This window comes from Mycolicibacterium psychrotolerans, assembly GCF_010729305.1.
Taxonomy (GTDB): domain Bacteria; phylum Actinomycetota; class Actinomycetes; order Mycobacteriales; family Mycobacteriaceae; genus Mycobacterium; species Mycobacterium psychrotolerans.
In genome coordinates, this window is the sequence record NZ_AP022574.1 from 57,672 (window position 1) to 170,169 (window position 112,498).

Below are 112,498 nucleotides of genomic sequence, written 5' to 3' on the forward strand. Positions count from 1 at the left end.
CTGTTCATCATCGGCACGATGAACACGGCGGACAGAAGCATCCGCAGTGTCGATACCGCCCTGCGCCGCCGCTTCGACATCTTCGACTGCGCACCGCGTGAGGAGATCCTCGAACGTTTCTACGACCGCGAAGGCAACCTGTCGGAGGTCGATGACCTGATCGACGGCTTCCAACTGCTCAACGACAAGCTGCGTGGTCACCTCGACCATCACCACACCGTCGGCCACAGCTTCTTCATGCGGGGCACCTACACGGCGAGCGACCTTCGCCGCACCTGGAACCGGCAGATCCTGCCGTTGATCGGCGAGTACTTCTTTGACCAACCCGGACTGGTCGAAGAGTTCGCGTTGGAAGAATTCTGGCCCAGTCAGCGGGTGCCATGAGAACGCTGCGGCTCGTTGAATCTCTCGAGCAGAGGTTGTCTTTGACCGAGGGTGAGGCCGCCGATCTCCGGCAACTCGGCATCGCCCTCGCCTCGCAGAAGCGATGGTGGGGGGAAGACGCAGATTCCGATGACACATCGCAGCGATCGGTGGTGCGGTGCCACAGACTCAACGGATCGGACTACGATGTGCGCGTCTCCGATGCGGTCGGCGTGATCGGCCTCGAGCAGACGCAGCTCATCATCGATCCCAAAATCCCGCTGCAACATCTGCTGTACCTCTTTGGAGAGTCCGACCAGTTCCCGCGCAGCCTGCTCGAGCGAACCCAGCTGGGAACCGATGCGAGCTTCTTCACCGTCGTCGCCACGTGGTTCACGGAAGCATGCGAACAGCTGCTGCGCCGCGGACTGGTGAGCGACTATAGCCGCATCACCGACGATATCGCTTGCGCCCGCGGTCGAATCCATACCGTCGCGACGGCCCGCTCGGTTCTGTCAGGGCGCCCGCGAATCCGCTGTGACTACGACGTCAGGAGCGAGGACACGAGCCTGAACCGAATCGTCAAGGCTGCAATCCTGAAGCTTCTGAACGCAGCGGCCTTGTCGGAGCAATTACGCGCACGATGCCGACGGATCCAGTACCGACTCAGTGACGTCGGTGCACTTCGCCCCGGGGACATGAGGGCGAGGCCCGATCTGCTCACCCGGGCCTACCGGGATGTGCACCCGCTGGCGCTGATGATCCTGGAAAGCAGCAACATCGCAATGAACGGCGGAAACCGCGCGCTGTGGACCTTTCTGTGTCGGACACCAGAGCCGGTGGAAGCCGGGGTGCGGAATTGCCTGTCGCAGCGGCTCGGATCGCGGTGGCCGATCACCAAGCGCGGCCTGACGTTGGCCGGCGACTTCAAGCGAGTCCTCAACCCGGACTTGGTCTTCGGAAGTATTGCAGCGGTGGGTGACGTCAAGTACAAGGTGACGTCTGACGGTTCGATCGCGCGCGCGGACCTGAATCAGATCACAACCTTTGCGACTGGTTACCGGGTTGCGAAAGCCGTTGTCGTCGGGTTCGGCACCCAGGAGGTCGGCGAGATTGTCCGCGTCGGGCCCGTGGAGGTCAGTGGCTTCAACTGGAACGACAAAGATGACAATCCCCTGCGCGCAGCAGATCGCCTGGCTCGGAATATCGAAAGTTCGCTGGAAAGCGGCGCCTTCATGGGGCTGCCATACTCGGCGTAGGTACAGGACCCGGTGAGTGCTGGGCGTGAACGGGCCGCACCGGCGCTATCGACCGGCAATGATGTTACGAGGAGTCGAACGTCGGGAGGATGACTCCCGGCGGAACAGCGATCTGAGCCACGGATCCCACACCGGGCGGCTGGTTTCTGAACACCACGACAGTGCGCGGCGCGTTGGTCTGCGACAACGCCACATCGAGGGCGAACCCCGGGGTGTCGTCATCGAGGTCGATGTTCAGATAGACCGAGTGGCGGCGCTCGAAGGTGGCAACGCTCGACCAGTTTGTCGGCGACGAAGTGGCCCTCGTTGCGATATTCCGCCAACGCGGCGGCATCCCGCGACTGGTTGTTGTCCCGCTTCATGAGTTCGATCGCCATCAACACAGGCCCGGTCACCATGAGGCCCGCCGCTTGGAAGACCGCAGACACCACGGCGAGGACGTCGAGCACTCTGGCTGCGGGTTGTGTGTTGTCGACGACGTAGTGCAGGACGTATCCGCGTCGGGTCAATTCCCGTATCAAGTTCCCGGCGCTGGCCGAAATGTATTGTCCAACAGCGGAAGACCAGTGGAAGTCGTAGAAACAGGACTTGTACAGGTCATCGGCCATAAAGAATGCCGTGGCCACAAGCCAGCCGTCGTCGAGGCCGTGAGCCAGGGCACTGACCCGTTGGCTCAGCTCTGACAGTGATTTGATCGATCCGGCCCGGTGAGCGATTCAAGCCGATCGGCGCCCGCCATGATCGCCCTTGACCTCGCATCCCACACCAGCGCCAGTGAGAAAAGATCCCATTCGACGCACCGGCGGCGGGCTGCCGTCGGTACTCATGTCACGCCTCCTGATGGGGATAAGCTTCTGCAGCCTCGGTCTGTCGCGCCGCGGTGTCGACAAACGCGTTGAGTGTCGAGATGAGCCGCATGTCTTCAACCGTGCGCGCCCGGGTATCCAACAGCGCGTTGGTGCAGACCAGGTAAGCCAGGCAGCGGGCCCGGCTCACCGCGACGTTGAGGCGGTTGCGCGAAAACAGGAACTCCACTCCGCGTGTCATATCGTCGCCGCTGGAGGTCGCCATGCTGAAGAAAACCACCGCCGCTTCGCGGCCCTGGAATTTGTCCACTGTCCCCACTGGGACGTCCGAAAGTCCTGCGACCGCTTGAAGTCGCGTCCTGATGGTGTTGACCTGAAGGTTGTACGGCGCGACAACCATGAAATCGCTTGACTGCAGGTCCTTTTTCCCGCCCACATGATTCGTCCACGGTGTGCCGATCAGCCGGGATATCTCCTCGGCGATCGCGTCAGCCTCCTCTCCCGACCACTTGCGGTTGTCCTCGTGATCCACGCGCAGCCATCGCAGCCCGGTTCCCGCCGCTGTCGACTGTTGTGCACAGTCAGGGTGGCTGTGCAGACGGCCGTCGTAGATCTGCCTGGAGATGAACTCGCAGACGTCTGGATGCATCCGTCGGGTCTGCTCTAGGAAGACGCCGCGGTCTGGCGGCAGGAGGACTTCCTCGCCCACAATGTGGTCCAGAACGCTGCGCCCCGAGATGCCGGGATGGCTGGCCCGGGCCACCTGAGGCAGCTGCAGCGGATCGCCCAGCAGCACCAGACTGTGGGCCGAACCCGACGCTGCCAGCGCATCGGCGAGAGCCAACTGACCGGCCTCATCGACCAACAACACATCCACTGGAGCGTCCCGCATGAGCTGGCTGGAGAAAAGCCAGGTGGTTCCGGCCACCACGTTGAATCCGTCGCGGGCGCATTTCTTGTTGTCTCCGTATGTGACGTCCTGCAGTCGTACCACCGAGCTCGTACCCGCGTTGCAGACCGCGCGTAACAAGTCAAGTTCGCCTGCCTCTGTGAAAGCTTCTACGACACCCTTGAGGAGATTGGCAATCGCGTGATGGCTGAGGGCGGTGATGCCCACCCGTTGGCCGGCCCGCACCAATGCCCGAATCAACCGCGCTGCGCGGTAGGTCTTTCCGGTGCCGGGTGGGCCCTGCACGGCGACGAAGCTGCGATCGAGTTGAGTAACCCATGACGTCATGTCGTCGAGATCGTCGGCGAACACTCGGCCAGATCGGCCGTCGGTAAGACACGGAAGGTCACGTCGCAGCAGCCCTAGCGTGACCGGGTGATGAGCGCGGCCGTCGAGCAGGTCGGCGGCGAAATCCCGCAGCGCCTCAAACTTCAGCGTCGCGTCCACCCAGTCGTGCAGGACGACCGCCCGGGGAAGACAGCCAGCCTCCCGAAGCTGCTGGTTCCACAGGAGGTCGAGGGTCCCCGTGCTGCGATTCAACTCGACGATGTTGGCGTACAGGCGTTCACCCGCGGGAGTAGCGAACATGACTGTCCCGCTGCTCTGGGTGAACCGGTCGAGGTCCTGCCGGGGGTAGACGAATCGCATCGCCGGTGTCAGCACCTTGTCGTTCTTGCCGGTGCGTTCGATCGGGCCGACGACGCTCAGGGCGGCAATCGTCTCGGGATCATCGAGAAGGTCCAGCGGGTCCGCGGCCTGTTTGACCTTCTTGGGCGCGAGGTAGGCGAACCATTCGTCACGCCAGTAGCAAAGCAGATCGCCCAAGTTGTGTTCGTCTGTGCTAGAAGGAGACTCGTGCAGCCTGGCAATGGTTTCGTCGAGTTCCGGCAATTCAGCGTCGGGTTCGGTGATGGCCGGTCGCCAAGGCATCTCGGGTGGGCGGTGGTCGACCAGCCAGTCCCGCAGCGCGAGAGTGGCCCGCACGTCATCTTCGTTGTAGGCGGCGATAGCGTCGAGATCAATCTGGTTGGGCTCGGCCATGTAACGCTCGTACCGGACGACGGCTCCAGCACCCTGATCGATCTCATGACGACGTTCGAAGTCGGTGAGCCGCTCTAGGTGCTTCAGACCGTAGGACTCGGTTCCGACTTGAATGCTGTTACGCGCCACAAGCAGCAGGTCGACAAATGCGCCGGTGTCAATGAGCTCGGCCAGCGCAAGCTCTGCGACACCGTGGGTTTCGGCCATCCGCTGCAGTGCTGACCGTTCGGTGTGGTTGTAGTGGTAGACGTGCATGCCGGGGAACTGCTCGCGCCGACGGGCGAGATAGTCGACCAACTCGTCGATCGAAGCGGCCTCCTGGGACGGGTCGTGTGCCCACCAGCAGCGGTACTGCCACTGGCCGCCCAATTGTTCCACGAGACCGAACAGGAAGAACAACCCAGTGTCGGCGCGCCAGAAGGGATGGCCCTCGAAGTCGAGGAAGACATCACCGTCGTCGGGTTGCGGGAGCGACTCAAATCCACGCCCCCAGGGAGCTTCGCCCGGTTCGATCAGTTCGAACGGCGGTGGACCTTCGGAGGTCTGCCGCGCGGCGAGCTGCAGTGCCGCCTGCCTGCGGAGTCGGGTCAGACGGTCGGGTGCCAGACCGTCCACGGGCCCGTCGCCAGTGGCTAGAGCGGTTAGGGTGGCAATGTCCGCCTCGACCAACGCGGTCCTGTCGGGTTTACGGATGCCGGCCAGGTAAATCAGCGAGTCGTCTTCGCGCCATTGCATCTCACACGTGGGCTTGAATTCGCAGAACTCACAGTGCACGCAGGGCTCGGCGACCGTGCCGTCCTCCGGTCCCCCAGCCAGTGCCAACGCGAGTTGCCCTTGCATTCGACGCCAGTACGGCTGGAAATCGTCAACGCGCAGCTGCTCCATGCGCCCCGATCCCAACGAGATGTGCACGTGCTCCGGACGCCGACCGGTCAACGCTTCGATGGCATCGGCATAGAAACACAACTGCAGCACGTGGCCGGGCTTGGCTTCGGTGCGGGTGAGCTTGGCGTCAACCGGTTCATAGCTCACTTCCCCGGTTTCCGGATCCTGCACCCGCACCACGAAGTCGGCGACACCACGAATCCCGCTGTGGACGAACGGCATCTGGTAGACGACGTCATTCTCACCGTCCAGTGGGTTCCCGACGCTCGCCACCCACGACGAGAAGCTCTGTCCCTCGACTTTCTGCGGCACCTCCAGGACCGACCTACCTTGATGCCGGTAGTCGGCAAGACAGTCCTGCTCGTGGGTCAGACCCTTCTTGACCAGCAGCTCGGCGAATGATCCGAACCGCGATTCCGGCCGCGGCATCGTGCCGTCATCGTTCCGCGCGGACAGGCTCAGATAGTGCGGGCAGTCCAGCCACGCCGTCACCTTGGACGGAGTCAGCAGGCGTTCCGGCGCGGATGCTTCGGTCATCAGTACAACTCCGCGCCGTTCGCCGGGCCGACTCTGTCTCGCTTCTCGGGCGCGGCGTCATCGGCAACACCCGTCCGCACCCGGCGTTCGATTCCCCTGGCCTGATGCAGCACCCCGGCAACAGTGACGGTCACGATGACATACCTCCCCAGTCTGTCAGTTCGATGGTAGCCAGCCCGGCCGACATCAGTCGCAAAAGGGAGATTTGCCGCGTTCGAAGCTGTAGCTGACGCGGCAGAGGTGCCAATCTGCCCCGACGCTGCCGGCTAAGTCCGGCGGAACAGTGCGGCCGGGCGGCCCCGACCGCGGCGCGTGAGGATGCCGGCCGCGACGAGCTGGGGTTCCATCGTGCGGCGGAACCAGTCTCGTTGCAGCTCGCGCCCAGCGACCTGCTGGTGCACCAGCCACAGGTCGCGGATCGTAAACTCCTCGCCGAGTAGGTTGTCCGGGTCGGGGCACTCGGCATAACGGGTACGCACATGGTCGACAGCGCGGGCGATGATGTCGGTGTGGTCGTAGGGCAGCCGGCCCGGGCTGTGCACCGGCATCAACCGGGTGGTCTCGGGAAGCCGGTTCTCCAGCCGATCGAGTCGCACGACGTCGACATGGGCGACCGACAGCACCCAGCCGCGGTCGTCGCGGCCGGGGTCGTCGAACACGTGCAGCTGCCGGGGGTGCAGGCCCCGCACGTGGGCCTTGGTCCACAGTGAGCGGTCGACCGCGTCGGCGAACCTCTCGCCCTCGTGCAGGAAGGTTCCCGGAAGACCCCAGCGACGGCGGGTTTCGCGTCGCACCTGCAGGACCACCAGGCCGAGGTCGTCGTCGAGGGTGAGCACGGCGGTGTCGACTGCCACCGACGGTCGGGGGTAGTCGGTCAGCGCGCGTCCGCTGCTGTCTCGGTACTCACGGGCACTCATGTCAGGGCCATCGCGTACAGTGACCTTATTAGCGCAGATTCGCTCTAATTTGATACGGGGGTGGTTGGCATGGCATCACGGGATGACCGGATCGAAGGGGTGCTGGCGACAGCGGCAGGCGATGAACTGGGCGCGCCGTACGAGTTCCAGCCGCCGCGCGGGCCCGAGCTCGACGTGGTGATGGCCGGCGGCAGCCCATGGGAAGCCGGCGGGTGGACCGACGACACCGCGATGGCCATCGCCATCGCCGAGGTGGCCGCCACGGGTGCGGACCTGCGGGACGACGCGGCGCAGGACGCGATTGTCTCGCGCTGGCGTGAGTGGTCCCGCGTGGCCAAAGACGTTGGATCTAGACCAGCTCGGTGCTGCACTCGGCAACGACAGACGGTGCGATAACCGCGCAGCTTGCGCGCACGGCGTCAGCGAAGCTGACCAGTGGACCGGGCGCAGCGCGGGCAACGGTCCGCTGATGCGGACCGCTCCGGTCGCGCTGGCGTACCTCGATGACGAGGCAGCCTTCGCGGCGGCGGCGCGGGCCATCAGCGGGCTCACTCATTACGACCCCGATGCCGGCGATGCGTGCGTGTTGTGGTGCAGCGCGATTCGCCATGCCGTGCTGACCGGGGAGCTCGACGTTCGCGTCGGATTGCGCCCTCTGGACTTCGAGCGTCGTGCGGTGTGGGCGCAGTCTGGACGTCGCCGAGGTCGCGCGGCCGGCGGACTTCCCAAACAACGGCTGGGTGGTGACGGCGCTGCAGGCCGCGTGGTCGGCGATCGCGACGACGCCCGTGCCCGAGGACGATCCCGCGGCCGGTGTGTGCCGTGCCGATCATCTGCGGTTGTCGCTGGACGCGGCGGTGCGCGCCGGGTTCGACACCGACACGGTCGCCGCGATCGCCGGCGGGCTGCTCGGCGCCGCCCATGGCGCGTCGGCGGTGCCGCTACAGTGGCGCGCTCTGCTGCACGGCTGGCCCGGCATGTCGGCACGCGAGCTGACGAGCATGGCCCGCTCGATCGCCCGCCGCGGAAAGCCGGACACCTTCGACCCGCGGTATCCGGGGTACCGGGTTGGCGCGCTGGTGGCGCACCCGTATGACGAGAAGGTGCTGCTGGGTGGGATCGGCGCGTCGCACAGTCTGCCGACGGGGTAGATGCAGTGGTGTCGCTGTGCAGGATCGGCGAATGACGCCGTTCGTCGCGACATCCCGCACTTCGAGGTGCGGTTGATCGACGTCGCTATGCCGACGAGGATCCGCACCTGGGCTTCGTCCTGATGGAGCCGGTGAAGGCGGTCAAGCGGTTCCGCGAGGACGCAAGTCCGTACTGGTGCACTGCGGAGAGGCGCACAGTCCGACGCTCAGCGTCGCTGCGCTGTACGGCGCACGGCTGCGAGGCGTCACGACCGACGGGGTGATGCGAGCGGTGACTGACGTCCTGCCGGACGCTTCGCCCAATTCCGCGTCTCGAGAAGTGTTGCGCAGATTGGGTGTTCAGGCCGCATCCGGCGTGACAGCTGATATGTAGGGACTGTTTGTCAAGGGTCAGGTGAAAGCCGCCCCGGTTCTGTGGCCGGGGCGGCTCTCGTTTGATCGGCGCCCAGTCGGTGCTTCGGCGGTCGTTGGTCAACGACGGTGGTGTCAGACTGATATGCGCGGGTTGGGTACCGCAAGACGATGGTTCGGCGCGAACGGTGGCTGCTCTCTAGAAACGGGCGTCACATCAGTATCCGGTCAATGCTGTTGTTGCTCATAGCTGTAACGCAGATCCAGTTCGCTTACCTCGCCGTCGACCGGCAGGTTTCGATCAAGTTCGGGTGATCGCCCCGCTACGTCAGCGTGGCTAGTGACCAGCACCAGCCGGCCAGCTCGCGGGCGATCGCGACGTTGGCCACTACGTGCGGTTTCTTGCGTTCGTTGAACCGACACCACTGCTGGTGCAGGCGTCGGTTGCCGGCATGCCCGCGATCCTTGAGCGCTGGGTCGACCTTGGCCCAGCGGGCTCGCATCGTCGGCCCGGGATTGCGGTAGACCGCCCGGTGGTGCCAGGCCGATTCGATCAACAGCCTCCGGACGTGGGCATTACCGGCCTTGGTGATCGAACCCTGCACCCGCGAGGACCCCGAGGAGTACTCGGTGGGCACCAATCCGACGTAGGCGCCGATCGAGGATCCGGTGAAGCGTGTCCAGTCGCTGATCTCCACGGTCAACGCCAGACCGGTCAACGCTGAGACGCCTCGCAAGCAGCCCAGTCGGTCGACCGGATCGGCCCATCGCGGCGAGGCCGCGACCGTGAGGATCTGTTCGTCAAGACGATCCCTGGCCGCGGTCGTGGAGAGCACCGCGTCGAAGTGGTGATCGAAGGCGGCCGTGGTGTGGGGATCGTCGAACCGTTGGCGTCGAAGCCAGGTCTCGTGCACGGTGGTCCAGGCTCGACCACCGGAGTACACCCGGCCCTGACGCAACAGCAGTTTCGAGAGCCGGTGCCGCACGCGCATCAGATCGGCGCGGGCGTCTTCACGAGCGCGGACCAGATCCCGCACCGCTTCCACTTCTGCGTCGGGCACCGTGACCGCGGTGATCTCGCCCAATCGCAGCAGCCGGGTCAGATGCGCGGCGTCGCGGGCATCGGTCTTGACCCGATCCCCGGCCAGGGCGGACCAGCTTCGACGGTGCGGCCACCACGCAGTCGATCTGAGCATCAATCAGCGCCCTTGCCAGGCCGAACCCCGTCGGCCCCGCCTCGTAAGCCACCCGCACCGGCCCACGCAGCCGATGCAACCAGTCGAGGATCTCGCTGTGATCGGGACACAACCGTGCCCGTTCGACGTGACCCGTCTCCTCGTCGACGGCATGCGCAACCACCGAAAGCGCGAGCACATCCAATCCCACACTCGTACCGTTGAAACTCACCGGAGGCCTCCTGATCTGCAACTGTGGCTCTACTGGTACGAGTGTTCACTCGTCACCAGCAACCCACGTCCGATTGCAGCCCGAGGCCTTCGGCCCCGAGTCAGCCCCCATACCGTCTAGCTCGATACGAGAAGGCAACGGTGGCTGATTCGATCGCGGAGGATTACGACGCCATCGGCGATGTCTACGGATACGCCGACAAGCTGGAAGATTTGATCACTGCGCTGAGCTACCAGCGTACAGACGAATCCGGTGAGTATCGCCCCCTCGTCGCCAGGCCGTCTTCGTGGGTGACTTGACGCGAGTAGTCACGATCTCCTAGTGCCGTGCGGCAACCGCCGATTGTCAGCCCGATCCCGTAGGTTCTCACCATGGCGCCAACCACTCCACCCTCACCAGTCCGCCGCAGGGTCGGCATCGATCGGCCGAACGGTCTCGGCGTATTTGGCGCCAACATGGCGCGGCCTTTTCATCGCTGGTATCCATTCGTGGAAGGGTATAGCGCTGACCTCGTCGAGCGAGCTCTCATCGAACAGACGGCAGATGGGACAGTCCTCGATCCATTCGGCGGCTCAGGGACCACGGCGCTGGCGGCGGCGATGCTTGGACGCGATTCGGTTTTCGCTGAAGTCAATCCCTACATGGCATGGGTCGCCGATGTGAAAGTTAATCAGTCACGTCGTGTAGCCGCGGAGGGGACTACCGACGAACTTCGGGCACTGGCGGATGAGCTATCGGGAAATCTACCTCCCGCCGACGAAAACCATCCGCTGCTAGTTGCCGACCGTCGCCGAGGTTACTTTCCACCCGGGGTCGGTGAGCAAGCAGTCTCCATACACGCAGTCATTGAGAAGGTTCTGTCAGGCGGTGCTCGCGAAGTTGCAAGACTAGCGCTTGGAAGCTCTCTCGTGCCAGCAAGTAACATGGTGCGCCGCACGGATTTGCGCAAGCGCGTTGCCAGTGACCCCGCTCCTAATAGTCTGATCGCCACGGTCGCCGAACGTCTTCGCAACTTTGGGCAGGACATCGACGGAAGCGCGCGAGCAATCAAAGGATCAGTAAAGCAAATCGCCGGCGATGTTAGGGACACGTGGACCGAAGATCCACGTGTTTCAGTGGTCGTCACTTCTCCGCCTTATCTAAACGGCACGAACTACTGCCGAAATACTAAACTCGAGCTGTTGGCATTGGGTTTCATCGCGAGCGAGCGTGAACTTATGAACTTGCGTGTCTCGATGATTTCTGCGGGTATAAACAACGTTTCGAAGCGGCGAAGTCAGCCTAAGATCATCGATTGCGTGGAATCAGTGGCTCAGCAACTCGATCAAGTCGCTTATGATATGCGGATTCCGACCTTAGTGCGGACTTACTTTTCGGATATGAGCGATGCACTCGCGCAAGTTCGCCGCTATGCGGTAGACGGGGCTCGTATGTACTTCGACATTGGCGACAGCCGCTATTGCAGCATTCATGTTCCGACTCACACGATCCTTCGACAGATAGCGGAGGCCGAAGGTTGGCGATTCTTAGATGAAGAAGTACTGCGCACTCGTCGCTCCTACGACGGCTCTCAGCTTACACAGGTTCTTATGCATTTTGAGGCTGTCTGAATGAGCACGACACTATTCGATCTTTTTCAGCAGCCGAATAAAGGTGACTCTATAGCGGCCCGAGCACAGCAGTTCTGCGAGATCGCTCCATATCGCGAAGCTGAATTCAGCAAGCGCAACTGGGGCGGTCCGTTGCATTCGCTGTGCTCGTACCAGGGCAAGCTTAAGCCGTCAATCGCGCATTTCCTAGTTCAGTGGTTTACCGAACCAGGACATCGGGTGCTAGATCCGATGTCCGGCGTCGGCACTATCCCACTTGAAGCGCGCCGGCTTGGGCGGGTTGGCATAGCCTCTGATCTGAGCCCCTTGGCTGACGCCGTCTCACGCGCCAAGCTCGAAATATTCAGCAATGCCGACGTATGGCGAGGACTCCACGATCTCGAGGTGTACCTCAAGGATCCCGAACAAGAGCCAGACATCAGAACCGCGGCCTTCGGGCTTAACGGCCCGATTTCGGCCTACTTTCATGAGGACACCTTGCGAGAGATTTTGCTTGCACGGCAATATTTCCTGAACGCACAGATTCATGTTCCAGACTCGGCGCGAGATGTAATAAAGAGCAGCCTTCTGCACATACTCCATGGCAACCGCCCATATGCACTGTCCCGCAGATCGCACCCAGTGACGCCATTCGCACCGACGGGACCCGCTGTCTACCGACCGGTGGTGGACGCCTTGCGCAAGCGTTTAGAAAGGATATTGCCGCACTTGAATGCGCTTGAGCTTCATGGCTCGGCTGGGCGAGCTTACTTGTCCGACTTTCGAAATCTTGGACTGGATGAGCCGGTTGATGCCGTCATGACGTCACCGCCGTTCTCTAAAAGTATTCGATTTTGGACCAGCAACTGGATGCGGTTGTGGTTTGCCGGTTGGGACCCGGCCGATTTCAAGACCGAGCCTAAAAAGTTCCTCGAAGTCGAGCAGAAGGACCACTTTGGAGCCTACGGCGAATTTGCGGAGTCAATGTCCCGCGTCCTGAAGCCAGGTGGACTCCTGATAATGCACCTCGGCGAAACGGCGACTGTCAATATGGCCACCTCGATCCAGCCCTTACTTTCGGAGCATTTCGATATCTGCTTCGCCGGGCGTGAATCAGTGACGGATACGGAGAGCCACGGTCTCCGCGACAAAGGGTCGACAGTCGCGCATTGGTACATCTTCGCAACTTCGAGGGGCTGAGTTCACTTCAGCTCGAAGGGCGCGCCACCTGGACAGGCAGCAAGCACCTTCTGCAGAGCCTTAACCACCAGGTCAGCGGTCAGCTTGCCATCGTGCTTCTTTTGCAGCTGTGGCAGATTGAGAAAGACTGTTTGAAACCACGCAAGGTCTGCTCCAAGCCGCTCGACAGCCGCGATGTTTGGGCTCGGATCTTGGAGCTGCTCTAACGGCACACCAGTGATGGCAGCGAGTAGCTCAAGTTCAACCTCGCTGTAGAAGTTAGCTGGTGATCGATCACGTTTTTCGGTGTTGTGCTCTTTGCAGAGTGCAGTTGCCGTCGCGTCCAGGGGCCAGAGCATCGCGAGCGGACGCGTGTGGTCTAGGTGCATCTTCTTCACTGTTTCAAGCTGAACGCCACACTTGAAACAACGTCCGTCGAACTTATCGTAAATGTCGCGCGCTAGGTCACGTCCGGTCTCGTTCTTATAGCGAAGTTGAGGACTGCCCCCGTAGAGGTACTCAAGAAGGAGTTCGAGGTGGCGCCGCCGGGCACCATCCTCCTTCATTTGGCCAGCCGTACGCTGTGGGTTATGAGCGGCATTCACCTCGAATTTCTTGCAGAATCGACACTCCAATTGAAAGCCGTACTCGAGGAGTTTAACCTCCGCCGCGCCCTGCACAGCGATGCGACCAAAGGATGCGTGGCGGCAGGGACGACGGTGTTCCGCCACGCAATGATTGCTAAAGCTTAAAGTTGCCCGCTCATCGCGGAGGTTGACCGGCAGATACCGACTGCACCGGTTGCACGACTTAAGGTCGATTAATTTGCCTGGAATTCGCTCGATGCCTGCATCATCCACGAGCACAGAACCAGGACGTCCGGCATCGTAGAAGTTCGCTTCAGGTGCGAATTGCCACATATTGCCGCGAAGGCTGTCCTTGGCGCTATCGAGGTAGTCATGCTGAACGCCCCCCGCCTCAAGCGCATATACGTACACGCTGGCTTCCTGGGCCGCGGCGAAAATCAGGACGGCATCGCAGCCCCCATCCGCACCCACTTTGAGTGATCCGATCTTATTCCAATGAGGAGCAGCAAAACGCGTCAGCATGTACTTTCCCGGATATTCCAGCGTTACGTCTACGTGCTTGTCGGCTTGAAACCATCCTCCGAAGCCCGCCCATTCGCGCTCGTCGGATTCTGGCACTGAGAAAGTAATTGCCAACCGCTGCCCTGCTTGAAGCAGGTAGCCATCTGCTTCGGCCGTATCGAGCCTGACGCGCGCATTCGCATTAAAACCTGCTCGCCGGGTAACGGGACGCCGGCGTCCTGCCCATTCTGTTTTGCCCGCGAGCTTTCGGCTATCGGCCACGCTTCACCCTCCAACCGCTAAAGGCACCCCCACGACGCGTGCAAGTGCAGCTCCCACCACTGCCCTACGCCGTCGCAAACGATGATTGATCGGGCTTAGATATCATGTGGGATCACCGCAAATTTGCCGTGAGTGGTCCAGCGTGCACGACTTTACCGTCGCCTCGGAGGCCCCTGTGGCATCCCGGCCAAGTTGTCCGACCGCGCCACCGAGGTATGGCCCCTCTATGGCCTGTCCACCGGCGAGCTACAGCTGCGAGGTGCGACATTGGCCGGACCCTCCTGGCCAGCAGCAAGGTCGCTGCCGATGTCTGCCTGGGCTGCTGTTTCCGCGCTGCGAAGACGCTGATCGTGGTCGACCATCGAAGTGGTGGTGGAGGCTCCCGGCGAGCGCGACGCACCGAGTTAAACGCTCCAGACCCGCCAACGCGATCGAAGCCAGGAACAATCAGCAACCGCTTACAGCCGCCGCGATCGGCAACCTCGGCGAAACGCAATCCACGCCCGTCCGGAGCTCCACGTGGGTACCGTAAAACCCACTACTCGCACTTCACCGGAGGACGTGAGGCGATGGCGGGGGAAATTGCCTACGAGCTGGCATCCGCCGGGTTCGTCGATGCCGTCGAAGTGGGCCGCGGTGGAGGCGGCGTCGTCTACCGCTGCCACCAGCAGTCACTCGGGCGCACCGTCGCCATTAAAGTGCTCGCGTCCAACCTGGACCAGGACGACCAGGAACGATTCCTCCGCGAGGGTTACGCGATGGGCGGCCTGTCGGGCCACCCGAACATCGTGAACATCCTGCAGGTCGGCATGACCGAACGGGACCGGCCCTTCATCGTCATGCCCTATCACGCACGAGGCTCGCTCGCCGACCAGGTGCGGCGCGAAGGCCGCATCCCCTGGCCCGACGCCCTGCGCATCGGTGTCAAACTGTGCGGTGCGCTCGAAACCGCCCACCGCACAGGCACGTTGCATCGCGACATCAAACCCGCCAACGTGCTCGTCAACGACTACGGCGACCCGCAGCTCAGCGATTTCGGCACCGCCCGCATCGTCGGCGGCTACAAAACGGTGACGGGGTTCTTCACCGGCACGCTGTCCTACACCGCGCCCGAGGTGCTCACCGGTAAGCCTCCGACGGTCGAGGCCGACGTCTACTCCCTCGGCGCCACGCTCTACGCATTGATTGCCGGCCAGGCCGCCCACGAGCGCAACACCGACGAGGAGTTGATCGCCCACTACCTGCGCATCACCTCCCAGCCCGTGCCGGACCTGCGCGACCACGGCATCCCACCCGATGTCTGCGCAGCGATCGAGAAGGCGATGTCGCTCGACCCGGCCAACCGGTTCCAATCGGCAGCCGAGATGGGCCGCGCCCTGCAGGAAGCTCAGCGACACAACGGGTTGACCGCCGACGCGATGGCGATCGGCGAGCCAGCCCCTCCCCCCGAGCCCGAAGGGACACAAGCACTTCCGTTTCCCGAACCCTCCCACCCGCCTGTCATGCCACCCGTACCTCCGGCGCCACCGCCACCCCCGTCGCCCGACATGTTCGCCCACAGCCCGTCGAACCCGCCGTCGGTTCCCCCTCCCCCGGCGCCCGTCGCACCCAAGAACCGCAAGAAAACCCTGATCGCCCTCGCCGCCGCGGCGGCCGTAGTGCTGCTGGTGATCGGCGCTGTCGTCATCGTCGCGGCCACCAAAGACACCACCAGCGCCACCAGCACGACAACCTCGGCACCCCCAACCGCCGAAGCGCAGCCCGGATGGCGGCCGATCTCCGACGCACGCTCGGCCCTCGACGGGGCGGCTGCCACGCAGTCCGACGGCACCATCTGGCTCTTCGGCGGCATGGGCGCCGACAACCGCGTCAGCGGCGCCCATGAGGGGTACGACCCCGCGATCGACAGCTGGAAGGGCGGCGAGCCCCTTCCCGTTCCGGTGCAACGCGCGATGTCGGTGACGTGGCAGGACACCCCCGTCGTACTCGGCGGCTGGCGCAACGAGGGCGCCGACACCAAGGTCGCGACCGATCAGGTGTGGCGGGTGGTCAACAGTCGCTGGGTGGCGTTGCCGCCGCTGCTGCAGCCGCGCGCCGCGGCGGCGGCCGCCGTGGTGGGCGACCGCATCGTCGTCACCGGCGGTGTGGACGCCGGCGGCCGGGTGCTCGACACCACCGAGGTGTTCGACGGCAGCGGCTGGACGCTGGGCGCCCCGATGCCGACACCGCGGCAGCTGCTGGCCGCCGCGTCGGACGGAAAGCTGATCTACGCGCTCGGCGGCACGAACGGGACGGACCTGGCGACCGTCGAGGCGTATGACCCGGCCGCCGACACCTGGACGGCCATGGCGCCACTCCCTGAGCCGCGCAGCGACTTCGGGGTCGCGGTCACCGACGGCAGATTGGTGGCGGTCGGCGGCACCGCAGGCGGCCGGCCACTCACGACGGTGACCGCGCTCGACCTCACGACAGGAACCTGGGCCGGCCTGCCGGACCTGGGCACCGCCCGTCACGGCGTGGCCGTGGCGGCCGTCGGCAAGTCGGTGTACGCGATCGGCGGGTCGACCGGCGCCGGCGACGGGCAGGCCACCTCTTCCGCCGAGGCGCTGAAGCTTGCGGCGCGCACGCCGCAGCCCGCGGCGCAGTGGCGGTCGCTGCCGGACGCGCCGACCCCGCGCTTGATGACGGCATTCACGGTGCTCGACAATAAGATCTGGCTCATCGGCGGCATCCGCGACGGCGAGACATTACAGACCGTCGAGACCTACGACCCCGGCACGAAGCAGTGGCAGCCGCAGCCGTCGCTGCCCATCCCGCTGAACCACGCGGCGGCGGCCACCTTCCGCGGCGAGGTCGTGGTGATCGGCGGCGCCACCGACACGATCACGCAGGCGTCGGACAAGGTGTTCGCGTTCCGCGACAACACATGGGTCGAGCTGCCGAGCCTGCAGCACGCGCGGGCGGCGTCGGCAGCGGCAGTGGTCGGCGACAAGCTCGTCGTCGTCGGCGGGCAGAACGACAAGCAGCTGGTGCCCCAGACCGAGGTGTTCGACGGGACGTCATGGACGCAGGCCGCCGATATGCCCACTCCCCGTGAGCATCTCGCGGCGGTCTCCGACGGGGTGTACGTCTACACGGTTGGCGGCCGGTTCCTCAGCGCCGACGACAACTCGGCGGCCTTCGAACGGTTCGACCCAGCGTCCGGGAACTGGGAGAAGTTGCCGAACATGCCGACTGCGCGCGGCAGTTTCGGCGCGGCGTTGGTCGACGGCCGCATCGTGGTGGTCGGCGGCGAGGAGCCGACGCGGGTGCTGCCCACCGTCGAGATGTACGACATCGGCAACCGCACATGGAGCAGACAGGCGCCGATCAACACACCGGTGCACGGTGAAGCGGTCGCGGCGGTCGGCTCCACCGTCTACGTCATCGGAGGTGCCGACCGGCCGACCCACGAAGGGCCGGTGGCGACGGTCGAGGCGCTGGATTTCACGTAGCGCCGTCGCGCAGCTGGGCCAGGGTCACCGCACCGCGGCGCAGCGCCTCATTGGCCAGCCGGACGCGCCGGTCACCCTCGGTGGGGATGGCGAACTTGTCATAGAGGTTCTGGAGGTGCTGTTTGACGGCGGCCTCGGTGACATAGAGCTCGCCGGCCATCGCGCGGACCGATGCTGGTTCGGGAAACGGGTCGTCGGAGACCAGCGGCCGGCACAACACCACGAGCACGTCGTATTCGCGCCGGGTCAGCCGCGGCGGCGCGTCGACGGGCTGGGCGGTGACCGTCTCCTCGTCGCGGGACTCGCGCACCATCCAGAAGATCAACCGGGACTTCCCGACGCGTACCTCGTCGCCGGAGTGCAGGACACGTTCGGCGGTGATCTTCTCACCGTTGAGGAAGGTGCCGTTGCGGCTGCCCATGTCGCGGACCGACCATGCGGCGCCGAGGTTTTCGAAGACGGCGTGCAGTCGCGACACGGTGGCGTCGTGTTCGAGCGCCACGTCGTTGCCCGAGGCCTTGCCGAGGGTCACGCGTTGACCGGCCAGCGGGACGAGCTCCCGGCCGGTCGGCGTGAAGACTTCCAGGTGGGAAGACATGCCAGCAATTCTGTCTCAGCGACCGTGCTCATGGACGGCGAATGCGACTCGGCCCGTCACCAGTGCGGGTGACGGGCCGAGCGGGTGCGGTGTTCAGGGCTTGGCGAGGACGGGTGCGCGGTTGATCACCGGCGGACGGAAGACGCTGCCGCTCTCGGGCTCCGTCGGTTGGAAGACGCCGCCGGTCTTGGGCACCGTCGGCTGCAAGACGCCGCCGCCGCGCAGGGGCTGGGTGGTCTCGGTAATCTTGCCGTCTTTGCAGCTGACGATCTTGCCGTCGACGAAGACGCCCTGCCCGTTGTCGATCGGAATGCTGTAGCCATCGGCATCGGTGTAGGTGCAGCCGCCACCGCCTCCCCCGCCGGGCTCGTTGTCGGTGGCGAAGGCGGTGGCCGGGGCGACCGCGAGGACGGCGAAGGCGCCGAGGATGGTGGCTGTGTACTTGATGCCCTTGCGGGTGGTCGATGCGGTCATGATGACTTCCTCTCGGGTGGTGCTGGGTTGTTCTGCTGTTAAGAGGAATACTGCTGCTCAGAGGGCTCGGCCGTAATCGCCGGCAAGCCAGAGTCCAGTGCCGGGATAGGAAGAGTTTCCTATCCCTGAGGCAAGGGTCCTTCCGTTGAGGCTGCACCCACGGCGGCGAAATTGGCAAAATGTGCGCCGCCAGCGCAGCCTGAACGGGCGGCTACGCCTCCGCGTAACTCTGTAGCTTGTCCGCTACCCGGCGGATGTCCAGATCTCCCTGCACAGCAACGTCATTCATGAAGATCTCGGCGTCGTCGACATCGAAGTTCGGATCCAGCTGCGTGCCGTTGATGGACAGGAACGTCCACGCGGCAGCCCAGGCGGTGCGTTTGTTCCCGTCGACCAACGCGTGGTTGCGAGCCAACGACTGCAGCAGCGCCGCGGCCTTGGTGAACAGGTCGGGATAAGCGTCGATGCCGAAGGCGGTGGCCTGCGGTCGGGCCACCGCCGCATCGAGAAGCCCGTAGTCGGCCACCCGCACTTCGATTCCCACCGCCGCCGCTCCGGCGACCAGGACATCGTCGCGGTCCAGGTACTCGGTCACGCCAGGCGGCGGTTGAGCTCTGCACTGCGCTCGGCGACGATCCGCGCAGCCTCGCGCACGCGGCGCTTGTGATCCGAGGCGGCGTCGAGGGCGGCACGTTGCACGAACGCGCGCAGCGACATCTCCCCTGCGGCCGCCGCCGTGCGCAACTGTTCCATTTCCTCGTCGGTGAAATTGATGTTCAACGCCGGCATGGTGGCATGGTACCGGAGTCGGTACCAGAAGTGGTACTACACCGCGGCGCCGAGTTCCGCGTAGACCGCGGCCTCGAAGCCGAGGATCGTCGCGACCATCTTCTCGTCGAAGAACGGAAGGATCTGCGTCGCGATCACAGCGCCGATCCCCGCCTTGCGGTCGATCCAGAAGAAGCTGTTGAACAGCCCCGACCAGTCGGCCGAGCCGGCGCTGCGCATGCCCGGCAGGTCGACCAGGTACAGGTGGAACCCGAGGCCCCACCCCTGCGGCACGTCGAGCAACTCGACCGGCCTGGTCAGCTCGGGGATGGCCGGCTCCATCTTCTTCGGCAGCGGCGCGCCGTCGAGGTGGTCCCGCAATGCGAGCTCGACGGTCTCCTCTTTGAGGATGCGCGTGCCGTCGAGCACGCCGCCGTTGAGCCAGGCGCGCACGAAACGTCCGTAGTCGGCGATCGTCCCGTAGGACCCGTGGCCGGCGGCGTCCCACTCCGGCTGGGCCGGCAGGTCGAGGTCGGTTGCCGTCAGGCTGCCGTCCGGCGCGCGGTAACGGATGGGCAGCAACCGCGCGCGCTGCTCGTCGGTCGGGTCGAACGTCGAATCCCTCATGCCGAGCGGGCCGTAGACATGTTCGGCGATGTAGTCGGCCAGCGTCTGGCCGCTGACGGCCTCGACGACCATGCCGAGCCAGTCGGTGCTGACGCCGTACTCCCAGACGGTCCCGGGGTCGTGGACCAGCGGCGCGCTGAGGCTCTGCTTGATGCCCTCGAGCGGATTGGGAAAGTTGTGCTCGGCGCAGTACGCGAAGAGCTTCTCGTTGAGGAAGTGGTAGCCACACCCGGCCGTGTGGTTCATCAGCTGCCGGACGGTCGCCTGCACCTTGGGTGCCCGCAGAACCGGCTCACGGCCTTCGATGTGATCGAGCACCTGGAGCTCGCCGAACTCGGGCACGATCGACGCCACCGTCGCATCCAGGTCGACACGCCCCTGCTCGACCAGCTGAAGTGCGGCGGTCGTCGCAACGGCCTTCGTCATCGACGCGTTGCGGAACATCGTGTCGCGCTTCGCCTCTCCGGCCGCACCCTCGTAGAGCACGCCGTCGCGGCCGACCACCGTCGCGGCGACGCCGTGCAGCGACCCGTCGGCGGTCACGCCGTTCAGAAGGTCGTCGACTCGCTCGAACCCCATCCCCAGCTCCTCTGCTGTCACGCGGATATGCGAGCCATCATCGCACGGGGCCATAGGTACACCGACGGAAAAGGGCGGTTCACCACGTCACACGTGCGTTCAGGGCGGGCTGCGGCCGAAACCACCACTGGGTGACCACTATTCAGCACTGCGACGGTGGAACCGAGCATGCAGCCGTGATCGCACTCGCCCCTGACATCGAGGCCCTTCGCCTCTAGGGGCGAGACCCGTCGTCGACAACCTTGGCATATATGCGAGGACCAGGACGGACCAGACCATTCCGCACGGCGGCCGGTGACGTCGTCCCCGAGAGCGTCGCCGAGGTCGGCTACTGCCGGCTCGGCCGTGTCGACCAGTGGGTACTGATCCGCGGCCGCGACCTCGCCAATCCGCCGCTGATCCATCTGCACGGCGGGCCGGGATTCAGCGAGACCCGCCTCCTCCGGCACTTCAACGCCGAACTCGAGGACCGGTTCACCGTCGTCTACTGGGACCAGCGCGGCGCCGGCAAGTCCTTCCACCGCGGCATTCCACGATCGTCGATGACCGTCGAGCAGCTCCTCTCCGATCTCGACGAGCTGGTCGACATGGTCTGCGCCCGCGTCGGCCAGGAACAGGTCGTGCTGCACGGACACTCATGGGGGTCCCTGCTCGGCGTGCTGTACGCCGACCGGCACCCCGAGAGGGTCGCGGCCTCCCTCGGCACCGCCCAGATCGGTGACGCGTCGGCAGCCGAGTCCGCCTCCTACGCGTGCGCGCTCGCCGCTGCCGAACAGCGCGGCAACCGCCGGGCCCTCGAGGCGCTGCGCGCCATCGGTCCACCGCCGTACCCCGCGTCCAATGTCTTCTCCGAGCGCACCTGGCTGCAGCGCCTCGACGGACAACTGTCGCCCCGAGCGCTGTGGAAACTGCGCGGGGCGGTGATCGGCGGCGGCGGCGAGTCCTCGCCGCTGGACCTGGTCAACCAGATCCGCGGCTTCCGGTTCACGATGGACGCGATGTGGCGAGAAGCGTCCGCGCTGAACCTCACCACCGCCGTGCCCGCGCTGCACATGCCGGTCGCCTTCTTCGTCGGGCGACACGACCACTGGGTGCCGCCCGAAACCAGCGTCGCCTACTTCGACACGCTGACCGCACCGTCGAAGCAGCTGCTCTGGTTCGACGAGTCCGGCCACGAGCCGTTCGTGGACGAACCGGCCGCGTTCAACCGCGCGGTCGTCGACGTGGTGGGAGCGCTCGTCTCGCCGTGAATTCCCTCGACACGACGGCACCTCGACTGTCGCGGACCGCGGCGGCGATGACCGTGTTGGCCATGGGACTGGGGTACACGGCCTCCGTCGTCGATCCCACGATCCTCTCAGCCGAGATGTCAACGGTTCGGATCGGTCTCGGAATGTCCGCGAGCGCCGCGAGTTTCATCGCGAGCCTGGCGACGTTGACGACGGCCGCCGCAGTCCTCGGCGCCGGCGCCCTCGGCGACGTCTACGGCATGCGGCGGATGTACGTGGTCGGACTGCTCGGCACGATCGGCTTCGGTGTCCTGGGCGCCGCCGCCCCCACCGTCGCGGTGCTGATGGTCGCTCGCGCCGGTCTGGGAGTGGCGTTGGCCTTTCTGCTGGGCTTGCCGCTGGCGATCGTCAACGCGGTGTTCGCCCCCGAGCGCAGGACCAGGGTGATCGCGTGGTACTTCGGGGTCGGGTTCGCGGTCGCGGCCCCGCTGCCTGCGATCGGCGGGGTTCTCGCGGCCCAGTTTGGATGGCGGACATGCCTTCTCGTCACCCCGGCCGTGGCGGCCGCGGCACTGGCCATCACGCTGCGGTATGTCCCGCACCCGCCGCGCTCCCACCGTGCCCTCGACGTGCCGGGCTTGGCGCTGGCCGCTGTCGCGCTGCTGGCGCTGGTCTTCGGTATCTCCCGGCTGGAAGCCGGCGTCGATGTCGTCGCCATCACCGCGCTCTGCACCGCAGCGGTGGCTGCCGTCGGCTTCGTCGTCAGGGAATGGCGAACACCCCAGCCGGCATTGGAGCTTTCGATCTTCCGCAGCAGCCGGTTCAACGCCGCCGTCACCGCGGGAGTGGTGTTCAACTTCCTCACCGGCGGGCTGATGATCCTGTTCGCGTTCTATCTCGTCACCGTCCGCGGCGAATCACCGGAGGTGCTCGGCTTCCTGCTGATCCCGGCCACCGTGCTGGGCGCGGTGGCCGCCACGGCCGCAGGACCGGCGGCGGCACGATTCGGTGATCGGCCGGTACTGGTCGGCGGGCTGGCCGTCATGCTGGTCGCGGTGCTGCTGCTTCGGCTGTTCGACGAGAACACCTCTCTGGTCGTGGTGGCTGCGGCCGTGGTGCTTTCCGTCGTCGGCGGCGCCATCGTCGCGACACCGCAGGCATCGGTCATGATGGCCGGGGCCCCCGCTCATCTCGGCGGCGCAGTCTCGGGCGTGAAAGGTGCTGTCAATCAGACCGGCTACTCACTCGGCCCCACGGTCTTCGCGCTCGTCGGCATCAATCTCATCCTCGCCGAGGGCACCACCAAGCTGGCGGGCTCCGGCATCACGCTCGAGGAGGCGCGCGAAGCTTTCCGGGCGACGCACGGCGGCCCGGCGGGCGGTTCTCACCTCCTGGACCCCGACCGGGCCCGCATCGTGGCCACCGCCGCGACCGAGAGCATGCTCGACGCGATCCACACCATCAGCCTTCTCGCGGCGGTGGTCGCTGTCGTCGCCATCGTCGTCGCGATCGTGTGGCTCAAGCCGGAATCCCGGGGCGGTCCGTCGACGTCGTGATTCCCCCAGTGGTCGCGGGTTCGTCGAGACGGAGAAGGTCGATGCCGTCGGCGGCTTTCTCCGTGATGGAGCGCAATGCGTCGTCCTCGGCCTGCCCCTGCGGCGTCGATCTCTCGAGGAAGCGCAGGAGTTCGACGGGGAAGGGCAGCACCAGCGTCGAGTTCTTCTCCGCGGCCACCTCCACCACGGTCTGCAGCAGCCGCAGTTGCAGCGCCGCGGGTTGCTCGGACATCACGGCGGCCGCCGCGGCCAGCTTCTGCGAGGCCTGCAGTTCACCGTCGGCGGTGATGACCCTGGCCCGTCGCTCACGTTCGGCCTCGGCCTGGCGGGCGATCGACCGCTTCATCGAGTCGGGCAGGATCACGTCCTTGATCTCCACGCGGTCGATGTGGATGCCCCAGCCCAAAGCCGGGCTGTCGATCATCACCTCCAGGCCGTCGTTGAGGTGCTCGCGGTTGGACAGCAGATCATCGAGGTTGCTCTTGCCGATGATCGACCGCAGCGACGTCTGCGCGACCTGCCCGATGGCCGACATGTAGTCCTGGACGTCGACGGCCGCCCGCACCGGATCGGCCACCTTGAAGTAGATCACCGCGTCCACCCGGACGGTCACGTTGTCGCGGGTTATGCCGTCCTGCGCCGGCACCGGCATCGTGATGATCTGCATGTTGACCTTCTGCAGGCGATCGGCGACCGGCAGCAGCAGTGTCAACCCCGGCTCACGCACCCGGGATTGCACCTGCCCGAACCGGTACACCACACCGCGTTCGAACTGTTGGATCACCCGCACGCTCGACCCGAGCACCGAGAGCAGTGTCAGGGCGACGACCCCGGCCACCACGTAGAAAGTGATCATGATGCCTCCGTCCCACCCAGGGGCGCGGCGACACAGGGAAGGGCGTACCTCGCCGTCCGCGCGTCGAGGTCCGAGGGAAATCGGTCCGATATCCGGGCCAGCGGGCCCGAGTCCATACCTCAATTGTGGCACCGCCGGACAGTGAGCTCAACGCCTGCGTCGAGGCTGCGCTCAGGGCGGCGAAGTTCGAGTGGAGGTCGCCGTGGGCGCAGTCTGAGCACTTGCTTTCCAACAGTTTTCAGCCTTCGGCATCCGGACCGGAGTGCCCATCTACGGATCTGATATCGCCGGCGATATCAGATCCCGACAAGCACCCGCTGCCTCGACCCGAATCAGGCGACGAGCAGTCTGTTCTGTCGGTGGGTGCGGGCAGGCTGGCCCGTAACCACGACAGAAGGGGCGGCCATGTGCTGGCAGTGCGACAATCCCGACAAAACCACCGACGACTACCTGGACGTGCTGCGGGAGACCATCAAGGACCAGCGTTGGGCAGTGCAGTTCGTCGAAAGTGACAACCGGCCGTTCGCCTACACCGTCGGCCTGCACGAGAACGGCCTGCCGGAATTGGTGGTGACGGGGATGCGGGCGCAGACCTCGGCGAAGCTCCTGAATGTCATCGGCGAGCAGATGGTCGACGAGGGCATGGTCTTGCAGCCGGCCGAGCACATCGACTGTGGGAGAAGGTATCTCCTCGAGGTAGTGGAGGTCGAACACCCGGACGTCCACCTGAAGTTCGCCCTCGGCCTTTACGGCTCGACTATCCGCGCCCTTCAACTCGTCTGGGCAGACGATGCCGGTCGCTGGCCATGGGACCGTGGGTGGGGCCACGGTCGACGAAGGCAACCGGTGCTCGGCATCCGCGGCCCATTGCCGAACTGAGACGGGATGAGCCGTGACGAGACCGACCCAACCCTGCCAAGCTGTCCCCATGCGCCACCTCGTGTTCGTCGAGCCGGGACGGCTCGCATGGCAGGAAGCCCCGGACCCCGAGCCGGGCCCGGGGCAGGCCGTCGTCCGCCCACTCGCCGTCGCGCGGTGTGACCTCGACGCCGCGATGGCCGGCTTCGGCATCTTCCCCGGCCCCTATCCCGTTGGCCACTAGATCGCCGGCGAAGTCATCGCGGTCGGCGACGGCGTCACGCACATAGAAGAAGGACAACGCGTCGCCGTGCCGTTCCAGGTCTCGTGCGGCCGGTGCACCCCCTGCGCCGGCGGTCGCTACGCCGCATGCGATAGCTACTACGCCCGCGCCGGCGCCGCCTTCGGCTTCGGCGACGCCGGCGGCGGCCACGGCGGCGGTCTCGCCGACCTACTGCTCGTCCCCGACGCCGACCACCTGCTCGTCCCCGCGCCGGAGGCGATCAGCGACGTTGCCCTCGCGACGATCCCCGACAACGTCGTCGACGCCTACCGGACCGTCGTCGACGGCCTGCGCGAGCGTCCCGGCGCCGACGTCCTCATCGTCGGCGGCGATGCCCCCTCGATCAGCCTCTACACGATCCTCTGCGCGCAGGCCCTCGGCGCAGGCACCGTCCGCTACGCCGACAACGACGCGCAGCGCCTCGCCGCCGCGTCCGACCTGGGCGCCGACGTGATCGATGTCGGTCCGCAGTTCCCGCGCCGCCTCGAGCGCGCAGCCATCGTCGTCGGCGCCTCGCTGAGCATCGAAGGGTTGCACTGCGCGATCCGCTCCACCGAGCCGTACGGGCGGCTCACCGTGGTGACGATCCACTTCGCCGCCGAGACCCCGCTCCCGATGCTCGAGCTGTACACCCGCGGCATCACGCTGCACACCTCCCGCGCCGACTCCCGGCGCTACCTCCCCGAAGTCCTCGAGGTCGTCGCGGCCGGCCGCATCGATCCGCTGGCCGTGCCGACGACGGTGGTCGGCTGGGACGACACTGCCGAGCACTGGCTCGACCCCGCGCTGAAGATGGTTGCCACTCGCTGAGTTACTGAACCGTCAGACAGGCCAATACGGTTGTATCCCCCGATGCCGCAGCCCATCTCGTCGCCAAGCAGTGTCACGACAATGTGACGAGAGGCCGGTGGCCCCGTGCGAACTGCGTTCGGCAGCTAAGGTAGGGCCCTATGTCCCCGACCGCCCGCCCAGCGGCCTCTATCGGCGAAACCCGTGGTGGCACCGCCTACTTCGCTCACCCGTCAACTGACAGACTCTGCCGTGAATTATTAACACCGCTAACACCTTTCGCCATGCGCGATCACACCCCAAGATGATCGACACCGGCGCGGCAATCGTGGGCACCGGCCTGATGGGCCGGGTGCACGCGGAAGCGTTGGCGCGCATCGGCGTTCCGGTGGTAGGCGTGGTCGGGTCGAGCTCCGACCGCGCCGCAGCCTCCGGGTTGGGCGCCTACTACTGCAGCTTCGAGGAGATGCTCGACGACCCTCGCGTCCGCTCCGTCCACATTTGCTCCCCCAATCATCTCCACCACGCTCAGGCGATGGCCGCGATGCGGGCCGGCAGGCACGTCGTCTGCGAGAAGCCGCTCGCCCTCAATCCCGCGCATGCGCACGAACTCATCGCAGCCGCAACAGATTTCGGCGTCGTCAATGCCGTCTGCTTCGTCTCGCGCTTCTACCCGCTGTGCCGGCAGGCTGCCCAAAACGTCAGCAGCGGATCCCTTGGGTCACTGAGACTGGTCACCGGCTCCTACTTTCAGGACTGGCTGTCCAAGGACACCGACACCAACTGGCGCCTCGACTCCCAACTCGGCGGCCCGCTGCGCACCGTCGGCGACATCGGTTCGCACTGGCTCGATCTCGCCGGCTTCATCACCGGCCAGCGCGTCGAATCCGTGATGGCCGACCTCACCACCGCCCTGCCCGAGCGGTCGGACACCGAGGACATGGCCGGCATCCTGCTCCGCTTCGACGGCGGCGCCCGCGGCGTCCTCACCCTGTCCCAGGTGTCACCCGGCCGCAAAAACCACCTCGCCGTCGAGCTGAGCGGATCCGACGCGTCGCTGCGGTGGGACTCCGAGAGCCCCGAGCAGTTGTGGATCGGGCACCGCGACGAACCCAACCAGCTGCGGCTGCGCGACACCGGCGACTACCCGGCCGGCCACATCCAGGGCTACCCCGACGCGTTCAAGGCGTTCTTCCGCGCCGTCTACGACGCCATCGACGCCGACGAACCCCCCGACCAGCCGGACTACCCCACCTTCGCCGACGGCTTCGAGCAGGTGCTCCTCGCCGAGGCCATCGCCGAGAGCGCCCGGCTCGAGACCTGGGTCTCCGTCCAGCGCTGACCTAACCGGCGTTGGCCGTCATCGCCCACCGGATGCCGCCGACCAGCACGTGCCCCGCCGAGCGCACTACAGTCGCCTCCACCGGCGGAAGATACGGAAGCCACAGCGGCCCGCGCGCCCACCGCGGCAGCATCGCCACCGCCGCCGCGGCGAGCGCCGCATACGGCGCCCGCGCCAGCACCGGCAGCGGAGGCGTCAGCAACAGGAACCGCGCCGCATCCCGCGCCGCGGCCGTCCCGCCCAGCTCCGCCCGGTACGCGGCGATCCGCTCGGCCAGCTCGGCCTCCGTCCGCGGCGGATCGAGCACCCCCAGCTTGGCAGCGACCTGCGCGGTGTCGGCGACGTACCCGTCGCGGCCCTCCTGATCCAGCGGCTGCGACCCGTACAGCTGGTGCGCGCGCAGGAAGCTGTCGATCTCGGCGATGTGCACCCACTCCAGCAGGCGCGGGTCGCCCGCCTCGTAGGCACGGCCGTCCGGCGCCGTCCCGCGCACCCGGCGGTGGATGCCGCGGACCTTGTCGACCGCCCGCTGCGCGTCGTCGGCCGGGCCGAACGTCGTCACCGCCAGGAACGTGCTCGTGCGGGCCAGCCGCCCCCACGGATCGCCGCGGTAGTCCGAGTGCTCGGCGACCCCGGCCATCGCCAGCGGATGCAGCGACTGCAGCAGCAGCGCGCGCAGCCCGCCCACGAACATCGACGCGTCGCCGTGCACCCGGCGGATCGGCCGGTCCTCGGCGAACCACCGCGGGCCCGGCGTCTGGTGGATCCGCGCCCGGTTCTCAGGGCCCTCGGGGCCGGCCACCATGCCGAACAGTGCGCTTCCCATCCGGGTGCGGATCGCGCCGAAGTCATACAGGGTCATGTCCTCATTGTCCCTGCGCGGCGGCGCGGCCGACGCGCGCGAAAATTTTGATCACATCCGCACCCCCGACGAGGCGATCAGCCCTAAGCTGGCGCCATGCACGACCGTCGTCGGGCAACGTGGGGGGCCATCGTCCGGCTGGCAGGTTGCTGCGTCCTTGCCGGGCTGCTCGCCGCCGCGGCGATGTTCCCGCTCGTCGGCGGCGCCGGATCGGTGCTGATGCGCGTATCCGCTTCTGCCACAGAGGAATCCACGCAGCTGCTCGAGGGGGAGGCGCCGACGGTGTCCACCATGGTGGATGCGGCAGGCGCTCCGATCGCGTGGCTGTACGAGCAGCGCCGCTGGGTGGTGCCCAGCAATCGCATCGCCAATACCATGAAGCTGGCGATCATCTCGATCGAGGACAAGCGCTTCTCCGAACACAACGGCGTCGACTGGCAGGGCACCCTGACCGGCCTGACCGGCTATCTGCAGGGCGACGGCAACACCCGCGGCGGGTCGACCATCGAGCAGCAGTACGTCAAGAACTTCAACCTCCTGGTCACCGCGCAGACCGATGCCGAACGGCGCGCCGCGGTGGAGATCAGCCCGGCCCGCAAGCTGCGGGAGATCCGGGCGGCCCTGGACATGGATGCCGCGCTGCCCAAAGCCGAGATCCTGGCCCGCTACCTCAACCTGGTGTCCTTCGGCAACGGCGCGTTCGGCGTTCAGGACGCTGCGCGCACGTACTTCGGCATCAACGCCGCGGACCTGAACTGGCAGCAGGCCGCCCTGCTGGCCGGGATGGTGCGCTCCCCCAGCGCCCTGGATCCCTATACCCACCCCGAAGCCGCGCTGGAGCGGCGCAACGTCGTGCTCAACACGATGATCGCGAACCTGCCCGACCAGGCCGAAGAGCTCCGCCTCGCCAAGGCTCAGCCGCTCGGGGTGCTGCCGCAGCCCGACCCGCTGCCGCAGGGCTGCATCGCCGCCGGCAACCGCGCGTTCTTCTGTGAGTACGCGCTGCAATACCTGGCCCGGGCGGGCCTGAGCAAGGAGGACGTGGCCCGCAACGGCTACCTGATCCGCACCACGTTGGACCCCACGGTCCAGGACAGCGTCAAGAACGCCATCGACAAGCTCGCCGATCCCACCGCCGACGGCGTCGCCAGCGTGATGAGCGTGATCCGGCCCGGCAAGGACGCCCACCACATCGTCGCGATGGCCGGCAACCGCACCTACGGCCTCGATCTGAACGCCCGCCAGACCGTGCAGCCACAACCCTTCTCCCTCGTCGGGGACGGCGCGGGGTCGATCTTCAAGATCTTCACCACGGCCGCGGCGCTGGAGATGGGGTTGGGCATCAACGCCACCCTCGACGTCCCGCAGACGTTCCGGGGCACCGGCCTTGGCGACAGCAGCGAGCCGGGCTGTCCACCGAAGACGTGGTGTGTGAAGAACGCCTCCAACTACTCCGGGCAGATGAACGTCACCGACGCGCTGGCCAAGTCGCCCAACACGGCGTTCGCGAAACTGATCTCCCAGATCGGTGTTCCCCGCGCGGTGGACATGGCGGTCCGGCTCGGGCTGCGTTCCTACGCCGAGCCCGGCACCGCCCGCGCGTACGACCCCGAGAGCAACGAGAGCCTCGCCGACTGGGTCAAGCGGCAGAACCTGGGCTCGTTTACGCTCGGACCCCTCGAACTCAACGCGCTCGAGTTGTCGAACGTGGCGGCGACGCTCGCCTCGGGCGGCATGTGGTGCCCGCCGAACCCGATCGAGAAGGTCCTCGACCTCAGCGGCAACGAGGTTCCTCTGGCGACGGCGCCCTGCGAGCAGGTGGTGCCGGAGGGGCTGGCGAACACCATGGCCAATGCGCTGGGCAAGGACCACACCAGCGGAACCGCCGCCGGCGCCGCGGGGTCGGCCGGCTGGGACCTGCCCATGTCCGGCAAGACCGGCACCACCGAGTCGCACCGGTCCTCGGCGTTCCTGGGCTTCACCAATCAATACGCCGCCGCCAACTACGTCTTCGACGACTCCCCGAGCCCGTCGGGTCTGTGTACGTCGCCGCTGCGCAAGTGCAGCAGCGGAAACCTGTACGGCGGAACCGAACCGGCCCGCACGTGGTTCGCGGCGATGACGCCGATCGCGGACTACTTCGGCCCCGTGTCGATGCCGCCCACCGATCCGCGCTACGTCGACGGCGGGTCCGGCAGCGAGGTGCCCAGCGTGACGGGGCTGAAGCTGGACGCGGCGCGAAAGAAGTTGACGGACGCCGGTTTCCAGGTCGCCCCGGACCCGACGCCGGTGAGCAGCTACTCCTCGAGGGGAACGGTCGTCGGCACCACTCCGCGCGGCAGGACGATCCCCGGGTCGATCATCACGATCAACACCAGCAGCGGTGTCGCCCCGGCGCCGGTGTACCAGCCGCCCGCCCCGAGCGCGCCCTCGGCTCCGCCACCGCCCGACGCGCCGCCGCCACCACCGCCGCCGCCGCCGAACGTCATCGAGATTCCCGGGCTTCCGCCGATCGTGCTGCCGTGGGCGGCTCCGCCCCCACCCCTGCCACCGCCACCGCCCCCGCCGCCGCCACCACCGGCGTGAAGCCGGCGTGATCTGTGTTGACACGCACCCGGCTTGCAGCGTGTACTGAATTCCCTCCCAGCAGATTCGAGATCACCATGTTCTCCGCCATCGAGTCCCGGCTGCTCGCTCTCCTCGAATCCGTGGCCAAGGCCTCACGCCAATTGCTGACCGGCATTCGTTCCTCCACGAGCCGGGCAGCCGACTCCCGGCGCGATGCCACGCACCTCCGTGACCAGGCAGCGTCCGTCGACCGCGGCCGTGACACCAAGCTCGAACACCAGGCCCGCGCCGACGGCGCCCCGCGCGCGAAGACGGCCGAGTGACCCCACGCACCGACGCCCCGGCGCTGTCGCTGGGGGTTCTCGCCACCTCGCGCAAACCCGACGAACGTCGGCTGCCCATCCACCCGGACCATTTCGCCCGGATCGACCCGTCGATCCGGGACCGCATCTTCGTCGAACACGGATACGGTGCCCACTTCGGCGCCACCGACGAAGCGCTCACCGACCTGGTGGGCGGCATCCGCACCCGCGCGGAACTGATCGCCGACTGCGACGTCATCCTGCTGCCGAAGGTGGAAGCAGAGGACCTGGCCGAATTCCGTGAGGGACAGGTCGTCTGGGGCTGGCCACACCTCGTCCAGAACCCTGACGTGACGCAAGCCGCCATCGACCGGCGGCTGACGATGATCGCCTTCGAATCGATGAACCACTGGAACGCCGACGGCAGCTTCGCGTTACACGTCTTCCACAAGAACAACGAGCTCGCCGGGTACTGCTCGGTGCTGCACGCCCTTGCGCTCATCGGCGTCACCGGGGACTACGGCCGGCGGCTGAGCGCAGCGGTCATCGGATTCGGTGCAACCGCGCGCGGAGCGGTCACCGCGTTGAACGCACACGGCGTCGACGAGGTCCGCGTGCTGACCAACCGCGACGTCGCCGCGGTCGCCGCGCCGATCCCCTCCACCCAGATCATCCAGATGGGCCACGACGACGGGGATCCGCCCGAGGCGACGTGGGTCGACACGCCCGACGCCGGCGTGATCCCTGTCGCCCAACTGCTCGCCGACCACGACATCGCCGTCAACTGCGTGCTGCAGAATCCGGCCAACCCGTTGATCTTCGCCTCCGCGGGCGACCTCGCCGCGTTCACACCCGGCAGCCTGATCGTCGACGTGTCCTGCGATGCCGGCATGGGTTTCAGCTGGGCGCAGCCGACGTCATTCGCCGACCCGATTCGACTGCTGCGCAACGGCGTCCACTACTACGCGGTCGACCACAGCCCGTCCTACCTGTTCAACTCGGCGACGTGGGAGATCAGCGAGGCGCTGCTTCCGCATCTGGAGACGGTCCTACGCGGCCCTGCGGCGTGGCAGGACAGCCCGATCGTGCAGCGAGCCGTCGAGATGCGCGACGGCGTCGTGCTCAACGACGAGATCCTGTCGTTTCAGAAGCGCGGCGCCGCCTACCCGCACGCACGCGCCGGCTAGGCCGCGTTCGGCAGCGCCAGCCGGTGGATCATCCGCAGCGTCGAACCGTATTGATGCGCAAGAGATCCCGTCAGGTACGGCAGGTCGTACTTCTCGCACAGCGGCCGCACCCGGTGAGCGATCTCGGCCAGCCGATTACTCGGCAGGTCGGGGAACAGGTGGTGCTCGATCTGGTAACAGAGGTTTCCGCTGGCAAACCCCAGGAACCGGCCGGCGCGGAAGTTCGCCGCACCGAGCATCTGCCGCAGATACCACTCCGCGCGGGTCTCGCTGTCGAGGATGTCGGCGGTGAACTTCTGCGTTCCGTCCGGGAAGTGGCCGCAGAAGATCACCACGTACGCCCACAGGTTACGGAGCAGGTTGGCGATCGCGTTCGCACCCACGGTGCGGCGCCACCGCCGCAGGCTGAGCGCCGGCCACACCAGGTAGTCCTTGGCGCCCTGCCGGATGATCTTGCGCACCAACGCTTTGGTCTGCGCTACCCACTCCGAACGCGGACGTCGCAGGTCGACGCCGTGCAGGGCGATACCCCACTCGAAGGTCAAAGCCAGGAACAGATTCTGTAGCGGTTGCAGCAGATGCTTCTTCTGCCACGGTTGCTCCGGTGTCACCCGCATGACCCCGAAGCCCAGATCGTCGTCCTCCCCCAGCACGTTGCTGAACACGTGATGGCGGTAGTTGTGCGACGCCTTCCACTGCGCCGACACCGCGGCCATGTCCCATTCCCATGTGGTCGAATGGATCTCCGGATCGTTCATCCAGTCCCACTGACCGTGCGACACGTTGTGGCCGATTTCCATGTTCTCGACGCTCTTGGCGAACCCGAGCGCCGCGGTTCCCGCCGCCCAGCCGGCCTTCGACCGCGACACCGCGATCAGCAGCCGGGCCGCCACGTCGAGCGAGCGCTGGAACACGATGGTCCGCCGGATGTAGGCCGCGTCGCGGGCACCCAGGGACTCTTCGATGTCGGTCCTGATGGCGTCGAGTTCGTCGCCGAGGCTTTCGATGTCGTGAGCGGACAGGTGGGTGTACGCGGCAATGTCCGTGATGGCGATGATGTGTCCTCGATTGGTCCGGCCGATGACGTACAGCCGTACCGGTCAACAAGATCCGGAGCCGGCGGTGCCCGAGAGCCAACGCGCCGGCATGTGCCTCTACTCTACGCGCCCGCCGAGATGCTCCGGCCCGGACGGGTGACGGATCGACTTCCCGCTGAGCCGGCGGTTGTGCATCGGCTCCCGCATCACCTTCTGATGCTCGAGCTGGCGGATCAGCTCGTGCTTGGCGTCGGTCAGCGCACGGTCGAGGTCCGCCTCCATCGCGACCGCGATGACCGGAGGCAGGCCGGGCAGCACGGTTCGCAGGGTGACCCGCTGTTCCCGGCGGCCACGGTCCTGCAGCGTCACCTCCACGCTCACCGCGTCCGGGTCCCACCTTCCCAGGTGCGGCTGCAACGTCGCCAGGGATTCCCGCACGTGCGGCCACTCCCGGGCGGCGAAGCCCGCGCCGACGTGGATGACGAACTCGCCGTGGTCGTTTCGACGTCTTGCGTTCATCGTTCCCTCATTTCCTCCAGCAGGTCCTGCAGTGGCACGGTCGCCAAGCCGATCGCGGAGTCACAGATGCCGTACGGCAGCACCAGCGTGCCGGCGTGTACGAGCGCTCCGCAGGAGTACACGACGTTGGGAACGTAGCCGTTGCGCTCGTCCTCGGCGGGGCTCAGCAGCGGCCGCCGCAGCCGGCCGATCATCTGCGTCGGATCGTTCAGGTCGAGCAGGATCGCGCCGATGCTGTAGGTGCGCATCGGTCCGACGCCGTGGGTGAGCACCAGCCAGCCCGCCTCGGTTTCGATGGGGGGACCGCAGTTTCCGAGTTGCACCGTCTCCCAGGTCTCGATCGGCTGCTGGCACGGCGACGCCGACGCCCACACCGCGGGATGGTCGGCGAAGGCGACGGTGTTGGTCTCGCGGTCCGATCTCGACATGGCGGCGAACCGGCCGTTGATCCGACGGGGAAACAGCGCCAGGCCTTTGTTCGCGGCGGCGCGCCCCACCAGGGGGCCCGAGGTGAATGTCTGGAAGTCCGCTGTCTGGAGCAGCTGCTGGCTGATCTCCGACCCGCTGTAGGCGGTGTAGGTGGCGTAGTAGGTGGCCTCACCGTCGTCGTCGAAGAACCGGACGAAGCGGGCGTCCTCCATGCCGACGCTCTCGGCCTCGACGGTCGGCCACAGCACTCGCTCCGGAAGCGCTGTTGCGCTGTCGAATTCGATACCATACGAGCGCTCGGCGATGTCACGGACGGTGCCGATCGTCTTCTCGGCGTGTCCGCGGGTGCTCAGGTGTGCCCGCAGGCTGTCGAGCCGCTCGTCGAGGTCTGCTCGGGTGAACAGCTCGCCCAGTGTGGCGAAGATGTAGTCCGATGCCTCGCCCGCGCGTCCCCGCCTGCCCAGTTCCGCGCGGAAGACGGCCGCGTCCAGCAAGGCCTGTTCCACGCGTCCGGTGGAGGCGAAGGGGGCGGGCACGTCGACGGTGGCCACCCCCGCCGCGTCGACGAGGCCTGTCCGGAACCCGATCGAGGAACGATGCCCTTCCCCGATGGCCCGCACGCTCATCACGAACCGAAGGCTTCCCGCGGGTGTGCCTGCCTGATCGGGGTGGGCGACGATGCTCGGGTTGCACAACGCCGCCCCCTCGATCGCGTATTCGTTCGTGAACGTCGCGCCCAGCAACATCATTCGCGACTCGGTGAGTCGTCGGTCGGGGTCGAGGCGGTCGGCGAGCTCGTCGGCATGCCGACCGAACGTGGCGTGCAGATCCCGGTGCCGGCCCGCGAAGCGCGTGGCGATGTCGTGCAGGGCGTCGCGAACTTCGTCGTCGGACAGGGCGAGGATGCGCTGCAGCACCTGGTTCGCGCGTGACTCCTGCAGCTCGAAGCCTTCAAGTCCCGGCACGAACAGCCGGGTGATGACCCGGCGCGAATCGGCCGCGAGGCGTTGCGGGCTACGGGTGGCCAGCCCCGCCCGCGTCGACGTCATTGTCGGACAGGCGAGTAGCGCCGCGCCTGCTGCATCGTCGACAGCGCCGCCAGGGTGGACTCGGCGCCCTGGTTCAGGTTCACCCGGTCGGCGTGCAGACCGTCGTAGCCTCCGCCGGTGCCGGAATCCCACATGGGAAGCCCCAGGTCGTTGTCTCCGCCGAACCACCCGGCCGCCATCCGCAGACCCTCGAGCCAGGCCGGCCGCGCGTCGGCGGCCGCCGCCCGGGCGCACGCATCGGCCAGGCTGGCCACCTCGATCGGCTGCTGGTCGAATCCGGGACCGAGGTCGCTGGGGCCTCGCCCGGTGACCGGCGTCGGCGACAGATGACCGTCCCTCGTCTCGAGGTCGAGCAGCCAGTCCAGCAGGTCCAGACCGCGGTCCAGCAGCGCCGCATCGTCGAGCGCAACGCCCGCGGCGATCATCGCCTCGGCGAGCACCGCATTGGCATACTCCAGACGTGGCTCAGGCCAAGGCCATTCGGGATCCGGTGCGGTATCCGGGAGGGTGGCCACATAGCCGGTCAGAAGTTCGCGCGCTGCAGTGTGCCCGGGCGCGACGCTGAGGAGTTCGGCGGCGCCGATCGCGGCGAACGCCCTCGCCCGCGGATGGGGTGACCGGGTCTGGGCAGCGCGCTCGAACTGCACGGTGGCGAGCCGGCGCACGAGGCCGACCTCGCTGTGCGCGGCGGCGGTGCCCAGGGCCCACACCATCCGGCCCCAGTGGTCTTCGGTGCTCGGGAGATCTTGCCAGCGTCCCGCGCTGTCCATGCGGTTGCGGCACCGGCCATCATAGGACTGGGCGTCGTTGAGGAAGGTCAGCGCCTTGCCGGCCAGTCCGTTCACCGGACCGGCCGCCCCCGGCTCCCGGGTGGCGACGATGAGCACCCTGGCCATGTCATCGACGCAGTACCCGTGCTCGCGGCGCGGTTCGGTCAGCAGCGCGTGTTCGAAGGTGGCGCGGTGGTCGGTCAGGTGCAGTAGATGCGTGAACACCGGCAGGGGCCCGCTCATGCGGACGCCACCTTCGCGGCGACGAGGTCGCCTGCCAGGCGCAGGTACGACCCCGCCACCACGGGCCACGCCATCGAGGGGGCCAGCTCTCGGGCTTCGGAGGCCATGGTGCCCGCGACGCGGGGATCGGTGAGCAGCCGGCGCAGGGCGCGCACCAGCGCGTCGGGATCGTCGTGAGGGACCAGGGTGCCCGCACCGTTGCCGAGCAGTTCGACCGCGTGCGGGAACGCGGTGGCCACGATCGGTCGCCCGCTGGCGATCGAGTCGACGAGCACACCGGAAGTGACCTGCTCCTTCGAGTCGTACGGCAGCACGACGACGGAGGCGGTCTGCATCAGCGCTGTCAGCGCCGTCGGCGTGCGGTAGGCGGCGTCGAAAGACACCGAGTCCTCGATACCCAGTCGTTTGGCCTGTGCGACAAGGCTTTCTCGATAGATATCGCCCTGGAAAGCGAGCACTTTCGGGTGCGTGCGGCCTGCGATGAGATACCGCGGCCGTTGTGCGAGGTCGCGCAGCGAGGCCATCGCGTCGATGACCCGCTCGATGCCCTTGCCCGGGCCCAACAGGCCCCAGGACAGGATGATCGGCCGGCCCGAACGCTTGAGCGCCTGCACCGCGGGCAATGCCGCGCCGTGCGGGATGACGCTGATCTTGCGGCGGTCGACGGCGAACCCGGCGCGCAACCGCGTGCGCGCGGTCTCCGACATCACGACCACCCGGTCGGCGCGCGCCACGACCTCCTCGAGGACGGAACGTTGATGCGGCGTAGGACTTTTCAACACCGTGTGCACGATGACGATCGAAGGCACCGTCAGGCCCTTCATGACCTCGAGGACTTCGTCGCCGTCGGCACCGCCGTAGATACCGTACTCGTGCTGGATGATCGCGACGTCTCTGCGATTGAGCCATTCTGAGGCGTCCGCGAGGGACGCGGCGGAGCCGTTGACGAGTTCGCCGACGACATCGGGACGGACCGATCGGGTCCCGTCATAGATGCGCACGACGTTGACGTCGGCGCCCCGCGCGGACAGACCGTCTGCCAGGGCAGCGCTGAACGTCGCCAGCCCGCAGACGGTCGGCGCGTACGTGCTCAGGATGCCGATGCGCGGCAGCGGGCGGAAGCCGCCGCGCAGACCGACAGGAGCGAGCAATGGATTGACTGATGATGGTGCATTCACGGCGGTCCCGACTGGGCTGTTTGCCGCCGGCGGGACCGGCGGGTGCGAAGACTCGAGAAGACCATCGCGAAGCGCGCGGCAGGTGATCTAAGCGGGACTGCTGGGTTGACCAGCTCGTTTCACCCTACACCCGCGGGACTAGGGGCCGCCGCGCCAATGCTCGATGCGGTGATGGTCGGGTGTGAAGCCGTGCTGCATCCCCCAGAGCACGGCGTGCGTCCGGCTCTCGATGCCCAGCTTGCGGTACAGCGAGCGGATGTAGGACTTCACCGTGTTGGGGCTCAGGTAGGTCAGTCGCGCGACGTCGGCGTTGTTCTTGCCCTGGGTGATGAGCGCGAGGATCTCCGCCTCGCGGTCGGTGAGGCCTTCGCTACGGCCAGGCCAGTCGTTGCCCGGCGCGGGGCGCGTCCGCGGCGGTGCCTCACTGACTACGGTCTGTCCCTGGTGAACCGCTTCCAACGCCGCCACCAGCTCACGCGCCGGCAACGTCTTCGACAGATATCCGTGGGCGCCGCGCTCCCGCGCGCTGGCGATCAGATCGGGATGGAAGTTCCACGTGTACACCACGACTCGGCGCGCACACGGGTTGGCGACCAGTACGCCGATCTCCTCGTGATCCGACTCCGGTTGGGCGAAGCTGTCGTACAGCGCGATGTCGACGGTGTCCTTGAGCGGCATCGTGGCGTCGAGTTCGGCGACGACCACGCGATCGCGGTACGGCTCGAGCATGTTAGCCACGCCTTGGACGACGACGTCGTAGTCGTCGATGAGTGCCACCGTTATCGCCTCGGTCACGGCGCCGACATTACCCCCTTAGGGGTGTACCGCCACACCCCTGAGGGTGGTCGACTGAACCCGTTCTGAACGGCCGAAACTCCACACGGAAGGTTCGATCATGATCATTCTCGGCATCATCGCGGTGATCGCAGGTCTGCTGTTGAAGATCTCCATTCTCACCACCATCGGGGTCATCCTCGTCGTCGTCGGGGCCGTCCTGGCGGTCCTCGGCTCCACCGGTCGCGCGGTCGGCGGCCGCCGGCACTACTTCTGACCCCCTGACCTGCGACGGGTGACACCGATCACAAACTGACGTTTGCGTAGACGGTGCCCCGGCTACCCGACTTCTTACGAAAGGAGTTCAAAATGCCTACCTGGCAATGGATTTTGATCGCCGCAGCAATCATCGTGGTGATCGCTGTTGTGGTCCTGGCTGTGCGTTCCGGTGGTGGCCGCAAACGCAGCGAGCAGCTCAAGCAACATTTCGGACCCGAGTACGACCGGACGGTGCACCGGACCGGCGACCCGAAGGCCGCGGAGAAGGAACTCGCAGCCCGCGCCCGCAAGCGCGACAAGCTCGACATCGTCGCGCTGTCCCCGGTGGCCCGCAATGACTTCGAGTTGCGCTGGGCCCAGGTGCAGACCGACTTCGTCGATGACCCGGCGCGGGCCGTCGGCACCGCTGACCTGCTTGTCACCGAGGTCATGCGGCAGCGTGGCTACCCGGTCGACGACTTCGAACGGCGCGCCGCCGACATCTCCGTCGACCACCCGCACATCGTCGAGAACTACCGCGCCGCGCACAGCATCCACGCCGCGCAGCAACGCGGCGAGATCGACACCGAACGGCAGCGGGAGGCCTTCGTGCACTACCGCGCGCTGTTCGAACGACTGCTCGACACCACCGACAACGACACCTCGAAGGAGGCACGGCATGACCACGCGTGATCAGCACACCGACGCCTACGCCAACCAGGCCGCTCAGGGCCAGCCTCAGTACGCGACGGACAACCAGAACTACGTTCCCGAGGACCAGGTCGCCCCGATGCAGCACGACACGACCGGGACCCACGGTGCCGGCCCGTCGACAACGCCGATGGACCCGCAGGCCGCCGGCCTCGCTCAGCAGCACGAGCAGCGTGCTGATATGCAGCAGCACGGGCAGCGCACTGATCACGAAACAGACGCCGACGGAAGGCTGTTCGCCGATGATGAGCTCGCCGGGCTGCGGGCGCGGTGGGACGCGGTACAGGCCGGCTTCGTCGACGATCCGAAGGACTGCGTGCAGAAGGCGGACGGCCTGGTGGCCGACCTGGTGCAGCAGCTCACCACCGGCTTCGGCCAGGCACGGTCACGCCTCGAGGAGCAGTGGGGCCGCGGCGAGCAGGCCTCGACCGAGGATCTGCGTGTCGCGCTGAAGCGCTACCGCAGCTTCTTCGAGAGGCTGCTCTCGGTCTGACGACCTGACAGGACTGCGCTGGCGGCGGGCGAGATGCCCGCCGTCAGCGCAGTCGACTGTTGGGGTTATGCACGCGAATCACCGATATGGCGTACACAAGCCCACACTCGGGCCCGGAGCTCACGCCCGGAAGGCCGAGCCCCGCTCCCGGTCCAGATACGTATCGGCCTTGTTGCGCAGGAAGAACACGTACACCACCAGCGACACCGCGATGCACACGGTGACGTAGCCGATGAACAGCGGCACCTGATCCTGTTCCTTGGCGGCCTGGTAGATCAGCGGCGCGGTCCCGCCGAACATCGAGTTCGCCAGCGCATAGCCGACGCCCACCCCGAGCGCCCGCACATGCGCCGGGAACAACTCCGACTTCACCAGCGCGTTGATCGACGTGTATCCGGTCAGGATGATGTAGCTGACCGCCACGAGCGCGAAAGATGCCAGCGGCGAACGTGTCTCGGGCAGGTACGTGATGAGCACATAGGTCCACACCAGCCCGCCGACCCCGAAGAACACCAGCATCGGCTTGCGTCCGATCCGGTCGCTGATGATCCCGCCCACCGGCTGCAGCAGCATCAGGAAGATCAGCCCCGTCAGGTTGATCCACGTCGCCGTCATGCCCTCGCCCTTGTACGCGGTCTTGACGATCGCCGGCGCGTTGACGCTGTAGGTGTAGAACGCGACGGTGCCGCCGAGCGTGATCAGGAAGCACAGCAGCAGCGGCCGCCAGTACTGCGTGAACAGTGCCCGCATCGATCCGGCGCCCGGGTCCTCCCCCGCCTTGGTCGCCTCGATGACCTCTTCGGACAGCGACTCGTCCATCGTGCGCCGCAGCCAGAACACCACCACCGCCGCGACGCCGCCGACGGCGAACGCGATGCGCCAACCGAATTCACGCAGCTGGTCGTCGTCGAGCACCGTCTGCAGGATCAGCAGCGTGAACTGCGCCAGCACGTGCCCGCCGACCAGCGTCACGTACTGGAACGACGAGAAGAACCCGCGCCGCTCCCGCGTCGCCGCCTCCGACATGTAGGTCGCGGACGTCCCGTACTCGCCGCCGGTCGCGAAGCCCTGCACCAGCCGCGCCACGACCAGGATGATCGGCGCACCGATCCCGATCACGGCCTGCGACGGCACCACCGCAATCACCAAGGAGCACAGCGCCATCAGCGACACGCTCACCGTCAGCGCCGCCCGCCTGCCCCGCCGGTCGGCGAAGCGGCCGAAGAACCACGACCCGACGGGCCGCATCACGAACGTGATCGCGAAGATCGCGTACACGTACACCGTCGAGTTCTTCTCGGACTCCTCGAAGAACTGGCCCTCGAAATACGTTGCGAACACGGTGTAGACGTAGACGTCGTACCACTCGACGAGGTTGCCCGATGACCCGCGGATCGTGTTCCAGATCGCCCGCCGAGTCTCGGCGGCGCTCGACCGCGGCACTGTCGTGGTGGTCATCGTTGTCCCTCCCCCTGTGTCAGCCCGAACCGTACTCCAAAGCCGGCTCCGGATCGACACTCCGGCTGCTGGAAATCGTCAACTGGTTCGGCTGCACGTCGTAGCGGGTGCCGTCGGAAGGATTCGAGACGGTGAAGCCGCTGCCCGAGCGCTGTGCGTTCTGCAGTTCGAGGCTCGCGCCATCGCTGAGCCGCTCCCCGCGGTAGTAGTAGCTGTCGCCCGACTTGCACACCACCGCCAGCGACAGCGACGTGCGAATCGCCGCGGCCGGTGTGCTGCCTTGGTCGCAGCGTGCCGAATGTCCAACGAAGCCTTGGGAATCCGTGCCCGACACGCCCTTGATCGGCTTACCGCTCGCCGTCGAGGTGGTGGTCGTCGTCGACGTGGTCGTCTCCTCGGAGGACGTCGCTTCGGACGACGATGACGACGACGTCGGTGGTGGCGCGGCGAGCCGCGACGTCGGCGCGGTGCCGCTGTCTCCGCCGCTGAAGACCAGCACCAGCGCCAGCACCACCGCGGCGGTGAGAAGCACGATCGTCGCCACCATCAGCCCCACCTGGCCCTGGCTGAACCGCCGGGCGGGACGTTGGGGAGGAGGCGGCGGGGCCGGCGCGTACGGCGGCGGCGTCGGATGCGCCGCGGAGAACTGCCGCGTCGACGGCGGCGCCGCCGGGGCGACCGGCGCGGCACTGGGCGCGTGTTCGGCCGCCGCTCCCGCTGCGCGGGCCAGATCCCCGGCCGAGGTGTACCGGTCGGCCGGCGCCTTCGCCATGCCGCGGGCGACGACGTCGTCGAACGCGCGGGTGATGCCGCGCCGCATGATGCTCGGGCGCGGCGGGGCCGAGAACATGTGCGCGCTCATCACCTGCCGCACATCGGCCGCCTCGAACGGCGCCCTGCCGGTCAGCATCTCGTAGAGCAGACACCCCAGCGAGTACACGTCCGACGCCGGCCCGCCGCGATCCCCGCTGAACCGCTCCGGCGCCATGTACGCACACGACCCGACGACCAGACCCGTCGACGTCACCGTCGCCTCGCCGCCGCCGTGCGCGATCCCGAAGTCGACCAGGTAGGCGAAGTCGTCGGGCGTCAGGAGCACGTTCTCAGGCTTGATGTCGCGGTGCACCAGACCGTTGGCGTGCGCGGCGTCCAGAGCCGCGGCGACCTGCCCGATGATCGACACCGCACGCCGCGGTTGCAGCGCACCTTCGGTGCGCAATAGCTGCTTGAGGCTGGGACCTTCCACCAGGCGCATGTCGATGTACATCACGCCGTCGATCTCGCCGAAATTGTGTACCGGGATGACGTGGGGTTCCTGCAGCCGCGCCGCGATTCGCGACTCCCGCCGGAACCGCTCCTGGAAGTTGGGGTCGGCGGCCATCTCGGGCCGCAGCAGCTTGATCGCCACCATGCGCTCGCGCGCGGTGTCGTAGGCGCGGTAGACCTCACCCATTCCCCCGACCCCGATCACCGACTGCAGCTCGTAGGGTCCGAACCGCGTGCCGATCTTCGGGGAGCTCACATGCAGTCCTTTCCGTTCGTCGCCGGGCACGCCGCATAGGCTTCCCGCTCCGAGCGGCTCCCTAACTGCCGGTCAGCAACCGCGCAGCAATTCGCCCAGCTCGGCGTCGAAGCGATCGGCCAGATCCCACAGGTCATCGACCAATTGCGGGCACGAGATTATGCCGACGTTGAGCCGGTCGGCCACCGACATCACCGTGATGTTCAACCCGGACCCGTGGAAGATCGGCCCCAGCGGATACAGCGCGGTCACCTCGGCACCGCAGCTGTACAGCGTCGTCGGCGGGCCGGCCACGTTGGAGATCACCACGTTGTGGATCGCCGTGTGCGTCAGCGGCGTGTGCGACATCACACCCAGCAGCCAGCTGTACATGCCGCGCGAGAGCAGCTGTGCCAGATCGACCAGCAGCGTCGGCCCCAACGACCCGCTGTGCTCCTTGGCGCGCTGGTTCGAGGCCGCGATCGCGTGCAGCCGCTCCAGGGAATCCGCGATGTCGGTGTGCAGATTGCTGAACATCCCGGAGAGCTGATTGCGGCCCGGACGGTTCGACTCGCCGTGCACCGACGCCGGCACCACCGCGATCAGCGGCTTGGCCGGCAGCTCGTCGCGATCGGACAGATAACCGCGCAGCGCACCCGCGCACAGCGCCATCACCACGTCGTTGACCTTGACGCCGCAGCCGTTCTTGACCTTCTTGACGTCGGCCAGGTCCAGCTGCACCAGCGCGATCGAGCGTTCCGAGGTCAGCTCGCCGTTGAACCGCGTCCTCGGCGCCGAGAACGGGGCGGCCATCGCGGTGCCCGTGACCGCGCGGTTGACCGTCTTGGCGACCATCGCCGCGGTCTCCGGAACCACCCGGGTCAGCTGCCACGGCCGCGTCACGAACCGTATGAGACCGTCGGCGGCGATCGCCCACGGCGCCGTGTCACCGGGGCCGTCGACGGGAGCCGGTGGCGGCGCGTCGGGCTCCAGATCGCACAGCGTCTCCAACAGATTCGCCGCGGACACCCCGTCGACGGCCGCGTGGTGCACCTTGATTATCAACGCCAGCGGACCGCCGTCCTTCAGCGCCGCGCCGTCGATCCCCTCGATCACCCACATCTCCCACAGCGGCTTGCTGCGGTCCAGCGGCACCGACGCGATGTGCCCGCACACCTCGGCCAGCTCGTCGCGGCCGCCGGGCGACGGCAGGCCTATCCGGTTCAGGTGCCGGTCGAGGTCGAAGGTCTTGTCCGGCACCCACACCGGATGGTCGAGGTTGAGTTGGCTGTCGCCCAGCTTGGCGCGCAGTTCGGGCAGCGCCTGGATGCGCTCACCGATGTGGTGTTGGAACCGCTCGTAGGTGAAGCCGCCCGGCACCGTCGACGTGTCGACCATGACGACCGAGCACACGTGCAACGGCACGGTGGCCGACTCGCTGTACAGAAGACCCGCGTCAAGCCCACCCAGCCGTTCCACCCGTCCGACGTACCCCCTTCGACGGCGGCGTCAAACTCCCGGCGGGGTGAACGAGACGACCTTGCCCCGGTTGATCGACACCCAGTCCCGCGCCTCCAGGTACGGGCGGAACGTCTCCGCGATCGCCTGCTGGTCTGCGGGTGCCTTCGGCCGCTGCAATTCATAGAGGTGCGGGAACTCCGTCCACGCGACCACCGCGTCCCACAGCCGCAGCGCCGCCTCTCCCGTCGGCGGATCGATGAGCACCGGCCCGAACAGGCACTGCCCGTCGGGAAAGAACAGCGTCGGCACCCCGTAGCCGTCGGCGTCGACGACGCGCTGGTGGTCGGCCATCACCTCGTCGCTGGTCGTCGGGTCGGCGATGGCCTGGTCGACCAGTCCGGGGTCGAAGCCGAGGTCCTGCAGCAGGTGTTGCGCGACGGCCTTCTCGTGCGGCTTGTGTCCCTCCACGTGCAGCGCCCGCGCCGCCCGCTCGTACCAGGCGTCGACGTCGGCCATCGACCGCCGGCGCAGCAGCGCGCCGATCCGCATCATCGACCAGCCGTAGGACCACTCCCGTTCCCACGGGTGCTTCTTGCCTTCCAGGCGGTTGATCTCCTCGAGACTGAAGAACCGCCAGTTCACGGTGAGGCCGGTCAGGTCGCGCACGTCGCGGATCCACCGCGACGTCTGATACGCGTACGGGCACATGACGTCGAAGTGGAAGTCGACGGAGGTCGGCCGCTCGGTCACATCGTGAACCTCAGGTTGCGGGCGGCCCGGTCGCCGAGCGCGTCGTCGCCCTTCCAAGTCACCGTGCCCGCGTCGATCTGGGCCTGCGGGTCGATCCGGCCCGACGCGAGCTGGATGAACGTCGTCGAGTCGGTGGTGACGACGACGTCCGGGTCGTCGAGGTGGTCGACCTTCTTCGCTTTGCCGTCGACGCGGACATGCAGCTGTCGGGTGACCGGCCCGGTCAGGTCGAACGTGATGCTTCGGCCGTCGGGCAGCCCCACCTTCTTGCCGACGATGTAGCCGATCGAATTCTCGACCTGGTCGAGCGCCAGTTCGGCGGCGATGCCGGCGTCGTCGGAGGCGCGGCCCAGTGCGGTGGTGACGTCGCGTTCGTGCACCCAGATGTCGAAGACACGGATCGCCAGGAACCGGCCCAGCGTGCCGGGGCCGACGGGCATCCAGGACGGCCGGTCCAGGTCCCCGGCCGTCATCGACGCCAGGTCACGCCTGCGCAGGTCGAAGACCGCCCGCATCTTCTCCGGGTACGGCGCGGGATCGGCGACGAACTCGGCGGCCCGCTCGAACGGCGGCAGCTGCTCGACGGTCTCGGGCCACCAGCCGGCCAGCACGGCTTCGATGCTCACCACGTGGTCGAACACGCCGCGCACCGTCCAGTCCGGGCACAGCGACTGCGCCTGCCACTCGGCGGCGCTCAGGTCGTCGGCGAGGGCTTCCATCGCGGCGTAACAGTGTTCGGTGGCGTGGCGGATGTCGTCGAGCGTGCGCGTCATGCTTCCCATGCTTCATCTCTAGCGTTGAGACTGCGCCCACGGCGGCGAAACGGCCGAAATGTGCGCCGCCAACGCAGTCTCAACGGGGGTCAGAACCCGCCGCGCGCGATCACCGCGCGCTGCACGCGCTGGAGAATCTCCGCCTGCCGGTCGTCTTTCACCACCCGGACCACGGTCCAGCCGACCGACGCCAGATACTCCAACCGGATGATGTCTTTGCGGTAGGTCTTGTCGTCCTCGCGATGGTGCTGCCCGTCGTACTCGACGGCGACATTCAGCGCCTCCCACCCCATGTCGAGGTAGTAGCGGGGATAGCCGTCCGGCGCCAGCACCGGGATCTGGGTAGCGGGCCGTGGATAGCCCGCGCGCACCAACATCATTCGCACCCGCGACTCCTGCGGCGACTCGGCGCCGGCGTCCACCCAGCCCAGCACCCGATCGACGCGGCGCAGATGACGGACGTGCGGATGCCGCTGCGCCAGCCGGCGCACGTCGTCGCCCTTGAAATGCGTAGCTCGGGCCAGCGCGTCGAGCCGGGCGACCGCCTGAACCTCGGAGCCCTGCCTGGCCAGATCGAACGCTGTGCGCTCGGGCGTCGTGACCGGCAGCCCCCGAAGGGCGATTTCGTCGTCGAGCAGGGTGTCGTTGCGGGTGAGGACACCCGGTGGAGCGCGGTGATTCGGCCAGTTCAGCTCGATCACAGCGTCGTCGTCGACCCAACTGGCACCCCACAACGCCGACGCCGCGAGTCCCGACACAACGCCCTGCCTGCCCGACCACAGCCACGCCGCCGCCGCGCGTTGCCGCAACGTCAACTCGGCACGCGCGGGCACATAGACATCCGGCAGCACCCGCCGGTACCTCGTCCGCAATTGATGGCGCGTGAGTGCCCCACTCGCCAGCGCCTCGGTCCCGAGAAAGACCCCCTCCATGCAGGAAGGGTGGCATTCGTAGGGGAAGCGCCGCTGAATCTATCCACAGGCTGCGTTGAGACTGCGCCCACGGCGGCGAAACGGCCGAAATGTGCGCCGCCAACGCAGTCTCAACGGAATTGTCAGGCCGCCACGGTCTCCTGCACCGCGTTGGCGGCCAGCGTCGGCAACGACACCGACATGCCCTCGACGTCGATCCGGCCCCACGAGTAGAAGTTCAGGAAGTCGATGGTGGACGTGACGATCTGCACGGTCACCGACTGGCCCGGCTGCAGCGTGTGCGCGACCTGCTCCAGCGAGTACGTCACGGTGTGCGTCTGCCCGTCCAGCACCACCGGGATCGGCGTCGCCTGGTTGCCGAGCACCAGGCGCGTCTTGTCGTCGACGATCTGGGCGTAGACGTGCCTGGCGGTGCCGGTTCCCGAGTATGTCAGCGTGAGTTCCGGTGCGCCGACGATGTGGGTCACCTCCGTCGCGGCGGGCACCTCGAGGTTGACCGCGTTGAGTGCCGGTGCGGCAGAGGGCAATCCGAGCACGATGCCGAGCAGGCCACTGAAGATGACCCGCGGCTGCGGGCCCGAGCCTCCGATGAACGGCACGAACGGGATGGTCTTCGGGTCGGTGCGTTCGCCGGTCAGCGGAGTGCCCGTGGTGGCGACCGGGTAGGTGTCCGACGAGTACCACTCGCCGTTCTGGTCGGTCCACTCGAACTGCGGGCCGGTGTCGGCGGTCGGGTCGTCCTTGACGTAGTGGTCGAGCCAGGCCAGCGTCCGGTCGATGACGAGTTGCCCGTCGTTGCGGGTGCTCACGCAGGCGCCGTGCCCGCCGCAGTACCACACCACCTTGGTCGTCGTACCGGCCGCGATGAGCGCTTTGGCGTTCGCATCGGCCTGATCCAGCGTGAACAACGTGTCCACGGTGCCCTGGAACAGCAGCGTCGGCGTGGTGATGTCGCCGAGCTGGTCGGCGTAGCCGCGGTCGTTGAGCAGGTCGATGTCGGACTGCTTGACCGTGCCGAACAGGATGCCGCCGATCGCCGCGGGCAGGATCCGCTCGTTCGGCCGGGACAGCGTGAGCACCAGCACCGACGACAGCAGGGTGGCCCAGCCGCTGCGGACCGCCTCCCGCGGGAACAGCACATCGGTCAGGCTGTTCCACGCGATCGTCGGGACGATGGCGTCGATCCGGTGATCAATGGCCGCCGTGGCCAACTGGATGCCACCGCCGTAGGACGCCCCGACCATCCCGATCTTCGGGTCGTTGATGCCGTCGAGCGCGACGTCGGGCCGGGCGGCGAGCCAGCTGATGATGCTCGAGATGTCGCGGCCCTCGTAGTCGGGTGACTGCAACTGCATGCGTCCGCCCGAGCGCCACTCGCCGCGCGGATCCCAGGACACCACGTTGTAGCCCTGCTCGCGCAGCAGACCGATGCCGATGACGTCGTGCGGAAGGAGGCTGTCGTAGCGCAGATTCAGCGTGGTCGGTCCGGGCAGCCCGAGGCCGGGCCCGTCGAGCACCGTCGGCGCCTGGCCGAGCTCGTCGTAGACGAGCGACGGCATGAAGTTCACGAAGATCTCGGTGCCGTCGAACGACGTCACCCGGTAGCTCTTCGCCTGCGGCGCACCCGGAGGCGCGAAGTGGTCGATGGGGAATCCGATGATCGGCTGCAGGAAGTCGCCGACCAATGGAATCGCGTGCAGTGCCGAGACGATCGGAGTGACGATGAACGTGCCGACCACCGGGATCTTCTGCAACCACAGCAGCGGCGGATGCACCTCCTCGACCGTCACGCCGGTGGGGATCGGGTAACCGTCCGCACGACTGGTGGTGGTGACGTCGCCGACGCTGGTCGGCGTCTCGTTGGTCGCCTCGCGGCCCGCTGTCACCACCGACATCACCAGGGAGGCCAGCGCCGGCAGCGCGGGGTCCTGATCGGCGTCGACGTCCGCATGCTCGGCGGCGAGCCGGTGGAACAGCGTGGTCGTGGCACGGACCGGCGTATCCGGCTCGTCCTCCTCGGCCTCGACTGCCGCCGGCTCCGCCACGGCTGTCGGTTTCCCGACGACGGCTGTGGGTGTGTCCTCGGGGGCAGCCTGAGGCTCGGTGACGGGTTCGGGTGCGGCGTCCGGTTCGTCGGCCTCGGCCTTCGGGGCTTTGTCGGCCTTGTCGGCCTTGTCCGCCTTCGCGGCGGGTTTGTCGAGTGACAGCTTGTGCCGTTTGCGGGCGGGCCTGGTGCCCGCATCCGGCTTATCCTGGTCCGTTTCCTCCGCCGCGGGCCTGGTCGGCCGGGAATCCGCAACGGTCTTCGTCGTCGTCGAGACCGACGTCGACGCCGTTTCCGAGGAGGAACCCCCGTCGTCCGCGACCGCTACACCTGCGCCCGCGACGATCGCGGCTCCGATCCCGAGTGCTACCGCCAACCCGCCGACACGACCCACGAAAGACCCCGCACCCATGGGCTCCATGAATACCGGTCGCGTCCGATGTCCGTGGCGGGTTCGGCCCATCGCGCCGGATATCGCCGTCGATCCCGGCGATCACCCTCGAAATCAGCAGCCGGCCCGACGCCGCCCGGCAAATCACCGAAGGCTCGAAGCGGCACGGTAGGGTTGGCGTGGGTTGGTAGCTCAGCCCCCCGGAAACGTCGCGGCGGCGATCTGATCCCCGCCTGAGTCTCGGACTCGACGTCAGCCGACCAATAACGATGTCGGTGCTCGAGGGATAACAGTTGAGTTTCAGCTACTGCGATGTACGTCTCGTTCGGCGTGCTTTGGCACTGATCGGCGTTCGTGTCGGTACAGTCGGTGCGTCCGACATGCCGCCCCTCGTTCCGACCGGACCGGGGACCGTCTGGAATGACCCCAAGGAGGTCACGCGTGACCGCCGCCCGCTCCGGGCCGGTGGTCGTCGAACTCCAGCGACACCCCCACCAGTAGCGGCCCGCAGCGGCATCCGCGCGGGCCGGCCATCCTCACACACCTTCACCGTCCTTCGCAGACCTGAAGCTTTTAGGGGCCTGTCATGAGCTTATTCACCGACACCATGTACGCCAACGCCCGCACCAGCACCAAAGGGCTGATCACCGGCGAACCGCACGCACCTGTCCGCCACACCTGGGCGCAGGTCCACGAGCGCGCCCGCCGGGTGGCAGGCGGCCTCGCTGCCGCGGGCATCGGGCCCGGCGACGCCGTCGCGGTACTGGCCGGCGCCCCAGTCGAGATCGCACCCACCGCCCAGGGCATCTGGATGCGTGGCGCGAGCCTGACGATGGTGCACCAGCCAACGCCTCGCACCGACCTGGTGCGCTGGGCCGAGGAGACCACCGCGGTGGTCACCATGATCGCAGCGCGCGCCGTGGTGATCTCCGACCCGTTCATGGCCGCCGCCCCGGTGCTGGAGTCATTGGGCATGACCGTGCTGACCATCGAAGGCCTGCTGGGCTGCGCCCCGATCGACCCTGTCGACACAGGAGACGACAGCATCGCACTGATGCAGCTGACCTCCGGTTCGACGGGATCCCCCAAGGCCGTGCAGATCACCCACGCCAACATCGTCGCCAACGCCACCGCGATGACGGTGGGCTGCGATTTCGACGTCGACACCGACGTGATCGTGAGCTGGCTGCCCTGCTTCCACGACATGGGCATGACCGGCTATCTGACCGTGCCGATGTACTACGGCGCGGAGCTGGTGAAGATCACCCCGATGGATTTCCTGGGCGATATCTTGTTGTGGCCCAAGCTGATCGACAAATATCGCGGCACGATGACCGCCGCGCCGAACTTCGCCTACAACCTGCTGGCCAAGCGTCTGCGCCGCCAAGCTGTCCCTGGTGCGTTCGATCTGTCCTCGCTGCGCTGGGCGCTCTCGGGCGCCGAGCAGGTGGATCCGCTCGACGTCGAGGATCTGTGCGACGCGGGCGCACCGTTCGGGCTGCGGCCCGAGGCGATCATCCCGGCCTACGGCATGGCCGAGACCACGGTCGCGGTGTCCTTCTCGAAGTGCGGCGGCGGCATGGTCGTCGACGAGATCGACGCCGACCTGCTGGCCGTGCTGCACCGGGCGGTGCCGGCCACCAAAGGCCACACCCGCCGGCTGGTGTCGCTGGGCAAGCCGCTCGACGGCCTCGAGTTGCGCATCGTCGACGAGGACGGCAGCGAGCTGCCGCCCCGCGGCGTCGGGGTGATCGAGGTGCGCGGTGAACCGGTGACGAAGGGCTACACCACCGTCGCGGGCTTCCTTGCCGCACAGGATGATCGGGGCTGGTACGACACTGGCGACCTCGGCTACGTCACCGAGTCCGGCGAGATCGTCGTGTGCGGCCGACTCAAGGACGTCATCATCATGGCCGGCCGCAACATCTACCCGACCGACATCGAACGCGCCGCGGGCCGTGTCGAGGGTGTGCGGCCAGGCTGCGCGGTGGCGGTACGCCTCGATGCCGGGCTCTCGCGGGAGACCTTCGCGGTGGCGGTGGAGTGCAAAGACTTCCGAGACGAAGCCGCGGTGCGCCGAGTCGAGCGGGCAGTCGCCCACGAGGTGTTCGCCGAGGTCGACGTCCGCCCCCGCAACGTGGTGGTACTCGAACCAGGAACCATACCCAAAACTCCGTCGGGCAAACTTCGGCGCGCGCACGCTCTTTCGCTGGTCAGCTGAGAAAAAGAAGCCTTTTCCCCATCCCCCGAGTCGAGTACCGTCGGAAGACACGATGGCCGACTACGACGCACAGCCGGGGCGTGAGGAACCGGTGGAACCGTCTACCGCGCAACGCGAAGCCGACGACCTCGACCTGCTCGCCGGCCTGCGGGGAGTAGCCGAACTGGTGGCCGACGCCCGCACGGTGCCGGAATTGCTGGGCGACGTCGCGCACTTCGCGGCGATCGCAATCCCGAACGTCGACGGCGCGAGCACCGCGCTGCTGCACGCCCCGTTCGAGGTACGCGCCGTCACGGCGACAGCGGATTTCGTCGAGGTCATCGACCGCGTTCAGTATGACGAGTTGCGTGAGGGCCCGTGCCTGACCTCCATGATGTCCGGACGGGTCGCGGTCAGCGGCTCCTTGGGCTGCGACAGTCGCTGGCCACACTTCGGCGGCCGGGTGGCCCGGATGGACGTGCACTCGGCGCTGTCCCTGCCGCTGATCGTCGGCGGTGAGGTGATCGGCGCGATCAACACCTACGCGAAGGCCCGCGACGCGTTCGGCGAGCACGCCGTCGCGCTCGGGCTCCAGTTCGCCGGATCGGCCGCGGTGTCGGTGTATCACGCCCAGCTGCTCAGCTCCGCGCGGGCGCGTACCGAGCAGTTGCAGCGCGCACTCGGCAACCGAGCGGTGATCGACCAGGCGATCGGCATCATCCGCAGCCGCTCGGGCGCGAGCGCCGAGCAGGCATTCGAGCGGCTGGCGCAGACGAGTCAGCGGGACAATGTCAAACTGGTCACGCTCGCCGAGCGGATGGTGGACGAAGCCGTACGCCGCGCCCGAGCCCGCCACCGCAGCTAACGCACTGAGCCGTGCGCGAATTGGGTGATCTCGGCGATCAGCACCGGGCGGGAGTAGCGGTCGTTCATCAGCCGGCGAGCCAGGTCGGTCAGGTGTTGGCCGTTCGCATGCGAGTACGCGCGCAGCACCGTGAACGCCTCCTCCACCGGGACATCGAGCACCTCGCGGAGCAGCCCCTTGGCCTGCTCCACGACGGTGCGCCCGGCCAGGGTGGCACGCAACTGCGGAAGCACGCTCGACGGTGTCGGAGCCTGCCCCTGCAGGATCGTCACGCACGCGATGTGCGCCAGCGTCTGGGCCACGAGCAGGTCGGCATGGTTGAGGTGGCCGGGAGACGTGCCGAACAATCCGAGAGCCCCGAGCACGAGCCCGGCCGCACGCATCGGCACGGCGTGCACCGAGGCGAAGCCCTCGGCCACCGCTTCCGGAACGAACCGTGGCCAGCGCGCTTCGGCGGCGGCATCCAGGTAGGCGACCGATACCGGTGCGCCGGTGGTGTAGCAGTCGACGCAGGGACCCTGGTCGGTCTGCAGCTGGAAGAGTTCCAGGTCGCGGGCCTGCTGGGTGGTGGCGGCCACAATATGCAGCCGATCGAAGGGGTCGGCCAGCAGAAAGCCGGCCGCGGCGACGTCGAGTAGGTTCGCGGAGCGTTCGGTGAGTTCGGTCAGCAAGTCCACCACGTCGAAGTCGACGAGAAGACTGTCGACGAGAGAGTTCACCGCATCGAGAACGGCCTCCTCGCGCGGGGTCTCTGTCATGTCAGCCTCCATTTCGGTGCCTGTCGCACGTCCCTCACTCCAGCCGCAGTCGGCGTTCGAGGATGTCGCGAGCCACCTCGGTGGCGGCACGGCCGGCTGCGTAGGCGTGCGCGCGGAGGCGCAACAACGCCTCTGCAGGTTCAATACCCAACTGCGCGACGACCATGCCGGTGGCCTGGCTGACCTCGGCGCGCGACAGCGCGTTCAACTCGGTCCATGCGGTGCTGTCCGGGTCGGTGACGGCGGCATGCAGGTCTGCGTCGAGCAGGTCGAGCACCGGGATGCCGGCCAGTTCGGCGGCGATGATGGCCCCGGCGAGCTGATCTGCGCCGAATCGGCCGGGCTTCACCCGGAACAGGTCCAGCGCACCGACGTACTCGCCGGCAACCACCACCGGCATCGCGTAGACGCCGCGGATCCGAAGGTCGAGCATGGCCCGCCCGTACACCGGCCAGCGCTGTTCGGCCGGATCGGCGAGGTCGTGCACCATCACCGGCGAGCAGGTCGTGACCGACTGCAGGCACGGCCCTTCGCCCACGGTGAACTGGAGTTCGTCGAGAGCTCTGGCGTCGCCGCCGCTGGCTCCCAGTGTTCCGGTGCTTGCTCCGTCGAAGACCAGCGAGATGGCCGCGGCATCGACGTCGAGCAGCGTCACGCACGCTTCGCAGAGCCGGTCGGCGGCCTCGGCGCCGCGACGGCCGCCCACAGCGGCAAGGAGTTGTTCGCGCAGCGCCAACCTCTACCCGACCATCAGCCCGACGCGGGTGTGTCCCGGCGTGGGCGGCGATAGGTTCATCCGGTCTGGCCTCTGTTCCTCGAGAACGGCTGGCTTCACATCCCCTGTTGCCGGCCTCGTAGGCTCAGATTACGCCGACGGGCGGCCTGTCGGGCCCGAAGCGCGGAACGGAGCCCGCCCTGCCGCTCACCCGGGGGCAGCGCAGCCGCGCCACCGTGGAATCGCTTCTCCGAAGCGGTTTCTGGGGCATCGTCTGCCGTCGCCATCAGGAACCGGTCGGGCAGGGCCAGCTTGTGAATGGTGCGCAGGGTCAGCAGGTACTGACGGGGCAGCGACGCGGTGGTGTACGGCAGGTCGTACTTCGCGCACACCTCGCGGACCCGCACGGCGATCTGGGCGTACCGGTTGCTGGGCAGATCGGGAAAGCAGTGGTGCTCGATCTGATAGCAGAGGTTGCCGCTGGAGAACGCCAGCGCGCGGCCGGCCTTGAAGTTCGCGGTGCCGAGGATCTGCCGCAGATACCACTCACCGCGGGTCTCCTCGCCGAGGACGTCCGCGGTGAATTTCTCCGCGCCGTCCGGAAAGTGGCCGCAGAAGATCACGACGTAGGCCCACAGGTTGCGCAGCAGGTTCGCCACCCCCGCGGCGACAAGCGTTCTGCGCCAACGCTTCACCGTCAGGGCAGGGAACACCACGTAGTCCTTGAGCGCCTGCCGGGCGACCTTGCGTCCGAGCATCGAGCGGCGTACACCGTCCGACACCGGCCGGTCCCGCTCGGAGTGCACACCCTGAAACGCGATACCCCATTCGAAGACCGCGGCCAGCAACGCATTGCGCAGCGGCTGGAACAGATGCGCCGGCTGCCACGGTTCGTCGCGGGTGACGCGCATGACGCCGAAGCCGAGGTCGTGGTCGTGCCCGATGATGTTGGTGTAGACGTGATGGCGGTAGTTGTGGGAGTACCTCCACTGCGACGAGACCGCGACCATGTCCCACTCCCAGGTGCTGGAGTGGATCTCGGGATCGTTCATCCAATCCCATTGGCCGTGACCGACGTTGTGGCCGATCTCCATGTTCTCGACGCTCTTGGCATACGCGAGGGATGCGGTGCCGAGCAGCCACCCGGTCCGCGACCCGCTCAGTCCGATGACAAGTCGGGAGGCGACGTCGAGAGCGCGCTGGAACAGGATGGTGCGCCGGATGTAGGCGGCGTCGCGGGCACCCAGCGACTCCTCGACATCTCGCCTGATGGCGTCGAATTCGGCGCCCAGTGCTTCGATGTCGGCGTCGGTCAGATGCGCGTAGGCGGCAACGTCGGCTATCGCCACGGGCGGGTCCTTTCGATCTGTGGGGACGGTGAGCCGATCTCGGCGACGGCACGCTCGGCCACCAGGCGCTGGCCCAGGGTGGTGTACGCGCCGGCGACCGCCGACCAGGCGAAGTCGGGAGCGAGCTGGCGCGCCTCGGCGGCCATCGCTCCGGCCAGCCGCGGTTGAGTCAGGATCTGGCGCAGCGCGGAGGCCAGTGCGTCGGAGTCGTCGTGGTCGACCAGGATGCCCGCCCCGCCCGACAGCAGCTCCACGGCGTGCGGGAACGGTGTCGCGACGACGGGCCTGCCGTTGGCGATGGCTTCCACGAGAATCGCCGAGGAGACCTGGTCGGTGGAGTCGTAGGGAAGCACCACCACAGACGACGACTGGATCAGCGCGGTCAGCGATGCACGGTTGTACGAGCGGGGGTCGAACGACACCGAGTCTGCGACCCCGTTGAGGCGGGCCCGCTCGATGCACGCCTCGCGGTAGGCGTCGCCGTGCAGGGCCGCTTCCCGGGGATCCGTCTGACCGACCACCACGTACCGCGGACGGCCCGCGACGCTCTGCAGCGAGCTCATCACGTCGATGACCCGCTCGATGCCCTTGCCAGGGGCGAGCATGCCCCACGTCAGGATGGTGGGCCGGCTGGGCCGCTTGAGTCGGGGGCCCGAGAACACGGTTCCGCCGTGCGGGATCAGAGCGACCTTGCGTGGCTCCACCCCGTAGTCGCGGCACAACCGGTCGCGTGCGGCCGCCGACATCACGATCACGCGGTCGGTCATGGCCACGATGCGCTCCAGGACCCAGCGCTCGTGCGGCCGCGGGAGCTGGGGGATCTCGTGCGCGACGGCGACCGACGGAACCTGCAGGGCCTCGATGAGTGACAGCACCTCGTCTCCGTGAGTGCCGCCGTAGATGCCGTACTGGTGCTGGATGACCGCGACGTCGCTGCGATTCAGCCGGGCCGCGCAGGCCGCGACCGACGTGGCCGACCCGTTGACCAACTCGTCGTCCGAAGACTCGGTCTCGGGTCCGTCGGCGATGCGCACGAGGTCGACGTCGTTACCCAGCGCGCGCAACCCGTCGGACAGGCCGGCGCTGAACCGGGCCACCCCGCACAGCGTGGGCGCATAGGTGCTGAGCACTCCGAAGCGCACCGGCCGCGACATCGGCAGTGCATGTGAAGCGGACATCATCAGCAGCCCGTCCCGTAGTGCAGATATCGGTAAAAAATGTTGTGCGCCTTCACTTTCAAGTTATGAGAGGTCATCGGGTGTCGCCGCTCAGTCGGCGGCTCTGCTCGCGAGCAGTGCCCGGATACTCGATGCGTTCTCCGATGCCGCGGTGGCCATCATGGCGGCATGTGCGTCGTCCGGGTCGGTGGGCGCGGGGATCACGAGCAGCAGCATCTCACCGCCCCTGGCGCCCTGCACTCCCAGCGTGCCCGCCGGATGCCGGTCATAGCCGTCGAGCCGCACCAGCTGATCGGCGAAGCGCAGTTTGGCCGGCGCGCTCAGCCACTCGGCGCGGTTGTACCGCACCCGTTCGATGTTGCCCAGTCGTACCGACAGAACGGTCAGCAGATCGGGCAGTTCGGCACTCAGGTCGTCACTGTGGGGCCACCAGGCCCCGTCGACGAACCCTCTGGCGGGCGCCTTGCGCTTGAGGCGCAGCCGCGGCGTACTGTCGGGTCCCCGGTGGATTTCTTGGTCTTCGAAATCGGTGTGCTGTGTCATTGGGGTGATCCCGCCTGAGCCCGCGGGAGGACCCGAATTCGACCCGGCGACGACGCGAGCTCGAGACGTGCCGCGTGCAACATTTCTCCGGTGTCACCCCAGCATACGCCAGCTGACCGAGAATCCTTGGACAGATTGACGACTGGACAAACAACACTGCACAAATGAAAAGTGGGCTGGTGAGTGTGACTCACCAGCCCACCATCGAAGCTCGTGCCGCTTAGACGGCCGTCACGTTCACGGCCTGCGGGCCTTTGTTACCTTGCTCGACGTCGAACTCGACGCGCTGATTCTCCTCGAGCGAGCGGTAGCCGCCGCCGGAGATCGCGGAGTAGTGGACGAAAACGTCCTCTGCACCGCCGTCGGGGGCGATGAAGCCGAAGCCTTTGTCGCCGTTGAACCACTTCACAGTTCCCTGTGCCATTCTTTTTCAACTTCTCTCATGGGGAAGAACGCCAGTTTTCGGCGTCCCAACCCAACCGTATCACGTGTGGGCGCATCGTCCGATCACGAACCTGCGGGCTCGCACCACTTCGCGCTCTCGGTGCGCGCGAGACCGAGGACGACACAAGCGGTTTCGTAGAGACGGCCGCTTTCTGTCTCGATCGAGGCCGGCAGACCTGCCGCCGTGCGCAACACCATCGTGCCGAGCGCCTGCGACGTCATGCTCGGCACGACAAGCAGTTTCGCTCCCGCGTTACGCCCCACGATCGACATCAAGCGGGGCCGCCGGTGATGCTCGCCGGGCAACATCATCCGCGAGCCGGTGGCGATCGTCTCCAGGTCCAGCTGGCCTTCCGTGGCCGACCAGTTGATCTGGATCGTCTCGATCTCCCCCAGCGCGCGATGGAGCGCACCGATCAGATCAGGGAGTTCCGCGGCGATTGCGGAGGAGTGGGGCCACCACGCCCCGTCGATGCCGCCGCCCAGTTCGGGCGCGAGCGTGACCCGAACAGGCTTCGACGCACGACGGGCGCGCGGTATGCCGTTCACCGATGGGGCGAATCAGCAGAATGATTCTTCGACGGCAGATCGGAGAAAACGGGGGCTTGCACCGGCTCGTCCGGGGACGAGGACGGGGCTGCGACTTGCGGCGCCTGACGATGTGAAAAGAGTTCAGACGATTCCATGAGCACGTCCTTGTGTGTTGGGAGAGTCCCCGCGGATAGGTGGGAGCGAATCGATCGCATCGCCGGCGGGACAACCCTGCGTCCCACGATACACCCCGGTACTGCCCACGGGCACCGCGCATCGGGTCCGCACCCGGATCCGCGCACCCCGGTGCGGCACGAAGATCACGTGCCGCAGCCGTCGGCGCTCGCCGCGCGACGACGTCGTCTCGAGCTCGACGCGGCGCAGGATCTCCCCCAGCACGACCCGGAACTCGACCATGGCGAAGGTCGCGCCCAGGCAGCGGCGGTTGCCGCCGCCGAAGGGCAAGTACGTCGACGGGCTCGACGTCGCCCCCAGCATGCGCCGCGGGTCGAACCGGTGTGGCTGCGGATAGTGCTGCGGATCGGCGTGCACCCACACCATGCCCGGCACCACCATCACACCGGCGGGCAGCAGACAACCCGCCAGCTCGACGGGCTCGGTGAGCACCCGACCGACGTCGAACACCACCGGCCTGATCCGCAGGGTCTCCCTGGCCACGGCGTCGAGATAGTCGTCGTCGCCGTCGCGCGCCGCCCGGACCGCCGCCGCCAGCACCGCCGGGGTCCGGGTCAGCCGCTCCAACGCCCAGGACAGGGCCGTCGCCGTGGTGTCGTGACCGGCGGCCAGCAGCGTGATCAGTTGATCGCGCAGCTCCTGGTCGGACATTCCGCCGGCGCGCACCAGCATCGCCAGCGCATCGGAGCGCTCGGCCAGCGCGGGGTCGGCGCGGTGGTCGGCGATCTCGGCATAGAGCAGCCGGTCGGCCTCGGCGATCGCCTCGCGCATCCGCCGCCACGGCCGCCGGCGCAGCAGATCCGGGTTGGCGATCGCCATGGACTGCCACGGGCCGAGGTTGAGCACGCGCGGCATCACCGTCCGCAGTGCGGCCAGCCGGGCCGGGTCGGACGCGCCGATGACGGTGCGCAGGATGACCTCGAGGGTGATCTCCGACATCCGCGGCGCGACCGGAAACGTCCGGCCGACCGGCCAGGTCGCGATGTCGGCGGCAGCGATCTGCGCGATCAGCGGCGCCTGCGCGGCGACAGCATCGCGGGCGAACGGCGCGAGCATCAGCCTGCGCCGCTCGCGATGGGTGTCCTCGTCGACAACCAGGACCGAGGACTCGCCGAGCAGTCCGGTGAGAATCGAATTCGCTTCTCCGGCATGGAAAGTACGGGAATCGCCGGCGAACACGGTCTTGATGTCGGTGGGGTCGGTCAGGTAGACCATGGTGCCCATGGTCGCCACCCGCAGCGTGAACGACGGACCGTAGCGGCGCCGGCACGCCGCGATGAAGCGCGGACCGCAGGTGAACATCAACCCCGCCTGGACGATCCGCGGCAGCCGCGGCCCCGGCGGCAACGACGTCGTCGCCATCACCCCAGCCTACGAGGGTCGGCAAGATCTCACTGTCTCAGCTGAACGCGCCCCACAACTGGATGACGAGCACCACGGCCACGGCGGCAAAAATCGCCACGAAGAGCACGACCGCGACGACGCCGACCGCGGTCCTGGGATTCAGGTTGCGACCAGCGGTCAGATCGGCATTCTTACTGGCGGAGGTCTGCGCCGATTGAGGCGAGATCTCCCCCGGGGGGACACCCCCAGCGCGCTCCTCGCTGGGGGTGTCCATGGGGTCGGGATCCGGGGGCAGCGCGGTCATGAGGAGTCGGCTTGCCGCTTGTCCTTCTCGCTGTCGCTCAGGTCCTCGATCCGGTCGGCGTGCGCGCGCACACTGGTCGCCGCCCGTCGTTTGTCCGCGGCGTCGTCGAGTTGCTCCTCCGCCACGTCGGTCACCGCCTTCTCCGCAGCCTTGCTGCGGTTCTGGGCGCTGCGCTTGGCCTTCTCCGCCGCCGCCACGCTCTGCTCGGCCGACTCGGCGATGTCCTGCTTCGCCGCTGCGCTTCGTTGCGCCGCCTTTTGCGCCGCCTCCTGCTTGCCGCGCTCAGCCTCTTCGCGCGCCTCGGTGACACGCTCCTGCGCCGACTGGCGCGCCTTCTGCGGTGTGCTGGCAGCCTTTTCGCGCTGGGCGGCCAGCTGGTCCTCGGCCTGTGCCTTCTTCTGCTCCGCCATCTCGTCGAGGCGCATCGCTTCACCCAGCGCGGCCGCGCGCTGAATGCGGGTGATACCGCTCTCCTCGAGTTCGCTGTCGCGCAGCGCGCTCCCGGCCGCGGCGTCGAGCGCGCCGAGTGCACGCTCGTACATCAGCCGGCCGGGCGCCTCCTGGTCCATCCGCGCCACCACGCGGTCCTCGACCAGTTGCAGTGGCGTTCGGGCGATCCGGTACTGCAACCGCAGGATCGCAAAGGGAACGTCGGTGATTCTCATCGAAAACTCCTGTGTCGCGTCAGGGCAGGTTGGGGTCGGCGCCTTCGGCGCGGCGCCGCAGACGGTCGGCTTCGGCTTGGGCCTGCGCGGCTTCGTCGACGTCCTCGCTGTAGTCCTGGAGGGCTCCGTCGTACTCGGCCTGCGCCGACGCCACCTGCTGGCGCTCGTCGGCGTGCGCGCGCAGCGCCTCGCTCTGCACCTCGGCTTCGAACTGTGTCTGGGCCCGGGCGGCGTCACGCCGCGCGGCCTGCTCGGCGGCGCTCTCCTGCGCCGCCTGCTCCGTACGCACGGACGTCTTCGCGGCCGCAGCGCGGACCTCGGCAGCCGAGCGCTCCTGGGCCCCTTCCTGCCGAGCCTCCCTGGCCACCTCTTGGGCCTGCGAGGCTTCTGCGTCCGCCTCCGCGTCGACGCGGCTCGCGTCACGGCGTTCCCTCGCCTGGGTCTGATCGAGCTGACCTTCAGCGGTCAGCGCATCGTTACCTGTCACAGCACCCGCTACTTCTTTGGCCTTCCCTTTGACGGAATCCACGAAGCTCTTGCGGGTCTGGGCAGCGTTGTCGTCGGTCATCTGGCCTCCTTCGCGGGGAGGCTTACCCCTGCTGGTCAGATCTACACGCCAGAGAAAGGGTCTTATTTTGCGGCGCCGTTGATTGCCGGCTGGTCGATCATGCCGCGCTCCACGCCCCAGATCGTGGCGATGGCCCGGTACTCGCCGCTGTCCATCAGGTGCTCGAGCGCAGTGCGCAGCGGCTCCGCCAGCCCTGACCCCTTCTGCACCGGCCAGCCGTACGGTGCGGAGTCGAACACGTCCCCGGCGGGGACCAGTTCCCCGCGGCTCAGTTTGATGGCGAAGCCCGTCACCGGCGAGTCCGCCGACATCGCGTCGACCTCACCTTTGAGCAGCGCCGTGGTGACCTCGTCCTGGCTCTTGAACACGACGATGTCGATCGGCGCCATCCCGGCCGCGGTGCACTGGTCACTCTTGCCTGGCAGCTCTTCGGTCTCCTGCAAAGTCCCCTGTGCGACACCGATTTTGAGGCCGCACGCTGATGCAGGCCCGAGCGCGGTGCCCGGCCGGCGAGCCCACTGCGTCCCCGCCTTGAAGTAGGTGACGAAGTCGACGAGCTCTTCGCGTTCTGTCGTGTCGGTGACCGACGACGTCCCGATGTCGAACGTGCCGTCCACCACCGCGGGCAGGATCGCGTCGAACGGGGTGTCCCGGAAGTCCGGCACCAGGCCGAGCACGCGGGCCACGGCCGTGATCAGCTCCACGTCGAAGCCGACGAGCTGACCGTCGGCGTTCTTGAACTCCATCGGCGCGTACGGGACGTTCACCCCGATGACCAGCCGACCGGTCTCGCGGACGTCGGCGGGCACCGTCGCCGCGATCGACGCCACGGCGCCGTCGGGCAGGTTCTCGTCCGCGCCGGTGCCGTCGCGCCACGGCGCCCATGCCCACAATCCGGCCGCGGCAGCGGCGAGCACCACCACGCCGGCCGCTGCCGCCAGGGCCTTGAGGGGAACCCGGCGGCTCTGCCGGGCCGCGTGCCGAGAGCCATGCCGGGGGCCACCGACGGCCCGGCGCACCGGGGCGCTGAGCGCGCGCCGTGCGGCGACAGCCAGTTCGCCGGCGGTCTGGAAGCGCTTCTCGGGCTTCTTGGCCATGCCCCTGGCGATGACCTCGTCGAACGCGGCGAGCCGGGGATCGGTATCCGACGGCCGCGGCAGCGGCGACACCATGTGGCCGGCGATCTGCTGTTCGAGACTGTCGGCTGGGTAAGGCCGTGAGCCGGTGAGACATTCGTAGAGCACACAGGTGAGCGCGTAGATGTCCGAGCGCCGGTCGACCTCGCCGCCCTCGAACCGTTCGGGCGCCATGTAGGCCAACGTGCCCAGTGTGCTGCCCGCGGTGGTCAACCCCTGCTCACCCGCAGTGCGGGCCAGACCGAAGTCGATCAGATAAACGAAGTCGCGGCCGGTGATCAGGATGTTGGACGGCTTGATGTCCCGGTGGATCAGCCCGGTCGCGTGCGCGGCATCCAGAGCGTGGGCGACCTGCTCGACGATCGTCACGGCGAAGTCGGCGCCGAGAGGCTTGTCCGCCTCCTCGAGGATCGTGCCGAGGTTGCGGCCCTCGATGAGACGCATGTCGAGATAGAGCCGGCCGTCGATCTCCCCGAAGCCGTGGATGGGGACCACGTGCGGATCGTTCAGTCCGGCAGCGGCCTGCGACTCACGGCGAAACCGCTGCTGAAACGTGACATCGGCGGCCATGTGATACGGCAGCACCTTGAGCGCGACGACGCGGTCGGTCCTGGTGTCGTAGGCGCGGTAGACCTCCCCCATGCCGCCCTGACCGATGAGCTTCTCGAGACGGTAGTGCCCGAATGGTGTCGCATTCACCGGTGTTCTCCTCGGCTGCGGCCAATCGGTGTGTCGTTCGAAGCTACAACAGGTTTGCCGGGAGTGCCCGGCCGCATGTCAGTCGGCTCCCGCCACGTTGCCCGTTCACGGACATCGCGGCGCAGAACCTCTCGCGGTGGTGCGTGGGTGCTGCTTTTGTACCACGGCGCGACGACACACGGTCCGGATGGGGAAAACGGTGGACGTGTGGTTTCGGGGCCCGCTTGCCGCGGACGACCCGGTGGCAGCGCTGCAGGATCAGAGGCGATACATCTCCCGCGCCATCGCCGCGTGCTCGATCACGCGATCGCGCTGCGGCGGGTAATGCCTGCGCGCCCGCCGGTCCTCCACGGCAGCAGCGGCCGCCACGGATGCTGCGACCCGGGTGCTCGGGGCGGGTTGTAACCGTCGCAAGAGGGCGGCAAGCGCCCAGCGTGCTCGTCCGGAATGGCCGGCGTCAGCGATCGAAGCCATCTGCCTCACCTCTGTCTGTCTTCGTAGGTCTCGGCTGACCTACTCACAGTTCGGAACATAACATAAGATTTAGAAGCTGCAAATGTATTGTGAAGTAGACGACTGAAACGAGAGCTCGATGGGTACGATGCAGGCCATGCCACGGAAGACGTACGGACAGTTCTGCGGCCTCGCACACGCTCTCGACGTGGTGGGCGAGCGCTGGACGCTGCTGATCGTGCGGGAGCTCGCGTCGGGGCCCAAGAGATACTCCGAGCTGGCTGACGCGCTGACCGGCATCGGGACCAGCCTGCTGGCCAACCGGGTGCGCCAGCTCGAGTCCGACGGTGTGGTCACGCGCCGGCTCGCCCTCGACCAGCCGGGCTCAGCGGTGGTCTACGAGTTGTCCAAAGCGGGACGGGAGCTCGCGGCGGCGGTGGTCCCCCTGGCCATGTGGGGTGCCCGCCATCAGATGGGCGACGCCGACGTCCGGAACGAATCGTTTCGGGCCGAGTGGCTGCTGAGCTTCCTGGCAGCCGAGGTCCGCCGCGACGCACCGAACGATGTCGAGGCGGTGTACGAGTTCCACATCGATGACAGCGTCGCGTGCCTGCGCGTCAGCGCCGGCCGGGCGTGGGTGACGCCAGGACCCAGCGCCGACCCCGCCGATGTGACGGTCCGGGCGAGTGCCAAGACCGTCGCCGCGCTGGTCGGGCGGACACTCACCGCCCGGGAGGCGATCGCACAGGGCCGCCTCGACGTCACCGGCGGGGATGCCGCGGCGGCGGCGCTGACCGACGTCATCGAGAGGCGTCTCGCACCGCGCTGAGCGGTCGTGTTCGATACGATTCCTGCATCAATCGAGTGCCGATCGGTCTTGGACAGGCATGGATATGCCTCCTACCGTGGACCTCATGACAGCGACGATGTCCTCCGCCACGCGCCTGACCGGCCAGATGATCATCGCCGGCGTCCCCGTCCGCGGAACGGGCACCGAAATCCGTGGCTTCGACCCCGCCGCGGGCCGGGCCCTGGATCCCCCGTACCGATACGGCGGCGCCGGCGACGTCGATGCCGCCTGTGCCGCGGCCGCCGAGGCGTTCGGCGCCTACCGCGCCACCACCTCCGAGCAGCGCGCCCGGTTCCTCGAGACGATCGCCGCCAACATCGAGGCGATCACCGAGGCGCTGGTCGCCCGGGCCGTCGCCGAATCCGGCCTGCCCCAGGCCCGCCTCACCGGTGAGGTCGGCCGCACGACCGGTCAGCTACGCCTGTTCGCCGAGGTGCTCCGCGAGGGCAGCTGGACCGGTGCCCGGATCGACCCGGCGCTGCCCGACCGCTCGCCCCTGCCGCGTCCCGACATCCGGCAGCGCTCCATCCCGCTCGGCCCGGTCGCCGTGTTCAGCGCATCGAACTTCCCGCTCGCGTTCTCGGTCGCCGGCGGCGACACCGCCTCCGCGCTGGCCGCCGGCTGCCCCGTCGTCGTCAAAGGGCACGACGCACATCCCGGCACCTCTGAACTCGTCGCCCGCGCGATCACCGACGCGGTCGCCACGGCCGGCATGCCCGCGGGCACCTTCTCGCTGCTGTTCGGATACGGCCCGGAACTCGGCGTCACGCTGGTCACCGACCCCCGCATCAAGGCCGTCGGTTTCACCGGATCACGTTCCGGTGGAATGGCTCTCGTTGCCGCCGCCGCCACCCGGCCCGAGCCTATCCCCGTCTACGCCGAGATGAGTTCGATCAACCCGGTGTTCCTCCTCGACGGTGCGCTGGCCGATCGCGGCGCCGAACTCGGCCGGGCGTTCGTCGGGTCGCTGACGATGGGCTCGGGGCAGTTCTGCACCAACCCGGGTCTCGTCGTCGCGGTCGACGGCCCCGGCTTGGACACGTTCGTCGCCGCCGCGACCGACGCGCTGGCCGCCAGCCCCGCGACGCCGATGCTCACCCCGCAGATCGCGCGGAACTACGCCGCGGGCGTGGACACGTTGACGCAGACCGCACAGCTGGTCGGGCGCGGCGAGACCACAGATCAGGAGAACGCCTGCCGCGCAGCGTTGTTCACCACCGATGCCCGCAGCTTCCTGGCCACCGGCGACCTGCAGGCCGAGGTGTTCGGCTCGTCCAGCCTGATCGTCCGGTGCGCCGACGCCGACGAGATGCACGCCGTCGCCGCCGGTATCGAGGGGCAGTTGACCGCCACCGTGCACGCCGACGACGGCGACCTCGACACGGCCCGCTCGCTTCTGCCGCTACTCGAACTCAAAGTGGGCCGGATCCTGTTCGGCGGCTGGCCCACCGGCGTCGAGGTGTGCCACGCGATGGTGCACGGCGGACCGTCGCCGGCCACCTCGGACTCACGCACCACATCGGTGGGCGCACGGGCCATCGAACGCTACCTGCGGCCCGTCTGCTACCAGAACGTGCCGAAGTCGTTGCTGCCCAGCGCGATCGCCGACGGCAACCCCGACCACCTGTGGCGCCGCATCGACGGCCGGCTCACGCAGAACTGACCACCACCTCACCCTCTCGTTCACCCTAGGAGCCTTCTCGCGATGCGTCCCCACTTCGACGGCGTGCTGTTCTTCCCCGTCACCCCGTTCACCGACTCGGGCGCCGTCGACCTCGACGCGCTCGCCCAGCACATCGCCAAGGGCGTCGACGCCGGCCCCGGTGGGGTGTTCGTCGCCTGCGGCACAGGCGAATTCCACGCCCTCGACGACTTGGAGTTCGGCGACGTGGTGCGGACCGCCGTCGAGGTGGTGGCCGGCCGCGTGCCCGTGTACGCGGGCGCCGGCGGATCCATCGCGCAGGCCAAGCGCTTCGCGGTGGCGGCCCAGCAGGCCGGCGCCGACGGCTTGCTGCTGCTGCCGCCCTACCTCGTCGAAGTACCCCAGGCAGGGCTCGTCGACTACACCCGGGCCGTTGCCGGCGCGGTCGACCTGCCCGTCATCGTGTACAACCGCAACAACGCACGGTTCACCGAAGAGTCCGCCGTCGCCGTCGCCCGTATTCCCAATGTCGTCGGATTCAAGGACGGCACCGGCAATTTCGACCAGGTGGCACGAATCGTGCAGGCCGTCAACACGACCGTCGACCCCGACTTCCTGTTCTTCAACGGCCTCCCCACCGCCGAGACCACGCAGCTGGCGTTCCGGGCGATCGGCGTCCCGCTGTACTCGTCGGCGACGTTCGCGTTCGCCCCCGACCTGGCCCTCGCGTTCTACAACGCGCTCGAATCGGACAACACCGAACTGGTCAACGCCCTGCTGAACGCGTTCTTCATCCCGCTGGTGCGGCTGCGCGACACTGTGCCCGGGTACGCGGTGTCGCTGGTCAAGGCCGGCGTCGCGATGGAGGGCATCCCGGCCGGACCGGTGCGTCCGCCGCTGGTCATGCCCACCACCGACGACCTCGCCACGCTGGCGTCGATCATCGAGGCGGGTCGTGAGGTGCTGGCCGGCGCGCTGACGCGGGCGGTGTGATGCCGGGCATCCGGATCACCGGAGCGCGCATCACCCCCGTCGCGTTCGCCGATCCGCCCCTGCTCAACACCGTCGGTGTGCACCAGCCGTACGCGCTGCGTGCCATCATCCAACTCGACACCGACGCCGGGCTCGTCGGGCTCGGGGAGACCTACGCCGACACCCGGCACCTCGAGCGGCTGCACGCTGCCGCCGAGGCGATCACCGGCCTGGATGTGTTCGCCCTGAACGAGATTCGCGCCGTAATCGCCGTGCGTTTGCAGGGCGACGCCGCCGCCGTGGGCACGGCGGGCATGATCACCACGGCCAGCGCCGTCGACCAGGTGCTCTCCCCGTTCGAGGTGGCATGCCTGGACGTCCAGGGGCACGCCCTGCGCCGGCCCGTCTCGGACCTGCTCGGCGGTGCGGTGCGCGCCGCGGTGCCGTTCAGCGCATACCTGTTCTACAAATGGGCGGCCCACTCCGATGCCGAACCCGACGCGTTCGGCGAGGCGCTCGACCCGGCCGGGCTGGTGGCCCAGGCCCGCCGCATCATCGACGAATACGGTTTCACGGCAATCAAACTCAAGGGTGGCGTGTTTCCGCCCGAGGAGGAGATGGCCGCGATCGAGGCGCTTTCCCGCGCGTTCCCGGGCGTGCCGCTGCGACTGGACCCCAACGCGGCGTGGACGCCGCAGACGTCGGTGAAGGTGGCCTCCGGGTTGGCGGGCGTGCTGGAGTACCTCGAGGATCCGACACCCGGCCTGGACGGCATGGCCGAGGTGGCACAGCAGGCGCCGATGCCACTGGCGACCAACATGTGCGTCGTCGCTTTCGATCAGCTGGCGCCTGCGGTGGCGAAAGGGTCGGTGCGCGTGGTCCTTTCCGATCACCACTACTGGGGCGGACTACAGCGCTCGCGGCTGCTGGCCGGGATCTGCGAGACGTTCGGGCTCGGCCTGTCGATGCATTCGAACTCGCACCTGGGCATCAGCCTGGCCGCGATGGTGCACCTGGCCGGCGCCACACCGAACCTGACCTACGCGTGTGACACGCACTGGCCGTGGAAGACCGAGGACGTCGTCAAGCCCGGTGCGCTGAGCTTCGTCGACGGGTCCGTCCCGGTGCCGACGTCGCCGGGGCTGGGTGTCGAGATCGACGAGGAGGCGCTCGACTCACTGCACGAGCAGTATGTGCGGTGCGGTATCCGCGACCGCGACGACACCGGCTACATGCGCACCGTAGATCCGGCCTTCGAACTGCTCAGCCCCCGCTGGTAGGGGCTTCCGCCGACTGTGCCGGAGTCCTACGGTGAAGGGATGGCAGCGATCGAGGTCTCCCACCCGCCGGAGGCCATGCTCAAGACCGTCAACATCATCCTGCGGCGGGTTCTGCGCACCCCGCTGGGCCGACCACTCTCGGAGTTCATGGTCCTGGATTTCACGGGCCGCAAGTCCGGGCGGCACTTCTCGATACCGGTCAGCGCCCACCGCCTCGACGGCGATCTGTACGCGGTGCTGGAAGCGCAGTGGAAGTACAACTTCCGCGACGGCGCCGACGCACGGGTGTCGCATGGTGGCAGGACGACCACCATGCACGGGGTGCTGCTGACCGACACGGCCGCCGTCGCCGACGTCGTGCACCGCCTGGCGTCCGGATACGGCGCGAAGAAGGCGCAGCGGATGATGGGCATGAATTTCACCGGCGACGCAGTGCCGACGCGGGCGGAGTGGGTCGAAGCCGTGGACCGGTTGAAGATCGCCGCGATCAAGCTGACGCCCAAGGCCTGATGTTCTCGCTCGCCCGGCTGCAGTGCTTCGTCGCCGTCGCCGAGGAACTGCACTTCGGCCGCGCCGCCGAGCGGCTGCACATGACGCAGCCGCCCCTGTCGCGCCAGGTTCAGCAGCTCGAGAGCGAGCTCGGGGTGCAACTCATCGACCGCACCACCCGCACCGTCACGCTGACGCCCGCGGGCGCCGCTTTCCTGCCCGACGCGCGCCGCATCCTGCAACTGGCCGAGGGCGCCGCGCAGACCGTCAAGCGCATTCCCGCCGGGGATCTCGGCACCGTCGTCGTCGGGTTCACCGCCGCGTCGGCGCATGCGGTGCTGCCCCGGCTGCTGGAGCGGGCCCGAGACCGGCTGCCCGACGTCAAGCTCGAGCTGCGCGAGATGGTGACCGCCGCGCAGATCGAAGGACTGATGACGGGCGAGCTGGATCTGGGGATGGCGCGGCCGCCGCTGAAGCGGCCCGGGCTGGTGTCGCGGCCCCTGCTGCACGAGCAGCTGATCGTCGCGCTGCCTGTCGGACATCCGCTGGCCGACCTGCCGCGGCAGTTGACACTGACCGACCTCGACGGCCAGGACGTCATCATGTATTCGCCTGTGCAGGCACGCTATTTCAACGAACTGCTGATCTCGACGTTCACCATCGCCGGCGCCACGCCGCGGTATGTGCAGTACGTGACGCAGGTGCACACGATGCTGGTGCTCGTGCGCTCGGGGATCGGGATGGCGCTGGTTCCGGCGTCGGCGGCCACGCTGCATCCCGAGGGTGTGGTGTTCCGGACGATCGGGGCGTTCCGCGAGCGGCCCGTCGAGCTGGACGCGGTGTGGCGCGGCGACTCGACGAACCCCGCGCTGCTGCGGCTGCTGCGCGACGTGCTGCCGCAGCAGGAGTGGACGACCGACGACCTCGTCGAGGGCGTGGGCTGAGTCCTTCTGCGCCGGAATAGCATTCCTGGCTGCGTTACGGCGCTCAAAGTCAAGTGGTCATGACAACGGTTAGGCCGCTTGGTTAATGAGTGCGGCCATGCGCTGGGCGGGGGTGTCGAGGTCGAGGGTGGGCCGTGGTCGGGTGTTGAGTTTGTCGGCGACGGCTTGCAGGTCGGTTTTGGTGTAGCCGCTCAGGTCGGTGCCCTTTTCAAACCAGTGGCGCAGCAGCCGGTTGGTGTTCTCGTTGCTGCCGCGCTGCCAGGGTGCGTGCGGGTCGCAGAAGTACACCGGCGCGTGGAGTTGCAGCGAGATGTCCTGCCAGCGGGCCATCTCGCTGCCCCGGTCCCAGGCGATCGAGCGGCGCAGGTGATCGGGTAGCTCGCTCATAGCGGCGAGCATGGCCGCGGCGACGGCGCCAGCACTGTGATCGACGGGCAGGTGCAACAAGATGGTGAACCGGGTGCTGCGTTCCACCAGGGTGCCGATCGCGCTGGTGCCGCGCGCGCCGATGATCAGATCGCCTTCCCAATGTCCGGGCACGGCGCGATCGGCGGCTTCGGCGGGCCGCTGACTGATGCGCAGCACGTCGTCGTAGCGGCCGCGCCGTTCGGTGTGACCGCGGGGCTTGCGGGCGGCCCGTTTGGTGGACAGGCATTTATGCAGATCAGCGCGCAGCTGGCCACGAGTCTGCACATACAGGCTGCGATAGATGGTCTCGTGGCTCACCCGTGCCAGCTTGTCACCGCGGTGATCTCGGGCCAACACCTCGGCGATGAGTTTGGGGCTCCACCCGTCGTCCATCCAGGCCTCTATCGCGGCACACAAGTGGGGGTCAGAGAGCTTGAACACTTTCGGCCGCTTGGCGTTGCGTGCCGCCCGGGCGTGGGCCAATCGAGCGTGATAATCCCCGTCGGCGGTGCCGTTGCGTTGGACCTCTCGCCAAATCACCGAGCGGCTCCGCCCCAGCTGGGCGCCGATCGCTGCGTAGCTCAACCCGGCGTCGAGGCCGCGCATGATGGCGATGCGTTCATCGAAACTGAGCCGCCGACCCGGTCCACCTGCCCGGATCAGGTCGCCCGGCTCGGCTAGCCCTGATCCGCCGTTGCCATTTCGCAGTCGCATGGCGCCAGCTTTGCGCCACCACTGATAGCCGGCCTGAAAAGACACGCCCAACTCCACCGCGGCGTGCTTGACCGGCGCACCGGCACACACCCGATCGAAGAACTCCCGCCGAACCTCAGACCCGAACCGCCGCCCACTGCTCATTCAGCAACCCCTCAGAACACCGGATGTTGCAGTGACCGTATGAATCCGCCCGCCGGATCGCGACCAGGAATGCTATTCCGCGGCTAGAGGAGCTGGGGTATCCGGTCGGGGACGGTGAACGTCGCGCCGGTGTGCACCGCGGCGCCCGGCCGCGACACGTACGGCACGACGCGGAAGTCGGCCCGCAGTTCATCGGGCGTGACGCGGGCGCGAACGTAGCCTCGGCGGTTGCTGAAGTACCGGATGTGCGGGTTCTCGGGCAGGATCGCGTCGACGTCGGAGCGGGTGTCGGAGCCGTCGCCGCCCGACGTGATCGACGTCGTCACCAATTCCGTTGCGGCCCTGCGCGATGAAGGATCACCCGCGCGCTCGCGCACCTCCGCCGCCCAATGCGCGTGTACGTCGCCGGTGAGGACGACCGCGTTGCGCACCGGCGAGTTCAGCATCCCGGCGATGATGCGGTCGCGGTTGGCGACGTAGCCGTCCCACGCGTCGGGATTGATGCCGCGGCCCGCGCCTTCCACGAGGTCCATCTGCGAGAAGAACACCTGCTGCCCGAGGATGTCCCAGCGCGCCCGGGACTGCTGAAACCCGTTGAGCAGCCATTGTTCCTGCATCGGTCCGGTGAGCGAGCGGAGCACGTCGAACCGCTCCGGGCAGTCGCTGCGGTACACGTCGCCGCAGGCTTGGTCGGTACGGTACTGGCGGGTGTCGAGCATGTGGAAGGTGGCCAGCGCACCCCAGTCGACGCGGCGGTGGAGCTGCATGTCGACGCCACGGGGTCGCGCCTGCGGCCGCAGCGGCATGTTCTCCCAGTACGCCTGCAGCGCCGCGGACCGCCGCGCCGCGAAGTCGGGTTGAGGTCCCTCGGGGGTGCGGTCGGCCCAGTTGTTGGACACCTCGTGGTCGTCGAAGACCACCAGCCACGGCGCGGCGGCGTGCGCGGCCTGCAGATCGGTATCGGTCTTGTACTGGGCATAGCGTTGCCGGTAGTTCGCCAGCGTGACGGCCTCGGGGCCGACATGCCGGCGCACGGCACCGGGTCGGTTGGCGTACTCGTACGAATAATCCCCCAGGTGCACAACGAGATCGGTTGCCTCCTCGGCCAGCCGCCGATACGCGGTGAACCAGCCGTGCTCGTAGTTCGAGCAGGACGCGACGCACATCGTCAGTGCGGCCATCGACTCCGGTGCGGGCGCGGTGCGGGTGCGCCCGGGCGGCGACACGAAACCCTCGGTGCGGAAGCGGTAGAAGTACTCGGCGCCCGGCCGCAGGCCCATCAGCTCGACGTGCACGCTGTGCGCGGACTCCGGGACCGCGTCGACGACGCCACGCTGCTCGACGCGGGCGAAGCGTTCGTCGGTCGCGAGCTCCCACTCGACCGCCACGGGGCGGGCCGGCATGCCACCCAGCCCGTCGTCGGCCAGGGGGTCAGGAGCGAGTCGCGTCCACAACACCACGCCGTCGGGAGCCGGTTCGCCCGAGGCCACCCCGAGGGTGAACGGATCCACCCGGACCGGACCGCGGCGCAGGTCGGTGGTGAAACCCACCACGGGAAGGATCGAGACTCCGAGAGCGCCCTTGAGAACCGCACGGCGCGATACCGACACGGCGAAGTGTCAGATGACGACGTTGCCTACCGGTGACGTGGAAGCGTCCGGCGTCCCTCCACCGGCGAAACTGTACTCAGCGCGGCCAGTTCGCGAGTTTTACCGCGTGGAATACAGTTTCGACGGAAATCAGACCGGGGTGACGAGCCGGCCCGTGGTGAGGAAGCTGTCCAGATTGCGCAGCGTCAGCGCTTCCATGGCAGCCCGCGTCTGCACCGTCCCGCTGCCGACATGCGGCAGCAGCACGACGTTGTTCAACGCGAACAACTCCTCGGGCACCTTCGGCTCGTCGGCGAACACATCCAGGCCCGCGCCGGCGAGCCGGCCGTTCAGGAGTGCCGACACCAGCGCGTCCTGATCGACCACGCTGCCCCTGGCGATGTTGACGAGATACCCCTGCGGTCCCAGCGCGTCGAGCACCTCGGCGCTCACCAGTCCACGGGTGCCGTCGCCGCCGGCCGCGGCGACCACCAGCACGTCGACGCCGCCGGCGAGCTCGGCGGGCGACGCGGCATACGTGTACGGCGAATCCTGTACCCGGTGGCGATTGTGATAGCTGATCGAGCAGCCGAAGGCGCTGAGCCGGTGGGCGATCGCCTGACCGATACGGCCCAGCCCGATGATGCCGACGCGTGTGTTGCTGACCTGACGGGTCAGCGGGTAGTTGCCGTCGACCGGCCACCGGCCCGCGCGGACATACCGGTCCGACGCCGAGAACTGCCGCAGGGTGTCGATCATCAGACCGACCGCGGTGTCGGCGACACAGTCGGTCAGCACGTCGGGGGTGTTGCTGACGCCGATGCCCCGGGCCGCGGCGGCGTCGACGTCGGTGGTGTCGTACCCGACACCGAAGTTGATGATCGCGCCGAGGTTCGGCAGCGCCGCCATCAGCGCGGCATCCACGCCCGTGCGGCCCGACGTGACGGCGGCAGTGACGTCCGCGCCGTGCTCGGCCAGAAACGTCGCGCGCTCGGTCGTGGAGTCCGGCAGCGTCCTGGCGGCGTAGTCGTCGGCCAGCGTCTTCGCCAGCGAGGGCTTGAGGGGACCGACCTGGAGGACCGAACCGGGAGTGCTCATAGTGCCCCCACGCTACGACGACCTGGGAATACCCGTCCACGTCCGAATTGGCATGGACTCATAGCGAAACGGCATTGGCGGGCGAATCCCTCGGCCGGTCCGGTATCAACGTCCGCCGCCGCGGTGAGAAAACGCAGCTCAGCCGCCATTTGACGCCACCTACGCCACCTCCCCGCGACCCCGCGATGACCCGGAAAGGCCCGTTTCACCGGGGTTGACGGTCTCCAAAACCCGCTCTTACGGTGTGGTTGCCATCACAGATTTCATCCACATACGTGGACGCCACAGCCCCCAGCCCGGGAGGATCCATGAAACCCGCAGCCCTCGTCGCGCTCGCCCTGACGGCGGTCACCGTCACGGCCGGCGGCTGCTCGGTCGCCAACACCGGCGGGGGCCGGTACGACCCCGACACGCTGCGCATCGTGCTCCAGCAGGAGCCGCCGACGCTCGAACCGTGCGAGAGCTCGCTGACCTCGACCGGCATCGTGGTCCGTTCCAACATCACCGAACCGCTGCTCGAGCGCGACGCCACCACCGGTGACCTCACCCCGCTGCTGGCCACGAAGTGGTCGCAGACCAGCCCCACCCAGTGGACGTTCCACCTGCGCGAGGACGTGACGTTCTCCGACGGAGCGCCCTTCACCGCCGAGGACGCCGCCTTCTCGATCGACCGAGCGGTGAACTCCGACCTGCAGTGCAACGTCGACGGCTACGTGTTCGGCGACGAGAAGCTCAGCCTGCAGACCCCCGATCCGAACACCGTGGTGATCGGCACGACGGAGCCCGATCCGATTCTGCCGCTGCGAATCTCGTTCGTCGAGATGGTGCCGCGCACCACGAGTACCACCGAGAAGGTGCGCGAGCCGATCGGCACGGGTCCCTACGCGATCGCGAAGTGGGACTACGGCCAGAAACTGACACTGCGCCGCAACCCTGCCTATTGGGGTACCCCGCCGGCGTTCGGCACAGCCGAATACCGCTGGCGCAGTGAGGGAAGCGTGCGCGCCGCGATGATCATCAACGACGAGGCCGACATCGCCACCGGCCTCGGCCCCGAAGACGGCGCCGGCGAGTTGGGCGTGCCGTTCCAGAACAACGAGACGACCGCTCTGCGCATGCAGGCCACCGAGCCACCGCTCGACGACATGCGGGTGCGCCAGGCCATCAACTACGCCGTGAACCGCACCGGCATCGTCAAGGCGCTCTTCCGCGGTCTCGGTCAGCCCGCGGCGCAGCTGATCCCATCCGGCGTCGTCGGCTACAACGATCAGCTGCAGCTGTGGCCCCACGACACCGAGAAGGCCAAGCAGCTGATCGCCGAGGCGAAGGCCGACGGGGTTCCCGTCGACACCCAGATCCGGCTGATCGGCCGCACCGCGCAGTTCCCGAACATCAGCGAGACCATCGAGGTACTGCAGGCCGAGTTCACCGAGATCGGGCTCAACGTCAAGATCGAGATGATGGACACGGCCAATCAGCTGGAATACCAGCTGCGGCCGTTCCCGCCGAACACCGGCCCCTACCTGCTGATGATCATGCACGGCAACCAGGCCGGTGACGCCGCGTTCACCATGGACCAGTACATGCTCTCCGACGGCCCGCAGAGCGCCTATGGCACAACCGAATTCGACAAGAAGATCCGGGCGGCGGAAGCGCTGACCGGGCAGGCCCGCCAGGACGCGTTCGCCGAGCTGTTCGCCGAGGAGCCGCGGGACATCATGCAGATGGCCTACATCGCCCACATGAAGGGCATCCTCGGCAAGTCTGCGCGCGTCGACTACACCCCCGACCCGGCCACCGGCGACGAGATGCGGCTGGCCGCGATGACCCCCGCCGACCCGGCCGGCGCAGACCGCACCGATCAGTCCTGAGAAACAGGAAGGCCCAGCCCATGTTCTCCTTCGTCCGGCGCCGGATGTACTCCAGCGCACTGCCGTTGATCATCGTGCTGCTCGGCGTGTTCCTCCTCGCCCGGCTCACCGGTGACCCCACCAACCTGTATCTACCCGAGTCGGCCACCGCCGACCAGCGCGCCGAGTTCGCCGCGGCCAACGGCTTCAACGATCCACTCATCACGCAGTTGATCGACTACTTCAGGGGCGTCGTCCATCTGGACTTCGGCACCTCGCTGCGTACCGGCGAGTCCGCGGCGGACATGGCGTTGCGGGCCTTCCCCGCCACCCTGCAACTCGCGATCACCACGATGCTGCTGGCCATCGTGGGAGCAGTGGTCATCGGCTGCTGGGCGGCCTACCGCCCCAACTCGCTGGCCGACCGCTTCTCCAGCCTGCTGTCGATGACCGCCGCGTCGATCCCGGACTTCTGGTTCGCCATCACCGGCGTCTGGCTGTTCGCGGTGCTGCTGGGCTGGCTACCCACCTCCGGCGTCGACGACGGAATGCTGAGCTGGATCCTGCCGATCGCGACGCTGATGATCCGGCCGCTCGGCGTGCTGACCCAGGTCGTGCGCGGCGCGATGGTCTCGGCCCTGTCGGCGCCCTACGTCCGGCTGGCACGGAGCAAGGGCGCCAGCGATTTTCGTGTCGTGAGCCACCACGCGCTGCGCAACGCCGCCGCGCCTGCACTCACCGTCGCCGGCGACCTCGCGGTCGGGCTGATCAACGGCGCGGTGGTGGTCGAGGCGATCTTCGGCTGGCCCGGCATCGGCAAGCTGATGATCGACGCGATCCTGCAGCGGGATTTCGCGGTCCTGCAGGCCGCGGTCCTGCTCACCGCGGTGAGCATCTTCCTGCTCAACATCTTCATCGACGCCTGCTACGCGTTGCTCGACGCGCGGGTGCGGGAACCGGCAAAGGTATAGGGGAACAGCGTGACTCAGATAGATCTGATCCCGGTCAAGCCCACGACGGCGATCGTCGGCGAGGATGACACCGAAACATCCCGCAAGCGGGGCGGTTCCCTGTGGTTCCGGCTGCTGGTCAACGACCGGGTGGCCTTCGCCGCCGCGTGCGTGCTGGCCCTGGTGTTCCTCACCGCGTTGCTGGGTCCGGTCCTCGTCAGTGACCTTGCCACGCGCATCGACCTGGACAACTCCAATCAGGCACCGTTCACGCTGAGCCACGGCTGGGCCAACGTGCTGGGCACCGACCCGCTGGGCCGCAGCATGCTCGCCCGGCTGATCGTGGCCTGCCGCACCACGCTGTCGGTCGCGCTGCCCGCCGTGGTGATCTCCGCGGTCGTCGGCTCCGCGATCGGCATGTGGGCGGGCTACCACCGGGGCTGGCGCGAAACCCTCGCGATGCGCGTCGCCGACGTCATCATGAGCTTCCCGTCGCTGTTGCTCGCCGTCGTCGTGCTCTACGTGTTCTCCCCCAGCGCCGCCAACATCGTTGCGGTGCTGGCCATCACCCGCATCCCGGTGTACCTGCGCACCGCCCGCGCGGAGTCGGCGGAGCTGCAGAGCCGGGTGTTCGTCGACGCCGCCCGCACCTTCGGCGCCGGCGCCGGCTCGATCATCGGCCGGCACGTGCTGCCGATCGTGCTGCCCACGCTGCTGACCGTCGCGACGCTCGACTTCTGCTACGTCATGCTCGCCGAAAGCTCGCTGAGCTTCCTCGGAATCGGCATCCAGCCCCCGGACGTCAGCTGGGGCCTGATGGTCGCCCAGGGCCGCACCTATCTGCACAGCGCCTGGTGGCTGTCGTTCTTCCCCGGCCTCGCGATCGTCATCACCACCGTCTCGGCGACCATCCTGGCGGCCTGGGCGCGCATCGCGACCGACCCGGGCCAGCGGTGGCGCCTCACCGTACCCCAGAAGCGGCTCGCCGCATTCACCAAGACCGGAAAGCGCCGCCTCTCATGAAAGGACACGGCATGACCGCACTCGCCGACCACGACCTGCATGTCAACGCCGCCCCGGTCCTCGAGGTCGACGGACTGTCCGTCGAGGTCCGCACCATCTCCGGGACGCTGCGCGCGGTCAACGAGGTGTCCTTCGGTGCTCGGCGTGGCGAAACGCTGGCCCTGCTGGGCGAATCCGGCTGCGGCAAGTCGATGACGGCGACGGCCCTGGTGGGCCTGCTGGAGCCAGTCGCCGACATCGTGGGCGGCAGCGCACGACTCGGGGACGTCGATCTACTCAGAGCCGACCGCAAGAAGCGGCGGGCCATGGCGGGCACCGAACTGGCGATCGTGTTCCAGGACGCGCTCACCGCGCTGAACCCGCTCTACACCGTCGGAACGCAGCTCGCCGAACCGTTCCGGATCCATCGGGGCCTCTCCGCGAAGGAGGCCAAACGCAAGGCCGTCGACCTGATGGCCCGCGTCGGCATCCCACAACCCGAGACGCGGCTGAACTCCTATCCGCATCAGTTCTCCGGAGGCATGCGGCAGCGCCTGCTGATCGCGATGGCCGTCGCGCTCAACCCGAGCGTGCTGATCGCCGACGAGCCCACCACGGCCCTCGACGTCACGGTGCAGGCGCAGATCATGGCGCTGCTGCGCGACCTCCGCACCGAATTCGACATGGCCGTCGTGTTGATCACCCACGACCTGGCGCTGGTCGCCGAGGAGGCCGACCGGGTCGCGGTGATGTACGCCGGGAAAATCGTCGAAACCGGAACCGTCGCCGAGGTTTTCGCGAACCCCCGGCACCCTTACACCAAGGGGCTGCTGAACTCGGTGCCGGTCAACGCCCGCCGCGGCGACACCCTGAAGTCGATCGGTGGCGCACCGCCCGACCTTCACGCGATCCCCGAGGGATGCGTCTACCAGGCCCGCTGCCCGCTGGCCCAGGAGATCTGCACGACGACGCGGCCCACCTTGACGGGCACCAGCCGCAAGGCAGCCTGCCACTTCCCGGAAGAGGTCACTCATGTCTGATCACCAGATGGCGGACGACAACCCGTTGCTCCAGGTCCGCGACGTCCGGAAGTCGTTCCGCGTGCCGCACGCCGGCAAGAACACGCTGTGCGCGCTCGATGGCATCACGCTCGATCTCAAGCGCGGGGAAACCCTGGGCCTGGTCGGCGAATCCGGCTGCGGGAAGTCCACGCTGGCGCGCACCTTGATGATGCTCGAACGCCCCGACGAGGGCACCGTGCGGTTCGAAGGCGTCGACCCGTTCACCCTCAAGGGTGCCGAGCTGCTCAAGTTCCGCCGACGCGTGCAGATGGTGTTCCAGGACCCCTACGCCTCACTCAACTCCCGCATGTCGGCGGCCGAGATCATCGCCGAGCCGTGGCGCAGCCACAAGGGCGTGGTGAAGAACCGTCAGGACCGCGACATGCGGGTGCGCGGCCTGCTCGATCTGGTCGGCCTGGGCGCCAAGGCCGCCACCAAGTTTCCGCAGGAGTTCTCCGGCGGGCAGCGGCAACGCATCGGCATCGCCCGCGCGCTGGCGCTGAACCCCGACGTGATCATCTGCGACGAACCGGTTTCCGCGCTCGACCTGTCGGTTCAGGCTCAGGTGCTCAATCTGCTCAACGACCTGCAGGACCAGCTCGGCATCAGCTATATCTTCATCTCCCACGACCTGTCGGTGGTGCGTCACGTCGCCGACCGAGTCGCGGTGATGTACCTGGGCCGGATCATCGAGAACGGCCCCACCGAAGCGGTGTACGAGCGGTCGAACCATCCCTACACGGCCGCGCTGATGTCGGCGGCCCCCACGCTCAACGGTGAGCATCGCGGCACACGGATCCTGCTCGAGGGTGAGGTGCCGTCACCGATCAACCCGCCGTCGGGGTGCCGGTTCCGGACCCGGTGCTGGAAGGCCACCGAGGTGTGCGCGACGACACCGCCGCCCGTCGCCGCAGATCCCGAGACGCCCGGCCACGCCGCCGAATGCCACCATCCGCTGCTGCTCGAAGGGAGTGGGCGTGAGACCGTGCCGGCATGAGTGTCGCGGGGTATTGCGTTCTGGCGGTGGCGGTTCTGCTGGCATCGGCCCTTCAGGCGTCGATCGGATTCGGCATGGGGATGTTCGCGGCACCGATCGTTGCGCTGGTGGAGCCGTCGCTGATCCCCGGCACACTGATCATGGTCGCGACGCTGGTGACGCTGATCGTGGTGATCCGGGAACGCGAGGCGATCGACCTGTCGGGCACCGGCTGGGCACTCGTCGGGCGGGTGCCGGGCACCGTCGCGGGTGCCCTGCTGCTGGCCGCGCTGCCGCACCGGGCGCTGTCCCTGGTGCTCGCCGCGGTGGTGCTCGGCGGGGTGGTGCTGACCAGCAGCGGCTGGATCCCGGCTCCGCGGCGCCGCAACGTGGTGCTGGCCGGTGCGACGTCCGGGCTGCTCGGGACGGCGACGTCGATCGGGGGTCCGCCGATGGCGCTGGTGTGGCAACGCAATTCGGGATCTCGACTGCGCGGCACCATGAGTGGCTTCTTCCTGGTCGGATCGGTGCTGTCGCTGATCGTGCTGTCGGTCACCGGCGCCGTCGACCGTCGGACGTTATGGGGTTTCGCCGTGCTGATTCCGGCGGCATTGGCCGGCTATCTGCTCTCCACGCTGGTGAACCGGCATCTCAATCCGGCCCGGCTCCGTTGGCTGGCGATCGGTGTCTCCGCCGCGGGCGCCGTGCTGCTCATCGGTCGCGAACTCCTGGCGTTGTGAGGAAGATGTTGTGACAGAAGATATCCCGGGTCGCAAGGTCAAGTCGGCGGTGCGCACCGTCGAGCTGCTCGAGTACCTCGCCGCCCGGCACGATGAACCGGCCCGGCTGCGGGAGATCAGCGATGCGCTCGCGATGCCGCGCAGCAGCGCCCACGCTCTTCTGCGCACCCTCGTCAGCCAAGGCTGGGTGCGTTCCGACCCGACCGGCACGCTGTACGGCATCGGTATCCGGGCGCTGCTGGTCGGCACCAGCTATCTCGACAGCGACCCGTATCTGCCGCTCATCGTCCCGTTCCTGGAAGACCTTCGCGCCGCGCTCGACGAGACGTTCCACCTCGGCCGGCTCGACGGCACCGACATCGTCTACCTGGCCACCCGGGAATCCAAGCAGTACACCCGCACCGCGAGCCGGGTCGGCAGACGGCTGCCCGCGTACACGACCTCCCTCGGCAAATCCCTGCTTGCCGAGCGGTTCGGCGTCGACCGCGACCGGCACGTACCGTCCGCGCTGACACCGCTGACCCCGAAGACAATCACCGACCGCGGCGCGCTCGACCGCGAACTCGACGAGGTCCGGCTGCGGGGATACGCCTGCGACGACGAAGAGAACACCGTGGGACTGCGGTGCTTCGCGGTGCCGCTGCGCTACTGCCGGCCCGCGCAGGACGCGATCAGCGCGTCGGTGCCCGTCGACCGGCTTGATCCGCGGCGGGAACGCGAGATCGTCGACGCGCTGCGGGCCATGGGGGACAAAGTGTCCCGGGTGGTCCGTCCGCTCGCCGACGGCGACAAATGGTTCGCGTCATGACGTCTGAGAGGAACACCATGAGAACGCCCGTCGTCACCGACGTCACCGTCGTCCCGATCGCCGGCCACGACAGCATGCTGCTGAACCTGTCCGGGGCTCACGGGCCGTTCTTCACCCGCAACCTGCTCGTCGTCTCCGATTCGGCGGGCAACACCGGCGTCGGTGAAGTGCCTGGCGGCGAACCGATCCGGCGCACCCTCGAGGACGCCCGCGCACTGGTCGTCGGCCGGAGCATCGGCGACTACCACTCCGTCCTCAACGACGTCCGCCGCACATTCGCCGCCCGCGACGCCGGCGGCCGCGGCGAGCAGACCTTCGACCTGCGCGTCACCGTCCACGCGGTCACCGCGATCGAATCCGCTGTGCTGGACCTGCTCGGCCGGCATCTGGAGGTGCCGGTCGCGGCGCTGCTCGGCGACGGCCGGCAGCGCACCCGGGTACAGGCGCTGGGCTACCTGTTCTTCGTCGGTGACCGCACCAGAACCGATCTCGCCTACCGGTCGGCGGCCGACGAAGCCGACGATGCCGACGACTGGTTGAAGGTCCGGCACGAGAAGGCCCTGACCCCTGACGCCGTCGTGCGGTTGGCGGAGGCGGCGCGGGAGCGCTACGGGTTCGCCGACTTCAAGCTCAAGGGTGGTGTGCTGCCCGCGGCCGACGAGGCGAAAGCCGTCATCGCACTGGCCGACCGGTTCCCGGACGCCCGAATCACCTTGGACCCCAACGGCGGATGGCTGCTCGACGACGCGATCCGGATCTGCCGGGAACTCACAGGGGTGCTGGCCTACGCCGAAGATCCCGTCGGCCCGGAGGGTGGATTCTCGGGCCGCGAGGTGATGGCCGAGTTCAAGCGCGCCACCGGGCTGCCGACCGCGACGAACATGATCGCCACGGACTGGCGCGAGATGGGCCATGCGGTCCGGTCCGGCGCCGTCGACATCCCGCTGGCGGATCCCCATTTCTGGACGATGGCCGGGTCGGTGCGCGTCGCCCAGCTCTGCGAGGCGTGGGGACTGAGGTGGGGATCGCACTCCAACAACCACTTCGACGTCTCACTGGCGATGTTCACCCATGTGGCCGCGGCGGCGCCGGGCGACATCACGGCCATCGACACGCACTGGATCTGGCAGGACGGGCAGGCCATCACCACCGAGCCGTATGAGATCGTCGACGGACATCTGACGGTGCCCGATGCACCGGGGCTGGGCGTGACGCTCGACGAGGCCGCCGTCGCCGCGGCGCACGCGTTGTACACCCGCGAAGGGCTGGGCAGCCGCGACGACGCCGTCGCGATGCAGTACCTGATCCCAGGGTGGACGTTCGACAGCAAGCGACCTGCGCTGCAGAGGGACTGACGTGAGAATCGTCATCGCCGATGCCAATCTTTTTCCTCACCGCGACCGATTCGAGGCGATGGCGCCGCCGGGGTCGGACATTCGCTGGCTGACCACCGGCGTGCCAGACGACGAGTTGCGGGATGCGGAAGTGTACGTCGGCAGCCGGTTCACCGCGGACATGGCCCACACCGCGGAGAAGCTGCGGCTGATCCACGTCGCCGGCGCGGGCACCGACAAGATCGACTTCGCCGCGCTGCCACCGGACTTTCTGGTGGCCAACACGTTTCACCACGAGCGCTCGATCGCGGAGTACGTGGCGGGTGCGGCGGTGATGCTGCGCCGTGGCTTCCTCACCCAGGACCGCGCGCTGCGCGACGGGGTGTGGGCGACCGCCGTCTACGACCGGTCGCTCGCCCAGCCTCCGACGTTCGGCGACGCACGCATCGGCTTCGTCGGGTTCGGCCACATCGGGACGCGTAGCTGGAACCTGCTGCGGGCGTTCGGCTGTACCGCCGCCGCGGTCACCGGATCGGGTGCCGTGGCACCCGATGCCGGGCTGAGGTGGGCCGGTGACACCGGCCAGCTGGACCGCTTGATGCGCGAGAGTGACGTCGTGGTGGTGTCCGCGCCGCTGAACGCCCACACAGAGGGCATGATCGGGGCCGCCCAACTCGACGCGCTGGGCCCCGACGGGGTGTTGATCAACGTCGGCCGCGGCCCGCTGGTGCAGGAGCGGGCACTCTACGAGGCACTGGCCGGGCGGGTGATCGCCGGTGCGGCCATCGATGTCTGGTACCGCTACCCGAACGGCGAGAATGGCTGTGCCCCAAGCGATTTGCCGTTCGGTAAGCTGCCGAACGTACTGATGACGCCACACTCGTCCGGCATCACCGCCGACACCTTCGCCGGTCGCGTGGGTGACGTAACCGCGAACATCACCCGGCTGCAGCGTGGAGAGCCACTGCGAAACCTCGTCTGCCCCTGACCCGTCGAAAGTGTATTCCGCGCACGGTTTTCGCGACTTTCCGCGCGTGGAATACAGTTTCGGCGGGGATCAGGGAGTGTACTGCGGTTCGTGGAAGCGGTTGATGATCGGGATGCGCTCGATGATGCGATCGCGCAACCGCGGCTGCTGACCCTCCACGGTGACCGGGGGCGGCGCGGTCGCAGGCAGCGGTCCGCCCGGCGCGACCAGCACCGGCGCACCGGGCGCGGGCGGCAGGTAGTTGGGCGGCGCCGGCGGCGGCACGTAGTCCGGCGCAGGCGGGACGTACTCCGGCGCAGGCGGGACGTACTCCGGCGCGGGAGCGATCGGCTCGTCGTACACCGGCGGCGGCGCCTCCGGGGCCGGCATGTCCACGGCCTCGGGTGCCGGTATCTCGTTGACGACGGGTGCGGCCGGCGCGGGCGGCGGTGCGGCCGGAGAGGGAGGCAGGACCTCGGCGGGCGGCGGGGCGGCCTCGCGGACCGGCTCCTGCACCGAACGGACCATCTGCGGGGCGGGCGTCTCGGGCGTCAGGCTCAGCCCGACCGCCGCGGACACCGACACCACGAGCGTCACGACGGCGGCCCCGAGCACCGAGGCCAGCACTGCTGTCGGCGAAAGCCGCGCGCCCCGGACGTCCGGCGGGGCGTCGAGCACGGCCACCGCGGACGCCGACGCCAGCGCCGCCCCGCGGGCGAGCGCGAGGTCGGCCTGGTCGGCGGAGATGACCGGCACGTCGGTGCGCTCCTGCAGCGCGGCGACCACGCCCGCGACGTCGCCGGAGCCGAGTACGAACACCGCGTCGGGCCCGACGCGCTCGACGTCGCCGACGTCGGAGGGGTCGACGCGGTCGGCGGTCACCCCGTCGGGGGTGACCGTGGCCAGCACGGACGGGCCCGGCTCGGCGATGCACACCGCCACTCGCTCGCAGGCGGCCATCTCGGCGATGCCCAGCGCGAGGGCCTCGGCGGCCTCGATGTCGGAGACCGCGATGACGTTCTCCACACCGCGGTCGGTCAGGGCCTGCCAGACGTCGCTGGCGCTGCTCTCGGCGGCGGCGGCCCAGGTCAAACCCACCGCGTGCACCCGACGGGGCGCGGCCTCGGCCATCAGGGAGTCGAGCAGAGCGACCGCGTCGAGGTCGTGCAGTGCCCGCGAACCGCGGGTCAGAGTGGCGCCGTCACCGGTGGTTCCCTCGACGAGCACCCAGCGCGCCGATGACGACGTCATCGACAAGCCGAGTACAAGGTCCATGACGTAACGATCCGATCTCTTTGCGACTAACGGTCGACCCTACCGCGCCCTGTCGCGCCCGCAAATCCCGATCAGGACGTCCCGTCGAGCAGGCTGCGCCGCCACGCCATCGCCGCATGCGCGGTCATCTCATGGAAGGCCAGCCAGGAGAGGTTCGGATCGCCCGTGCAGCGGTGCGGCTCCCCCAGCCACGATGGCCGCTCGGCGCCGCACCGCGGGCACTGCGCGCAGGTCATTTCTCGAACATCCCACGCGGGCGGGCCCGCCGCACCGGTGAGTAATCGATGCCACACCGGTGTTCCCCGATCGGAGGACATCACATTCCTCACCGCCGGCCACCGGCAGACGGGCGCCGCCCACCGCGGCATTCTTGGTACATCGCCGAAGCACACCGGCAGATCACGTCAAATATCAAGTGACACAGGAGAATTGACCATTAACGCACGCACCGGCCTCGCGACCGCCCCTGCTGACCGCCGGCATCCTCGGCGGCGCCCTCGGGGTGGCCGGCACGGCGGCCGCCCAGACCACCACCGGCAACCACAACAGCCACGTCGCGACCACCCCGCGCGACGCCCGGTCGCACATGCCCACCCACTTCCACGTCTTCGGCGAGCGGCACGCCTCCCGCCTCGGCCCCTGACACGACGATCACCAAGGAGAAGACACGATGACCCTCACCCAGCTTGTCGCCGCCCCCGTACTGGCGGCCGGCATCCTCGCCGGATCGCTCGGCTTCGCAGGCAGCGCCGGCGCAGCGGTCAACACCGCCACCACGCCGGAGAACAGCCACGCGACGGCCGCGACGCCGCAGCGCACCACGCCGCACGTCCCCCAGGCACAGACCTATCGTCACCGCCATCACCGGCACTACCAACGGGTCTGGTGCCCCAGGGTCAGGCGGCGGCTCCGTCATCGGCGGAGCCGCCGGCGCTATGCTCGCTAGGCTCACTCGGTGCGGGATCGACGTCCTTCGTCGGCGTGCCGTTTACCCTCGGGTCCACGGTCGTGTGCAGGCTCTCCGAATCGTCATCGGCAGTCGTGGTCGGGCTGTCGGATGCGTCGCTTATGTCACCTGTCGGCTCCTCGGCGATCTCTTCACGAAGCTGCTTACGGGTATGCCATGTGGCACGCTTGTCAGCTGGATCCTCCGTGGCGTGCGGTTCAGGGTCGATCGTCGTCCGCTGTTGCTGCTCTGCGGGTTCGGACTGATCGTCGATCGACTCCACTACGGCCGGCGCCTCCGAGCGCGGGAACAGCGTCGCGCGCGTCGGCTTACTGTAATCACTCCGGTCGTAGGCTGTTTCGATGAACTTGCGCAGTGGCGCGTCCAACGCTGCAATCACCGAGTCGGGCAGGAACGGGTCGAGCGGTATCAGCAGCGGGATCGGATAGGTCTTGACGACGTAGTAGGCGGTGTTGGATCCGGCGTCGAACTGGTAGTAGTCGCTGTCGCCGGAGTTCCTGGCCGCTTCGAGATCCGCCTCGGTCAACGCGAACTGCGTATTGCCGTGCACCAGAGCCATTCCCGCCACGGCATTGGCGATCGCCACGGGATTCCAGAGGTAGGTGGGGAAATCTGCCCAACCGTCGTACTGGCGGGCGACGTCGATGGTGTAGTCGCCGTTGTCCGGGGTGGCGCCGCTGAACGTGATATCGAGAAACGGGATGTGCAGTCCCTCGAACCGTTCCAGGATGCCGCCGTTGGGCCGGCTTGGATTCGCCACCAGAATGTAGGTGTTGCCGGTGTGGTCGGCTTTGTACTGCGAGGCAACGACGGCACCCTGCGAGAAGCCGAAGATGATGTCGCCCGGCGCGGGTTGCGCCGCCTCCAGGTTGGTCACGCCCTGAGCGACGGAGTCGTCGAACGTGAGGTCCTTGAAGCCGCCGTGGGAGAACGGCCGGAACCCGGCGTTGTAGTCGACCTTCTGGTAGGGAAGGTCGGGCTCGGGCGCTGCCGTCCCGTTGACCACGACGCCGATGAAGTCCTCGTACTCCTGCTGCGTGGGCTGGTAGCCGATATTGGTGCCCCGCAGGTAGTGCAGCGTCGCGAGCAGCTGCGGGCTGACCGACATCGTCGGCGCGGTGCCCAGCAGCGCGGCCCCGACGACGGCGACCCCCGCCATACCGATCGCGGACACCGCCGCCTTGGCACCCCGCACACCGCGCGTGCCCGACCCCGGCTTGTGGGCCCGGTGCCGGCCCTGCGTGCGCGCCCGACGATTCCCCATTGCTTCCCCCTCGTAGAGTCAGCAGCAGTGTACGTCGGAGAATTTGCTGATATGCCGACTTCGTTGCATTCGCATCGAAGTTGATCATGATGTGTGCGAACATTCACCACTTCCGGAAGCTGCCAGGCGCCCGGAGAACATTGCTAATGTGCCGCGCAGCTAGCCTGCTCGCAGATGACGATGCTGCGGATGCTCGTCCTCCCACTTCCGTTCGACCCGCTTGACCCGCTGATGTTCGAGCGTGATCAGCAGTGCACCGGCGGTGACCAGTGCGCCGGCGATCAGGCCGAGGATCAGGGACACATCACGGTTGCCGTAGGCCGTGGCGGCGACGGTGCCCGCGATCAGCACCGTGCCGACGCCGATGAGCAGCAGCCCGGGCAGCCAGAGGGTGTCGATGAAGGACTCGCCGCTGTGCGGCAGAGTCGTGCGAGCGTGATCCACGGGATCACGATGAGCGCCTTTCATCACGTCCCCTTTCTCTCAAGAGACAGCATGATCATACGCCTGTGTGAGATCGATCACGTCTTCATCAGCAGCAAGTGATCGTGGAGCGACCAGACTCGGGGAAAACTATGACAGATCTCGGCATATCACGGGAAAAGCCGGTAATTGGCAAACCCGCGGCATACAGTCGGAGCGTCCAAGTGCGAGGAGGCGCTATGGGGGGTACATCTCCCACCCGCGGACACAGCCGGTACATCGGACGCATGGGTGGACTGGCGTTCGCACTTGGCGTCGGCGCCGCCGTGCTCACCGGCACCCCCGTCGCGTCGGCGGAGACATCTGACTCAACCCCTGGCCCGTCGACGACGTCGTCGTCGACGGGCGAGAGCGCGGGTGGAGAGTCGCGCAGCACGACGAAGAGTCCCGAGACGACGGCTGACGATCATGTGACCGCTGAGTCGACCACAGGCGTCGACTCCGAGGGAAGCGACGAGGCTGCATCGGACGATGTCAGCGTTGCCGCCGCCCCTGACACCGGCGACACTGACACCGACAGTGGTGATGACGCCGCAGCCGCGCCGGAGAAAGACACCAGAATGGAACCCGCGGTCCAACCGCACCGCAAGGCCCGCGTTGCAGTCGCGGACTCACCAACGGCGGCTGCCGCGGAGCCGAGCGACAGCCTGTTCGACAACGTCTCACCGACGCTGAACCACGACCCGGCTGAAGACATTGCGGTTGGCGCGACGGTCGTCGGGAATCTCCACCCGGTGGATCCAGATTCGACGAAGCTGACCTACACAGCGACGCGACCGTCGCATGGCAGCGTAAGGATCAACGCCGACGGCACTTTCGCATACACGCCAAATACGACCTACACAGGTCAGGATCGATTCACGGTCACAGTTAGCGACGCGCGTAGCGGCTTCCATCTTCATGGCATAGAAGGATTGCTCAGTCTTTTCACCTTCGGCCTACTCGGCAACAGTGGGCACCGCGCGAGTCAGACCGTGTTCATCGGATACCAGCACGTCGTCGTCGCCTCTGGGCTCAACCGGCCAGTAGACTTTCGCTTTCTGCCTGACGGGCGGATAGTCGTCGCCGAGAAGGGCGGCACCATCAAGGTTGTCGACAACACCACCGGGACCGCGCAGACGCTCGTCACGCTGCCGGTACTAACGCAGGGCGAGCGCGGTATCAACGGCATTACGGTGGATCCGGCATTCGCCTCCAACGGCGCTCTCTACGTCGCCTACACTACGACCGCCGCCCACGACCGTCTGTCACAGCTCACCATGACCGCAAACGCGATCAACGCGGCAACCGAGAAGGTTCTCCTGGAATCTAGCGAGGCGGCCGCGTTCTACCACCGCGGCGGAGCGCTGGCTTTCGGGCCGGACGGCAAGCTCTACTGGGGCCTGGGCGACAACCGCGAACCTGGAAACGCGCAGAATTTGAACAACTTTCACGGCAAGATCCTGCGCATAAACCCTGACGGCACTACACCGTCGGACAATCCTGTGCTCGCCGCCGGAGCGCTTCCGCAGATCTATGCCTACGGGTTGCGCAATCCGTTCCGGCTCACGTTCACCCCGAGCGGCCAGCTCTTGGTTGCCGACGTCGGAGAGGCGTCATTCGAGGAACTAAATCTCGTGACCGCCGGCGGGAATTACGGCTGGCCGGGTTCCGAGGGAAACTGCAAGAGAAACTGCGCTGGCACGAAGAATCCCATCTTTGCCTATGCCCACGGCAGCGGTGCTGCTATCACGTCGGTTTTTGTCTACAACGGATCGAAACTCGGACCGAGGTACCAGAACAAAGTGTTCATTGCCGACACTGTCCAGGGCTGGATCAAGGTTCTCACCTGCAGTGTCGATTTCACCTCGTGCGGCGCTGTGCAAACCTTTGATTCAGAGGGGGGCTCGACCGTCGGATTGAGCCAAGGACCTGACGGCAACCTGTACCAATTAGTATATGAGCCTGGATCACTGGTCAGAATCGGCCTGCCGAGCGGGGCTCCGTCGGCGGTCTGATCAGTCCTCTCAGTCCTCGGGTTTGTGCAGGGCGAGCTGATCGAGCTCGCGCTTCTCCCGTCCCGCGAGGTCGGCGAGCAGCGCCGCGTCACTGAGATCCATCGGGGCCGAATGCTTCCAGTCGTGGTGGGCCACCTCGTTCAGGCGCTTCAAGAGGTGTTTGTCGTCGACCTCGATCGCCAGCTCCCGACGATGGTCGAAGCTCCCCGGTGACAGGTTGATCGAGCCGACGACGGCCCGCTCGTGGTCGGCAAGAATCATCTTCGCGTGCAACTTCAGGTGCTTGAGCCGATGGATCTTGATGCCGACGTCGTCGAGGATGCGCAGCCCGCTGACGCCCTCGAGGAGCTTGTCCGCCTTGAGGTGATGCGCCGCGCGCGCCATCACATGCACCTTCACCCCGCGGCGCGCCGCCCGCACCAGACGCTCGATGATCACCGGATCCTGGTAACGCTCGTTCTGCACGAACAGCGTCTTCTCGGCGCGGTCGATGAACTCGGCGATGCGTGCTCGCCCGTTGGTCGGGCACCAGATCAGCCGCACTGAGTCCCCCGGATCGAAATCCTGCCGGGCCCAGTCGGCTTCGAAGCACTCGATGATCTCCAGCACCTCGTGCGACGTCGGCGTCACCACGGCGTAATCGCGGGTCTCCGTGAAGTTCTCGTCGGTCCAGTTCAGCGACTCGACGAACGCGTACTCGTCGTCGATCACCATCGACTTCTCGTGGGTGAGGTCGAACGACGGGCTGCTCTCGCTGACCGCGATACCATACTCGCGCAACAGATCCCGCGCGCCGTCGTTGTCGGTCTCCCCGTCGCGCCGGACCGGGTTGAGCATCACCTTGACCAACACGCCGCGCTGATGAGCGGCGACGATCGCGTCGAGCAACGGGCGGTGACTGAAGGCGAACATCTTCACCCGCAGCGACCGCGTCGCCCCGTGGATCGCGTCGAGCACGGGCTGCGCCGAATCGTCGGGCAGGATGATCAGTGATCGCGTCACGGCGTCTCGTCCTCGTACTGGATGCGGTGGAGCTCAGCGTATCTGCCGTTGCGCTCGAGCAGCTCCTCGTGCCTGCCCTCCTCGACCACCCGGCCCTCCTCGAGCACGACGATCTTGTCGGCGTCGCGGATCGTCGACAACCGGTGCGCGATCGTGATCACCGTGCGGTCGCTCATCAGCCGCTGCAGAGCGGACATCACCAGTTGCTCGGACTGCGCGTCGAGCGCGGCGGTCGGCTCGTCGAGGATCAGGATCGGGCTGTCGCGGATCAACGCGCGGGCGATGCCGAGGCGCTGCCGCTGCCCGCCCGACAGTGTCAGGCCACGCTCCCCGACCGCACTGTCGTAGCCCTGCGGCATGTCGGAGATGAACTCGTGGGCGTTGGCCAATTTCGCCGCCTCGACGATCTCCTCGTGGGTCGCCTCGGGCCGGCCGAAGGCGATGTTGTCACGGACCGTTCCGCGAAACAGCACCGTGTCCTGCAGGACGTAGCCGATCTGCTGGCGTAGTTGGTGCAGCTTGTAGTCGCGCAGGTCGACACCATCGATCTGCACCGAACCCATCGACGGGTCGTAGAACCGCGGAATCAGGCTCACCAGAGAGGACTTTCCGCTGCCGGTGTGCCCGACGATGCCGACGAGCTGACCCGGGGCCACGTCGAACGTGACATCCCGGAGCACCGCCTTCCCGCCGTCGTAACTGAACGCCACCTTCTCGAACCGCACCGCACCCTTGATCCGCGCGGCGTCGACGGCGTCTGGCTTCTCGACGATCCCGGTCTCGGCGTCCAGCAGCGCGGCGACGCGTTCGACACCGACGGCGGCCATCGCGATCGTGTTGGTCAGTTTCGCCAGGTCCTGCACGGGTTTGAAGAACGATGCGAGATAGCTGATGAACACCGTCAGCGTGCCCGCGGTCATCGCGCCGGCCAGGATGAGAGCCGAACCGCGCCACAACACCAGCGCGGTACACGCCGCGACCACCACGGCGACGATCGGCGACACCACCGACTTGACCCTGCGCGCGTTGAGCGCGGCGTCGACGGCCTGCTGACCGGCGATGGCCAACTGATTCTCCTGATGGGCCTCGCGGTCGAACGCCTTGACCACCCGGATCGATTGCAGGCCTTCCTCGGCGACGGCGACGATGTCCGACTCCCGCTTCCGCACTTCGTGAGTCGCGGCCTTGACGGCCTTGCGAATCCGGGAGACGAACAACAGCAGCAGCGGCGCGACCGCCAGGGCGACCAACGTGAAATCCCACTGCAGCCACAACATCAGGCCGAGCATCCCGACGATGGTCAGCAGATCGGTGGCGATGCCCAGCGTCGACGCCGACGCGAAATCCTGGATGGTGTCGACGTCGTCGGTCAGCGTGGACAAGATGGGCCCGACGCGGTGAGTGTCGAAATAGCTCAGCGAGAGCTGCTGCAGATGGTGGTAGGCGCGGGTGCGCAGGTCGTTGCCGACCCGCTGACCGACCGTCTCGGTCAGATAGTTGGCGACGTAGGTGGCGATCGCGGCGATGACCGCGATGGCGATCACCATGATGGCCGCGAGTCCGGCGATGTGCATCCGGCTCTCCCCGCCCAGGATGGGCTGCAGAAGACCATGCAGCCACCCCGGCAGCGGATGGTCGCCCACGACGCTGTCGAGCACCACCTTCAACGGCCACGGCGCGGCAAGCCCCATGGCGATCTGCACGCACAGCACCGCGAAGATCCCGGCCACCAGCCACCGGTACGGGCGGAGCAGGTCAAGGATCAGTCTCACGGCGGTGGCTGCCTCGCTGTCGATGTCGTCGATGGAGCGGGGAAACAGTACATCGGCGAGGTTGCCGACGGGGGTCGACGCGGTAGGGTCGCACACACTTCGGGTGTGCGCCGACTGTGCGTCCAGGGCGGAGATTCGGGCTCAGAGTCGCCCTGGACGCACACTCGACGGCCACCCGAACGGACTAGGTTGGCAGGTGACGCGTTCCTGGGCGAGAGGTGCACTGCCATGTCCAACCACTTCACCGGACTGAGCCTCGGCCCTCCCCTCGGCGATCAGCGCCTGGACCTCTGCGACCTGTACGCCTTCCAGTCACCCACCGACGATTCGCGAACAGTGTTGATTCTCAACGCCAATCCCACTGCCGATGCGCTGCATCCCGGCGCGGTGTACCGGCTGGCGATCGACACCGACGGAGACCTGCTCAACGACATCGCGTTCAGCTTCGTCTACTCGGAACCGCGGGATGGCCGCCAGACCGTGGACGTGTATCTCGCTCGCGGCACACAGTCGCGGGAACCGGAGCCGGCCGGCGAGAGGCTCTTCTCGGCGGTGGAGGTCTCGTTCGGGGCGACGTCCACCATCGTGCGGGCAGGCGACATCACCTTCGCCGCCGGCGCGCGCAGCGACGCGTTCTTCTTCGACTTCGACGGCATCAAGGCACTGTTCGACACCTCCGGCACACGCAACTTCACCGCACCTCACCTGAGTGAACTCGGCGGGACGTCGCCGTGGACGGGTCAGGACTCCAACCTGACCGCCAACGTCTGCTCGATGGCGCTCGAGCTGCCGACGAGCATGTTCGCCGCGCAGGGTCCGATCCGGATCTGGGGTCGGTGCAGCGTGCGGGAGAACGGCGAGCTGCAGCACGTCGACCGGGCCGGGCACCCGTCGGTGAGCAGTTTCTTCAACACCGACGACACGAAGCTCGAGTACAACGCCAGCGAGCCGGTGCACGACTGGGACCGCTGGCTCGACCAGTTCGTCCACCTGCTCGGTCACACCGGCGGATACACCCGGGACGAGGCCGTCGCCGCGATCGAGGCCGAGGGCACGCTGCCCGACATGCTGACCTTCGATCCGGCTCTGCCCGCGCAGTACCCCAACGGACGTACCTTCACCGACGACGTCATCGACTACCGACTGGCGTTCCTCACCAAGAACGAGTGCCCGCCGTCGGGCCTGGCCCCGCACACCGACACGTTGAGCGAATTCCCATACCTCGGCCCACCGCACCCGTGAGCCGTGCCGGGTGCGCCTTTCATGGCTGAATGCTTCCGGCACTGCACGTTTTCGAGTGGCGCGTAGACCGACCAGCACGGTGGCAGCGGTGACGGAATCGAGGCTGAGCCGCGACTCCGCGGCCATGGTGGGTACTCACACGTTGGATAAGGAGGTCATCATGAAAGCGTTGAATGGCCTACTCAATGCGGTGCTGGGAATCCTGGGAGCAGTCCTCGGACTGGTCGTCGGACTCCTGGCGGCGGTGGTCTGGCTCGTCGGCATGGTGCTGTGCGTGACCGTGATCCTGATTCCGCTCGGGATACCCGTCATGAAGCTGGGCCGGCGCCTGCTCGGCGTGGCCGGCGACCTGATGCATCTGTCGTAGGCGCACCAACGAACATCACCCCAGTGCCTGAGGGCACGGAGTGCGATGACCGACGCCTACCGGCGGAAGACGTCTTTGAGCTTTTCTCCCCGCTGTTTCAGCGATGCCTTGGTCTGATCGACTCGGCCCTCGTCTTCCAGGCGCCGGTCGCCGGCGGCACGCCCGGTGGCTTCCTTGGCACGGCCCGATACTCTCTGTGCTGCGTTTCTGATCTTGTTAAGGGCGCTCATGTTCCATGACCTTTCTCAGTGGGACCCGCGCATGTGAACCTCGACCGGAGAGTGCCCTCTCCACTTCGATTCGAAGCGGATCGAGCGCGGGCGTTTCGTGCTCGTGGTCGGTCCCGAGCGCCCGCGGGTGGTCGAGGTGGCCCGGCGGTTTGCGGACTAGAACACGTTCACCGTGGCCCGCGGCGAACTCCAAGATTGACGACACCGTAGAAAGTCGCCCCTGGCCACTCCGCTCTGACAACGGCCGTGCCCCCGCATTCGCACTGACAACGCTCGATTGTGATCGCGGTCACGCTATCGCCTTTGGCAAATGCCTTCATGGCGCGAGCGGGAGTGTCGGCCGTGGGCGACGCATGCTCCGTTCGACGAGTCGACAAGACAAACATGGGTACAAATCCGGCCGCGTTCGCATTACGCCGATCAGTCACCGTCGTCGGGTGGATCTGCGGGTAGATGCCCGCACCAGACTGGAATCCACTGTGAGACAGCGCCTTTCGAATAGCGTTGCGTCGCGCCGGAGCCTCGAGACGAATTGGCGTCTGACTTGCGGAATCAAATCGGGCATGCGCGCTCGAGGCCGTCGTATTGGACGACCAAGGAGGCGCGCGTGCCGAAAGTCGAGTCGAAAATCCGGCCGTTACAGCAAGGTCAATAACCGCCGAATCGTTCACGCGATCTCCGATAGGAGTCCATCGCACGCTTGTTCTGCACGTCCAAATTCCGGCAATCGCCTCGACGCAATTTTCATTTGACACATAGCCACAGTTTCGAGTGGCTAATTATGTACGCCCACCGGCTCGCGCCGTTTAGCTACTCCACAGTCAGTTGCCAAAATCCGCACTATCTCGCGCACTGGCAAGCTGCGTTGTTGCTCTGAACTGGCGTTAAGGCGGCCGTAGCTACCGAGACAAAATTGCTCAGATTTTCCCTTCTCATTGCTCGGACATACTCGACAAATATTTTCTGCTTTCCGGTTCACGCTCCGAGCGAACGGGGTAGCCCGCCCCGTAGCAGCGTGATTTTGGGAGTAATTGGTTTCGATCCCGAGCGTCACCTTGTCTCAGCGACATGCACAGTTAGAAGGAGATTGCGGATATGTCGAACGGAAAAGTCGCACTGGCAGTAGGTGCGGGATACCTGCTCGGGCGGACCAAAAAGATGAAGTGGGCGCTCGGGCTGGCTAGCGCAGGCCTCACCGGGAAGTTCCCCTCACACCCGACCGATCTGGTCGTGTACGGACTCAAGTCGCTCAACACATCGGGTGAGCTCAACCAACTCACTGAACAGATTCGTGGCGAGTTGCTCAACGCGGGCCGGGCTGCGGCGATCGCGGCCGCGGTCAGCCGGGTGGACGCGCTCAACAGCCGTCTGCAGGGCGTGACGACGGCCGCAGATCAAGCACTCGACGACGTCGGTGGCGCTGTTGGTGGCGTCGGCAGCTCCGCGGGTGACGCCGTGGGTGGCGCTGTGGGTGGCGTCGGCGGCGCACTGAACGGTGTCACGGGCCGCCGGCGGCGCCGCGCGCAGGCGAGGGACGACTACGCCGAAGACGACTACGAGGACGAGGTGGACGAGGCTGAGTCCGCGTATGAGGACGAGCCTCTCGACGTCGAGGAGGACGCCGAAGACATCGACGAGTCGGGGGACGTCGCCGACGACGACCTCGATGACGATATCGCCGATGACTCCGCAGAAGAACCCGAGCCGCCGGTGACCCGTCGGCGGGCAGCCCGACGTCCCAGCGCACCAACGAAATCAGTACGGACTCCACGACGGAGCGCGGCACGGTCGACAACGCGGCAAGGACGGTGAGACCAATGACAGAAGCGGGCAACGGAGCGCAGCGGCAGGCAAGCACTGCGCAGCAGAACATGTCACCCAAAGGACAGCTGCAGTCATCCCTGCAGCAGTTGGCCGGAACGGTCACCGATCGTGCGGTGTCCTCGGTGTCGGGGCGCCTCGGTGGCGCGACCGAACGCCTGACCGACTACGCAGAGAACGGTGGCGGCGCAGGGCTGCTTTCGGCGGTCACGGGGCTGGAGGACGTGACGTCACCGGTCAAGTCGATGGTGAAGAAGGGTCTCGGCGACGCCGGTGAGAAGGTCAAGGACACCGTGACCGGCGCGGCCGGGTCCCTCTTCGGCGGCAAGGGCAAGGGTGGCGGCGGAAAGAAGCTCAAGGTCACCAACATCGTCGAGCACATCGACGTCGGCGCCCCCGTGGACCTGGTGTATCGCCAGTGGACGCAGTTCGCGGATTGGCCGAAGTTCATGAAGAAGCTCGAACAGGTCGAACAGGTCTCTGAAGAGAAGCTGAACTGGAAGGCGCAAGTCTTCTGGTCGCATCGGACGTGGGAAGCCACCATCACCGACCAGGTTCCCCATGAACGGATCGTGTGGCGGTCCAAAGGAAAAAAGGGTCACGTCGACGGAGCGATCACCTTCCACGAGTTGGCCCCCAACCTGACCCGGGTCGTCGTGGTCCTCGAGTATCACCCCCAGGGACTCTTCGAGCGCACAGGCAACCTCTGGCGCGCGCAGGGGCGTCGAGTTCGGCTGGAACTCAAACATTTTCAGCGCAACATGATGACCCAGACCCTGCTTCACCCCGACGACGTCGAGGGATGGCTCGGCGAAATCCACGACGGTGAAGTGGTCGAGCCGGAGCCTGAGGACACCGACTCCGACACCGACGAGACGGACACCGACGAAGCGGACGAAGCGGACGAAGCGGACGAAGCCGACGACACCGAGGCGGAAACGGCGCCCCCTGAGCGCAGGCGCCGGCGCGCCGTCCCCCGACCTCGCCGCCGAGAGCAGCCCGAGAGCCAACCGACTGGCCGGGCCGCCTCCAACCGCAGGGGTTCGGAGAACGCCACCGCCACGGGCACCGGCCGTCGTCGCAATGCAACGAAGGCGCGGAGTCAGTCATGACCACCGCGATTCAACCGGCGGGTGGCGCCAATGGTCCCAGCGGAGGTCCGAGTTCGAGCGGCCTGGCCGACGTCATCGACACCATCCTCGACAAAGGACTGATCATCGACGCGTACGTTCGTGTCTCGCTCGTGGGCATCGAGTTGCTGTCGATCGACGCTCGCGTCGTGGTCGCCAGCGTGGACACGTATCTTCGATTCGCCGATGCGGTCAACCGACTCAACATCTCGGAGGACGAGCCCAAGGCCGGTCTTCCGGAACTGGTGAACCAGGTCACCTCGGGTGCCGCGAAGAGCAAGACCCAGGGCGTGCTCGACGCGGCCGGCGAGAAGCTCGGCGATCTCCTCACCCCTGAGGAGCCGGAGCGGAAAAGGGCGACCCACGTCCGCAGTCGGCGGGAGGAGAGATGAGCTCCTCACAATCAACCACGACTCGCTCCGATCGTGCCGAGAGCGCAACGGCGGTCTATGTGTACGGCATCGTGCCGGGTGACGTCGAGGTGCAGAAGAGCGCCAAGGGCGTCGGCGAGCCACCGGCAGAAGTCGACGTCATCCGGGAAGGCGACATCGCAGCACTGGTGAGCATGGTGCCGGTCGACCACGCCTACGGCACGCCGCAAGATCTGCAAGCACACGCTCAGCTGCTGGACGGAACGGCCAAGGTCGCGCCGGTACTGCCGTTACGGTTCGGGGCGGTTCTGAGTGATGCCGACGCGGTAGCCGAAGAGTTGCTGCGCGGACATCACGATGAATTCGTCCAGGCCCTCGAGGCTCTCGAGGGCCGCGCGGAATACGTCGTCAAGGGCCGCTACAACGAAGAGGCGTTCCTTGCACGTCTGTTGTCGGAGAACACCCAGGCAGCCCAGCTTCGAGACGACATCCGCGGCAAGCCGAAAGATGCCGCGCGTGATTCACAAATAGCACTCGGCGAGCTCATCGCGAATGCCGTTGAGCAGCAACGCCAGCTCAACACGAATTCAGTGGCCGAGGGGCTGGGCGGGCTCGCTGAACATGTCAATCCCCGTGAGCCCACCCATGAATGGGACTCGGTGAACCTCGCACTGCTCGCCGAAGTGGCCCGGCAGGATGAGCTCGAGGATGCACTGGACCGGTTCCGGGAAGAGTGGGGCGACCTCATGAAGCTACGGCTGCTGGGCCCGCTGGCACCGTACGACTTCGTCGTCACGGCGAACCCGGAGGTGTGACATGGGGCTCCTCTCAGCCATCCTGATGGCGCCGCTGGCTCCCGTGCGGGGCGTCGTCGCGCTGGCAGAAGTCATCCAGCGGCAGGTCGAACAGGAGATGAACAACCCCGCCAACACCCGACGGCAATTGGAAGACCTCGAGGAAGCACGCGAACGCGGCGAGATCACACCCGCCGAGGAACAAGAGGCCCAGCAGCAGATTCTCGAGGCAAGGATCGAACCCACAGCAGCGGACGAGTCCCTTTCTGAGACGGAGTAAAGACCATGACCCAACGCACCAGGCCGCGGTCGCGCGAGCCCGCCCCCGACGAACCGTTGACGGCACGGGAAGCCATCGCCCTGGTTCGCGAGTATCTCGCCGAGATGACGGACGGAGAGCCCACCCGCACGACGTCGGTCACGCCCACAGAGTCAGGCGGTTGGATCATCGAGGTCGAGGCGGTCGAAGACCGGCGCATCCCGTCATCGGGTGACATCCTCGGCTTGTATGAAGTCGAGATCGACTTCAGCGGAGAAATGTTGGCTTACAGGCGAACACGACGCTACATGCGCGGCCAGACGCTCGACGGGGGCGGCCAGTGACAATTTCTCCCAGCGATGATTTCTCGCAAGTGCAGCGCGCCGGCAGCGGCTCCCTGTCCGGCGGCCAGTCGACGAACCTCGCCGACATCCTGGAGCGCGTGCTCGACACCGGGATCGTCATCGCCGGCGACATCCGGGTCAACCTCCTCGACATCGAGCTTCTGACAATCAAGTTGCGACTGGTGATCGCCTCGCTGGAGACGGCCAAGGAAGCCGGGATCGATTGGTGGGAAAGCGATCCCTGGCTCAGCGGCAAGAGTTCGACGCTGCGCCTCGAGAACGAGCAGTTACGGGAGCGGGTACGGGAGCTCGAGGCGGGCAACGGGCAGCGACGCGCGGTGAAGCGGCGAGCCGCGGAGTACGGGGATGCGGACTGACGGTGTGTGGACGTACGCGGTCGTGGAGGGGAAAGCCGCTCCTCAGATCGCACCGCTTCACGGCGTATCGGGGGAACCGGTCCGCACGGTGACCGCTGCCGGCCTGACCGCCGTGGTCGGCACCGTCGGGCTCGACGAGTTCGGCGAGGACGGGTTGCGTCGCAACCTCGAAGACCTCGACTGGTTGGCGGCGACGGCGCGGACCCATGACGCCGTGATCTCGGCGGTCGCGCGCTCCGGGCCGGTGGTGCCGATGCGGATGGCCACCGTCTACCTCGACGACGCGCGGGTGCGCGAACTCCTCGAAGCCCGGCGAGCCGACTTCTGCGCCGCCCTCGATCATGTGAAGGGGCGAGCGGAGGTGGGCGTCAAGGCCTATGCCGATCCCGCAGCATTGCGGGGTGGAAGCGGTTCGCCTGAACCACAGGCTGGAGAGAAGATTTCCGGCACGGCATATCTGATGCGTAGGCGACGAGCCCTCATTGCGAGCGAGGACGCCTTCCGCGTCGCAGCCGGGCACGCGGACCGGATTCACGCGGTGCTGTCGGCCCACGCTGTGGAGGGGAAGCGAAGGCCGGCCGCCGATCGCAGCCTCTCCGGACGCCAGGAGTGGACCGTGCTCAACGGGACGTATCTCGTCGACACCACTGAGATCGATTCGTTCAAGGCCGCCGTCGCGGCGGTCGGCCGTGACGCACCGGGCGTCGAGTTCGAGATCACCGGCCCGTGGCCGCCCTATTCCTTCGCCGGCGACGTGGTGACGTGATGACGGAGATCCTGCCGGCGGACAACGACCGGAACGTCGCTCTGGTCGACCTGCTCGACCGGGTCTTGGCAGGCGGTGTGGTGATCAGCGGGGACATCACGTTGTCGATCGCCGACGTCGACCTCGTCGTGATCTCGCTGCGCACGCTGATCTCGTCGGTAGGGTCACTGCCGCCGGACGTCCTGGGCGGCACACCGTGACCGATGACACGCATGAGGACGGTGTGCCGGCGCGGCACCGCATCAACTCCGATCCGGAATCCGTCGAGCGGGGTCTGGTGAGCTTGGTCCTGACGCTCGTCGAACTGCTCCGTCAGCTCATGGAACGTCAGGCGATCCGGCGGGTCGATCGCGGCGATCTGAGCGATGAACAGATCGAGCGGGTGGGGACGACCCTGATGCTGTTGGAAGAGAAGATGATCGAACTGCGCGAACACTTCGGACTGGAACCCGAAGACCTCAACATCGACCTGGGCCCGCTGGGACCGTTGCTGTCGCGCGATTGAGGCCGACGACGATGACGCGGACTGCGCTGGTACTGGGAGGAGGGGGTGTCCTCGGCGCCGCCGAGGCCGGCATGGCACGCGCGTTACTGGAGGCGGGGATCCGCCCCGACCTCGTGTGCGGCACGTCAGTCGGTGCGATAAACGGTGCGGCGCTCGCAGCCGATCCGACGCCGGCAGGTGCGCAACGGTTGTTGGCGACCTGGGAGGCGCTGGCCGAGGAAGGCGTGTTCGACGGGTCGTTCATGCGCAGGGCCGCCGAAGTCATGCGGCGCAGGACCGCACTGCACAGCAACAGCGCACTTCGCCGAATGCTTCAGAACCGATTGCCTGCGCGGACTTTCGAAGAACTCGCAGTGCCGTTCGAGTGCGTCGCGGCGAGCATCGAACGCGCTCAAGAGCACTGGTTCGGCACTGGCGACCTGATCGAGCCGATTCTCGCGTCCTGTGCCCTGCCGGGCGTCTTCCCGCCGGTGTGCATCGACGGTGAGCATTTCGTCGACGGTGGCCTGGTGAACAGCATCCCTCTCGATCGCGCGGTGGCCCATGGCGCCGACACGGTATACGTCCTGCACGTCGGCCGCCTCGAGGAGCAACTCCGACCACCGCGATTTCTGTGGGAGGTCGGGTTCGTCGCGTTCGAGATCTCTCGCCGGCACCGCTTCCTCGGCGATCTGGCGCGCGTGGGCCCCGGCACCACTGTGCATGTGCTTCCCAGCGGCCAACCCCAGCGGCAGGCCGCGACATGGTCGAATCTGCGCTACCGGGACACCAGCCGGATGGCCAGCCGTGCTGAACTCGCCTATGACGCGACCCGCCAGTACCTCGAGGCACTGCCATGAGGCTGCTGCGCCGAGCCCTGACTGTGCCGTTGGCGACCGTGCTGATGATCTGCGTCATCGCTGCCGGACCGATTCTGCTGGCCGTCACCGGCGTGGTCGGACTCGCGACTCGGTCGAGCCGGCCGGTCAGGACGGTGGCGTTGACGATGGCCTACGCGGTCATCGAATTGCGAACGTTGGCGAAGCTGCTGAGTGGTCAACGGGACGGTGACCAACTCGTACACGAATTCCTCGGGCTGGCATATGCGGCGGTTCAGCGCGTCCTCGATGTGCGCGTGGTGCTCGACCCCGCCTCGCCGACGAAGGGAGACATCCCGACCGACCAGCCGCTGATCGTGCTGTCGCGCCACTGCGGCCCCGGCGACAGTGTGCTGGTGGCGTGGCTGCTCACGTTGGGGTACGGATTGCGGATCCGCGTCGTGCTCAAGAGCATCCTCCGGGTCGAACCGCTTCTGGACTTCGCCGGCGACCTCGGGTGCCTGTGCTTCCTGGACCGCGGCGACCGTGCGCGTCGTCAAATCCGAGAACTCGCCGCCTCGCTGACGGGAGGACAAGCACTGCTCCTGTTCCCCGAGGGTGCCAACTTCAGCTGGCCACGGTGGCGTGCCGCGATCGGCGAACTCCGCTCGACCGGCGGAATCCGCGCCGCGAAGCGCGCACTGCAGCAATCCCACACCTTGCCACCGCGCACCGGGGGTGCGGCCGCCGCGGTGACCGGCGCACCGCGTGCCAACGTCCTGGTGCTCACCCACAGCGGGTTCTGCCTCGACGGGCGGGCACGACCGTGGTGGCAGATGCCGATCCATCGGGAGCTGCTGGTCCGCACCGCTCTGGTCACGTCCAGCGCGCTCCCCCCGCCGGACCGTCTGGGCCCGTGGCTGGAGCGCGTCTGGACCCAGGTCGACGCCTGGGTCGCCGCCAACGCCACCGCTTCCGATACGACGTCAGGCCCCCTCGAAAGGGGGCCTGACCAGCGTGGCAGGTAGTGGATTCGAACCACTGTAGGCGTAAGCCGACGGATTTACAGTCCGCTCCCATTGGCCGCTCGGGCAACCTGCCGGTGACGCTTAGAGCGCGCACAGCAGGATACAACGAGGACATACCCCGACAACAAATCGCCAGGGTGGTGTGGCCCGCGCTCGCAGCTGCGGCCAAGATGGGACCGAGAACTGACACCTACGAGGGAGGGACGGGTCCAATGGCGGATTCATCGTTCGATGTCGTCAGCAAGGTCGACCGGCAAGAGGTCGACAACGCACTCAACCAGGCGGCCAAGGAGCTGAGCACCCGCTTCGACTTCCGCGGCACCGACACCACGATCGCCTGGAAGGGCGACGAGGTGATCGAGCTGGTCAGCTCCACCGAGGAACGGCTCAAGGCCGCCGTCGACGTCTTCAAGGAGAAGCTGGTCCGCCGCGACATCTCGATGAAGGCGTTCGACGCAGGTGACCCGCAGGCCAGCGGCAAGACCTTCCGGCTCACGGGCACGCTCAAGCAGGGCATCAGCAGCGAGGACGCCAAGAAGATCACCAAGCTCATTCGCGACGAAGGACCCAAGGGCGTCAAAGCCCAGATCCAGGGCGAGGAGATCCGCGTCAGCTCCAAGAAGCGCGACGACCTGCAGGCCGTCATCGCGCTGCTCAAGGGCGCCGACCTGGACGTCGCGCTGCAGTTCGTCAACTACCGCTGAGGTCGTTGAGACTGCACTGAGGGTGGGGTTTTCTCGGATTTCGGCGCCGTAGGCGCAGTCTCAACGCAACTCCGGTGTGATGTCGACCGGGCCGTCGGACCCGTGGTCGCCCATGTTCCGGCACTCCCCGTAGAACTGCAGCGCGCCGTACCCGGGGTCTGCGGAGCGCGGCCCCACCGCGGCCGTCACGCCGTCGCGATTCAGCGAGTCTCCGTGCACCACCTGTCCCTGCGGAGCTCCGCTCGCCCACCCCTGCGCGACGAGCGCGTCCCGGATCTGCGCGTACAGGGCGCCCGGGTCGGCGGGCAGCTTGAACGCCACCTCGACGCGACCCTGGAACGGCGGCTCCCCCTGGTCGTTGCACGAACCGAACGAGAACCCGCCCGTCACGTCGTCCAGCGTCACAGCCTGCACGACGGCCACCGCCGGGTCGACGACCTGCGCGCGGGTCTGCTCGTCGGAGAGCGCGTTCTGCGGCTCGTCGTACGGATTGTCTTGCACCGGGCCGGAATCGGACATGTGGCAGCCTCCCAGGGCGAGCGCGATCAGCAGCGTGGACAGCAGTCGGGTCATCACTAGATGGGTCTTCCGTCGAATCGGTGGTCGGAGGTGACCGCACCGTTGTCGCGCGGCGCCTCGGGGTCGAGAATGGCCGGCCCCAGCGGTATGTCGGTGTGCGGCAACGGGATGTCGCCGAACGGGGTCGGGATCCGATCGGGCGTGCTGACGGCCGGCGAGTCCCGCCCGTCCGCCAGCATGCCCAGCCCGCCGAGGGCATCCCCGTGGCCGGACGCGATGGCGGACATGCTGTACAGCGACTCGCTGCCCATCGTGTAGTAGTACGAGTGATCGTCGAAGTCGGGCAGATTCCCGCCCGGCACCTCTGCATGGAACCGCACGGCGCCGAACGACTCCGCCGACGCGTCGTCGCCCAACCCCACCGAAAGGCCCAGCGGATCGGCCAGCGGACCATTGAGAACGTCGGCGGCCATGTCGCTGGCGCCGATCCAGCCGACCGGATCAGTCGAGGCGTTGCCGACGTACACCTGCCCGCCCTGCAGGTTGAAGTCCGCCGCCGAGTGCGTGAGATCCGTTCCCGGACAACCGATCAGCACCGCGTTGGTGGCCTTCATCCCGCTGCCGGCGAACGCGTCGGCGACCGTCGTCGACCCGTAGGAGTGTCCGAGCACCGTGATGTTCGGCTCACCGGCCCCGGTGTGCGTGACGTGCAGGCTGTTGACGTCGCCTGCCAGCAGCGCGCCACCGGAGCGGGCCAGTTCCGGGTTGGCGATACGCGGATCGGTGAAACTGTCGGGCGCGTCGTAGCCCATCCACATGATCACCGCGTTCTGCTTGCTCGGGTCCGCCTTGCCCATCTGATCGAGCAGGTTGATGCCGTCGTTGCGGCCGCTGTTGAGCCAGTCAGACTCGAGGCTGCTGCCCGTGCCGGGCACGATCACCCCGATGTTGTCGGCGGTGTCGGGATTGCCCAGCGCGACGGCAGCGGTGCCCTGCCCGTTGTAGGCCAGCGGGTCGTAGCCGAACAGGTAGGTCTTGCGCGGACGTGCCGGGTTGTCACCCTCGGCCTGATGCTTGAGGCCTTGGCGGGCCTTGAGTCCGTTCTGGTAGGCGACGGCGTCCGCACGGTTCAGTCCGTAGCGCTCCGGGTGAGCGGCCACCTCGTCGGCGCCGACCCCGTTGGCGCTCGCGGCGTGCTCCACCCGCGCGATGTCACGGTCCATCACGGTGCGGTTCAGCTGGTCGCGCACCTCGACGGGCAGCCCGTCGAGATTGCCAAGCCCGCGGGGCGCGGTGTCGGTCAGCCGTTTCCTGTCGGCGTCGCTGAGCGAGTCCCACCACTGCTTGACCTGCTCCGGCGAGGCCCCCGGCGGCGGGGGTGGGGGCAGCGGCGTCCCGGGTGGGGTGGCCGGCGGGACACCGCCGATCGCGGTGCGCACCGCGCCCGCGGTGGCGGCGTCGATCTGGCCGAACAGTTGCAGCAATCTCTGGATGACCGCGGTGAAGCCGGGTTCGAACTGCTTGAGCAGCGGCGGGAAGACCGGCGCGATCGCGCGGCCGTCGTCGGTGACGGTCCACCCGGCGGCCCGCAGCGTCCCGACGACGCCCGTCAATCCGGCGCGCGTGGCTTCGAGCTGGGGTCCGCCGGTGGCCAGCGCCGCCCGCACCGACTCGAGCCGGGCCCGCAGCTGCAGCTGCTCGGTGAGATTCTTCTCCGCCTGGGCGATCGCCGCGTCGCCCGCCGTTCCCTGCCACGCTGCGCGCATCCGGTCCAGGGCTTGCTGCTGCCCGGTGATCGCCCCGTCGAGATCGGCGATCGTGCCGCCGAGTCGACCCGCGGCCGCTGTCAGGCCCTGCGGATCGGATGCCTCGACCGTCGATACCGTGACCGACAAACGCGAACCCCCTCAGCAAAGTCGTTCTCATTATGCCCACTCCCACACACCCGTCGGCGCACCGATCGGTTCGAAACCGGCCCTCGGGCCGCAGCCGCCGCCCTAATGTGATCACTCATGGCACCTGCACAGCGCGAACCCAACGTCGTCGTCCTCGGGGGCGGATCCTGGGGCACCACCGTGGCGTCCATCTGCGCGCGGCGCGGGCCGACGCTGCAGTGGGTGCGTTCGCAGGAGACCGCCGACGACATCAACACCCATCACCGCAACACCAAGTACCTCGGCAACGAGGTGGAGCTGGCGCACACGCTGAGGGCCACCACCGATTTCGCGGAGGCCGCCGAGTGCGCCGACGTGATCGTGATGGGGGTGCCGTCGCACGGATTCCGCGGTGTGCTCACCGAACTCGCGTCGACGCTGCGGCCGTGGGTGCCGGTGGTGTCGCTGGTGAAGGGCCTCGAGCAGGGCACCAATTACCGGATGAGCCAGGTGGTCGACGAGGTGCTGCCCGGCCATCCAGCCGGAATCCTGGCCGGGCCCAACATCGCCCGTGAGGTCGCCGAAGGCTACGCGGCCGCCGCGGTGCTGGCCATGCCCGACCAGCATCTGGCCGCGAATCTGGCAGACCTGTTCCGCACCAAGCGTTTTCGCACCTACACCACCGACGATGTGGTGGGCGTGGAGATGGCGGGTGCACTGAAGAACGTGTATGCGATCGCGGTCGGCATGGGCTACTCACTGGGCATCGGGGAGAACACCCGCGCGATGGTGATGGCCCGCGCGGTGCGCGAGATGTCGAAGATGGGCGAGGCGTTGGGCGGGCACCGCGACACCTTCGCCGGCCTCGCCGGTATGGGCGACCTGATCGTGACGTGCACCAGCCAGCGCAGCCGCAACCGGCACGTCGGCGAACAACTGGGCGCCGGGAAGCCGATCGACGAGATCATCTCGTCGATGAACCAGGTGGCCGAAGGCGTGAAGGCATCCAGCGTGATCATGTCGTTCGCCGAGGAACTGGGCATCTCGATGCCGATCGCGCGCGAGGTCGACGGCGTGGTGAACCACGGCTCGTCGGTGGAGGACGCCTACCGCGGGCTGATGGTGGAGAAGCCGGGCCACGAGGTGTTCGGGTCCGGCTTCTGACTCAGTTGAAGTAGGGGTTCGTGCCCTCGGGCCGGGCCAGCAGCGGGTTGACCTCGTTGACGATCCAGGACGCCGACGGGCTGACCACGAAACCGGACTGGTTGCGATTGTCCACGCAGGCCGTCACGGTGCCGTCACCGCCGCAGCTGACGTCGCCGAAGCTGAGCCGGGTGTTCGGCGGCAGCGCGTTGACCGGGCCGCCGTAGATCGGGGCGGGCGCCACCGAGAAGCCGGGCACTCCACCGGCCGAACCGCTGACCAGGTTGGCGCCCTCCGGGGCGCCGGGCAGCACACCGTTGCAGCCGTAGCCACCGGAGCGCTGCAGCATGCAGGTCAGGCCGTTGGCGCTGAACGCGTAGGCGGCGCCGTCGAACACCGCGTAGTTCTTCGGGTTGGCGGGCGCCCACGCGTTCACGTTGGGGGCCGGCGGCGTCGGCGGCGGGGTGGGCGGCGCGGGCTGAGCGGCCGCGAGACCGGAGGCACTGAGGACACCGGCCGCGGCGACGCACGCAGCACCGAGGAAAGCTCTGCTCGACACGGTCACAGCCTAGATGTCGCCGGAAGGGTCGGCCGCGTTAGCGAGAGCTTCAGTAGGCGTAGGTGCCGGTCGGGCTGATGACGAAACCGGACTGGTCGACGGTGTTCGTGCACGAGGTGATGACGCCGTCGGTGCCGCAACTGACGGTGCGGAAGCTCATCCGCGTGTTGACCGGCAGCGGCAGCGGGTTGGCCGTCGCGCCGTACATCGGCCCGTTGGCGTGTCCGAACCCCGGCGGACCGCCCGCCCAGCCGGTGACGACGTTCGCGCCGCCCGGCGCACCCGGCAGCGATCCGTTGCACCCGTAGCTGCCGGTCTGGCGGTCCATCACGCACGTCAGCCCACCGGGCGCGGCGAACGAGTACCAGGCACCGTCCGGCGAGGCGAACGGCTGCGGATTGATCGGCGGCAGCGCGTTGACGTTCAGCGGGGACGGGTCGGCCGAGGCGACGGCGGGCGCGGCACACGCGGCGGCGGCCGCGACGCCGATCAGAATTCTGGTCAGCACGTCGCACACCTTAAGCGGGTGGTCCCGGCGCGCGCATCGTCAGACAGAAAAGTCTGACGGCCTCGTCAGTACTGGCCCGGCCCGCGACCCGCCATCGCCTCGAGGCGGGCGATGCGGTCGGCGATCGGCGGGTGGGTCGCGAACAGCTTGCCGATCTTCTCCCCCGACCGGAACGGGTTCGCGATCATCAGGTGCGCCTGGTCGGCCAGCTGCGGCTCGGGCGGCAGTGGCGCGCGCTCCACCCCGGCGCTGATCTTGCGCAGCGCGCTGGCCAACGACAGCGGGTCACCGGTCAGCTCCGCGCCGGACTGGTCGGCCTGGTACTCGCGGGAGCGGGACACCGCCAGCCGGATGACCGTCGCCGCGATCGGTCCGAGCAGTGAAACCAGAAGGATCGCAAAGGGATTCGCGCCGCCCTCGCGGTTGCCGCCGAACATGCTCGCGAAGAACGCCAGGTTGGCCAGCGCGGTGATCACCGAGGCCATCGCCCCGGCCACACAGCTGATCAGGATGTCGCGGTTGTAGACGTGCGAGAGCTCGTGACCGAGCACCGCGCGCAACTCGCGCTCGTTGAGCATGCCGAGGATGCCCGTCGTGCAGCACACCGCGGCGTTGCGCGGGTTGCGGCCCGTGGCGAACGCGTTGGGGGCGGCGGTGTCGCTGATGTAGAGCCGCGGCATCGGCTGGCGGGCGGTAGTGGCCAGCTCGCGCACGATCCGGTACATCATCGGCGCCTGCATCTCGGTGACCGGCTGCGCGTGCATCGCCCGCAGCGCCATCTTGTCGCTGTTGAAGTACACGTAGGCGTTCATGCCGATGGCGAAGAGCACAGCCAGGAACATGATGTTGCGCCCGAACAGGGCCCCGACGCCGACGATCAGGCCCGAGAACACCACCAGCAACAGGAACGTCTTGGCCCTGTTGGCGTGCGGATGCCACGTCATCGCGGATTCCTCCTCACCACACCTGCAGAACTCATTCGCTCGTTCAACGCTCGGGTACGCCGCGCAGGTTCCAGACGCTCAGCCGTGCCGATTGATCGTGTAGTCGACCAGCGCGGCCAGCGCTTGGCGGCCGGGCCCGTCGGGCAGCGCGGCGAGTTCCTCCTCGGCCTGCCGGGCGTACCCGGCCACCGTCTCCTTGGCCCTCGTGATGCCCTGCGAGGAGCGCAACAGCCGCAGCGCCTCGGCCACGTCGGCGTCGTTGTCGAGGGGGCGGGCCAGCAGTTCCCGCAGCCGGTCGGCCTCGGGCCCCGTCTCCCGCAGCGCGTAGAGCACCGGCAGCGTGTGCACGCCCTCCCGCAGATCGGTGCCGGGCACCTTGCCGGACTCGTCGGGGTCGCTGTCGATGTCGATGATGTCGTCGGAGATCTGGAACGCGGTGCCCACGATCCCGCCGAGCCGGCTCAACCGCTCGATCTGGTCCTCGTCCGCGCCGGAGAACGTCGCACCGAAGCGGCCCGACGCCGCGATCAGGCAGGCCGTCTTCTCGTAGACCACCTTCAGGTAGTGCTCGACCTCGTCGACGTGCTCGGCGACCCCGCGGGTCTCCCGCATCTGGCCCGTGACCAGCAGCGCGAAGGTGTCGGCGATGATCCGCACGGCATCCGGGCCCAGCCTGCTGACCAGACGCGACGCCGTCGCGAACAGGTAATCCCCCGCCAGGATCGCGATGTTGTTGCCCCACCGGGCGTTGGCGCTGACCGCCCCGCGACGCACCTGGGCCTCGTCCATCACGTCGTCGTGATACAGCGTCGCCAGGTGCACGAGCTCGATGACGGCGCCGGCGACGGTGACCTGCCAGGCGTCCGGTTCCGGCCCGAGCTGGGCCGACAGCACCGTGAAGAGCGGGCGGAACCGCTTGCCACCGGCTTCGAACAGATGGGTGACGGCCTCGGCCATCAACTCGTCGGCGCGGCCGAGCTCCTCCGACATGAGCGTCTCGATCCGGGCCACTCCGTCACGGACGTCCTGGGCGAACTCGGCATCGCCGAAGTCCACTCCCGCCACCACGTTCGCCGGTGTCCTCACACAGCCAACATACTGGGAGCCATGGAGACGAGCGCTGATGTGGTGGTCGTCGGCGCCGGGCCTGCCGGTTCGTCGGCCGCGGCGTGGGCCGCGCGCGCCGGGCGCGAGGTGCTGGTCATCGACTCGGCGTCGTTCCCCCGTGACAAGGCGTGCGGCGACGGCCTGACCCCGCGGGCGGTGGCCGAGATGCGGCGGCTGGGCCTCGGGAAGTGGCTGGACGGCCGGATCACCCACCACGGCCTGCGCATGTCGGGCTTCGGCGCCGACGTGGAGATCCCGTGGCCGGGCCGGTCGTTCCCGCCGCTGTCCAGCGCGGTGCCACGCACCGAACTCGACGAGCGCATCCGGCTGGTGGCCGTCGACGACGGCGCCAAGATGAAGTTGGGCGTCAAAGCGGTTGACGTGCAGCGCGACTCGACCGGCCGGGTGTCCGCGGTGGTCCTCGACTCCGGCGAGGTGGTGCGCTGCGCCGACCTGATCGTCGCCGACGGGGCACGCTCGACGCTGGGCCGGGCGCTGGGCCGCGAGTGGCACAAGGACACCGTCTACGGCGTCGCGATCCGCGGCTACATCGCCACCCCGCGGCACGATGAACCGTGGATCACGTCGCACCTGGAGCTGCGCTCCCCGGCGGGCGAGGTGCTGCCCGGCTACGGCTGGATCTTTCCGCTGGGTACCGGTGAGGTGAACATCGGCGTCGGCGCGCTGGCGACGTCCAAGCGGCCCGCCGATGCCGCGCTGCGTCCGCTGATGAACCACTACACCGCGCTGCGCCGCGACGAGTGGGGCTTCGACGGGGATCCCCGGGCGGGCCGCTCGGCGCTGCTGCCCATGGGCGGCGCGGTGTCCGGGGTGGCCGGGCCGAACTGGATGCTGATCGGGGACGCCGCGGCGTGCGTGAACCCGCTCAACGGCGAGGGCATCGACTACGGGCTGGAGACCGGGCGGCTGGCCGCGTCGATGCTGGGCTCGGGCGACTACTCGCAGGCCTGGCCCGCGGTGTTGCACGCGCACTACGCGCGCGGGTTCTCGATCGCGCGCCGGCTGGCACTGCTGCTGACGTTCCCCCGATTCCTGCCTGCGACGGGGCCGGTTGCGATGCGGTCGTCGGCGTTGATGACGGTGGCGGTGCGGGTGATGGGCAACTTCGTCACCGACGAGGACGAGGACGTGGTGGCGCGGGTGTGGCGCGGCGCAGGCCGGCTGTCCGGCCGCGTGGACGCCCGCCGCCCGTTCACGTGAGCGTGAGCGTGACGTCCGTGTACCGGGCGCCGATGCGGTCGCGCCGCGACGACATCGATCCCCACCTGGCCGTCGAGCGGGCGCTGCGGGCGGGTGTATGCGGGTTCGGTCGCGTCGGCGTTCCGGAGCGGCGGGTGGAGCGTTTCGCCGAGGTGGCCGACGGGTCGTTCGTGTGGACCCGCGACAGCGACGGACTGTTCTGGCTGGGTCGGCTGACCGGACCGTACTTCTACGACGCCGCTGGCGAAGGCGTCGACCTCGTGCACGTGCGGCCGTGTCGCTGGCGCGACGAGCCGCTCGTCGAGAAGCGTTGTCCTGCAGCGGTCCTCGCGACGTTCGCCCGAGGCGGACGGAACTTTCAGCAGATCCACGACGCAGGCGTCGGCTCGGAGTCGGCGCGCGTGTGGGAGCAGGGCTAGCGGGGGCTCAACGAGTGGGCGAACCCGCTGACGTCGCGGACGCTGGCGGCGAACACTTCCGGCATGGCGCTCGCCAGCAACAGATCTCCCCCGTGGCACGTGCCTGCCACCACCCGCCCGACCGTGGGCACGCCCGCCCGCAGCAGCCTGCGGTAGTAGTGCAGCCCCTCGTCGCGTAGCGGGTCGAGTTCGTTGACCGAGATGACATGCGTTGGCAGGCCGGTCAATTCGTCATCGGTCGCCACGTACGCCCAGCACGCCGCGTCGTCGACATGGCGCCCGTCGGGATCGTAGAGCGAGCCGAGGATGGCCAATTGCTCACGGCCGATGAAGTATTCGTCGTTCTCCTCCAGCGACGGCAGGTCGCCGCTCCGGTCGAGCCACCGGTTGGAGATGAACGGGCACTGCGCGTAGAAGCCCGCGATGCCGTCGATCCACCCCTCGCGTTTCGCCTTGTGCGCCAACGTCAGCGTCAGGTTTCCACCGCCGGATTCTCCGGACACCACGATGTGGCTGACGCCGAGTTCGCCGCGCTGCTCGTCGACCCAGCGCGCCGCCGACGCGCAGTCGTTGAGCCCCGCCGGGTAGGGATGCGGGCCGAGTTTGCCGCCGGAGTTGCGGAATTCGACGCCGACGACCACGAGGCCCGTCGCGGCCAGATGCTCGCGCAGCCGGATGTAGGGCACGTCGGCGGCGCTGGCGATCGCCATGCCGCCGCCGTGCAGATGCACGATCGCCGGCAGCGGGCCGGCCGCATCGGCGGGCCGGCTGACGAAGAGCGTGATGTCGTTGCCGTCGGCACCGGTGATCGTCGTCGTGGTGGTCGTGACCCCGGCGGGCGGTGCGACGTCCTCTGCGAGGGCGTCGAAGATGGCGCCCATGCCCTGTTCGCTCATGGTCGCGAAGGCGAGGCGCTGCTCCAGCGGCGAGTCGACGCTCAGGCCGGACGCGGGCAATCGTTCCGTCAGACCGAACGCGGCCAGCGCGGCGACCATGCGCGGATCGGAGCGCGGGTCGGTGGCGAGGGTGGCATTGGGATCGGCGTGGCGTCCGTGCAGCATGGACGTGACGACTAACGCCGACGCGCGTGCAGCGAGGCAGCTTTCGCGGGGCGCGAACGCGCGCAGAGGTACGCGTAACGCGGCGTGTCCACGTGCAAACACGCGCGCTCGCGGAAAAGCGGCTAGGGCTTGGTGGCGGCGTGCAGCGCCACGATGCCGCCGGTCAGGTTGCGCCAGGCGACATCGGTCCAGCCGGCGGCCTCGATGCGACGGGCCAGCTCGGCCTGATCGGGCCACGCGCGGATGGACTCGGCCAGATAGACGTAGGCGTCAGGGTTCGACGACACCGCGCGGGCCATCGCGGGCAGCGCCTTCATCAGGTACTCCTTGTACACCGTCGCGAACGGTCCGTTCGTCGGCGTGGAGAACTCACAGACCACCAGCCGGCCGCCCGGCCGCGTCACGCGCGCCATCTCCCGCAGCCCGGCCACGTGGTCCACCACGTTGCGCAACCCGAAGCTGATCGTCACCGCGTCGAACACACCGTCACCGAACGGCAGCTTGGTCGCATCGCCGGCCACCTTCGGCACCGGCCGCGCCGCGCCCGCCGCCAGCATGCCGACCGAGAAGTCCGCCGCCACACACCACGCCCCCGACGCGGCCAGCTCCACCGTCGACACCGCCGTGCCTGCCGCCAGGTCGAGCACCTTGTCGCCGGACGCGATGCCCAGCGCTTGCCGGGTGGCCCGCCGCCAGAACCGGTCCTGCCCCAGCGAGAGCACGGTGTTGGTCAGGTCGTAGCGCCGCGCCACGCCGTCGAACATCGACGCCACCTCATGGGGGTCCTTCTCCAGCGACGCGCGGTTCACAGGGCCGAACGTATCACCGGCCCCGCCTGGCAGGTTGCTGTGCAGATCCAGGCCCCGGGAATGCCCGCGGGGGTCGACGGCCTTGACCTAGGGCATGAGTGAAAAAGTCTGGTTCATCACCGGTGCG

At 67.6% G+C, this 112,498-nt stretch carries 115 protein-coding genes, 1 tRNA gene and 2 pseudogenes (2 of these 118 only partly in view); 60 read left to right on the top strand and 58 right to left on the bottom strand.

The features are described 5' to 3' along the window. On the top strand, positions 1–384 hold the end of the coding sequence (locus G6N45_RS00235) for an McrB family protein (protein WP_220100589.1). Its footprint begins 1,998 nt before the window's first position; 384 of the gene's 2,382 nt are visible here — the last part of the coding sequence; the start codon falls outside the window, past its left edge; its stop codon occupies positions 382–384. Continuing rightward, positions 381–1,622, top strand: coding sequence for an McrC family protein (locus tag G6N45_RS00240; RefSeq protein WP_163719693.1), 1,242 nt, complete (start codon positions 381–383; stop codon positions 1,620–1,622). Before G6N45_RS00235 ends, G6N45_RS00240 begins: the two co-directional genes overlap by 4 nt. Before the next feature lie 218 nt (positions 1,623–1,840). On the opposite strand, the gene G6N45_RS27920 is transcribed toward G6N45_RS00240, so the two are convergent. The 4 genes from G6N45_RS27920 to G6N45_RS00255 all read right to left on the bottom strand — a co-directional run bounded on the left by G6N45_RS27920 (position 1,841) and on the right by G6N45_RS00255 (position 6,757). Continuing rightward, positions 1,841–2,230, bottom strand: a complete 390-nt coding sequence (locus G6N45_RS27920) for a hypothetical protein (RefSeq protein WP_246228824.1) — start codon at positions 2,228–2,230, stop codon at positions 1,841–1,843. A gap of 220 nt (positions 2,231–2,450) precedes the next feature. Continuing rightward, positions 2,451–5,840: a TM0106 family RecB-like putative nuclease gene (locus G6N45_RS00250; protein WP_163719696.1), complete on the bottom strand. Its 3,390-nt coding sequence runs from the start codon at positions 5,838–5,840 to the stop codon at positions 2,451–2,453. Further along, positions 5,840–5,974 (bottom strand): hypothetical protein, encoded by a 135-nt coding sequence (locus G6N45_RS28210; protein ID WP_264058518.1) that lies wholly within the window; start codon positions 5,972–5,974, stop codon positions 5,840–5,842. Before G6N45_RS28210 ends, G6N45_RS00250 begins: the two co-directional genes overlap by 1 nt. A gap of 132 nt (positions 5,975–6,106) precedes the next feature. After that, positions 6,107–6,757 (bottom strand): NUDIX hydrolase, encoded by a 651-nt coding sequence (locus G6N45_RS00255; RefSeq protein ID WP_163719698.1) that lies wholly within the window; start codon positions 6,755–6,757, stop codon positions 6,107–6,109. Positions 6,758–6,826: 69 nt separating this feature from the next. Between G6N45_RS00255 and G6N45_RS28215 the strand changes: the two genes are divergently transcribed. The 3 genes and pseudogenes from G6N45_RS28215 to G6N45_RS28220 all read left to right on the top strand — a co-directional run bounded on the left by G6N45_RS28215 (position 6,827) and on the right by G6N45_RS28220 (position 7,908). Further along, positions 6,827–7,153, top strand: coding sequence for an ADP-ribosylglycohydrolase family protein (locus G6N45_RS28215; RefSeq protein WP_264058521.1), 327 nt, complete (start codon positions 6,827–6,829; stop codon positions 7,151–7,153). A gap of 73 nt (positions 7,154–7,226) precedes the next feature. After that, a pseudogene (locus G6N45_RS28345) lies at positions 7,227–7,349 on the top strand (ADP-ribosylglycohydrolase family protein); the annotation flags it as partial. 79 nt (positions 7,350–7,428) lie between these two features. Continuing rightward, positions 7,429–7,908, top strand: coding sequence for an ADP-ribosylglycohydrolase family protein (locus tag G6N45_RS28220; RefSeq protein WP_264058525.1), 480 nt, complete (start codon positions 7,429–7,431; stop codon positions 7,906–7,908). A gap of 674 nt (positions 7,909–8,582) precedes the next feature. On the opposite strand, the pseudogene G6N45_RS00265 reads toward G6N45_RS28220, so the two are convergent. Continuing rightward, positions 8,583–9,666 (bottom strand): annotated as a pseudogene (locus tag G6N45_RS00265) (IS110 family RNA-guided transposase). Positions 9,667–9,806: 140 nt separating this feature from the next. Between G6N45_RS00265 and G6N45_RS00270 the strand changes: the two are divergent. The 3 genes from G6N45_RS00270 to G6N45_RS00280 all read left to right on the top strand — a co-directional run bounded on the left by G6N45_RS00270 (position 9,807) and on the right by G6N45_RS00280 (position 12,455). Next, positions 9,807–9,965, top strand: coding sequence for a hypothetical protein (locus tag G6N45_RS00270; protein ID WP_163719700.1), 159 nt, complete (start codon positions 9,807–9,809; stop codon positions 9,963–9,965). A gap of 72 nt (positions 9,966–10,037) precedes the next feature. Then, the gene (locus tag G6N45_RS00275) at positions 10,038–11,276 is read left to right on the top strand and encodes a DNA methyltransferase (protein ID WP_163719701.1); all 1,239 of its coding nucleotides are present in this window, start codon (positions 10,038–10,040) and stop codon (positions 11,274–11,276) included. Continuing rightward, positions 11,277–12,455 (top strand): SAM-dependent methyltransferase, encoded by a 1,179-nt coding sequence (locus G6N45_RS00280; RefSeq protein WP_163719703.1) that lies wholly within the window; start codon positions 11,277–11,279, stop codon positions 12,453–12,455. A 2-nt stretch (positions 12,456–12,457) separates the two neighbouring features. On the opposite strand, the gene G6N45_RS00285 is transcribed toward G6N45_RS00280, so the two are convergent. Beyond that, entirely contained in the window at positions 12,458–13,804 is a 1,347-nt protein-coding gene (locus G6N45_RS00285; protein WP_163719706.1) for a hypothetical protein, read from the bottom strand. A gap of 569 nt (positions 13,805–14,373) precedes the next feature. Here G6N45_RS00285 and G6N45_RS00290 point away from each other — a divergent pair. Then, on the top strand, positions 14,374–17,298 hold the full coding sequence (locus G6N45_RS00290) for a serine/threonine-protein kinase (protein WP_163719707.1): 2,925 nt from the start codon (positions 14,374–14,376) through the stop codon (positions 17,296–17,298). On the opposite strand, the gene G6N45_RS00295 is transcribed toward G6N45_RS00290, so the two are convergent. The 5 genes from G6N45_RS00295 to G6N45_RS00315 all read right to left on the bottom strand — a co-directional run bounded on the left by G6N45_RS00295 (position 17,291) and on the right by G6N45_RS00315 (position 20,344). Then, positions 17,291–17,896 carry an FHA domain-containing protein gene (locus tag G6N45_RS00295; RefSeq protein ID WP_163719709.1) on the bottom strand — a complete coding sequence of 202 codons (606 nt, stop codon included), beginning with the start codon at positions 17,894–17,896 and terminating at the stop codon, positions 17,291–17,293. The genes G6N45_RS00290 and G6N45_RS00295 overlap by 8 nt on opposite strands. Positions 17,897–17,989: 93 nt before the next feature. Next, on the bottom strand, positions 17,990–18,370 hold the full coding sequence (locus G6N45_RS00300; protein ID WP_163719711.1) for a hypothetical protein: 381 nt from the start codon (positions 18,368–18,370) through the stop codon (positions 17,990–17,992). Positions 18,371–18,581: 211 nt separating this feature from the next. Beyond that, positions 18,582–18,965, bottom strand: coding sequence for a type II toxin-antitoxin system death-on-curing family toxin (locus tag G6N45_RS00305; protein WP_057151345.1), 384 nt, complete (start codon positions 18,963–18,965; stop codon positions 18,582–18,584). Next, complete coding sequence (locus G6N45_RS00310; protein WP_163719713.1) at positions 18,962–19,159, bottom strand: antitoxin Phd; 198 nt, start codon at positions 19,157–19,159, stop codon at positions 18,962–18,964. Before G6N45_RS00310 ends, G6N45_RS00305 begins: the two co-directional genes overlap by 4 nt. Positions 19,160–19,195: 36 nt before the next feature. After that, a complete protein-coding gene (locus tag G6N45_RS00315) occupies positions 19,196–20,344 on the bottom strand; it encodes a serine hydrolase domain-containing protein (protein ID WP_163719715.1) in 1,149 nt (382 codons plus the stop codon). Between the two features lie 251 nt (positions 20,345–20,595). Here G6N45_RS00315 and G6N45_RS00320 point away from each other — a divergent pair, with 251 nt between their 5' ends. Together G6N45_RS00320 and G6N45_RS00325 are read left to right on the top strand one after the other, a co-directional pair. Next, positions 20,596–21,594 (top strand): alpha/beta fold hydrolase, encoded by a 999-nt coding sequence (locus G6N45_RS00320; RefSeq protein WP_246228825.1) that lies wholly within the window; start codon positions 20,596–20,598, stop codon positions 21,592–21,594. Continuing rightward, positions 21,591–23,129, top strand: coding sequence for an MFS transporter (locus tag G6N45_RS00325; RefSeq protein ID WP_246228826.1), 1,539 nt, complete (start codon positions 21,591–21,593; stop codon positions 23,127–23,129). The genes G6N45_RS00320 and G6N45_RS00325 overlap by 4 nt, the downstream gene beginning before the upstream one ends. On the opposite strand, the gene G6N45_RS00330 is transcribed toward G6N45_RS00325, so the two are convergent. Further along, complete coding sequence (locus G6N45_RS00330; protein ID WP_163719718.1) at positions 23,092–23,985, bottom strand: SPFH domain-containing protein; 894 nt, start codon at positions 23,983–23,985, stop codon at positions 23,092–23,094. The two genes, G6N45_RS00325 and G6N45_RS00330, sit on opposite strands and share 38 nt — an antisense overlap. Positions 23,986–24,348: 363 nt before the next feature. Here G6N45_RS00330 and G6N45_RS00335 point away from each other — a divergent pair, with 363 nt between their 5' ends. The 4 genes from G6N45_RS00335 to G6N45_RS00345 all read left to right on the top strand — a co-directional run bounded on the left by G6N45_RS00335 (position 24,349) and on the right by G6N45_RS00345 (position 27,257). Beyond that, positions 24,349–24,864: a DUF4262 domain-containing protein gene (locus G6N45_RS00335; protein WP_246228827.1), complete on the top strand. Its 516-nt coding sequence runs from the start codon at positions 24,349–24,351 to the stop codon at positions 24,862–24,864. Between the two features lie 49 nt (positions 24,865–24,913). Then, positions 24,914–25,087: a hypothetical protein gene (locus G6N45_RS27925; protein ID WP_246228828.1), complete on the top strand. Its 174-nt coding sequence runs from the start codon at positions 24,914–24,916 to the stop codon at positions 25,085–25,087. After that, positions 25,088–25,936, top strand: a complete 849-nt coding sequence (locus G6N45_RS00340; RefSeq protein WP_308207037.1) for an alcohol dehydrogenase catalytic domain-containing protein — start codon at positions 25,088–25,090, stop codon at positions 25,934–25,936. 283 nt (positions 25,937–26,219) lie between these two features. Further along, positions 26,220–27,257: a Gfo/Idh/MocA family protein gene (locus G6N45_RS00345; protein WP_163719720.1), complete on the top strand. Its 1,038-nt coding sequence runs from the start codon at positions 26,220–26,222 to the stop codon at positions 27,255–27,257. 1 nt (position 27,258) lies between these two features. Here the strand turns inward: G6N45_RS00345 and G6N45_RS00350 are convergent, their stop codons facing one another. Continuing rightward, positions 27,259–28,119 carry an oxygenase MpaB family protein gene (locus G6N45_RS00350; RefSeq protein WP_163719722.1) on the bottom strand — a complete coding sequence of 287 codons (861 nt, stop codon included), beginning with the start codon at positions 28,117–28,119 and terminating at the stop codon, positions 27,259–27,261. Between the two features lie 96 nt (positions 28,120–28,215). On the opposite strand from G6N45_RS00350, the gene ponA2 reads away from it, so the two are divergent. The 3 genes from ponA2 to G6N45_RS00365 all read left to right on the top strand — a co-directional run bounded on the left by ponA2 (position 28,216) and on the right by G6N45_RS00365 (position 32,176). Next, entirely contained in the window at positions 28,216–30,705 is a 2,490-nt protein-coding gene (gene ponA2, locus G6N45_RS00355) for a transglycosylase/D,D-transpeptidase PonA2 (RefSeq protein WP_163719724.1), read from the top strand. A 77-nt stretch (positions 30,706–30,782) separates the two neighbouring features. After that, a complete protein-coding gene (locus G6N45_RS00360) occupies positions 30,783–31,010 on the top strand; it encodes a hypothetical protein (protein WP_163719726.1) in 228 nt (75 codons plus the stop codon). Beyond that, on the top strand, positions 31,007–32,176 hold the full coding sequence (locus tag G6N45_RS00365) for a N(5)-(carboxyethyl)ornithine synthase (protein WP_163719728.1): 1,170 nt from the start codon (positions 31,007–31,009) through the stop codon (positions 32,174–32,176). The genes G6N45_RS00360 and G6N45_RS00365 overlap by 4 nt, the downstream gene beginning before the upstream one ends. Here G6N45_RS00365 and G6N45_RS00370 read toward each other — a convergent pair. From G6N45_RS00370 to G6N45_RS00395, 6 genes are all read right to left on the bottom strand, one after another. Continuing rightward, positions 32,173–33,231 (bottom strand): fatty acid desaturase family protein, encoded by a 1,059-nt coding sequence (locus G6N45_RS00370; protein ID WP_163727538.1) that lies wholly within the window; start codon positions 33,229–33,231, stop codon positions 32,173–32,175. The genes G6N45_RS00365 and G6N45_RS00370 overlap by 4 nt on opposite strands. 99 nt (positions 33,232–33,330) lie before the next feature. Continuing rightward, positions 33,331–33,732 (bottom strand): hypothetical protein, encoded by a 402-nt coding sequence (locus G6N45_RS00375; protein ID WP_246228829.1) that lies wholly within the window; start codon positions 33,730–33,732, stop codon positions 33,331–33,333. Beyond that, positions 33,729–35,210: a glycoside hydrolase family 130 protein gene (locus G6N45_RS00380; RefSeq protein ID WP_163719730.1), complete on the bottom strand. Its 1,482-nt coding sequence runs from the start codon at positions 35,208–35,210 to the stop codon at positions 33,729–33,731. Before G6N45_RS00380 ends, G6N45_RS00375 begins: the two co-directional genes overlap by 4 nt. After that, entirely contained in the window at positions 35,207–36,223 is a 1,017-nt protein-coding gene (locus G6N45_RS00385; protein WP_163719733.1) for a glycosyltransferase, read from the bottom strand. The genes G6N45_RS00380 and G6N45_RS00385 overlap by 4 nt, the downstream gene beginning before the upstream one ends. Further along, positions 36,220–37,374 (bottom strand): glycosyltransferase, encoded by a 1,155-nt coding sequence (locus tag G6N45_RS00390; RefSeq protein WP_246228830.1) that lies wholly within the window; start codon positions 37,372–37,374, stop codon positions 36,220–36,222. Before G6N45_RS00390 ends, G6N45_RS00385 begins: the two co-directional genes overlap by 4 nt. Before the next feature lie 165 nt (positions 37,375–37,539). Continuing rightward, on the bottom strand, positions 37,540–38,196 hold the full coding sequence (locus G6N45_RS00395; protein ID WP_163719735.1) for a LuxR C-terminal-related transcriptional regulator: 657 nt from the start codon (positions 38,194–38,196) through the stop codon (positions 37,540–37,542). 100 nt (positions 38,197–38,296) lie between these two features. On the opposite strand from G6N45_RS00395, the gene G6N45_RS27615 reads away from it, so the two are divergent. The 3 genes from G6N45_RS27615 (at position 38,297) to G6N45_RS00405 (ending at position 39,637) form a co-directional block, all read left to right on the top strand. Continuing rightward, on the top strand, positions 38,297–38,452 hold the full coding sequence (locus G6N45_RS27615) for a DUF6131 family protein (protein WP_170312418.1): 156 nt from the start codon (positions 38,297–38,299) through the stop codon (positions 38,450–38,452). Between the two features lie 92 nt (positions 38,453–38,544). Beyond that, on the top strand, positions 38,545–39,126 hold the full coding sequence (locus G6N45_RS00400; RefSeq protein ID WP_163719737.1) for a hypothetical protein: 582 nt from the start codon (positions 38,545–38,547) through the stop codon (positions 39,124–39,126). After that, positions 39,113–39,637, top strand: coding sequence for a hypothetical protein (locus tag G6N45_RS00405; RefSeq protein ID WP_163719739.1), 525 nt, complete (start codon positions 39,113–39,115; stop codon positions 39,635–39,637). The genes G6N45_RS00400 and G6N45_RS00405 overlap by 14 nt, the downstream gene beginning before the upstream one ends. A gap of 120 nt (positions 39,638–39,757) precedes the next feature. Here the strand turns inward: G6N45_RS00405 and G6N45_RS00410 are convergent, their stop codons facing one another. The 7 genes from G6N45_RS00410 to G6N45_RS00440 form a co-directional block, all read right to left on the bottom strand. Continuing rightward, positions 39,758–41,095, bottom strand: a complete 1,338-nt coding sequence (locus tag G6N45_RS00410; protein ID WP_163719741.1) for an MFS transporter — start codon at positions 41,093–41,095, stop codon at positions 39,758–39,760. A gap of 19 nt (positions 41,096–41,114) precedes the next feature. Then, entirely contained in the window at positions 41,115–42,617 is a 1,503-nt protein-coding gene (locus G6N45_RS00415) for a serine/threonine-protein kinase (RefSeq protein WP_163719744.1), read from the bottom strand. A 72-nt stretch (positions 42,618–42,689) separates the two neighbouring features. Then, positions 42,690–44,075, bottom strand: a complete 1,386-nt coding sequence (locus G6N45_RS00420) for a WS/DGAT/MGAT family O-acyltransferase (protein WP_163719746.1) — start codon at positions 44,073–44,075, stop codon at positions 42,690–42,692. A 30-nt stretch (positions 44,076–44,105) separates the two neighbouring features. Beyond that, positions 44,106–44,807 carry a mycothiol-dependent nitroreductase Rv2466c family protein gene (locus tag G6N45_RS00425; RefSeq protein ID WP_163719748.1) on the bottom strand — a complete coding sequence of 234 codons (702 nt, stop codon included), beginning with the start codon at positions 44,805–44,807 and terminating at the stop codon, positions 44,106–44,108. Then, the gene (locus tag G6N45_RS00430; protein ID WP_246228831.1) at positions 44,804–45,580 is read right to left on the bottom strand and encodes a maleylpyruvate isomerase family mycothiol-dependent enzyme; all 777 of its coding nucleotides are present in this window, start codon (positions 45,578–45,580) and stop codon (positions 44,804–44,806) included. Before G6N45_RS00430 ends, G6N45_RS00425 begins: the two co-directional genes overlap by 4 nt. 89 nt (positions 45,581–45,669) lie before the next feature. Further along, complete coding sequence (locus G6N45_RS00435; protein ID WP_163719752.1) at positions 45,670–46,512, bottom strand: type IV toxin-antitoxin system AbiEi family antitoxin; 843 nt, start codon at positions 46,510–46,512, stop codon at positions 45,670–45,672. Between the two features lie 122 nt (positions 46,513–46,634). Further along, positions 46,635–48,968 (bottom strand): S15 peptidase family protein, encoded by a 2,334-nt coding sequence (locus G6N45_RS00440; protein WP_163719754.1) that lies wholly within the window; start codon positions 48,966–48,968, stop codon positions 46,635–46,637. A 565-nt stretch (positions 48,969–49,533) separates the two neighbouring features. On the opposite strand from G6N45_RS00440, the gene G6N45_RS00445 reads away from it, so the two are divergent. Both G6N45_RS00445 and G6N45_RS00450 read left to right on the top strand, forming a co-directional pair. Continuing rightward, positions 49,534–51,168, top strand: a complete 1,635-nt coding sequence (locus G6N45_RS00445) for a fatty acyl-AMP ligase (protein WP_163719756.1) — start codon at positions 49,534–49,536, stop codon at positions 51,166–51,168. Positions 51,169–51,220: 52 nt separating this feature from the next. Further along, positions 51,221–52,012 carry a GAF and ANTAR domain-containing protein gene (locus tag G6N45_RS00450; RefSeq protein WP_163719758.1) on the top strand — a complete coding sequence of 264 codons (792 nt, stop codon included), beginning with the start codon at positions 51,221–51,223 and terminating at the stop codon, positions 52,010–52,012. Here G6N45_RS00450 and G6N45_RS00455 read toward each other — a convergent pair. The 13 genes from G6N45_RS00455 to G6N45_RS00515 form a co-directional block, all read right to left on the bottom strand. Then, entirely contained in the window at positions 52,009–52,770 is a 762-nt protein-coding gene (locus tag G6N45_RS00455) for a GAF and ANTAR domain-containing protein (RefSeq protein WP_163719760.1), read from the bottom strand. The genes G6N45_RS00450 and G6N45_RS00455 overlap by 4 nt on opposite strands. 34 nt (positions 52,771–52,804) lie before the next feature. After that, positions 52,805–53,506 carry a GAF domain-containing protein gene (locus G6N45_RS00460; protein ID WP_163719762.1) on the bottom strand — a complete coding sequence of 234 codons (702 nt, stop codon included), beginning with the start codon at positions 53,504–53,506 and terminating at the stop codon, positions 52,805–52,807. Between the two features lie 95 nt (positions 53,507–53,601). Then, the gene (locus G6N45_RS00465; RefSeq protein WP_163719764.1) at positions 53,602–54,834 is read right to left on the bottom strand and encodes a fatty acid desaturase family protein; all 1,233 of its coding nucleotides are present in this window, start codon (positions 54,832–54,834) and stop codon (positions 53,602–53,604) included. Continuing rightward, positions 54,825–56,012 (bottom strand): glycosyltransferase, encoded by a 1,188-nt coding sequence (locus tag G6N45_RS00470; RefSeq protein ID WP_246228832.1) that lies wholly within the window; start codon positions 56,010–56,012, stop codon positions 54,825–54,827. Before G6N45_RS00470 ends, G6N45_RS00465 begins: the two co-directional genes overlap by 10 nt. 90 nt (positions 56,013–56,102) lie before the next feature. Then, entirely contained in the window at positions 56,103–56,555 is a 453-nt protein-coding gene (locus G6N45_RS00475; RefSeq protein ID WP_163719766.1) for a DUF5994 family protein, read from the bottom strand. A 220-nt stretch (positions 56,556–56,775) separates the two neighbouring features. Next, complete coding sequence (locus G6N45_RS00480) at positions 56,776–56,979, bottom strand: cold-shock protein (protein WP_048417088.1); 204 nt, start codon at positions 56,977–56,979, stop codon at positions 56,776–56,778. A gap of 83 nt (positions 56,980–57,062) precedes the next feature. Next, the gene (locus G6N45_RS00485; RefSeq protein ID WP_057151373.1) at positions 57,063–57,548 is read right to left on the bottom strand and encodes a DUF5994 family protein; all 486 of its coding nucleotides are present in this window, start codon (positions 57,546–57,548) and stop codon (positions 57,063–57,065) included. Between the two features lie 123 nt (positions 57,549–57,671). Beyond that, the gene (locus tag G6N45_RS00490) at positions 57,672–59,087 is read right to left on the bottom strand and encodes a cytochrome P450 (protein ID WP_163719769.1); all 1,416 of its coding nucleotides are present in this window, start codon (positions 59,085–59,087) and stop codon (positions 57,672–57,674) included. A gap of 37 nt (positions 59,088–59,124) precedes the next feature. After that, complete coding sequence (locus G6N45_RS00495; RefSeq protein WP_057151374.1) at positions 59,125–59,373, bottom strand: DUF6480 family protein; 249 nt, start codon at positions 59,371–59,373, stop codon at positions 59,125–59,127. Beyond that, on the bottom strand, positions 59,370–60,038 hold the full coding sequence (locus G6N45_RS00500; protein ID WP_163719771.1) for an IF2 family translation initiation factor: 669 nt from the start codon (positions 60,036–60,038) through the stop codon (positions 59,370–59,372). Before G6N45_RS00500 ends, G6N45_RS00495 begins: the two co-directional genes overlap by 4 nt. A gap of 19 nt (positions 60,039–60,057) precedes the next feature. Beyond that, positions 60,058–60,606: a CsbD family protein gene (locus tag G6N45_RS00505; protein WP_163719773.1), complete on the bottom strand. Its 549-nt coding sequence runs from the start codon at positions 60,604–60,606 to the stop codon at positions 60,058–60,060. A 62-nt stretch (positions 60,607–60,668) separates the two neighbouring features. After that, positions 60,669–62,441: a serine/threonine protein kinase StpK7 gene (stpK7, locus tag G6N45_RS00510; RefSeq protein WP_163719775.1), complete on the bottom strand. Its 1,773-nt coding sequence runs from the start codon at positions 62,439–62,441 to the stop codon at positions 60,669–60,671. Positions 62,442–62,699: 258 nt separating this feature from the next. Beyond that, positions 62,700–62,915, bottom strand: a complete 216-nt coding sequence (locus tag G6N45_RS00515; RefSeq protein WP_163719777.1) for a hypothetical protein — start codon at positions 62,913–62,915, stop codon at positions 62,700–62,702. A 136-nt stretch (positions 62,916–63,051) separates the two neighbouring features. On the opposite strand from G6N45_RS00515, the gene G6N45_RS00520 reads away from it, so the two are divergent. From G6N45_RS00520 to G6N45_RS00545, 6 genes are all read left to right on the top strand, one after another. Next, entirely contained in the window at positions 63,052–63,723 is a 672-nt protein-coding gene (locus G6N45_RS00520; RefSeq protein ID WP_246228833.1) for an HxlR-like winged helix-turn-helix transcriptional regulator, read from the top strand. 85 nt (positions 63,724–63,808) lie between these two features. Further along, positions 63,809–65,407, top strand: coding sequence for an aldehyde dehydrogenase (NADP(+)) (locus G6N45_RS00525; RefSeq protein WP_163719780.1), 1,599 nt, complete (start codon positions 63,809–63,811; stop codon positions 65,405–65,407). A gap of 42 nt (positions 65,408–65,449) precedes the next feature. After that, positions 65,450–66,379 (top strand): 5-dehydro-4-deoxyglucarate dehydratase, encoded by a 930-nt coding sequence (locus tag G6N45_RS00530; protein WP_163719782.1) that lies wholly within the window; start codon positions 65,450–65,452, stop codon positions 66,377–66,379. Further along, positions 66,379–67,638, top strand: coding sequence for a glucarate dehydratase family protein (locus G6N45_RS00535; protein ID WP_163719785.1), 1,260 nt, complete (start codon positions 66,379–66,381; stop codon positions 67,636–67,638). The genes G6N45_RS00530 and G6N45_RS00535 overlap by 1 nt, the downstream gene beginning before the upstream one ends. A 39-nt stretch (positions 67,639–67,677) precedes the next feature. After that, on the top strand, positions 67,678–68,148 hold the full coding sequence (locus tag G6N45_RS00540) for a hypothetical protein (protein ID WP_163719787.1): 471 nt from the start codon (positions 67,678–67,680) through the stop codon (positions 68,146–68,148). Further along, positions 68,148–69,071, top strand: a complete 924-nt coding sequence (locus G6N45_RS00545; protein ID WP_163719789.1) for a LysR family transcriptional regulator — start codon at positions 68,148–68,150, stop codon at positions 69,069–69,071. Before G6N45_RS00540 ends, G6N45_RS00545 begins: the two co-directional genes overlap by 1 nt. Before the next feature lie 69 nt (positions 69,072–69,140). On the opposite strand, the gene G6N45_RS00550 is transcribed toward G6N45_RS00545, so the two are convergent. From G6N45_RS00550 to G6N45_RS00560, 3 genes are all read right to left on the bottom strand, one after another. Continuing rightward, complete coding sequence (locus tag G6N45_RS00550; RefSeq protein WP_163719791.1) at positions 69,141–70,337, bottom strand: IS30 family transposase; 1,197 nt, start codon at positions 70,335–70,337, stop codon at positions 69,141–69,143. Between the two features lie 83 nt (positions 70,338–70,420). Further along, complete coding sequence (locus tag G6N45_RS00555) at positions 70,421–71,887, bottom strand: alkaline phosphatase D family protein (RefSeq protein ID WP_246228834.1); 1,467 nt, start codon at positions 71,885–71,887, stop codon at positions 70,421–70,423. A gap of 189 nt (positions 71,888–72,076) precedes the next feature. Further along, positions 72,077–73,024: a 2-hydroxyacid dehydrogenase gene (locus tag G6N45_RS00560; RefSeq protein ID WP_163719795.1), complete on the bottom strand. Its 948-nt coding sequence runs from the start codon at positions 73,022–73,024 to the stop codon at positions 72,077–72,079. A 308-nt stretch (positions 73,025–73,332) separates the two neighbouring features. Here G6N45_RS00560 and G6N45_RS00565 point away from each other — a divergent pair, with 308 nt between their 5' ends. The 9 genes from G6N45_RS00565 to G6N45_RS00605 are packed head-to-tail and all read left to right on the top strand — an operon-like array spanning position 73,333 to position 82,733. Beyond that, positions 73,333–74,895 (top strand): ABC transporter substrate-binding protein, encoded by a 1,563-nt coding sequence (locus G6N45_RS00565; RefSeq protein ID WP_163719798.1) that lies wholly within the window; start codon positions 73,333–73,335, stop codon positions 74,893–74,895. A 20-nt stretch (positions 74,896–74,915) separates the two neighbouring features. Further along, a complete protein-coding gene (locus tag G6N45_RS00570) occupies positions 74,916–75,845 on the top strand; it encodes an ABC transporter permease (RefSeq protein ID WP_163719800.1) in 930 nt (309 codons plus the stop codon). Positions 75,846–75,896: 51 nt separating this feature from the next. Further along, positions 75,897–76,847, top strand: a complete 951-nt coding sequence (locus tag G6N45_RS00575; protein ID WP_246229224.1) for an ABC transporter permease — start codon at positions 75,897–75,899, stop codon at positions 76,845–76,847. 11 nt (positions 76,848–76,858) lie between these two features. After that, positions 76,859–77,866 carry an ABC transporter ATP-binding protein gene (locus G6N45_RS00580; protein ID WP_163719804.1) on the top strand — a complete coding sequence of 336 codons (1,008 nt, stop codon included), beginning with the start codon at positions 76,859–76,861 and terminating at the stop codon, positions 77,864–77,866. Next, positions 77,859–78,884, top strand: a complete 1,026-nt coding sequence (locus G6N45_RS00585; RefSeq protein WP_163719806.1) for an ABC transporter ATP-binding protein — start codon at positions 77,859–77,861, stop codon at positions 78,882–78,884. The genes G6N45_RS00580 and G6N45_RS00585 overlap by 8 nt, the downstream gene beginning before the upstream one ends. Beyond that, positions 78,881–79,603 carry a sulfite exporter TauE/SafE family protein gene (locus G6N45_RS00590; protein WP_163719809.1) on the top strand — a complete coding sequence of 241 codons (723 nt, stop codon included), beginning with the start codon at positions 78,881–78,883 and terminating at the stop codon, positions 79,601–79,603. Before G6N45_RS00585 ends, G6N45_RS00590 begins: the two co-directional genes overlap by 4 nt. A gap of 10 nt (positions 79,604–79,613) precedes the next feature. Next, on the top strand, positions 79,614–80,411 hold the full coding sequence (locus tag G6N45_RS00595) for an IclR family transcriptional regulator (RefSeq protein ID WP_163719811.1): 798 nt from the start codon (positions 79,614–79,616) through the stop codon (positions 80,409–80,411). A 17-nt stretch (positions 80,412–80,428) separates the two neighbouring features. Further along, on the top strand, positions 80,429–81,766 hold the full coding sequence (locus G6N45_RS00600) for an enolase C-terminal domain-like protein (protein ID WP_246228835.1): 1,338 nt from the start codon (positions 80,429–80,431) through the stop codon (positions 81,764–81,766). A 1-nt stretch (position 81,767) separates the two neighbouring features. Next, positions 81,768–82,733 carry a 2-hydroxyacid dehydrogenase gene (locus tag G6N45_RS00605; protein ID WP_163719815.1) on the top strand — a complete coding sequence of 322 codons (966 nt, stop codon included), beginning with the start codon at positions 81,768–81,770 and terminating at the stop codon, positions 82,731–82,733. A gap of 69 nt (positions 82,734–82,802) precedes the next feature. On the opposite strand, the gene G6N45_RS00610 is transcribed toward G6N45_RS00605, so the two are convergent. Then, positions 82,803–83,987: a DUF7159 family protein gene (locus tag G6N45_RS00610; RefSeq protein WP_163719817.1), complete on the bottom strand. Its 1,185-nt coding sequence runs from the start codon at positions 83,985–83,987 to the stop codon at positions 82,803–82,805. A gap of 71 nt (positions 83,988–84,058) precedes the next feature. Then, complete coding sequence (locus G6N45_RS00615; protein ID WP_163719820.1) at positions 84,059–84,223, bottom strand: hypothetical protein; 165 nt, start codon at positions 84,221–84,223, stop codon at positions 84,059–84,061. Positions 84,224–84,489: 266 nt separating this feature from the next. Here G6N45_RS00615 and G6N45_RS00620 point away from each other — a divergent pair, with 266 nt between their 5' ends. Further along, positions 84,490–84,630, top strand: a complete 141-nt coding sequence (locus G6N45_RS00620; RefSeq protein WP_163719822.1) for a hypothetical protein — start codon at positions 84,490–84,492, stop codon at positions 84,628–84,630. A 27-nt stretch (positions 84,631–84,657) separates the two neighbouring features. Next, a complete protein-coding gene (locus tag G6N45_RS00625) occupies positions 84,658–84,933 on the top strand; it encodes a hypothetical protein (RefSeq protein ID WP_163719825.1) in 276 nt (91 codons plus the stop codon). Here G6N45_RS00625 and G6N45_RS00630 read toward each other — a convergent pair. Both G6N45_RS00630 and usfY read right to left on the bottom strand, forming a co-directional pair. After that, the gene (locus G6N45_RS00630) at positions 84,884–86,218 is read right to left on the bottom strand and encodes a PE-PPE domain-containing protein (RefSeq protein ID WP_163719827.1); all 1,335 of its coding nucleotides are present in this window, start codon (positions 86,216–86,218) and stop codon (positions 84,884–84,886) included. The two genes, G6N45_RS00625 and G6N45_RS00630, sit on opposite strands and share 50 nt — an antisense overlap. Positions 86,219–86,377: 159 nt before the next feature. After that, on the bottom strand, positions 86,378–86,662 hold the full coding sequence (gene usfY, locus G6N45_RS00635; protein ID WP_308207123.1) for a protein UsfY: 285 nt from the start codon (positions 86,660–86,662) through the stop codon (positions 86,378–86,380). Between the two features lie 266 nt (positions 86,663–86,928). On the opposite strand from usfY, the gene G6N45_RS00640 reads away from it, so the two are divergent. After that, a complete protein-coding gene (locus G6N45_RS00640) occupies positions 86,929–88,698 on the top strand; it encodes a PQQ-dependent sugar dehydrogenase (RefSeq protein ID WP_246228836.1) in 1,770 nt (589 codons plus the stop codon). 9 nt (positions 88,699–88,707) lie between these two features. Here the strand turns inward: G6N45_RS00640 and G6N45_RS00645 are convergent, their stop codons facing one another. Beyond that, on the bottom strand, positions 88,708–89,700 hold the full coding sequence (locus G6N45_RS00645) for a phospholipase D-like domain-containing protein (RefSeq protein ID WP_163719832.1): 993 nt from the start codon (positions 89,698–89,700) through the stop codon (positions 88,708–88,710). Continuing rightward, a complete protein-coding gene (locus G6N45_RS00650) occupies positions 89,697–91,472 on the bottom strand; it encodes an ABC transporter ATP-binding protein (RefSeq protein WP_163719834.1) in 1,776 nt (591 codons plus the stop codon). The genes G6N45_RS00645 and G6N45_RS00650 overlap by 4 nt, the downstream gene beginning before the upstream one ends. Before the next feature lie 228 nt (positions 91,473–91,700). On the opposite strand from G6N45_RS00650, the gene G6N45_RS00655 reads away from it, so the two are divergent. Further along, positions 91,701–92,714 (top strand): DUF4331 family protein, encoded by a 1,014-nt coding sequence (locus G6N45_RS00655; RefSeq protein WP_163719836.1) that lies wholly within the window; start codon positions 91,701–91,703, stop codon positions 92,712–92,714. Between the two features lie 160 nt (positions 92,715–92,874). Then, positions 92,875–93,081 (top strand): hypothetical protein, encoded by a 207-nt coding sequence (locus G6N45_RS00660; protein WP_163719838.1) that lies wholly within the window; start codon positions 92,875–92,877, stop codon positions 93,079–93,081. Positions 93,082–93,137: 56 nt separating this feature from the next. Here the strand turns inward: G6N45_RS00660 and G6N45_RS00665 are convergent, their stop codons facing one another. Further along, positions 93,138–93,311: a CsbD family protein gene (locus G6N45_RS00665; RefSeq protein ID WP_163719840.1), complete on the bottom strand. Its 174-nt coding sequence runs from the start codon at positions 93,309–93,311 to the stop codon at positions 93,138–93,140. Positions 93,312–94,406: 1,095 nt separating this feature from the next. Here G6N45_RS00665 and G6N45_RS00670 point away from each other — a divergent pair. From G6N45_RS00670 to G6N45_RS00725, 12 genes are read left to right on the top strand one after another with little or no spacing between them, the layout of a single operon-like run. Further along, a complete protein-coding gene (locus G6N45_RS00670) occupies positions 94,407–95,123 on the top strand; it encodes a hypothetical protein (protein WP_163719842.1) in 717 nt (238 codons plus the stop codon). Positions 95,124–95,128: 5 nt separating this feature from the next. Then, complete coding sequence (locus G6N45_RS00675) at positions 95,129–96,244, top strand: SRPBCC family protein (protein ID WP_163719844.1); 1,116 nt, start codon at positions 95,129–95,131, stop codon at positions 96,242–96,244. Next, positions 96,241–96,654: a gas vesicle protein GvpJ gene (gene gvpJ / locus G6N45_RS00680; protein WP_163719846.1), complete on the top strand. Its 414-nt coding sequence runs from the start codon at positions 96,241–96,243 to the stop codon at positions 96,652–96,654. The genes G6N45_RS00675 and gvpJ overlap by 4 nt, the downstream gene beginning before the upstream one ends. Next, on the top strand, positions 96,651–97,448 hold the full coding sequence (locus tag G6N45_RS00685; RefSeq protein WP_163719848.1) for a GvpL/GvpF family gas vesicle protein: 798 nt from the start codon (positions 96,651–96,653) through the stop codon (positions 97,446–97,448). The genes gvpJ and G6N45_RS00685 overlap by 4 nt, the downstream gene beginning before the upstream one ends. A 1-nt stretch (position 97,449) precedes the next feature. Beyond that, entirely contained in the window at positions 97,450–97,707 is a 258-nt protein-coding gene (locus tag G6N45_RS00690) for a gas vesicle protein GvpG (RefSeq protein WP_163719850.1), read from the top strand. Between the two features lie 5 nt (positions 97,708–97,712). Continuing rightward, positions 97,713–98,030 carry a gas vesicle protein GvpO gene (gene gvpO / locus G6N45_RS00695; RefSeq protein ID WP_163719851.1) on the top strand — a complete coding sequence of 106 codons (318 nt, stop codon included), beginning with the start codon at positions 97,713–97,715 and terminating at the stop codon, positions 98,028–98,030. Beyond that, positions 98,027–98,407 carry a gas vesicle protein gene (locus tag G6N45_RS00700; protein WP_163719852.1) on the top strand — a complete coding sequence of 127 codons (381 nt, stop codon included), beginning with the start codon at positions 98,027–98,029 and terminating at the stop codon, positions 98,405–98,407. The genes gvpO and G6N45_RS00700 overlap by 4 nt, the downstream gene beginning before the upstream one ends. Then, positions 98,397–99,173 (top strand): GvpL/GvpF family gas vesicle protein, encoded by a 777-nt coding sequence (locus G6N45_RS00705; RefSeq protein ID WP_163719854.1) that lies wholly within the window; start codon positions 98,397–98,399, stop codon positions 99,171–99,173. The genes G6N45_RS00700 and G6N45_RS00705 overlap by 11 nt, the downstream gene beginning before the upstream one ends. Then, entirely contained in the window at positions 99,173–99,373 is a 201-nt protein-coding gene (locus tag G6N45_RS00710; RefSeq protein WP_163719856.1) for a gas vesicle protein, read from the top strand. Before G6N45_RS00705 ends, G6N45_RS00710 begins: the two co-directional genes overlap by 1 nt. A gap of 23 nt (positions 99,374–99,396) precedes the next feature. Next, complete coding sequence (locus tag G6N45_RS00715; RefSeq protein ID WP_163719858.1) at positions 99,397–99,678, top strand: gas vesicle protein K; 282 nt, start codon at positions 99,397–99,399, stop codon at positions 99,676–99,678. A gap of 11 nt (positions 99,679–99,689) precedes the next feature. Continuing rightward, positions 99,690–100,517: a patatin-like phospholipase family protein gene (locus G6N45_RS00720; RefSeq protein ID WP_163719860.1), complete on the top strand. Its 828-nt coding sequence runs from the start codon at positions 99,690–99,692 to the stop codon at positions 100,515–100,517. Continuing rightward, positions 100,514–101,503 (top strand): 1-acyl-sn-glycerol-3-phosphate acyltransferase, encoded by a 990-nt coding sequence (locus tag G6N45_RS00725; protein ID WP_163719863.1) that lies wholly within the window; start codon positions 100,514–100,516, stop codon positions 101,501–101,503. Before G6N45_RS00720 ends, G6N45_RS00725 begins: the two co-directional genes overlap by 4 nt. Here G6N45_RS00725 and G6N45_RS00730 read toward each other — a convergent pair. Further along, positions 101,494–101,576: transfer RNA gene (locus G6N45_RS00730), tRNA-Tyr, on the bottom strand. The genes G6N45_RS00725 and G6N45_RS00730 overlap by 10 nt on opposite strands. A gap of 139 nt (positions 101,577–101,715) precedes the next feature. Here G6N45_RS00730 and G6N45_RS00735 point away from each other — a divergent pair. After that, complete coding sequence (locus G6N45_RS00735) at positions 101,716–102,207, top strand: YajQ family cyclic di-GMP-binding protein (protein ID WP_057150552.1); 492 nt, start codon at positions 101,716–101,718, stop codon at positions 102,205–102,207. Positions 102,208–102,267: 60 nt separating this feature from the next. Here the strand turns inward: G6N45_RS00735 and G6N45_RS00740 are convergent, their stop codons facing one another. Both G6N45_RS00740 and G6N45_RS00745 read right to left on the bottom strand, forming a co-directional pair. Then, positions 102,268–102,780 carry a lipoprotein LppJ family protein gene (locus G6N45_RS00740; protein ID WP_163719865.1) on the bottom strand — a complete coding sequence of 171 codons (513 nt, stop codon included), beginning with the start codon at positions 102,778–102,780 and terminating at the stop codon, positions 102,268–102,270. Positions 102,781–102,782: 2 nt separating this feature from the next. Next, positions 102,783–104,621, bottom strand: a complete 1,839-nt coding sequence (locus tag G6N45_RS00745; RefSeq protein ID WP_163719867.1) for an alpha/beta hydrolase — start codon at positions 104,619–104,621, stop codon at positions 102,783–102,785. Between the two features lie 117 nt (positions 104,622–104,738). On the opposite strand from G6N45_RS00745, the gene G6N45_RS00750 reads away from it, so the two are divergent. Beyond that, positions 104,739–105,764, top strand: coding sequence for an NAD(P)H-dependent glycerol-3-phosphate dehydrogenase (locus tag G6N45_RS00750; protein ID WP_163719869.1), 1,026 nt, complete (start codon positions 104,739–104,741; stop codon positions 105,762–105,764). A gap of 1 nt (position 105,765) precedes the next feature. Here the strand turns inward: G6N45_RS00750 and G6N45_RS00755 are convergent, their stop codons facing one another. The 4 genes from G6N45_RS00755 to grcC1 form a co-directional block, all read right to left on the bottom strand. Next, positions 105,766–106,308, bottom strand: coding sequence for a hypothetical protein (locus G6N45_RS00755; protein ID WP_163719871.1), 543 nt, complete (start codon positions 106,306–106,308; stop codon positions 105,766–105,768). A gap of 43 nt (positions 106,309–106,351) precedes the next feature. Then, complete coding sequence (locus G6N45_RS00760) at positions 106,352–106,810, bottom strand: hypothetical protein (protein WP_163719874.1); 459 nt, start codon at positions 106,808–106,810, stop codon at positions 106,352–106,354. Positions 106,811–106,875: 65 nt separating this feature from the next. Further along, complete coding sequence (gene htpX / locus G6N45_RS00765; protein ID WP_163719876.1) at positions 106,876–107,754, bottom strand: zinc metalloprotease HtpX; 879 nt, start codon at positions 107,752–107,754, stop codon at positions 106,876–106,878. 78 nt (positions 107,755–107,832) lie between these two features. Then, positions 107,833–108,840: a nonaprenyl/(2E,6E)-farnesyl/geranylgeranyl diphosphat synthase gene (gene grcC1 / locus G6N45_RS00770; RefSeq protein WP_179965250.1), complete on the bottom strand. Its 1,008-nt coding sequence runs from the start codon at positions 108,838–108,840 to the stop codon at positions 107,833–107,835. 21 nt (positions 108,841–108,861) lie between these two features. Between grcC1 and menJ the strand changes: the two genes are divergently transcribed. Together menJ and G6N45_RS00780 are read left to right on the top strand one after the other, a co-directional pair. Beyond that, positions 108,862–110,082, top strand: coding sequence for a menaquinone reductase MenJ (gene menJ / locus G6N45_RS00775; protein WP_163719878.1), 1,221 nt, complete (start codon positions 108,862–108,864; stop codon positions 110,080–110,082). An 8-nt stretch (positions 110,083–110,090) separates the two neighbouring features. Further along, on the top strand, positions 110,091–110,501 hold the full coding sequence (locus G6N45_RS00780) for a GAF domain-containing protein (RefSeq protein ID WP_163727553.1): 411 nt from the start codon (positions 110,091–110,093) through the stop codon (positions 110,499–110,501). On the opposite strand, the gene G6N45_RS00785 is transcribed toward G6N45_RS00780, so the two are convergent. Further along, on the bottom strand, positions 110,498–111,562 hold the full coding sequence (locus G6N45_RS00785) for an alpha/beta hydrolase fold domain-containing protein (protein ID WP_163719880.1): 1,065 nt from the start codon (positions 111,560–111,562) through the stop codon (positions 110,498–110,500). The two genes, G6N45_RS00780 and G6N45_RS00785, sit on opposite strands and share 4 nt — an antisense overlap. A 122-nt stretch (positions 111,563–111,684) precedes the next feature. Then, positions 111,685–112,371, bottom strand: a complete 687-nt coding sequence (locus G6N45_RS00790; RefSeq protein ID WP_163719881.1) for a demethylmenaquinone methyltransferase — start codon at positions 112,369–112,371, stop codon at positions 111,685–111,687. Positions 112,372–112,465: 94 nt separating this feature from the next. On the opposite strand from G6N45_RS00790, the gene G6N45_RS00795 reads away from it, so the two are divergent. Continuing rightward, positions 112,466–112,498, top strand: partial view of an SDR family oxidoreductase gene (locus G6N45_RS00795; protein WP_163719883.1) — the 5' portion only. The gene runs 792 nt beyond the window's last position; the window shows 33 of its 825 coding nt (coding positions 1–33); the start codon lies at positions 112,466–112,468; the stop codon falls past the right edge of the window.

Coding starts and splice junctions, on each gene's coding strand:
- G6N45_RS00240 (WP_163719693.1), top strand. CDS start 381: ATGAGAACGCTGCGGCTCGTTGAATCTCTCGAGCAGAGGTTGTCTTTG.
- G6N45_RS27920 (WP_246228824.1), bottom strand. CDS start 2,230: ATGGCCGATGACCTGTACAAGTCCTGTTTCTACGACTTCCACTGGTCT.
- G6N45_RS00250 (WP_163719696.1), bottom strand. CDS start 5,840: ATGACCGAAGCATCCGCGCCGGAACGCCTGCTGACTCCGTCCAAGGTG.
- G6N45_RS00255 (WP_163719698.1), bottom strand. CDS start 6,757: ATGAGTGCCCGTGAGTACCGAGACAGCAGCGGACGCGCGCTGACCGAC.
- G6N45_RS28215 (WP_264058521.1), top strand. CDS start 6,827: ATGGCATCACGGGATGACCGGATCGAAGGGGTGCTGGCGACAGCGGCA.
- G6N45_RS00275 (WP_163719701.1), top strand. CDS start 10,038: ATGGCGCCAACCACTCCACCCTCACCAGTCCGCCGCAGGGTCGGCATC.
- G6N45_RS00280 (WP_163719703.1), top strand. CDS start 11,277: ATGAGCACGACACTATTCGATCTTTTTCAGCAGCCGAATAAAGGTGAC.
- G6N45_RS00290 (WP_163719707.1), top strand. CDS start 14,374: ATGGCGGGGGAAATTGCCTACGAGCTGGCATCCGCCGGGTTCGTCGAT.
- G6N45_RS00295 (WP_163719709.1), bottom strand. CDS start 17,896: ATGTCTTCCCACCTGGAAGTCTTCACGCCGACCGGCCGGGAGCTCGTC.
- G6N45_RS00300 (WP_163719711.1), bottom strand. CDS start 18,370: ATGACCGCATCGACCACCCGCAAGGGCATCAAGTACACAGCCACCATC.
- G6N45_RS00310 (WP_163719713.1), bottom strand. CDS start 19,159: ATGCCGGCGTTGAACATCAATTTCACCGACGAGGAAATGGAACAGTTG.
- G6N45_RS00315 (WP_163719715.1), bottom strand. CDS start 20,344: ATGGGGTTCGAGCGAGTCGACGACCTTCTGAACGGCGTGACCGCCGAC.
- G6N45_RS00320 (WP_246228825.1), top strand. CDS start 20,596: ATGCGAGGACCAGGACGGACCAGACCATTCCGCACGGCGGCCGGTGAC.
- G6N45_RS00330 (WP_163719718.1), bottom strand. CDS start 23,985: ATGATCACTTTCTACGTGGTGGCCGGGGTCGTCGCCCTGACACTGCTC.
- G6N45_RS27925 (WP_246228828.1), top strand. CDS start 24,914: ATGCGCCACCTCGTGTTCGTCGAGCCGGGACGGCTCGCATGGCAGGAA.
- G6N45_RS00345 (WP_163719720.1), top strand. CDS start 26,220: ATGATCGACACCGGCGCGGCAATCGTGGGCACCGGCCTGATGGGCCGG.
- G6N45_RS00350 (WP_163719722.1), bottom strand. CDS start 28,119: ATGACCCTGTATGACTTCGGCGCGATCCGCACCCGGATGGGAAGCGCA.
- ponA2 (WP_163719724.1), top strand. CDS start 28,216: ATGCACGACCGTCGTCGGGCAACGTGGGGGGCCATCGTCCGGCTGGCA.
- G6N45_RS00360 (WP_163719726.1), top strand. CDS start 30,783: ATGTTCTCCGCCATCGAGTCCCGGCTGCTCGCTCTCCTCGAATCCGTG.
- G6N45_RS00375 (WP_246228829.1), bottom strand. CDS start 33,732: ATGAACGCAAGACGTCGAAACGACCACGGCGAGTTCGTCATCCACGTC.
- G6N45_RS00380 (WP_163719730.1), bottom strand. CDS start 35,210: ATGACGTCGACGCGGGCGGGGCTGGCCACCCGTAGCCCGCAACGCCTC.
- G6N45_RS00385 (WP_163719733.1), bottom strand. CDS start 36,223: ATGAGCGGGCCCCTGCCGGTGTTCACGCATCTACTGCACCTGACCGAC.
- G6N45_RS27615 (WP_170312418.1), top strand. CDS start 38,297: ATGATCATTCTCGGCATCATCGCGGTGATCGCAGGTCTGCTGTTGAAG.
- G6N45_RS00400 (WP_163719737.1), top strand. CDS start 38,545: ATGCCTACCTGGCAATGGATTTTGATCGCCGCAGCAATCATCGTGGTG.
- G6N45_RS00405 (WP_163719739.1), top strand. CDS start 39,113: ATGACCACGCGTGATCAGCACACCGACGCCTACGCCAACCAGGCCGCT.
- G6N45_RS00410 (WP_163719741.1), bottom strand. CDS start 41,095: ATGACCACCACGACAGTGCCGCGGTCGAGCGCCGCCGAGACTCGGCGG.
- G6N45_RS00430 (WP_246228831.1), bottom strand. CDS start 45,580: ATGACGCGCACGCTCGACGACATCCGCCACGCCACCGAACACTGTTAC.
- G6N45_RS00435 (WP_163719752.1), bottom strand. CDS start 46,512: ATGGAGGGGGTCTTTCTCGGGACCGAGGCGCTGGCGAGTGGGGCACTC.
- G6N45_RS00440 (WP_163719754.1), bottom strand. CDS start 48,968: ATGGGTGCGGGGTCTTTCGTGGGTCGTGTCGGCGGGTTGGCGGTAGCA.
- G6N45_RS00445 (WP_163719756.1), top strand. CDS start 49,534: ATGAGCTTATTCACCGACACCATGTACGCCAACGCCCGCACCAGCACC.
- G6N45_RS00450 (WP_163719758.1), top strand. CDS start 51,221: ATGGCCGACTACGACGCACAGCCGGGGCGTGAGGAACCGGTGGAACCG.
- G6N45_RS00455 (WP_163719760.1), bottom strand. CDS start 52,770: ATGACAGAGACCCCGCGCGAGGAGGCCGTTCTCGATGCGGTGAACTCT.
- G6N45_RS00470 (WP_246228832.1), bottom strand. CDS start 56,012: ATGTCCGCTTCACATGCACTGCCGATGTCGCGGCCGGTGCGCTTCGGA.
- G6N45_RS00475 (WP_163719766.1), bottom strand. CDS start 56,555: ATGACACAGCACACCGATTTCGAAGACCAAGAAATCCACCGGGGACCC.
- G6N45_RS00480 (WP_048417088.1), bottom strand. CDS start 56,979: ATGGCACAGGGAACTGTGAAGTGGTTCAACGGCGACAAAGGCTTCGGC.
- G6N45_RS00490 (WP_163719769.1), bottom strand. CDS start 59,087: ATGGCGACGACGTCGTTGCCGCCGGGGCCGCGGCTGCCGCGGATCGTC.
- G6N45_RS00495 (WP_057151374.1), bottom strand. CDS start 59,373: ATGACCGCGCTGCCCCCGGATCCCGACCCCATGGACACCCCCAGCGAG.
- G6N45_RS00500 (WP_163719771.1), bottom strand. CDS start 60,038: ATGAGAATCACCGACGTTCCCTTTGCGATCCTGCGGTTGCAGTACCGG.
- G6N45_RS00505 (WP_163719773.1), bottom strand. CDS start 60,606: ATGACCGACGACAACGCTGCCCAGACCCGCAAGAGCTTCGTGGATTCC.
- G6N45_RS00515 (WP_163719777.1), bottom strand. CDS start 62,915: ATGGCTTCGATCGCTGACGCCGGCCATTCCGGACGAGCACGCTGGGCG.
- G6N45_RS00520 (WP_246228833.1), top strand. CDS start 63,052: ATGCCACGGAAGACGTACGGACAGTTCTGCGGCCTCGCACACGCTCTC.
- G6N45_RS00525 (WP_163719780.1), top strand. CDS start 63,809: ATGACAGCGACGATGTCCTCCGCCACGCGCCTGACCGGCCAGATGATC.
- G6N45_RS00530 (WP_163719782.1), top strand. CDS start 65,450: ATGCGTCCCCACTTCGACGGCGTGCTGTTCTTCCCCGTCACCCCGTTC.
- G6N45_RS00535 (WP_163719785.1), top strand. CDS start 66,379: ATGCCGGGCATCCGGATCACCGGAGCGCGCATCACCCCCGTCGCGTTC.
- G6N45_RS00540 (WP_163719787.1), top strand. CDS start 67,678: ATGGCAGCGATCGAGGTCTCCCACCCGCCGGAGGCCATGCTCAAGACC.
- G6N45_RS00545 (WP_163719789.1), top strand. CDS start 68,148: ATGTTCTCGCTCGCCCGGCTGCAGTGCTTCGTCGCCGTCGCCGAGGAA.
- G6N45_RS00550 (WP_163719791.1), bottom strand. CDS start 70,337: ATGAGCAGTGGGCGGCGGTTCGGGTCTGAGGTTCGGCGGGAGTTCTTC.
- G6N45_RS00560 (WP_163719795.1), bottom strand. CDS start 73,024: ATGAGCACTCCCGGTTCGGTCCTCCAGGTCGGTCCCCTCAAGCCCTCG.
- G6N45_RS00565 (WP_163719798.1), top strand. CDS start 73,333: ATGAAACCCGCAGCCCTCGTCGCGCTCGCCCTGACGGCGGTCACCGTC.
- G6N45_RS00570 (WP_163719800.1), top strand. CDS start 74,916: ATGTTCTCCTTCGTCCGGCGCCGGATGTACTCCAGCGCACTGCCGTTG.
- G6N45_RS00580 (WP_163719804.1), top strand. CDS start 76,859: ATGACCGCACTCGCCGACCACGACCTGCATGTCAACGCCGCCCCGGTC.
- G6N45_RS00585 (WP_163719806.1), top strand. CDS start 77,859: ATGTCTGATCACCAGATGGCGGACGACAACCCGTTGCTCCAGGTCCGC.
- G6N45_RS00590 (WP_163719809.1), top strand. CDS start 78,881: ATGAGTGTCGCGGGGTATTGCGTTCTGGCGGTGGCGGTTCTGCTGGCA.
- G6N45_RS00600 (WP_246228835.1), top strand. CDS start 80,429: ATGAGAACGCCCGTCGTCACCGACGTCACCGTCGTCCCGATCGCCGGC.
- G6N45_RS00610 (WP_163719817.1), bottom strand. CDS start 83,987: ATGGACCTTGTACTCGGCTTGTCGATGACGTCGTCATCGGCGCGCTGG.
- G6N45_RS00615 (WP_163719820.1), bottom strand. CDS start 84,223: ATGACCTGCGCGCAGTGCCCGCGGTGCGGCGCCGAGCGGCCATCGTGG.
- G6N45_RS00625 (WP_163719825.1), top strand. CDS start 84,658: ATGACCCTCACCCAGCTTGTCGCCGCCCCCGTACTGGCGGCCGGCATC.
- G6N45_RS00630 (WP_163719827.1), bottom strand. CDS start 86,218: ATGGGGAATCGTCGGGCGCGCACGCAGGGCCGGCACCGGGCCCACAAG.
- G6N45_RS00640 (WP_246228836.1), top strand. CDS start 86,929: ATGGGTGGACTGGCGTTCGCACTTGGCGTCGGCGCCGCCGTGCTCACC.
- G6N45_RS00655 (WP_163719836.1), top strand. CDS start 91,701: ATGTCCAACCACTTCACCGGACTGAGCCTCGGCCCTCCCCTCGGCGAT.
- G6N45_RS00660 (WP_163719838.1), top strand. CDS start 92,875: ATGAAAGCGTTGAATGGCCTACTCAATGCGGTGCTGGGAATCCTGGGA.
- G6N45_RS00665 (WP_163719840.1), bottom strand. CDS start 93,311: ATGAGCGCCCTTAACAAGATCAGAAACGCAGCACAGAGAGTATCGGGC.
- G6N45_RS00670 (WP_163719842.1), top strand. CDS start 94,407: ATGTCGAACGGAAAAGTCGCACTGGCAGTAGGTGCGGGATACCTGCTC.
- G6N45_RS00675 (WP_163719844.1), top strand. CDS start 95,129: ATGACAGAAGCGGGCAACGGAGCGCAGCGGCAGGCAAGCACTGCGCAG.
- gvpJ (WP_163719846.1), top strand. CDS start 96,241: ATGACCACCGCGATTCAACCGGCGGGTGGCGCCAATGGTCCCAGCGGA.
- G6N45_RS00685 (WP_163719848.1), top strand. CDS start 96,651: ATGAGCTCCTCACAATCAACCACGACTCGCTCCGATCGTGCCGAGAGC.
- G6N45_RS00690 (WP_163719850.1), top strand. CDS start 97,450: ATGGGGCTCCTCTCAGCCATCCTGATGGCGCCGCTGGCTCCCGTGCGG.
- gvpO (WP_163719851.1), top strand. CDS start 97,713: ATGACCCAACGCACCAGGCCGCGGTCGCGCGAGCCCGCCCCCGACGAA.
- G6N45_RS00705 (WP_163719854.1), top strand. CDS start 98,397: ATGCGGACTGACGGTGTGTGGACGTACGCGGTCGTGGAGGGGAAAGCC.
- G6N45_RS00710 (WP_163719856.1), top strand. CDS start 99,173: ATGACGGAGATCCTGCCGGCGGACAACGACCGGAACGTCGCTCTGGTC.
- G6N45_RS00720 (WP_163719860.1), top strand. CDS start 99,690: ATGACGCGGACTGCGCTGGTACTGGGAGGAGGGGGTGTCCTCGGCGCC.
- G6N45_RS00725 (WP_163719863.1), top strand. CDS start 100,514: ATGAGGCTGCTGCGCCGAGCCCTGACTGTGCCGTTGGCGACCGTGCTG.
- G6N45_RS00735 (WP_057150552.1), top strand. CDS start 101,716: ATGGCGGATTCATCGTTCGATGTCGTCAGCAAGGTCGACCGGCAAGAG.
- G6N45_RS00740 (WP_163719865.1), bottom strand. CDS start 102,780: ATGACCCGACTGCTGTCCACGCTGCTGATCGCGCTCGCCCTGGGAGGC.
- G6N45_RS00750 (WP_163719869.1), top strand. CDS start 104,739: ATGGCACCTGCACAGCGCGAACCCAACGTCGTCGTCCTCGGGGGCGGA.
- htpX (WP_163719876.1), bottom strand. CDS start 107,754: ATGACGTGGCATCCGCACGCCAACAGGGCCAAGACGTTCCTGTTGCTG.
- menJ (WP_163719878.1), top strand. CDS start 108,862: ATGGAGACGAGCGCTGATGTGGTGGTCGTCGGCGCCGGGCCTGCCGGT.
- G6N45_RS00785 (WP_163719880.1), bottom strand. CDS start 111,562: ATGCTGCACGGACGCCACGCCGATCCCAATGCCACCCTCGCCACCGAC.